General features: G+C 72.4%; 106 protein-coding genes and 1 pseudogene (2 of these 107 running past the window's edge). 71 read left to right on the forward strand and 36 right to left on the reverse strand.

What is annotated here, in order from left to right; all coding sequences use genetic code 11:
- The 3 genes from ACSMXO_RS08355 to cofC all read right to left on the reverse strand — a co-directional run.
- On the reverse strand, positions 1-661 hold the start of the coding sequence (locus tag ACSMXO_RS08355) for an RNA degradosome polyphosphate kinase (protein ID WP_455419196.1). The gene continues 1571 nt to the left of window position 1, outside the view; the window shows 661 of its 2232 coding nt (coding positions 1-661); it begins with the start codon at positions 659-661; its stop codon lies off the left edge, out of view.
- A 527-nt stretch (positions 662-1188) separates the two neighbouring features.
- On the reverse strand, positions 1189-1386 hold the full coding sequence (locus tag ACSMXO_RS08360; RefSeq protein ID WP_318395431.1) for a cold-shock protein: 198 nt from the start codon (positions 1384-1386) through the stop codon (positions 1189-1191).
- A gap of 90 nt (positions 1387-1476) precedes the next feature.
- Positions 1477-2121 (reverse strand): 2-phospho-L-lactate guanylyltransferase, encoded by a 645-nt coding sequence (gene cofC, locus ACSMXO_RS08365; protein WP_455417286.1) that lies wholly within the window; start codon positions 2119-2121, stop codon positions 1477-1479.
- A 245-nt stretch (positions 2122-2366) separates the two neighbouring features.
- Here cofC and ACSMXO_RS08370 point away from each other — a divergent pair, with 245 nt between their 5' ends.
- The 5 genes from ACSMXO_RS08370 to ACSMXO_RS08390 all read left to right on the forward strand — a co-directional run bounded on the left by ACSMXO_RS08370 (position 2367) and on the right by ACSMXO_RS08390 (position 8491).
- On the forward strand, positions 2367-3089 hold the full coding sequence (locus ACSMXO_RS08370) for a lysophospholipid acyltransferase family protein (RefSeq protein ID WP_455417287.1): 723 nt from the start codon (positions 2367-2369) through the stop codon (positions 3087-3089).
- Positions 3090-3200: 111 nt separating this feature from the next.
- The gene (locus ACSMXO_RS08375; protein ID WP_346256247.1) at positions 3201-4196 is read left to right on the forward strand and encodes an NAD(P)H-dependent glycerol-3-phosphate dehydrogenase; all 996 of its coding nucleotides are present in this window, start codon (positions 3201-3203) and stop codon (positions 4194-4196) included.
- 26 nt (positions 4197-4222) lie between these two features.
- Entirely contained in the window at positions 4223-5347 is a 1125-nt protein-coding gene (locus ACSMXO_RS08380) for a cystathionine gamma-lyase (RefSeq protein ID WP_455417288.1), read from the forward strand.
- A 636-nt stretch (positions 5348-5983) separates the two neighbouring features.
- Complete coding sequence (locus ACSMXO_RS08385; protein WP_455417289.1) at positions 5984-7048, forward strand: ROK family protein; 1065 nt, start codon at positions 5984-5986, stop codon at positions 7046-7048.
- A gap of 780 nt (positions 7049-7828) precedes the next feature.
- A complete protein-coding gene (locus tag ACSMXO_RS08390; RefSeq protein ID WP_455417290.1) occupies positions 7829-8491 on the forward strand; it encodes a DUF998 domain-containing protein in 663 nt (220 codons plus the stop codon).
- Positions 8492-8592: 101 nt separating this feature from the next.
- Here ACSMXO_RS08390 and ACSMXO_RS08395 read toward each other — a convergent pair whose 3' ends face one another.
- From ACSMXO_RS08395 to ACSMXO_RS08410, 4 genes are all read right to left on the reverse strand, one after another.
- Entirely contained in the window at positions 8593-10815 is a 2223-nt protein-coding gene (locus ACSMXO_RS08395) for an MMPL family transporter (protein ID WP_455417291.1), read from the reverse strand.
- Positions 10816-10981: 166 nt separating this feature from the next.
- Entirely contained in the window at positions 10982-11572 is a 591-nt protein-coding gene (locus tag ACSMXO_RS08400; protein ID WP_455417292.1) for an HD domain-containing protein, read from the reverse strand.
- Positions 11573-11711: 139 nt separating this feature from the next.
- Positions 11712-11936 (reverse strand): DUF397 domain-containing protein, encoded by a 225-nt coding sequence (locus tag ACSMXO_RS08405; RefSeq protein ID WP_346256254.1) that lies wholly within the window; start codon positions 11934-11936, stop codon positions 11712-11714.
- A 1-nt stretch (position 11937) separates the two neighbouring features.
- Positions 11938-12783 (reverse strand): helix-turn-helix domain-containing protein, encoded by an 846-nt coding sequence (locus ACSMXO_RS08410; protein ID WP_318395419.1) that lies wholly within the window; start codon positions 12781-12783, stop codon positions 11938-11940.
- Positions 12784-13252: 469 nt separating this feature from the next.
- On the opposite strand from ACSMXO_RS08410, the gene ACSMXO_RS08415 reads away from it, so the two are divergent.
- Positions 13253-13474, forward strand: a complete 222-nt coding sequence (locus ACSMXO_RS08415) for a hypothetical protein (RefSeq protein ID WP_346256255.1) — start codon at positions 13253-13255, stop codon at positions 13472-13474.
- A gap of 125 nt (positions 13475-13599) precedes the next feature.
- On the opposite strand, the gene ACSMXO_RS08420 is transcribed toward ACSMXO_RS08415, so the two are convergent.
- A complete protein-coding gene (locus ACSMXO_RS08420; RefSeq protein WP_455417293.1) occupies positions 13600-14775 on the reverse strand; it encodes a tetratricopeptide repeat protein in 1176 nt (391 codons plus the stop codon).
- Complete coding sequence (locus ACSMXO_RS08425) at positions 14775-16109, reverse strand: AAA family ATPase (protein WP_455417294.1); 1335 nt, start codon at positions 16107-16109, stop codon at positions 14775-14777. The genes ACSMXO_RS08420 and ACSMXO_RS08425 overlap by 1 nt, the downstream gene beginning before the upstream one ends.
- A 397-nt stretch (positions 16110-16506) precedes the next feature.
- Here ACSMXO_RS08425 and ACSMXO_RS08430 point away from each other — a divergent pair, with 397 nt between their 5' ends.
- Entirely contained in the window at positions 16507-17601 is a 1095-nt protein-coding gene (locus tag ACSMXO_RS08430) for a D-alanine--D-alanine ligase family protein (protein ID WP_346256258.1), read from the forward strand.
- Positions 17602-17677: 76 nt separating this feature from the next.
- On the opposite strand, the gene ACSMXO_RS08435 is transcribed toward ACSMXO_RS08430, so the two are convergent.
- Both ACSMXO_RS08435 and ACSMXO_RS08440 read right to left on the reverse strand, forming a co-directional pair.
- Positions 17678-18379: a DUF3515 family protein gene (locus ACSMXO_RS08435; protein ID WP_455417295.1), complete on the reverse strand. Its 702-nt coding sequence runs from the start codon at positions 18377-18379 to the stop codon at positions 17678-17680.
- A 3-nt stretch (positions 18380-18382) separates the two neighbouring features.
- Positions 18383-18616, reverse strand: a complete 234-nt coding sequence (locus ACSMXO_RS08440; RefSeq protein ID WP_101370271.1) for an Lrp/AsnC ligand binding domain-containing protein — start codon at positions 18614-18616, stop codon at positions 18383-18385.
- 215 nt (positions 18617-18831) lie between these two features.
- Between ACSMXO_RS08440 and ACSMXO_RS08445 the strand changes: the two genes are divergently transcribed.
- Both ACSMXO_RS08445 and ACSMXO_RS08450 read left to right on the forward strand, forming a co-directional pair.
- Positions 18832-19770, forward strand: coding sequence for a thiamine-phosphate kinase (locus ACSMXO_RS08445; RefSeq protein ID WP_455417296.1), 939 nt, complete (start codon positions 18832-18834; stop codon positions 19768-19770).
- A gap of 98 nt (positions 19771-19868) precedes the next feature.
- The gene (locus ACSMXO_RS08450; protein ID WP_455417297.1) at positions 19869-20336 is read left to right on the forward strand and encodes a GNAT family N-acetyltransferase; all 468 of its coding nucleotides are present in this window, start codon (positions 19869-19871) and stop codon (positions 20334-20336) included.
- Between the two features lie 174 nt (positions 20337-20510).
- Here ACSMXO_RS08450 and rpmB read toward each other — a convergent pair whose 3' ends face one another.
- Positions 20511-20702, reverse strand: a complete 192-nt coding sequence (rpmB, locus tag ACSMXO_RS08455; protein ID WP_101370273.1) for a 50S ribosomal protein L28 — start codon at positions 20700-20702, stop codon at positions 20511-20513.
- A gap of 221 nt (positions 20703-20923) precedes the next feature.
- On the opposite strand from rpmB, the gene ACSMXO_RS08460 reads away from it, so the two are divergent.
- Both ACSMXO_RS08460 and recG read left to right on the forward strand, forming a co-directional pair.
- Complete coding sequence (locus tag ACSMXO_RS08460; RefSeq protein WP_455417298.1) at positions 20924-22558, forward strand: DAK2 domain-containing protein; 1635 nt, start codon at positions 20924-20926, stop codon at positions 22556-22558.
- A 115-nt stretch (positions 22559-22673) separates the two neighbouring features.
- Positions 22674-24920: an ATP-dependent DNA helicase RecG gene (recG, locus tag ACSMXO_RS08465; protein ID WP_455417299.1), complete on the forward strand. Its 2247-nt coding sequence runs from the start codon at positions 22674-22676 to the stop codon at positions 24918-24920.
- A gap of 225 nt (positions 24921-25145) precedes the next feature.
- Here the strand turns inward: recG and ACSMXO_RS08470 are convergent, their stop codons facing one another.
- Positions 25146-26276 carry a cell wall anchor protein gene (locus ACSMXO_RS08470; RefSeq protein WP_346256264.1) on the reverse strand — a complete coding sequence of 377 codons (1131 nt, stop codon included), beginning with the start codon at positions 26274-26276 and terminating at the stop codon, positions 25146-25148.
- A 374-nt stretch (positions 26277-26650) separates the two neighbouring features.
- Here ACSMXO_RS08470 and rsmD point away from each other — a divergent pair, with 374 nt between their 5' ends.
- The 8 genes from rsmD (at position 26651) to mutM (ending at position 32391) form a co-directional block, all read left to right on the forward strand.
- Entirely contained in the window at positions 26651-27232 is a 582-nt protein-coding gene (gene rsmD / locus ACSMXO_RS08475; RefSeq protein ID WP_455417300.1) for a 16S rRNA (guanine(966)-N(2))-methyltransferase RsmD, read from the forward strand.
- Positions 27229-27714 (forward strand): pantetheine-phosphate adenylyltransferase, encoded by a 486-nt coding sequence (coaD, locus tag ACSMXO_RS08480; RefSeq protein ID WP_318395408.1) that lies wholly within the window; start codon positions 27229-27231, stop codon positions 27712-27714. The genes rsmD and coaD overlap by 4 nt, the downstream gene beginning before the upstream one ends.
- Before the next feature lie 229 nt (positions 27715-27943).
- Complete coding sequence (locus ACSMXO_RS08485) at positions 27944-28441, forward strand: ATP synthase subunit B family protein (RefSeq protein ID WP_107258419.1); 498 nt, start codon at positions 27944-27946, stop codon at positions 28439-28441.
- A gap of 180 nt (positions 28442-28621) precedes the next feature.
- On the forward strand, positions 28622-29185 hold the full coding sequence (locus ACSMXO_RS08490; protein WP_455417301.1) for a YceD family protein: 564 nt from the start codon (positions 28622-28624) through the stop codon (positions 29183-29185).
- Positions 29186-29193: 8 nt separating this feature from the next.
- Complete coding sequence (gene rpmF / locus ACSMXO_RS08495) at positions 29194-29367, forward strand: 50S ribosomal protein L32 (RefSeq protein WP_089254967.1); 174 nt, start codon at positions 29194-29196, stop codon at positions 29365-29367.
- 117 nt (positions 29368-29484) lie between these two features.
- Positions 29485-30462 carry a phosphate acyltransferase PlsX gene (locus ACSMXO_RS08500; RefSeq protein WP_455417302.1) on the forward strand — a complete coding sequence of 326 codons (978 nt, stop codon included), beginning with the start codon at positions 29485-29487 and terminating at the stop codon, positions 30460-30462.
- 224 nt (positions 30463-30686) lie between these two features.
- A complete protein-coding gene (gene rnc / locus ACSMXO_RS08505; protein ID WP_455417303.1) occupies positions 30687-31514 on the forward strand; it encodes a ribonuclease III in 828 nt (275 codons plus the stop codon).
- Positions 31515-31527: 13 nt separating this feature from the next.
- Positions 31528-32391, forward strand: a complete 864-nt coding sequence (gene mutM, locus ACSMXO_RS08510) for a bifunctional DNA-formamidopyrimidine glycosylase/DNA-(apurinic or apyrimidinic site) lyase (protein ID WP_455417304.1) — start codon at positions 31528-31530, stop codon at positions 32389-32391.
- A 5-nt stretch (positions 32392-32396) separates the two neighbouring features.
- Here mutM and ACSMXO_RS08515 read toward each other — a convergent pair whose 3' ends face one another.
- Together ACSMXO_RS08515 and ACSMXO_RS08520 are read right to left on the reverse strand one after the other, a co-directional pair.
- Positions 32397-33218, reverse strand: a complete 822-nt coding sequence (locus ACSMXO_RS08515) for an endo alpha-1,4 polygalactosaminidase (protein ID WP_455417305.1) — start codon at positions 33216-33218, stop codon at positions 32397-32399.
- Between the two features lie 126 nt (positions 33219-33344).
- Positions 33345-34769: a CAP domain-containing protein gene (locus ACSMXO_RS08520; RefSeq protein WP_455417306.1), complete on the reverse strand. Its 1425-nt coding sequence runs from the start codon at positions 34767-34769 to the stop codon at positions 33345-33347.
- A 416-nt stretch (positions 34770-35185) separates the two neighbouring features.
- On the opposite strand from ACSMXO_RS08520, the gene ACSMXO_RS08525 reads away from it, so the two are divergent.
- The 3 genes from ACSMXO_RS08525 to ACSMXO_RS08535 all read left to right on the forward strand — a co-directional run bounded on the left by ACSMXO_RS08525 (position 35186) and on the right by ACSMXO_RS08535 (position 40021).
- Complete coding sequence (locus ACSMXO_RS08525) at positions 35186-35380, forward strand: hypothetical protein (RefSeq protein WP_101370286.1); 195 nt, start codon at positions 35186-35188, stop codon at positions 35378-35380.
- A gap of 438 nt (positions 35381-35818) precedes the next feature.
- A complete protein-coding gene (smc, locus tag ACSMXO_RS08530) occupies positions 35819-39397 on the forward strand; it encodes a chromosome segregation protein SMC (protein ID WP_455417307.1) in 3579 nt (1192 codons plus the stop codon).
- The gene (locus ACSMXO_RS08535; protein ID WP_455417308.1) at positions 39398-40021 is read left to right on the forward strand and encodes an HAD family hydrolase; all 624 of its coding nucleotides are present in this window, start codon (positions 39398-39400) and stop codon (positions 40019-40021) included.
- A gap of 9 nt (positions 40022-40030) precedes the next feature.
- On the opposite strand, the gene ACSMXO_RS08540 is transcribed toward ACSMXO_RS08535, so the two are convergent.
- Positions 40031-40549 (reverse strand): DinB family protein, encoded by a 519-nt coding sequence (locus tag ACSMXO_RS08540; protein ID WP_346256274.1) that lies wholly within the window; start codon positions 40547-40549, stop codon positions 40031-40033.
- A 136-nt stretch (positions 40550-40685) separates the two neighbouring features.
- Here ACSMXO_RS08540 and ACSMXO_RS08545 point away from each other — a divergent pair, with 136 nt between their 5' ends.
- Positions 40686-41129, forward strand: a complete 444-nt coding sequence (locus tag ACSMXO_RS08545; RefSeq protein ID WP_455417309.1) for a DUF5753 domain-containing protein — start codon at positions 40686-40688, stop codon at positions 41127-41129.
- Here ACSMXO_RS08545 and ACSMXO_RS08550 read toward each other — a convergent pair.
- Positions 41094-42857: an alkaline phosphatase D family protein gene (locus tag ACSMXO_RS08550; protein WP_455417310.1), complete on the reverse strand. Its 1764-nt coding sequence runs from the start codon at positions 42855-42857 to the stop codon at positions 41094-41096. The genes ACSMXO_RS08545 and ACSMXO_RS08550 overlap by 36 nt on opposite strands.
- A 161-nt stretch (positions 42858-43018) precedes the next feature.
- Between ACSMXO_RS08550 and ftsY the strand changes: the two genes are divergently transcribed.
- The 14 genes from ftsY to ACSMXO_RS08620 all read left to right on the forward strand — a co-directional run bounded on the left by ftsY (position 43019) and on the right by ACSMXO_RS08620 (position 59475).
- Positions 43019-44218 (forward strand): signal recognition particle-docking protein FtsY, encoded by a 1200-nt coding sequence (ftsY, locus tag ACSMXO_RS08555; RefSeq protein ID WP_346256276.1) that lies wholly within the window; start codon positions 43019-43021, stop codon positions 44216-44218.
- 89 nt (positions 44219-44307) lie between these two features.
- Positions 44308-45096, forward strand: a complete 789-nt coding sequence (locus tag ACSMXO_RS08560) for a phosphotransferase (protein WP_203858403.1) — start codon at positions 44308-44310, stop codon at positions 45094-45096.
- 247 nt (positions 45097-45343) lie between these two features.
- Positions 45344-46726 carry an ammonium transporter gene (locus ACSMXO_RS08565; protein ID WP_346256277.1) on the forward strand — a complete coding sequence of 461 codons (1383 nt, stop codon included), beginning with the start codon at positions 45344-45346 and terminating at the stop codon, positions 46724-46726.
- A 24-nt stretch (positions 46727-46750) separates the two neighbouring features.
- Complete coding sequence (locus ACSMXO_RS08570; protein ID WP_196205300.1) at positions 46751-47089, forward strand: P-II family nitrogen regulator; 339 nt, start codon at positions 46751-46753, stop codon at positions 47087-47089.
- 36 nt (positions 47090-47125) lie between these two features.
- Positions 47126-49510: a [protein-PII] uridylyltransferase gene (locus tag ACSMXO_RS08575; RefSeq protein WP_455419197.1), complete on the forward strand. Its 2385-nt coding sequence runs from the start codon at positions 47126-47128 to the stop codon at positions 49508-49510.
- A 126-nt stretch (positions 49511-49636) separates the two neighbouring features.
- A complete protein-coding gene (locus tag ACSMXO_RS08580) occupies positions 49637-50569 on the forward strand; it encodes an ABC transporter ATP-binding protein (protein WP_455417311.1) in 933 nt (310 codons plus the stop codon).
- A complete protein-coding gene (locus ACSMXO_RS08585) occupies positions 50559-51380 on the forward strand; it encodes an ABC transporter permease (protein ID WP_455417312.1) in 822 nt (273 codons plus the stop codon). The genes ACSMXO_RS08580 and ACSMXO_RS08585 overlap by 11 nt, the downstream gene beginning before the upstream one ends.
- 37 nt (positions 51381-51417) lie before the next feature.
- A complete protein-coding gene (locus tag ACSMXO_RS08590) occupies positions 51418-52620 on the forward strand; it encodes a sensor histidine kinase (RefSeq protein WP_455417313.1) in 1203 nt (400 codons plus the stop codon).
- On the forward strand, positions 52617-53315 hold the full coding sequence (locus ACSMXO_RS08595) for a response regulator (RefSeq protein WP_455417314.1): 699 nt from the start codon (positions 52617-52619) through the stop codon (positions 53313-53315). Before ACSMXO_RS08590 ends, ACSMXO_RS08595 begins: the two co-directional genes overlap by 4 nt.
- Positions 53316-53617: 302 nt before the next feature.
- Complete coding sequence (gene ffh, locus ACSMXO_RS08600; RefSeq protein WP_455417315.1) at positions 53618-55159, forward strand: signal recognition particle protein; 1542 nt, start codon at positions 53618-53620, stop codon at positions 55157-55159.
- A gap of 85 nt (positions 55160-55244) precedes the next feature.
- Positions 55245-55823, forward strand: coding sequence for a Uma2 family endonuclease (locus ACSMXO_RS08605; RefSeq protein WP_455417316.1), 579 nt, complete (start codon positions 55245-55247; stop codon positions 55821-55823).
- Between the two features lie 368 nt (positions 55824-56191).
- Complete coding sequence (locus ACSMXO_RS08610; protein WP_455417317.1) at positions 56192-57271, forward strand: amidohydrolase family protein; 1080 nt, start codon at positions 56192-56194, stop codon at positions 57269-57271.
- A 133-nt stretch (positions 57272-57404) separates the two neighbouring features.
- Positions 57405-58811 carry a proline--tRNA ligase gene (gene proS / locus ACSMXO_RS08615; protein ID WP_346255887.1) on the forward strand — a complete coding sequence of 469 codons (1407 nt, stop codon included), beginning with the start codon at positions 57405-57407 and terminating at the stop codon, positions 58809-58811.
- 19 nt (positions 58812-58830) lie between these two features.
- Positions 58831-59475 carry a DUF402 domain-containing protein gene (locus ACSMXO_RS08620; RefSeq protein WP_346256290.1) on the forward strand — a complete coding sequence of 215 codons (645 nt, stop codon included), beginning with the start codon at positions 58831-58833 and terminating at the stop codon, positions 59473-59475.
- 73 nt (positions 59476-59548) lie between these two features.
- Here ACSMXO_RS08620 and ACSMXO_RS08625 read toward each other — a convergent pair whose 3' ends face one another.
- A complete protein-coding gene (locus ACSMXO_RS08625) occupies positions 59549-60607 on the reverse strand; it encodes a LacI family DNA-binding transcriptional regulator (RefSeq protein WP_346255888.1) in 1059 nt (352 codons plus the stop codon).
- A 139-nt stretch (positions 60608-60746) separates the two neighbouring features.
- Here ACSMXO_RS08625 and ACSMXO_RS08630 point away from each other — a divergent pair, with 139 nt between their 5' ends.
- From ACSMXO_RS08630 to ACSMXO_RS08690, 13 genes are all read left to right on the forward strand, one after another.
- A complete protein-coding gene (locus ACSMXO_RS08630; protein WP_455417318.1) occupies positions 60747-62054 on the forward strand; it encodes an extracellular solute-binding protein in 1308 nt (435 codons plus the stop codon).
- A gap of 89 nt (positions 62055-62143) precedes the next feature.
- Positions 62144-63052 carry a carbohydrate ABC transporter permease gene (locus ACSMXO_RS08635; protein ID WP_346255890.1) on the forward strand — a complete coding sequence of 303 codons (909 nt, stop codon included), beginning with the start codon at positions 62144-62146 and terminating at the stop codon, positions 63050-63052.
- The gene (locus ACSMXO_RS08640) at positions 63049-63915 is read left to right on the forward strand and encodes a carbohydrate ABC transporter permease (RefSeq protein ID WP_346256291.1); all 867 of its coding nucleotides are present in this window, start codon (positions 63049-63051) and stop codon (positions 63913-63915) included. The genes ACSMXO_RS08635 and ACSMXO_RS08640 overlap by 4 nt, the downstream gene beginning before the upstream one ends.
- 343 nt (positions 63916-64258) lie before the next feature.
- Positions 64259-64726: a 30S ribosomal protein S16 gene (rpsP, locus tag ACSMXO_RS08645; RefSeq protein ID WP_346255891.1), complete on the forward strand. Its 468-nt coding sequence runs from the start codon at positions 64259-64261 to the stop codon at positions 64724-64726.
- Positions 64701-64961, forward strand: coding sequence for an RNA-binding protein (locus ACSMXO_RS08650; protein ID WP_199853371.1), 261 nt, complete (start codon positions 64701-64703; stop codon positions 64959-64961). Before rpsP ends, ACSMXO_RS08650 begins: the two co-directional genes overlap by 26 nt.
- A gap of 13 nt (positions 64962-64974) precedes the next feature.
- Positions 64975-65547, forward strand: coding sequence for a ribosome maturation factor RimM (gene rimM, locus ACSMXO_RS08655; RefSeq protein ID WP_346255892.1), 573 nt, complete (start codon positions 64975-64977; stop codon positions 65545-65547).
- Positions 65548-65617: 70 nt separating this feature from the next.
- Entirely contained in the window at positions 65618-66394 is a 777-nt protein-coding gene (gene trmD / locus ACSMXO_RS08660) for a tRNA (guanosine(37)-N1)-methyltransferase TrmD (protein WP_346255893.1), read from the forward strand.
- 141 nt (positions 66395-66535) lie between these two features.
- Positions 66536-66892, forward strand: a complete 357-nt coding sequence (gene rplS, locus ACSMXO_RS08665) for a 50S ribosomal protein L19 (protein WP_203858388.1) — start codon at positions 66536-66538, stop codon at positions 66890-66892.
- A gap of 200 nt (positions 66893-67092) precedes the next feature.
- Complete coding sequence (gene lepB / locus ACSMXO_RS08670; protein ID WP_455417319.1) at positions 67093-67995, forward strand: signal peptidase I; 903 nt, start codon at positions 67093-67095, stop codon at positions 67993-67995.
- A complete protein-coding gene (gene lepB, locus ACSMXO_RS08675) occupies positions 67992-68639 on the forward strand; it encodes a signal peptidase I (RefSeq protein ID WP_346255894.1) in 648 nt (215 codons plus the stop codon). Before lepB (ACSMXO_RS08670) ends, lepB (ACSMXO_RS08675) begins: the two co-directional genes overlap by 4 nt.
- Positions 68640-68702: 63 nt before the next feature.
- Positions 68703-69161: an NUDIX hydrolase gene (locus tag ACSMXO_RS08680; protein WP_346255895.1), complete on the forward strand. Its 459-nt coding sequence runs from the start codon at positions 68703-68705 to the stop codon at positions 69159-69161.
- A gap of 2 nt (positions 69162-69163) precedes the next feature.
- Positions 69164-69976, forward strand: coding sequence for a ribonuclease HII (locus ACSMXO_RS08685; RefSeq protein ID WP_346255896.1), 813 nt, complete (start codon positions 69164-69166; stop codon positions 69974-69976).
- Positions 69973-70296, forward strand: coding sequence for a DUF2469 domain-containing protein (locus tag ACSMXO_RS08690; protein WP_007075222.1), 324 nt, complete (start codon positions 69973-69975; stop codon positions 70294-70296). Before ACSMXO_RS08685 ends, ACSMXO_RS08690 begins: the two co-directional genes overlap by 4 nt.
- 288 nt (positions 70297-70584) lie before the next feature.
- Here ACSMXO_RS08690 and ACSMXO_RS08695 read toward each other — a convergent pair whose 3' ends face one another.
- Positions 70585-71778: a sulfite oxidase gene (locus tag ACSMXO_RS08695; RefSeq protein WP_455417320.1), complete on the reverse strand. Its 1194-nt coding sequence runs from the start codon at positions 71776-71778 to the stop codon at positions 70585-70587.
- Positions 71779-72425: 647 nt separating this feature from the next.
- Between ACSMXO_RS08695 and ACSMXO_RS08700 the strand changes: the two genes are divergently transcribed.
- Positions 72426-72983 (forward strand): murein hydrolase activator EnvC family protein, encoded by a 558-nt coding sequence (locus ACSMXO_RS08700; RefSeq protein WP_455419198.1) that lies wholly within the window; start codon positions 72426-72428, stop codon positions 72981-72983.
- Positions 72984-73189: 206 nt separating this feature from the next.
- Here the strand turns inward: ACSMXO_RS08700 and ACSMXO_RS08705 are convergent, their stop codons facing one another.
- From ACSMXO_RS08705 to ACSMXO_RS08735, 7 genes are all read right to left on the reverse strand, one after another.
- Positions 73190-74380 carry an aminotransferase class V-fold PLP-dependent enzyme gene (locus tag ACSMXO_RS08705; protein ID WP_455417321.1) on the reverse strand — a complete coding sequence of 397 codons (1191 nt, stop codon included), beginning with the start codon at positions 74378-74380 and terminating at the stop codon, positions 73190-73192.
- A gap of 316 nt (positions 74381-74696) precedes the next feature.
- The gene (locus ACSMXO_RS08710) at positions 74697-75638 is read right to left on the reverse strand and encodes a tyrosine recombinase XerC (RefSeq protein ID WP_346255899.1); all 942 of its coding nucleotides are present in this window, start codon (positions 75636-75638) and stop codon (positions 74697-74699) included.
- Between the two features lie 34 nt (positions 75639-75672).
- A complete protein-coding gene (locus tag ACSMXO_RS08715) occupies positions 75673-76878 on the reverse strand; it encodes a DNA-processing protein DprA (RefSeq protein WP_455419199.1) in 1206 nt (401 codons plus the stop codon).
- A 161-nt stretch (positions 76879-77039) separates the two neighbouring features.
- Positions 77040-78560, reverse strand: coding sequence for a YifB family Mg chelatase-like AAA ATPase (locus ACSMXO_RS08720; RefSeq protein WP_346255900.1), 1521 nt, complete (start codon positions 78558-78560; stop codon positions 77040-77042).
- A gap of 182 nt (positions 78561-78742) precedes the next feature.
- Positions 78743-78874: a hypothetical protein gene (locus ACSMXO_RS08725; protein WP_455417322.1), complete on the reverse strand. Its 132-nt coding sequence runs from the start codon at positions 78872-78874 to the stop codon at positions 78743-78745.
- Positions 78875-78939: 65 nt separating this feature from the next.
- Positions 78940-80058, reverse strand: coding sequence for a threonine aldolase family protein (locus ACSMXO_RS08730; RefSeq protein ID WP_455417323.1), 1119 nt, complete (start codon positions 80056-80058; stop codon positions 78940-78942).
- Positions 80059-80109: 51 nt separating this feature from the next.
- The gene (locus ACSMXO_RS08735) at positions 80110-80469 is read right to left on the reverse strand and encodes a YraN family protein (RefSeq protein ID WP_346255903.1); all 360 of its coding nucleotides are present in this window, start codon (positions 80467-80469) and stop codon (positions 80110-80112) included.
- Between the two features lie 363 nt (positions 80470-80832).
- Between ACSMXO_RS08735 and ACSMXO_RS08740 the strand changes: the two genes are divergently transcribed.
- The 8 genes from ACSMXO_RS08740 to ACSMXO_RS08775 all read left to right on the forward strand — a co-directional run bounded on the left by ACSMXO_RS08740 (position 80833) and on the right by ACSMXO_RS08775 (position 90303).
- Entirely contained in the window at positions 80833-82206 is a 1374-nt protein-coding gene (locus tag ACSMXO_RS08740) for a hypothetical protein (protein WP_455417324.1), read from the forward strand.
- 512 nt (positions 82207-82718) lie between these two features.
- Positions 82719-83570 (forward strand): 30S ribosomal protein S2, encoded by an 852-nt coding sequence (rpsB, locus tag ACSMXO_RS08745; protein ID WP_107258473.1) that lies wholly within the window; start codon positions 82719-82721, stop codon positions 83568-83570.
- A 132-nt stretch (positions 83571-83702) separates the two neighbouring features.
- Positions 83703-84533, forward strand: a complete 831-nt coding sequence (gene tsf / locus ACSMXO_RS08750; RefSeq protein WP_346255905.1) for a translation elongation factor Ts — start codon at positions 83703-83705, stop codon at positions 84531-84533.
- Positions 84534-84702: 169 nt separating this feature from the next.
- Positions 84703-85470, forward strand: a complete 768-nt coding sequence (gene pyrH / locus ACSMXO_RS08755; RefSeq protein WP_318395367.1) for a UMP kinase — start codon at positions 84703-84705, stop codon at positions 85468-85470.
- A gap of 84 nt (positions 85471-85554) precedes the next feature.
- Positions 85555-86112 carry a ribosome recycling factor gene (gene frr, locus ACSMXO_RS08760; protein WP_318395474.1) on the forward strand — a complete coding sequence of 186 codons (558 nt, stop codon included), beginning with the start codon at positions 85555-85557 and terminating at the stop codon, positions 86110-86112.
- Positions 86112-87611, forward strand: a complete 1500-nt coding sequence (locus tag ACSMXO_RS08765; protein ID WP_455417325.1) for a phosphatidate cytidylyltransferase — start codon at positions 86112-86114, stop codon at positions 87609-87611. The genes frr and ACSMXO_RS08765 overlap by 1 nt, the downstream gene beginning before the upstream one ends.
- Before the next feature lie 103 nt (positions 87612-87714).
- Complete coding sequence (gene rlmN / locus ACSMXO_RS08770; protein ID WP_455417326.1) at positions 87715-88848, forward strand: 23S rRNA (adenine(2503)-C(2))-methyltransferase RlmN; 1134 nt, start codon at positions 87715-87717, stop codon at positions 88846-88848.
- Positions 88849-88950: 102 nt separating this feature from the next.
- Positions 88951-90303, forward strand: a complete 1353-nt coding sequence (locus ACSMXO_RS08775) for a DivIVA domain-containing protein (RefSeq protein WP_455417327.1) — start codon at positions 88951-88953, stop codon at positions 90301-90303.
- A 233-nt stretch (positions 90304-90536) separates the two neighbouring features.
- On the opposite strand, the gene ACSMXO_RS08780 is transcribed toward ACSMXO_RS08775, so the two are convergent.
- On the reverse strand, positions 90537-90761 hold the full coding sequence (locus ACSMXO_RS08780) for a hypothetical protein (protein WP_346255909.1): 225 nt from the start codon (positions 90759-90761) through the stop codon (positions 90537-90539).
- A gap of 277 nt (positions 90762-91038) precedes the next feature.
- On the opposite strand from ACSMXO_RS08780, the gene ACSMXO_RS08785 reads away from it, so the two are divergent.
- The gene (locus ACSMXO_RS08785; protein WP_455417328.1) at positions 91039-92631 is read left to right on the forward strand and encodes a Rieske 2Fe-2S domain-containing protein; all 1593 of its coding nucleotides are present in this window, start codon (positions 91039-91041) and stop codon (positions 92629-92631) included.
- Between the two features lie 126 nt (positions 92632-92757).
- Here ACSMXO_RS08785 and ACSMXO_RS08790 read toward each other — a convergent pair whose 3' ends face one another.
- On the reverse strand, positions 92758-94371 hold the full coding sequence (locus tag ACSMXO_RS08790) for a phytoene desaturase family protein (RefSeq protein WP_346255911.1): 1614 nt from the start codon (positions 94369-94371) through the stop codon (positions 92758-92760).
- 328 nt (positions 94372-94699) lie between these two features.
- On the opposite strand from ACSMXO_RS08790, the gene ACSMXO_RS08795 reads away from it, so the two are divergent.
- The 5 genes from ACSMXO_RS08795 to ACSMXO_RS08815 all read left to right on the forward strand — a co-directional run bounded on the left by ACSMXO_RS08795 (position 94700) and on the right by ACSMXO_RS08815 (position 100555).
- Positions 94700-95923, forward strand: a complete 1224-nt coding sequence (locus ACSMXO_RS08795) for a macrolide family glycosyltransferase (protein ID WP_455417329.1) — start codon at positions 94700-94702, stop codon at positions 95921-95923.
- Positions 95924-95926: 3 nt separating this feature from the next.
- Positions 95927-96418, forward strand: coding sequence for a hypothetical protein (locus ACSMXO_RS08800; RefSeq protein WP_455417330.1), 492 nt, complete (start codon positions 95927-95929; stop codon positions 96416-96418).
- Positions 96415-97359 carry a hypothetical protein gene (locus tag ACSMXO_RS08805; RefSeq protein WP_455417331.1) on the forward strand — a complete coding sequence of 315 codons (945 nt, stop codon included), beginning with the start codon at positions 96415-96417 and terminating at the stop codon, positions 97357-97359. Before ACSMXO_RS08800 ends, ACSMXO_RS08805 begins: the two co-directional genes overlap by 4 nt.
- Positions 97360-97703: 344 nt before the next feature.
- Positions 97704-99866 carry an MMPL family transporter gene (locus ACSMXO_RS08810; protein ID WP_455417332.1) on the forward strand — a complete coding sequence of 721 codons (2163 nt, stop codon included), beginning with the start codon at positions 97704-97706 and terminating at the stop codon, positions 99864-99866.
- A 146-nt stretch (positions 99867-100012) separates the two neighbouring features.
- Positions 100013-100555 carry a GNAT family N-acetyltransferase gene (locus tag ACSMXO_RS08815; RefSeq protein ID WP_346255916.1) on the forward strand — a complete coding sequence of 181 codons (543 nt, stop codon included), beginning with the start codon at positions 100013-100015 and terminating at the stop codon, positions 100553-100555.
- Positions 100556-100619: 64 nt separating this feature from the next.
- On the opposite strand, the gene ACSMXO_RS08820 is transcribed toward ACSMXO_RS08815, so the two are convergent.
- Positions 100620-100934 (reverse strand): hypothetical protein, encoded by a 315-nt coding sequence (locus ACSMXO_RS08820; protein WP_455417333.1) that lies wholly within the window; start codon positions 100932-100934, stop codon positions 100620-100622.
- On the opposite strand from ACSMXO_RS08820, the pseudogene ACSMXO_RS08825 reads away from it, so the two are divergent.
- Positions 100927-100983 (forward strand): annotated as a pseudogene (locus tag ACSMXO_RS08825) (hypothetical protein); the annotation flags it as partial. The gene ACSMXO_RS08820 and the pseudogene ACSMXO_RS08825 overlap by 8 nt on opposite strands.
- A 56-nt stretch (positions 100984-101039) precedes the next feature.
- Here ACSMXO_RS08825 and ACSMXO_RS08830 read toward each other — a convergent pair.
- A complete protein-coding gene (locus ACSMXO_RS08830) occupies positions 101040-101489 on the reverse strand; it encodes a hypothetical protein (RefSeq protein ID WP_346256310.1) in 450 nt (149 codons plus the stop codon).
- Between the two features lie 308 nt (positions 101490-101797).
- Entirely contained in the window at positions 101798-102649 is an 852-nt protein-coding gene (locus ACSMXO_RS08835; protein ID WP_455417334.1) for a S1C family serine protease, read from the reverse strand.
- Between the two features lie 140 nt (positions 102650-102789).
- On the opposite strand from ACSMXO_RS08835, the gene ACSMXO_RS08840 reads away from it, so the two are divergent.
- The 5 genes from ACSMXO_RS08840 to ispG all read left to right on the forward strand — a co-directional run bounded on the left by ACSMXO_RS08840 (position 102790) and on the right by ispG (position 109485).
- A complete protein-coding gene (locus ACSMXO_RS08840) occupies positions 102790-105015 on the forward strand; it encodes a sensor histidine kinase (RefSeq protein WP_346255918.1) in 2226 nt (741 codons plus the stop codon).
- Positions 105012-105653, forward strand: a complete 642-nt coding sequence (locus tag ACSMXO_RS08845; protein WP_346255919.1) for a DNA-binding response regulator — start codon at positions 105012-105014, stop codon at positions 105651-105653. Before ACSMXO_RS08840 ends, ACSMXO_RS08845 begins: the two co-directional genes overlap by 4 nt.
- Positions 105654-105852: 199 nt before the next feature.
- Positions 105853-107064 carry a 1-deoxy-D-xylulose-5-phosphate reductoisomerase gene (gene dxr / locus ACSMXO_RS08850; protein WP_346255920.1) on the forward strand — a complete coding sequence of 404 codons (1212 nt, stop codon included), beginning with the start codon at positions 105853-105855 and terminating at the stop codon, positions 107062-107064.
- Positions 107064-108305, forward strand: a complete 1242-nt coding sequence (locus tag ACSMXO_RS08855; RefSeq protein ID WP_455417335.1) for a M50 family metallopeptidase — start codon at positions 107064-107066, stop codon at positions 108303-108305. Before dxr ends, ACSMXO_RS08855 begins: the two co-directional genes overlap by 1 nt.
- Positions 108306-108312: 7 nt before the next feature.
- On the forward strand, positions 108313-109485 hold the full coding sequence (gene ispG, locus ACSMXO_RS08860; protein WP_318395350.1) for a flavodoxin-dependent (E)-4-hydroxy-3-methylbut-2-enyl-diphosphate synthase: 1173 nt from the start codon (positions 108313-108315) through the stop codon (positions 109483-109485).
- 332 nt (positions 109486-109817) lie between these two features.
- On the opposite strand, the gene ACSMXO_RS08865 is transcribed toward ispG, so the two are convergent.
- The 5 genes from ACSMXO_RS08865 to ACSMXO_RS08885 all read right to left on the reverse strand — a co-directional run.
- Positions 109818-110384: a PadR family transcriptional regulator gene (locus tag ACSMXO_RS08865; RefSeq protein WP_346255922.1), complete on the reverse strand. Its 567-nt coding sequence runs from the start codon at positions 110382-110384 to the stop codon at positions 109818-109820.
- A 107-nt stretch (positions 110385-110491) separates the two neighbouring features.
- The gene (locus ACSMXO_RS08870; RefSeq protein ID WP_455417336.1) at positions 110492-112531 is read right to left on the reverse strand and encodes a CotH kinase family protein; all 2040 of its coding nucleotides are present in this window, start codon (positions 112529-112531) and stop codon (positions 110492-110494) included.
- 2 nt (positions 112532-112533) lie between these two features.
- The gene (locus ACSMXO_RS08875; RefSeq protein WP_455417337.1) at positions 112534-113394 is read right to left on the reverse strand and encodes a polyphosphate polymerase domain-containing protein; all 861 of its coding nucleotides are present in this window, start codon (positions 113392-113394) and stop codon (positions 112534-112536) included.
- Entirely contained in the window at positions 113391-113993 is a 603-nt protein-coding gene (locus ACSMXO_RS08880) for a DUF4956 domain-containing protein (protein ID WP_346255925.1), read from the reverse strand. The genes ACSMXO_RS08875 and ACSMXO_RS08880 overlap by 4 nt, the downstream gene beginning before the upstream one ends.
- A 245-nt stretch (positions 113994-114238) precedes the next feature.
- Positions 114239-115343 carry the 3' portion of a glycoside hydrolase family 53 protein gene (locus tag ACSMXO_RS08885; RefSeq protein WP_455417338.1) on the reverse strand. 482 nt of this gene lie beyond the right edge of the window, so the window shows 1105 of its 1587 coding nt (coding positions 483-1587); its start codon lies off the right edge, out of view; its stop codon occupies positions 114239-114241.

The following is a 115343-nucleotide window of genomic DNA, read 5'->3' on the forward strand; positions in this document are numbered from 1 at the left end:
CCCGGGCGAAGAGTTCGGATCCGTGGTCGGAGTCGCGCACCACCACCGCCAGGTTGAGCGACCGGCTGGAGATGTACGGGAACGGGTGCGCCGGGTCGACGGCGAGCGGGGTGAGCACCGGGAAGATCTGCTCCCGGAAGTACGCCCGCAGCCGCTGCCGCTCCGGCACGGGCAACTCGTCCCAGTGCAGCAGCGCGATGTTCTCGGTGGCCAGCTTCGGCATCACCTCGTCGACGAAGCACGCCGCGTGCCGGGCGACCAGGTCGGCAGCGCGTTCGGAGACCAGTTCGAGCTGGGTGGTCAGCGGCATCTGGTCGCCGCCCCGGACCGGCAGCCCGGCCTGCAACCGCCGCTTCAGCCCGGCGACCCGGACCATGTAGAACTCGTCCAGGTTGTTGGCGAAGATGGCGAGGAACTTGGCCCGCTCCAGCAGCGGGGTGTCCGGGTCCTCGGCCAGGGTCAGCACCCGGGAGTTGAAATCCAGCCAGGACAGCTCCCGGTTGAGGAACCGGTCCGACGGCAGCGGCGCGGCCGGTTCCCCGACCGGCTCGGCGGACGGCTCGGTCGCCTCGGCCCGGGCGGCCAGGGCGCTCTCTGGGACGGCGCTGCCCGGGCCGGTCGCCGGTGCCCCGCGCCGGCCGTGCGCCGGGTTGTCGGCCAGGCCGGTCGCCGGGCTCCGGTCCGGCCCGCCGGCCGCGGCGCGCGCCGAGTCGGCCGCCTGGTCCAGCGCCGCCGACCGGTCCGGCTCGGCGACGGTGTCCGGCTCGACGGTGCCGTCCGGCTCGCCTGCCGGCTCCCGGTCGGTGTGCCCCTCCGGCCGGTCACCGGCACCGGCCGGCCGCTCACCACCGCCGGCCCGGCCGCCCCGTGGGGTACGGGTGGTGCCCGGCGGCTGGTCTCCGCCCGTCCGGCCACCCCGGGGAGTACGGGGTGTGCGGGTGGAACCGGCCCCGGGTAGGGGTGCCGGGGCGGGACGGGACGGGCTCGCCTGCCGGGATTCGTCCGTCCCGTCCGGTGCCGGCTCCGGCGTCGGCCGTTCGCTGGCGCCGGACCGCGACTGGCGCTGGGAGCGTTCGGTGGCGCCGGACCGCGACTGGCGCTGGGAGAGGGGGCGTCGGGACGGCGGGGTGCTCACCACCCCATCATTCCCCGGCGGCGGTTAACGGAAAATGAACTTGACCGAGCGGATCAGGGGAAGGTCGGCAGCGTGACCCGGACCAGCGTGCCGGCGTCGTCGTGCTCCAGCCGGACCCGCTGACCCAACCGGAGCAGGCGCAGGCCGGAGGCGTCGAACGCGGTCGCCGGGAAGGTGACCCGGGAGCCGTCGTCGAGCAGCAGCGTGCCGGTCCTGGTCTGCGGGTCGTAGTCGGCCACCGTGCCCTGCATGCACAGCACCGTACACCGGTCCGCCGGGCGGCGGGTCGGCCGGCTGCGGCGGCGGCACCGGCAGCGGTCTGCCGCCGGTCGGGTCGTGATTCAGCGCTCGGCGCCGGCCGGTGCCGCCCGCCGGGTCAGCGCGGCGGTGTGCCGGCCGAGCCCGAGCGCCGCCGCGGCCCGCAGGTCCGCCGGGGTGTCGACGTCGCGGCGCAGCGTCGGCCAGGCGCCGGTGAGTGGGCGGGCGCCGGAGGCCGCGTGCGCCGCCGCCGAGTGCGGGCCGAACCGGGGGGCCAGGGCCGCGCCGGGGGCGGCGGTGAGCAGTACGGTGCCGGTGCCGGGGGCGTCCGCGACGAACCGGCGTACCCCGGACGAACCACCGGCGGCCCGCAGCGCCTCGGCCAGCTCGGCCGGGCGCAGTGCCGGCAGGTCGGCGGTGAGTGCCGCCACCGGGCCGCCGGAGGCCGCCGCCGCGCCCCGGACGAACGCGGGATTCAGCCCGGCGGTCGGCGGCTCCGGCACGATCCGGGCGCCGAGCCGGCCCAGGGTCGCGGTGGCCGCCGGGTCGTCGGTCACCACCAGCAGTTCCCGGACGGCCGGACAGCCGAGTACGGCTTCGGCGGTGTCCTCGGCCAGGGCCAGGGCGAGCAGTTCGTGCGGTACGCCGTCGAGCGCGCCGCGCAGCCGGCTCTTCGCCGACCCGAGGCGCTTGACCGGCACCACCACGGTCCAGCTCCGCTCTGCCACGCGACAATCCTGCCAGCTCGCCGGCGGCCGCCCGGGTGTGGCGTACCCGGCTCCCGGGATACCCCTGGCTGGCCGTACCCGGGACGGGCAGGCATGATTTCGCTGCGGGCGGTGGCACCCCGGGCCCGGGTCGGTGGCAGGCCGGACGGGGTGGGCACAGGCGGTGTCACCTCGCCACCCGAGCCAGGACGCCCGGGTGGCGCCCCGGCCGGGCCGCGCCATAGTGGGGACGACGAGGAGGCACAGTGACACGGCGCAGGCTGGGATTCTGGCGACGGTTCGCCGTCTCGGTGGTCAAGCCGGTGCTGACCGTCTGGACGCGGCGTGACTGGCGCGGCATGGAGCATGTCCCGTCGTCCGGTGGCGTGATCATCGTGCCGAACCACCTCTCCCACTTCGACCCGCTGGTCTCGGCGCACTTCATCTACGACTCCGGCCGCTGGCCCAGCTATCTGGGCAAGGCGAGCATCTTCAAGGTGCCGGTGCTCGGCAAAATCCTGCTGAAGTGCCAGCAGATCCCGGTGGAGCGCGGCACCGTCGACGCGGCCAGGTCACTGGAGGCGCTGGACCGGGCGATCCGCTCCGGTGCCGCCGTCGTGATCTACCCGGAGGGCACCACCACCCGGGAGCCCGAGCTGTGGCCGATGCGCGGCAAGACCGGCGCCGCCCGGCTCGCCCTGGCCACCGGTGCCCCGGTGGTGCCGGTGGTGATGTGGGGACCACAGCGGATCTTCGACCCACGGACGAAGAAGGTCAGCCTCCGGCCGCGTACCCCGGTGACGGTGGTCGCCGGTCCGCCGGTGGACCTGAGCCGGTGGGCCGGTGCGGCACCGAGCAAGGCCGTACTGGACGAGATGACCGATGCCATCATGCTGCGGCTGCGCGACATGCTCGCCGAGATCCGGGGCGGGACGCCCCCGCCGCTCTGGTCGGCGCAGGCGAACCGCCGCACCGAGGATCGGGCATGAGCGAGCGTAGCGAGCGAATCAGTCAGCTCAGTGTGATTGAGCCTCATGACGGCACGGAGCGCAGCGGAGTGCCGGCATGAGCGAGCGTAGCGAGCGAAGCGGAGTGTCGGCATGAGCCACGTCGCCGTGCTCGGCGCCGGCTCCTGGGGTACGGCCTTCGCGAAGGTGCTCGCCGACGCCGGCCGGGACGTGCTGCTCTGGGCCCGCCGCCCGGCGGTGGCCGAGGCGATCCGCACCACCCGGACCAACCCCGACTACCTGCCCCGGCTGCGGCTGCCGGTGGCGGTACGCGGCACCGCCGAGGCCGCCGAGGCGATCACCGGCGCCGACCTGGTGGTGCTGGCGGTACCGGCGCAGACGCTGCGCGGCAACCTGGCCGAGTGGGCCCGGCACCTGGAACCCGACTCGACGCTGGTCTCCCTGATGAAGGGGATCGAACTGGGCACCACCAAGCGGATGAGCGAGGTGATCGTGGAGACCGCCGGGGTGGCCGCGGACCGGGTCGTCGTGGTCTCCGGCCCCAACCTGGCCGCCGAGATCGCCGCCGAGCAACCCGCCGCGACCGTGGTGGCCTGCACCGACACCGACCGGGCGAACCTGGTGCAGGCGTCGGTCAGCACGCCGTACCTCCGGCCGTACACCAACGACGACGTGATCGGCTGCGAGCTGGGCGGGGCGGTCAAGAACGTGATCGCGCTGGCGTACGGCATGATCGCCGCGATGGGGCTCGGCGACAACACCCGGGCGAGTCTGATCACCCGGGGGCTGGCCGAGACGGCCCGGCTCGGGGTGGCGCTCGGCGCCGACCCGCTCACCTTCGCCGGCCTGGCCGGCCTCGGTGACCTGGTCGCCACCTGTTCGTCGCCGCTGTCCCGGAACCGGACCTTCGGCGAGCACCTCGGCCGGGGCGAGACCCTGGAGCAGGCGCAGGCCGCGACCCGGCAGACCGCCGAAGGGGTGAAGAGCTGCCTGGCGATCCGGGACCTGTCCCGGGCGCACGGGGTGGAGATGCCGATCACCGAGCAGGTCGAGCGGGTCTGCCACGAGGGCGCCGACCCGCACACCGCGATGGCCGTGCTGATGAGCCGCAAGCCGAGGCCCGAGTGACCGGCGTCGATCCACGGAAGGACAGCATGCCCGACCAGTCGAACTACGGTGACGGCACCCGGAGCGTGCACGCCGGTCTGCCGGAGCCGGTGCCCGGGCAGCCGTTCCTGCCCGGGCCGGTCTTCGCCGCCCCCTACCACCTGGACCCGGCGATCGGCCCGGAGGCGACCCCGAACGGGTACGGCCGGCCGGACAACCCGACCCGGCGCGGACTGGAGGCGGCCATCGGTGAGCTGGAAGGTGGGGACTGCCTCGCCTTCGCCAGCGGACAGGCCGCGATCACGGCGGTGCTGCTCTCGGTGCTCCGGCCCGGTGACACCGTGCTGCTCCCCGCCGACGGGTACTTCCCGGTGCGGGCGTTCGCCGCCGAGACGCTGCGCGGGATCGGGGTACGGGTCGACTTCGTGCCGACCGCCGGCCCGTACCCGGCGTTCGACGGCGTACGGCTGGTGCTGGTCGAGACACCGGCCAACCCGGGCCTGGACGTCTGCGACATCGCCGAGCTGGCCGCCCGGGCGCACGCCGCCGGTGCGCTGCTCGCGGTCGACAACACCACCGCGACACCGCTCGGCCAGCGACCGCTGGACCTGGGTGCCGACCTGGTGGTCGCGTCCGGCACCAAGGCGTTGACCGGGCACTCGGACCTGCTGCTCGGTTACGTGGCCAGCCGGACCGCCGGGCTGCTGGAGACGATCCGGGGCTGGCGGGCCACCACCGGCTCGATCCCGGGCGCCTTCGACGCGTGGCTGGCGCACCGGTCACTGGCCACGCTGGACCTGCGGCTGGCCCGGCAGAGCGCCAACGCGGCGGCGGTGGCGGCGACGCTGCGGGCCCGCTCCGACGTCTCCGGCGTACGCTGGCCGGGGCTCGCCGACGACCCGGCGTACCCGATCGCCAGCCGGCAGCTCCGGCGGGTGCCCGGGATCGTCGCGTTCGACCTCGGCGACGCCGACCGGGTGACGCGGTTCCTGACCGCCAGCCGGCTGGTCTTCGCGGCGACCTCCTTCGGCGGGCTGCACACCAGCGCCGACCGGCGGGCCCAGTGGGGCGACGACGTCTCCGCCGGATTCGTGCGGCTCTCCTGCGGGGTCGAGGACGCCGCCGACCTGGTCGCCGACCTGACCACCGCGCTCGACGCGGCCGGCGGGTAGCACCTCGGCCTCCGAGGCGGGTAGCGGGCACGGCGCGGCCACTCCGACCCCGATCCCCGTCCCTGCACCCAGCCCAACCCCGACCCGTCCACCCGACGAGCAACCCCCACGCCCGCCAGACCAACTCCACCCGGCCGACTGTCGAGCTGCCCCGTCCCTGCACCCGACCCAACCCCGACCCGACCAGCAACCCCCACGCCCGCCGCCGGAGGGACCTCGCCCCACGGACTGTCAGGGCGCCCCGTCTGTGCACCCAGCTCGACAGTCTCCGCAGCAGGGTCATGTCCGGCGGCGAGGCATGGCGGCTCCGGGTGTTGAGCGCTGGACGGAGAGGCGGATCGGCGTCCGCGAATCCGACCGCCGGATCCCCGGGCGGTCCGGCGGCGCCTGGCCCGGTACCGGGCGGTGCCGGGACCGCGCTCTCCTGCGCGCATCTGGTGGACCGGATCGACGCGCCGTCGAGGGCTGGACGACGCCCCTTCCGGCGACCGGTGCTCCGGAATCCGGGGCCGGTCGCGACGTTTCGGTGGGCGGCAGGGGGTGCGGGAGTGGCCCGGGTACGGCAGGGTATGAACATCGGGCGGCTGCCGACGCCGGGATCGGGTCCGGGCCGGCCGGCGTACCGGGAGGCACACCATGACGAACTCGGAAATACCGGTCGTGGTCGGGCTCGACAACGGCGGTAACAGCAACAACGCCACCGTGCTGGACGCGACCGGCCGGTTCCTGGTCGACCAGTTGGTCGAGAGCCCGTGCCAGGTGCTGGAGGGTCCGGAGGCGGCGGTCGAGGCGCTGGCGGGGGCGATGGCACAGGTGCTGGCGCGTACCGGCACCCGGCCGGAGCAGGTCCGGGCCGTCGGGCTGGACACCCCGGGGCCGGCCAGCGCCACCGGGGTGATCTCGTCGAAGGGCTCGACGAACTTCTCCCAGCCGGCCTGGCGCGGCTACGACATCCGGGGCGCCCTCGAACGCCGGCTCGGCCTGCCGGTGGTCTACCACAACGACGGCAACGCGGCCGCGCTCTACGCCCACCACTCCTTCTTCGGCGCCGACGCGCCGCAGCGGTCGTCGGTCTCCGCCATCGTGGGCACCGGACTCGGCGGTGGCGTGGTGGTGTGCGGGCAGGTGGTGACCGGTACCGCCGGGATGGCCGGCGAGCTCGGGCACGTGCACATCCCGATGTTCGGCCTGCTCGCCGAGGGGCAGCCGGTGCCGGTCTGCAACTGCGGGTTCGTCGGGGACGTGGAGAGCGTCGCCTCGCTGACCGGCATCCGGCGCAACCTGCTGCCGTACTGGCTGGGCCGGTACGCCGGGCACCCGCTCGGCGATCTCGACCCGGTGAGTGCCGCCAAGCAGGTCCGGTCGTACGGGGTGGACGGCGACCCGATGGCGCTGCGGATCTTCGAGCAGCAGGCGATGGCCCTGGGCCGGCTCTTCACCATCGTCGCCAACTTCACCGACCCGGACGGGTACTTCGTCGGTGGTGGCGTGGTCGAGGCGGCGCCGGAGTTCCGGGACTGGTTCCTGGCCACCGTCCGGGAACACACCACGCTCCGGACCGAGCAGGCCGAGCGGGCCCGGTTCGCGCTGGTCCCGGATCTCGACATGGCCGGGGCCCGGGGCGCCGCCATCGCCGCGCTGAAGCTGCTGGACGGTGCGGCCAGCCCGGCCGTCCGAGGGCAGGATCAGCCGGCCAACTGAGACTTCGGCCGGGCGTCAGCCGTGCGACTTCGCCAGGTTGACGAACGCCCGCCACGCAGCCGGCGCCCCCGGAGGTGACGCGGAACGCCCCGCCTCCGTCGCCCCGGCCCAGGGCGACGAATCGCAGGGCAGACCCGGCATGGAACGGGAACACCGGCCACCACGTAGGCGGGTCCGGTCGGCTGTCGCGCCTACCGGGGCGCCCGGGCCGAAGCCGATCAGTGATGGGCGTCGTCGTGCTGCGGGACCTGACGAAGCTGACCGACCCGAACCGTCCGCACTCGCCCCGCCGCCCATTGTGGACGTGCCGCCAGTGCGGCTCCCCCTGGCCGTGCCTGTTGAGCAAATGGTCGCTGCTGGTGGAGTTCCGGCAGGAGCCGCTGTCGCTGTTCGGGTACCTCGGGGCGGCCCTGTTCGAGGCGGCCGGGGACCTGTTCCGACTGAGCCCGAACCCCGGGGCCGTACCCGGCCGAACTGCACCGCCGGTTTCTCGGCTGGGTGCCGACGGAAAGGATGATCAGGCGGGCGCTCGCGCAACGGGTGGCCGGTCTCCCGGCGCACCCGGCCGCCTCGTCCCCTCCGGCGGTCTCGGCGCAGCGACAGGCATACGGCGGCCCGGGGCGCGGCGGAAGCGGGCCGGGATGCCCGTGTCGATGGTGCTGGGGGGAGTGCCGGCGGTAGGGGAAACCCGACCCTGACCTGCTCAGGGTCGCGGAACCCGGGGATCGGTCCGGGATCACGCCGGATTCGCCGACGCGGCGGCGCGACGACGCTGGTCACATGATGTCCGGATCCCTACCGCAGCAGTGGACCGCTCGACCGCTGACCCTGGTCGCGGCGCTCGGCATGTGCCTGACGGCGACCCTGGGCGTCGCGGCGCACCTCGCCCCCGACCCCGGGATGAGCCCGCTGTCGCTCACCATCAGCGACTACGCGGTGTCGAACAACGGCTGGCCGATGAACGTCGCGATCCTGATCCTCGGGATCACCTCGCTGGCCGTGCCACTGGCGTTGCGGGCCGCCCGGGTCAGGGTGGGACGCCTCGCCGAGGCGCTGCTGCTGGTCTGGTGCCTGGGGCTGATCGCCTCGGCGCTGATCCCGACCGACCCGATCGGGGTGGTCGAACTGAGTACCCAGGGCTACGTGCACAGGTACGTCTCGGTCGCCGCCTTCGTCGCCCTGCCGGTCGCGACGCTGCTGGCCATCCGCCGGCTCGCCGCCGACGCCCGCTGGCGGGATGCCGTACGCCGGTTGCGGGCGCTGGCGGTGACCAGCGTGCTCGCGCTGCTCGCGCTCTACTACGTCGCGTTTCCCGGTGGTCGGGTGATGATGGGCCTGGTCGAACGGATCCTGGTGCTGGTCGAGTTGGCGCTGCTCGCGGTGTTGGTGGCCCGGCTACATCGGGTCGCCGGCAACCCGTCCCGGGCGGTCCCGGCCCGCTAGCAGCCCGCGTCGGAGTCCCGCAAGCATCGGTCCGAGCCGCTCGCGCCAGTCGTCGAGCTTCGCTTCGGTCACGTCCGGCATCCAGATCACCGTAGCCGGGATCAGCGTCGCGGTCCCAGCACCGTCAGCTCCATCGTCGGTGCCTCCGCCGGGTCGACCGGCGACCGCCGGTTCCCCCGCAGCCAGCGCGGCGCCCACCAGTTCACCTCGTCGAGCAGCCGCATCAGGGCGGGGAGCACGAGTCCGCGGATCACGGTGGCGTCGATCAGGATCGCGGCGGCGAGGCCGACCCCGAGCTGCTTGTACTCCAGGATCGACAGGGTCGCGAAGACCGCGAAGACCGCCACCATGATGATCGCGGCGCTGCTCACCACACCGGCGGACGAGACGATCCCGCGTTCGATCGCGACCCGGGTCGGCACGCCGTGCAGCACCGCCTCGCGGATCCGGCTGACCACGAAGACGTGGTAGTCCATGGAGAGCCCGAAGAGGATGACGAAGAGCATCAACGGCAGCCAGGAGACGACCGCGCCGTTGCTCTGGAAACCGAGCAGGTCCTCCGCCCAGGAGTGCTGGAACACCAGCACCAGCAGCCCGTACGAGGCGGCGACGGAGAGGGCGTTGAGCAGGATCGAGGTCAACGCCACGGGTACGGACCGGAAGCTGCCGAGCATGACCAGGAAGGTGACGGCGATGACGAAGCCGAGCACCGACGGCAGCGAGTCCGACATCTGGTCCAGGAAGTCCTGGCTGCTGGCGGTACGGCCGGCGACCGCGTAGTCGGTGGCCGGCACCCGGCCGACGGTGGCCGGCAACAGCTCGGCCCGGAGCCGGCGCAGCGTCTGGACCGCCTCGTCGCTGCCGGCCGGACCGGCGACGTACACCGAGACGAGCCGGACCAGGCCGTCGGCGGAGCGCCGTACCGTGGGCTCCCGGTCGTGGGCGAAGCCGGCCGCGTCGCGCAGCCGGATCCCGAGTTCGGTCAGCGCCCGGTCCAGCTCGGCGCCGTGCCCGGCCCCGGTGCGGATCGCGACGGTGTGGCTGGTGCCGAGATCGTTGCTGGGGAACGCCGCCGCCAGCCGGTCGTAACCGCGCAGGATCGGGATGGAGCGCGGCAGGTCCGCCGAGGTCGGCCGGGCGAGCCGCATGTCGAGGGCCGGGGCCGCGAGGGCGAGCAACGCGAGTACGGCGACCAGCAGCGTCGGCGCCGGCCAGCGCAGCGCCGGCCGGAGTACCACCGACCAGAACCGGTTCCGGCCGGCCCGCTCGATCCGGCGGCCGAGGAACGGCACCCGGGGCCGGTCCACCCACCGCCCCAGCGTGACGAGTACCGCCGGCAGCACGGTCAGCGAGCCGAGCATCGCGACCCCGACCACCAGGATCGAGCCGGTCGCCATCGAACTGAAGGTGTTCTCGCCGACCAGGTAGAGCCCGGCCATCGCCACCATCACCGCCAGCCCGGAGACGAGTACCGCGTGCCCGGAGGTGGCGGCGGCGATCTCGACCGCGCTGCGGTGGTCCCGGCCCCGGGACCGCTCCTCGCGCTCCCGCCGCAGGTAGAACAGGGAATAGTCGACCCCGACCGCCATCCCGATCAGCAGGATGACGCTGTTCACCAGTTCTCCGGCGGGGAAGACGTGCGACGCGAACGCGGCCAGCCCGAACGCGGCGGCCACCGCCGACAGCGCCAGCAGCACCGGTACGCCCGCCGCGATCAGCGCGCCGAAGCTGACCACCAGGATGCCCAGGGCCACCGGCACGCTGATCAGTTCGGCCCGCCGGAAGTCCGCGCCCAGCGTCTCGGTCAGGGCCTTGCCGAGCGAGGCGCTGCCGATCTGCTCGATCCGCAGGTCCGGAAATTCCCGCTGGACCTCGGCGGTACTGGCCAGCAGTGCCGGTACCTGCCGTTCGGCGGCGTCGGCCGTACCGTCCGGCGTGCCGGCGAGCACCACCTCGACCAGCAGCGCGGTGCCGTCCGGCGCGGGCAGCGGCGGCCGCACCTCCGCGACCTCCGGCAGGGTACGCATCCGGGTGCCGACCTCGGCCGCCGCCGCCTCGGCCCGGTCCCGGTCGAGCGCACCGGTCACGGGCGTGATCAGGACGTTCTCCGTCACCGGCGGCACGGCGAACCGGCCGGACCGCTCGATCCGGTCGGCCCGGGCCAGTTCGCCGTGCAGGCTGTTCGCCCCGGTCGCCGGCACGGTGCCGACGGCCGAGCCGCCGATGACACAGGCGGCGACGAAGAGCAGCCAGCCGAGGATGGCGAGTCGGGGGCGGGTGGCGCTCCACCGGCCGATCCGCACGGTCAGGGGAATACGTTTCACAGGTCGGAGTCCTCAACGCTGTCGGATGATCCAGGACCCGTCTCGGGTCCGTTCCGACGTTAGAAATCCGCCCGGACGTCCACCATGAGGTGCGGCATCCGTCCCGGGGCGTTCGGCCGCAATCGGCGTACTGCGGCAGACCACACCCCGCCGGCCGGTGCGCAGGTCAGTCGACGGGATAGCGGGACTGGAAGTCGAGACGCGCGTCGGCGTCCTCGGCGATCCCGGTCAGTACGTCGTCGAGGGCCAGGAACGCGGCCCAGCGCTGCTGCCCGCCGGCCGCCGCCAGCCGGTCCACGATCCGGGTTTCGAGGTCGGCTTCGCGTCGGCCCTTCCAGACCTTGTCGGCGAGGCTGACCAGCAACTCCTCGATCGTCGCCTCCGGGGAGTCCCAGCGGGCGTGGCTGGCGGCGAACCGGGCCAGGGCCGGCGGGACGCCGTACCCGATCAGGAGCTCGCGGCCGGCGGGCTCGTGCCGCGAGCCGGGCCCGGAGAGCTCCTCGGGATGGCGGGTCTTGCCGATGTCGTGGGTGGCCGCGCCGAAGAGCACCGCCCGGTGGTCGACGGTGAGTTCGGGACAGTGCTGGCCGAGCCAGTCGAGCAACTGGGCCGCGACGTCGTGCACCGCGCGCAGGTGTGCGGCCAGCCGGGCCGGGGCGTTCGACCTGAGCAGCAGCTCGGCGGCCTCCGGCGGGAGCGGTCGCAGCGGCGGCGTGCCGGGGTCGGTGAGGGCGCGGTGCAGCGCGGTGGCGGTCACGCCGATCAAGGGTAGCCACCGCCACGCCCCCTGACCGCCGACCCGGACCGGCGGAACAGGGGGCGTGGGGCACCGGAGCTGGGCGGGCCGAGCCTTGCCGGGGGGACGCAGCTCGGTGACCGCCGACCTCCCCCGGAGGTCAGGGGAGAACGGGGGAGGTGGGCAGCGCGGTGGTGAATGCGGTCCAGGCGGCCGGTGCGAAGACCAGCACCGGGCCGGTGGTGTCCTTGGAGTCGCGTACGGCCACGACGTCGTCGGCGGCCCCGGCGAGCAGGGCGAACTCGACGCAGGCGCCCTGGTCTCCGCTGTGGCTGCTCTTGCGCCAGGGTGCCCGGCCGAGCAGGTCGGTCGTCTCCGGTGACATGTCACAGTCCTTTCAGGAGGCGGTTGATGTTGTCGCGGCTTTCCGCGGGACTCAGCGCGACGGCCCGCAGGTGTTCCATGATCTTCGTGCAGGTGCGCAGCTCGTCCGGCCGGTCGAGGATCAGTTGTCCGGCGACGGTCTCCACCGAGGCGAGGATCGGATCCTCCGGGTCGGCGAACTCGAGGATGTGCAGCGAACCACGGGTACCGCGGTGGTAGCCCGCCTTGAGCGGGATGACCTGGACGGTCACGTTCGGCAGCTCGGACATCTTGAGCAGGCTCTTCAGCTGCGCCGCCATCACGGCCTCCCCGCCGACCGGCCGAAGCAGGGCGCCCTCGTCGACGATGGCGTCGTAGATCGGCGGGTCGGGCTCCTTCAGCCGCTCCTGGCGGCCGATCCGGATCTGCACCCGTTGCTCCACCTCCTCGTCGCCGAGGGTGTGCGGGCCGCCGCGCATGATCGCCCGGATGTACTCCGTGGTCTGGAGCAGGCCCGGCACGACCGAGGGCTCGAAGTTCGCGATCGCGGTGGCCTCGGCCTCGACCGCGATGAAGTCGATCGTGCGGCGGTCCAGGATGTACGAGTAGGGAACCCACCAACCCTGCTTCCGGGCCTCCTTGGCGAGCGCCACCATGTCCTCCAGTTCGCTCTCCGGCCGCTTGTAGAGGGTGAGCAGCGCGCGTACCGAGGCCGGGCTGACCATCGTCTGCGCGTTCTCGTACCGGGAGAGCGTGCTGCGAGTGCTGTTGATCTCGTCAGCGGCCTGTTCGAGGGTGAGCCCGGCCGCCTCGCGGGCATGGCGCAGCGCGATGCCGAGGCGGCGGGCACGGAACGACTTCGGAGCCATGCATCGATCCTGTCACATGGAACCGGGAATGCGTGCATGAGAGAAGCTACGTGAGAGTTGCATTCACGCGTTCACAACTGGCAATCTGTCATCACGTCCTCACCGCCGGTGGTCGTGTCGACGGTGGCTGTGGGTGACCGAAGGGGAATGAGGCGCACGGCGATCGGACCTTCCCGTACCCGATCGCCGTGTCCCTCCCGCCAGCAAGCGGACCTGGAGGTGACAGATGACCGCGACCCCGTGCTGGCCTCGGGTTTCCCGATGCCGCTGGTGCGCGCGACCCGTGTTGCGGGACAACGAGGGCGCGTGGATCCACGCCGACCTGGCCTACGTGTGCCGGGACCGGTGGGGTGGGCTGGCCGGCACGACGGCCGAGCCGGAGGCGGCTCGCCGTGGCCTCTGACCGGCACGGACTTCGGAGTGATCGCGGGCGGGGAAGCTACCCGCGGTGGTGGCCGGGGCGGTCACGGTGACCCGGTACCTCGTGGTGCTCACCGACGTGCGGCCGCTGACCAAGGAGGGCCGGGACGAGCGGATCGAGCCCGAGCGGCGCCGCCAGGTCGTCGGCGCCACCAGCCGGGAGGCCGCCGACCGGATCGCCACCGCCTTCGCGGCGCTCGGCATGGTGCGGGCGGGACGACAGCGGGTCAAGGTACTCGCGGTCGGCCGACGGCGATCCCTGGCCGGCTGAGCCGCCGACCGCCGGTCGGGTCGCCGGTTCGGTCGCCCGGGGTGAGCGGTCACCCGCCACAGGTGGTCAGCCGCCCGAGGTGAGCGGTCAGCCGCCATAGGTGGTCAGCCGCCACAGGTGAGCGGTCAGCCGCCCGAGAGGAGGCGGCGGAACCGGAACCAGCAGCGGCGGACCAGCAGACCCACCTCGACCGCGGCCCGGCTGCGCCACCGGATGATCAGCGTCAGCAGCGGCACGACCATCGCCGTCGTGCCGACGACGACGACCGCGACCGGCGGATGCGGGCCGAGCGTGAAGAGCAGCATGCCGAGCAGCAGCGCGGCGAGCCGCAGCGGCGCGGTGACGAAGGAGAACCGGTAGCGGTTGGCCAGCACCAGCGCGCGGATCGGCGCGGAGAGCCGGTTGAACCGCCAGCGCAGCAGCGCGAGAACGGCAGCCGCGCCGGCCAGCGCCACCAGCACCCCGCTGGCCGCCGCGAGCGGCCGGGACGCGATCGCCTCCTGCAACGTCCCCACCACGAAGGCGACGAACAGGAGTACGACGCAGCCGAGATCGGTCAGCAGCCAGAGCGCCCGGCGGGCATTGCGGGTGCCGGCCCGGATCGCGACCGGATCGGTGGGTACCGTCTGGAGCACCCCGGCCATGGCCGGCGAGGCGCGTACCGCCCGACCCCGGTCACTGTCCAGGGTGGCCAGCCCGTACAACGCCTGCGGGTCGTCGGGGGCGAGCCGCAGCGCCTCCAGGTACGCCGCCCGGGCCCGGCCGAACTCCGCCATCCGGCGCTGCACCTTGCCCTCGGTGATGTGCGCCCAGACACTCTCCGGGTCGAGTTCCCTGGCCCGCCGGGTCGCGGCCAGCGCGGCGAGCACGGTCCGGGTACCGCTGCCGCGCAGCAGCGCCTCGGCCCGGGCGAGTTCGTTGCGGGCGTCGTCCGGATCGAGGGAGCGGGCCAGCTCGGCGGCGGCGAGCGCCTCGGGGATCCGGCCGAGCTGACGGAGCGCCAGGGAGCGGTTGCGCTGCAACTGTGGGCTCTCCGGGGTACGCCGGGCCGCGCTGTCGAGCACGGTCAGCATGTCTCCCCAGCGGCCCTCCCGCTGGTAGCAGTAGCCGAGCACCTGTAGGGCGTGGCTGTCGCCCGGATCGCCCTGGAGCGCCTGGCTGATCAGCGGGTACGCCGCCTTGACCCGGCCGACCTGGGCGAGCTGCAACGCCCGTTCCAGGAGCGAGTTCTTGGCGTCTGCGCCCGTACCGGCCCCGGCGGCCCCGGCGGCCCCGGCGGCCCCGGTGGCATCGGCGGTCATCAGATCAGCTTCCGCCGCTTCAGATAGCCGACCAGGTCGTCGTACATGCCGCCCTCGTTGGCGAACATCGCCACGTTCCGGGCGGTGGCGAACCACGGCTTGGTGGACGGGCGGACGTCCTTCAGCGCCCGGTCGAAGTCGCGCTGCTCGATCATCCGTACCTCGCCGCGCCGGATCGAGTCGGCCATCGCGTACTCGGCGGCCGACTCGCACAGGTGTGCCAGGTCGGCGCCGGAGAAGTCCTCGGTGGCGGCGACGATCCGGCGTATGTCGATGTTGGCGATCGGCCGCTCCCGCAGGTGGTACTCCAGGATCGAGGTCCGGGCCGGAGCGTCCGGCGGGAGTACCAGGACCACCCGGTCGAGGCGGCCGGGCCGGCGCAGCGCGGGGTCCACGTCCCAGGGCGTGTTGGTGGCGGCCAGCACGAAGACGCCCTCGTTGTTGCCCTCCACGCCGTCGAGTTCGGCGAGCAGTTGGTTGCCGATCGTCCGCATCCCGCTAGAGGTGACCTTGGAGCGCTTGTGCCCGAGCGCGTCGACCTCGTCGAGGAAGAGTACGCACGGCGCGCTGCGCCGGGCCGTCTGGAACAGCTCGTGCAGGTTGCGCTCGGAGTTGCCGATCCACATGTCCAGCACGTCCACGATGGAGAGCGAGATGAACTTGGCGCCCATCTCGCCGGCGATCGCCTTGGCCAGGAACGTCTTGCCGCAGCCGGGCGGGCCGTACAGCATCAGGCCGCCGCGCAGGCTCTTGCCGTACAGCTTGCGCAGTTCCGGGTTGCGCAGCGGGCCGAGGAAGGCCAGTTCCAGCCGTTCCTTGACCTCGGTCATCCCGCCGACGTCGCCGAGCCGGACGGTGGAGACCTCGACGTCGAACATCCGGTCGCCGTCCCCGGTCACCGGCTCGGGCTGGTCTCCGGCCGGCGAGAAGCGCGGCGGCACCACGTCGGCGAGTTCCTGCTCGTAGGCGGCGAGCGAGTCGTCGCCCGGCTGGCCCGGTCGGGGTGGCCGGGCCGGTGGCGGTGGATCCGCTGCGGCTCTGGTGCCGGCCGCCGGTTCGGCGGCGGCGTCCGGGCCGGTCGCCGGGCCCGGCGCGGGCGTGCCGGAGGCCGGCGTACCGGGCGCGGGTGCACCGCCGCCCAGGGCCCGCTGCATCAGGGCCTGTGCCTGCGGGTCGGCCGGGTTGCTGGCGAGCGCCTGCCCGACGTGCGCGATCGCCTCGGCGGGGCGCCCGGCGTCGAGGAGCAGCCCGGCGAGGTGCAGCCGCAGCGGAACGTCCTGCGGGCTCGCGTTCACCGCCGAGGTCAGGCTGTCGATGACCGAATCGGAACTCACAAGACGAGCAGCCTAGACGGCAGCGGTCCCGGCGGCGACACACCCGCAACTCCGGTCGCCGCAGCCCCTCAAGCGCCGGTACGTCACCGGTTACCCGTTGTGCTCGGCTCGCTCACTCCGGTAGAGGTTTCCCGGCGCTGAAAAGGGGTGTAGACCCGGGAGTAGGCCACGCAGAGTAGGGTCACCCGGTGAGCGCACGAGGAGCGACGGCAGCACCGCTGGGTCTCCGGCCGGGCGGACCCCGTCGGGTGACGCGTTCGGCCAGCGACGACGCGGGCCAGCGGTGCCGCGCTCGGCCAGCGATGACGCCGGCCAGCGGTGCCGCGCTCGGCCAGCGACGACGCCGGCCAGCGGTGACGCGAGCGACCAGCGGTGACGCGAACGAAAGGTGACCGGAGTGACCACCCCAGGCAAGACCCGCGTGGCCGTCGTCTTCGGCGGCCGCAGTACGGAGCACGCGATCTCCTGCGTCAGCGCGGGCAGCATCCTCGGCGCCCTCGACCCCGACGAGTACGACGTGGTTCCGGTGGGCATCACCCGGGCCGGCCAGTGGGTACTGACCGACGGTGACCCTGCCCAGCTCGCGATCACCGAGCGGCGGCTGCCCGAGATCACCGCCGCCGCCGGATCCACCGTGGTGTTGCCGGCCGACCCGACCGGCGACGGTCTGATGGTGCTGGACCCGTCCCAGGGGCCCCAGGCACTCGCCGGAGTCGACGTGGTCTTTCCGGCGCTGCACGGCGCGTACGGCGAGGACGGCACCATCCAGGGGTTGCTGGAGATGGCCGGCATCCCGTACGTCGGTGCGAACGTCTTCGCCTCGGCGGCGGCGATGGACAAGGAGTTCACCAAGAAGCTGGCGGTCGCCGAGGGCATCCCGGTGGGGCCGTACGTGGTGCTGCGCAGCGGGGTTAGCCTGACCGAGGAGGACAAGGAGCGGCTCGGGCTGCCGGTCTTCGTCAAGCCGTCCCGGGCGGGTTCGTCGGTCGGGATCAGCAAGGTCTCCGACTGGGCCGATCTCGACGACGCCGTCGCGCTGGCCCGGCAGGTCGACCCGAAGGTGCTGGTCGAGGGCGCGATCGTCGGCCGGGAGATCGAGTGCGGGGTGCTGGAAGCCGAGGCCGGTGGCGGCCCGGAGGCGTCGCTGCTGGCCGAGATCCGGGTGGCCGAGCACGACTTCTACGACTTCGAGGCGAAATACCTCGACGCCAGCGACTACGACATCCCGGCCGAGCTGCCGGACCGGGTGACCCGGCAGGTCCAGGAGTACGCCTGCCGCACGTTCACCGCGCTGGACTGCGCCGGTCTGGCCCGGGTCGACTTCTTCGTCACGCCGGAACTGGACGTCTACCTCAACGAGATCAACACCATGCCGGGGTTCACCCCCACCTCGATGTTCCCGCAGATGTGGGCGGCGACCGGGCTGGAGTACCCCAAGCTGGTGAACCGGCTGATCCGGACCGCGCTGCGTCGAGGCACCGGTCTGCATTGACAAACGTCTGTTCGCTGCCGCCCGTCAGGGGTGGGTCGGCCGGACCGGAAACGGCGTGGCGTCGGTGGGATGGCGGTCAGCCCTCGGCGCAGCCGGTCGGCACGTCCGGCACCGACGGCACCGAGGCGACCAGGGACTCCGACACGGGTGCCGCCCACTGCACCGTCTGCTCCTGCCCGGCCGGCACGCTGAGCCGGACCGGCACCTCACGGTCCACAGTGGTCAGTACCAGGCCGCCGTCGCGGTGTTCGGTGAGCCAGCAGACCTTGTTGATCATCCAGAGGTCGGGGACGTCCGGAACGGCTGGCCGGGCCACGCCGCAGGCCACGGTGATGGCCGGGTCGCCGTACGCGGCGTTCTGCTCCGGGCCGGCGGTGACCGGGCGCTGGGCGAGGGCGCGGAGGGTGGCCGGCAACCGGGACAGCAGGGCCCGGCAGACCGTGGCCGGCCGTTCGGCCAGGGCCGGGGCGGCCATCTGCACCGGCGTGGTCGCCTGCGGTGCGGCCGAGGTCGGCGTCGCGGCGGGCTTCTCGACCGGATCCGGGCTGAGCTGGCCGAAGACCAGCACCGCGACGAGGACGGTCAGCGGTAGGGCGACCACCGTGGCCCAGAGCGCCGCCTGCCGGGTGGTCCGGTCCGGCCCGGCCCCGGTCGGCGAGCCCGCCGGACGACCGGTCGCCGCCGCCTCCGACCCTGACTCGACCGCTTCCGGCTGCGAGGCGGCTGCTTCCGGCTGGGTCTGGTGCCCGTCCGGCTGGCCGGACTTCGTGCTCCGCACCACTTACAACCGGACCACGGAGCAGGTCAGCGTGCGGGTGATGCCGGGCACCAACTGCACCTTGCTGACGATCATCTTGCCCAACTCGTCGACGGTGTGTGCCTCGGTGAGCACGACCACGTCGTACGGGCCGGTGACGGCGTCGACGCGGACGACTCCAGGAATATCCGAGATGTGCGCGGCCACGTCACGTGCCCTTCCGACCTCTGTCTGGATGAGGATGTACGCCTGGACCACGACCCGCCTCCCGTCCGCCGCCGAGCGGCTAGACCGTGAAAATACCGTACGGAGCAGGTCGGATCCCGATCGGTGGTCGGAGGAGACACGATGAGCGATCGAATCGGCCGGCCCGGTGCGGGTGCGGCACCGGATCCGGAGGTACCCGGAAACCGGTGGCCGCGACCAGCCACGGGCCCGGCCGGGACGGCTGCCGAGCGTGCCCGGAGGTCGGTGTGAGCGTCGCGAGGGCCGGCGAGTTCGGCCTGATCGCCCGGGTCACCGCCCGGCTGGGCGCCGGACACGCCACGCTGCTCGGGCCGGGCGACGACGCGGCGGTGGTGCACGCCCCCGACGGCCGGGTGGTCGCCTCGACGGACGTACTGGTCGAGGGGCGGCACTTCCGCCGGGACTGGGCGAGCGCGGTGGACATCGGGCACCGGGCCGCCGCGGCGAACCTGGCCGACGTGGCGGCGATGGGCGCGGTGCCGACCGCGCTGCTCGTCGCGCTCTGCATGCCGCCGGACCTGGAGGTGCAGTGGGCGGAGGAGTTGGCCGACGGCCTGGCGGCGGAGGCGGCCCGGGTCGGGGCGAGCGTGGTCGGCGGGGACATGTCGGCCAGCCCCACCCTGACCATCGCGGTGACCGCCCTCGGTGACCTCGGCGGGCTGCCCCCGGTGGTGCGCAGCGGCGCACGGGCCGGCGATGTCGTCGCGCTCGCCGGTCGGCTGGGCTACGCCGCTGCCGGCTACACCGTGCTGTCCCGCGGATTCCGTACCCCGAAGGTCCTGGTCGAGGCGTACCGGCGGCCCGAGGTGCCGTACGGGGCGGGGCCGTCGGCGGCCCGGTTCGGCGCCACCGCCATGATCGACGTCTCGGACGGGCTCCTCGCCGACCTCGGTCACGTGGCGACGGCCAGCCGGGTCGGCATCGACCTGCTCGGCAGCGCGTTCGAGGTGCCTGAGCAGATGCGGGACGCCGCACACGCGCTCGGGGTGGATCCGCTGGCCTGGGTCCTCGGCGGTGGCGACGACCATGCGCTGGTGGCGACGTTCCCGGAGGACCTGCCGCTGCCGGGCGGCTTCCGGCTGATCGGTCACGTGGTGCATGGTGCCGGGGTGACCGTGGACGGGCGGGCGTACAAGGGATCGGGTGGCTGGGACCACTTCCGCTGACCGGCGTCGATCGAGCCGTCCGGTGCGCCGGTTTCCGGATCGGCGAGTACCCCGGGCCCGATCGGTAAGGCGTGAGCGTGGGTCGTACCCTTCACCGGGTGAGTGAGCTGGACATCCGCGCCGTCCCCTACGACTCCCCGGTCGCACAGCAACTGGTCGTCTCCGCGCTGGCCGACCTGGCGCAGCGGTACGGCGGCGGGGGCGACGAGACCCCCGTGGCGGCGTGCGAGTTCTCCCCGCCCGCCGGGGCGTTCCTGGTGGCGTACCTGGACGAGGTGCCGGTCGGCTGCGCCGGGTGGCGTACCCACGGCGGCACCGGCGACGTCGCCGAACTCAAGCGGATGTACGTCTCCCCGGCGGCTCGCGGTCGCGGCGTCGCCCGGCGGATGCTGTCAGCGGTCGAGGACTCGGCCCGGGAACACGGACGCCGCCGGTTGATCCTGGAGTGCGGCGACCGGCAGCCCGAGGCGATCGCGCTCTACAAGGGCAGCGGCTACGAGCGGATTCCGGACTTCGGCTACTACCGGGACGAGCCGGGGGTGCTCTCGTTCGGCCGCTCGCTCTGATCCGCCGGCCGGTCGGCACCCCTCACCTCGCCCGGCACCCGTTACCGGTGGCCCGCCCGGGTGGCGGGGGCGCGCCTGGATGGCGGGGCGCGCCTGAATGGTGGGTCCGGGGCGCACGACGATAGCCGCCGGAACACTGCTCCGGCGGCTATCCGAGCTTACGGTTGCCCAGGCTCAGGCGCGGGCGACCTTGCCGGCCTTGATGCACGAGGTGCAGACCTTGAGCTTGCGGGTCGTGCCACCACCCGCCGGGGTACGCACCGACTGGATGTTCGGGTTCCAGCGACGGTTGGTCCGCCGGTGCGAGTGGGACACGTTGTGGCCGAAGCCAGGCCCCTTGCCACAGATGTCGCACACGCTAGCCACGGGATACTCCTGGGAATTGATCGTTGTAGGTCGCCGGCAGGGTGCTGGCCGGGCAACCTGGCCAGGGTACCCGATGGCCGGGTCGCCGGGCGAATCGGCTGCACCGGTCCCGGCCCGCCGGCCGCTACGTCGCTCGTCCGCCGGATTTCCGCCGGACGCGGTGGCCGGAGTCGCCCGGCAGTGCCAGCGGGGCGTCAGGGTACGCCAGTAGGCTTCTCGCCGTGCTGGAGACCCTCGATGCCGCGGCCCTGCACCGGTGGTGTGCCGGCGGGTTGGCCGCGCTCAAGCGGCACCAGGACGAGATCAACCAGCTCAACGTCTATCCGGTTCCGGATGGCGACACCGGCACCAACCTGGTGCTCACGATGACCTCCGCCGAGCAGGCACTCCGGCTCGAACGGGACGATCCGGGCGTCGATGGACAGCCGGCACCCGCCCGCGTGCTGCGGCTGCTGGCCCGGGGTGCGCTGCTGGGCGCCCGGGGCAACTCGGGAGTGATCGTCTCGCAGATCCTGCGCGGCCTGGCCGACGCGCTCGGCGACACCCCCGAGGTCCGGGGTCGGGCGCTCGCCAGGGCACTGCGGGCGGCCGGCGCGGCGGCGTATTCGGCGGTGGCCGAGCCGGTGGAGGGGACCGTGCTCAGCGTCGTCACCGCTGCGGCGGCCGCCGCCGAACGGGCCGACACCGACGATCTTCCGGCGGTGGTCCGGGCCGCCGCGACCGCCGCCGCCGAGGCGCTGGCGCGTACCCCGGAGCAGTTGCCGGCGCTGGCCCGGGCCGGTGTGGTGGACGCGGGCGGGCGCGGCCTCTGCGTCCTGCTGGACGCGCTGGTCGAGGTGGTCACCGGTGCCGCACCGGATCGGCCGGGGCCCGCCCCGGCACCGCCACGCCGGCCGCTGGCGGCTGCCCGGGAGACCGGCTCCATCGAGTACGCCTACGAGGTGCAGTTCCTGCTCGACGCCGACCTGGCGGCGGTACGCCGGCTCCGCGCCGAACTGGCCCGGCTGGGCGACTCGCTGGTGGTGGTCGGCGACGAGGCGGAGACCACCGGCACGTCGACCTGGAACGTGCACGTACACGTCAACGACGTCGGGGCGGCGATCGAGGCCGGCGTGGTGGCCGGGCGGCCGTACCAGATCTCGGTCACCCGCTTCGAGGACCAGCTCCCGGGGGCGGGCCCGCCAGAGCCGGCTCCGGCGGACGCGCCGGAGCGGGCGGCGGTGGTGGTCGCCTCCGGTCCCGGGCTGGCGGCGATCTTCGCGGCCGAGGGGGCGACCGTGGTGGACGGCAATCCGTCCGCCGGGGAGCTGCTCGGGGCGGTCCGGTCGACCGGCGCGTCCCGGGTGGTGGTGCTGCCGAACGACCCGAACACCCAGGCGGTGGCCCGGGTGGCGGCCGAGGAGGCGCAGCCGTTCGGGATATCGGTGAGCGTGGTGCCGACCCGCTCCCCGGTGCAGGCGCTGGCCGCGCTCGCGGTCCGCGATCCGGCCCGCCGGTTCGCCGACGACGTGATCGCGATGGCCGAGGCGGCCGGCGCCTGCCGGTACGCCGAGGTCTGCCACGCCTCCCGGGAGGCGCTGACGGTCGCCGGCCGCTGCCACCCGGGTGACGTGCTCGGGCTGGTCGACGGCGAGGTGCACCTGATCGGCGGCGACCTGGTGCAGACCTGCACGGCGCTGCTCGACCGGATGCTCGGCGGCGGCGGTGAGCTGGTCACCCTGCTGCTCGGCGCCGACGCCCGGGAGGACCTGGCCGAGGTCCTCCGGGCCCACCTGGCCCGGCGCTGGCCCTTCGTCGAGGTGCACCACTACTCCGGCGGTCAGCCGTTCTACCCCTTGCTGGTGGGAGTCGAGTGACGCCGCTGGGGAAAGCCCGGACGACGGTGCTGGTGGAGAGCCGGCTGACGGTGCCGGTGGAGAGCCGGACGACGCTGCTGGTGGAGGATCGGATGAGAACGCTCGTGGGGGGCCGATGACAGCGAAGGAACCGGCCCCGGCCGGAGCGGTAGCGACCTCGGCCGACCTGGAGACACCGCTGCGCAAGCTGGTCGGCGAGAAGACGGCGAAGGCGCTCGCCAGCCATCTCGACCTGCACACCGCCGGTGACCTGCTCTACCACTTCCCGCGCCGCTACGACGAGCGGGGCGAGCACACCGACATCCGCTCCCTGGAGGTGGGGGAGCAGGTCACCGTGCTCGGCCAGGTGCAGCGTACGGCGGTCCGGCCGATGCGGCAGCGCCGGGGAAACCTGCTGGAGGTGACCGTCGGGGACGGCTCCGGCGGCGTACTGACGCTCACCTTTTTCGGCAACCAGGCGTGGCGGGAGCGGGATCTCAAGCCTGGCCGGTGGGGGATGTTCGCCGGCAAGGTCACCGAGTTCCGGGGCAAGCGCCAGCTCAACGGCCCGGAGTACGTCCTGCTTGGCGACGGCAGCGGCGACGGCGAGTCCGGCACCGGCGGCGAGGCGAGTGGGGAGATCGAGGAGTTTGCCGGGGCGCTGATCCCGGTCTATCCGGCCGCGGCGGCGGTGCCGACCTGGGTGATCGCCCGGTGTGTCCGGGTGGTGCTGGACACCGTCACGCCGCCGGAGGACCCGCTGCCGGCGACGCTGCGGGCCACCCGCAACCTGGTCGGGCTGGCCACCGCGCTGCGCGAGATCCACCGGCCGGCGAGCAAGGAGGAGCTGTACCGGGCCCGGCACCGGTTGAAGTGGGACGAGGCGTTCGCCCTGCAACTGACCCTGGTCCAGCGCAAGCACCGGGCGGCGGCCTGGCCGGCCAAGCCCCGGCCGCGCCGCGAGGGCGGGCTGCTGACCGCCTTCGACGGCCGGCTGCCGTACGAGCTGACCGCCGGGCAGCGCGCGGTCGGCGAGGAGGTCGCGGCGGATCTGGGTACCGCGCATCCGATGCACCGGCTGCTCCAGGGCGAGGTCGGCTCCGGCAAGACGGTCTGCGCGCTGCGCGCGATGCTCCAGGTGGTCGACGCGGGCGGCCAGGCCGCGCTGCTGGCCCCGACCGAGGTACTCGCCGCACAGCACTACCGGGGCATGCTCGACCTGCTCGGCCCGCTCGGTCGGGCCGGCGAGCTGGACGGCGACCCGGACGGCACCCGGCTTGCCCTGGTCACCGGCTCGCTCGGCGCGGCGGCCCGGCGGCGCGCCCTGGAGACCGTCGCGGCCGGGGCGGCCGGCATCGTGGTCGGCACCCACGCGCTGCTCTACGAGGGCGTCGACTTCGCCGACCTCGGCCTGGTGGTGGTGGACGAGCAGCACCGGTTCGGGGTGGAGCAGCGGGACGCGCTGCGGGCCAAGGCCGAGCAGCCGCCGCACGTGCTGGTGATGACGGCGACGCCGATCCCGCGCACCGTGGCGATGACCGTCTACGGCGACCTGGAGATCTCCACCCTCTCCCAGTTGCCGCGCGGCCGGTCGCCGATCGCCTCGCACGTCGTACCGGCGGCGGAGAAGCCGGCGTACCTGGACCGGGCCTGGCGCCGGCTGCGCGAGGAGGTCGCCGCCGGCCACCAGGCGTACGTGGTCTGCCCGCGCATCGGCGACCAGGCGGCGACCGCCGAGGAGGTCGGCGCGGTCGGCGAGGACGGTCGGCGTCCGCCGCTGGCGGTGGCCGAGGTGGCGCCGCTGCTCGCCGAGGGCCCGCTGCACGGGCTGCGGATCGGCGTACTGCACGGCCGGCTGCCGGCCGACGAGAAGGACTCGGTGATGCGCACCTTCGCGGCCGGCGAGCTGGACGTGCTGGTGGCGACCACCGTAATCGAGGTCGGGGTCGACGTGCCGAACGCGACCGTGATGATCGTGCTCGACGCGGACCGATTCGGCGTCTCCCAACTGCACCAGTTGCGCGGCCGGGTCGGCCGGGGCTCGGCGGCTGGGCTCTGCCTGCTGGTCACCGAGGCCGTCGAGGGTACGCCGGCCCGGGAGCGGCTGGACGCGGTCGCCTCCACCACGGACGGGTTCCGGCTGGCCGAACTCGACCTGGAGCAGCGCCGGGAGGGGGACGTACTCGGGGCGACCCAGTCCGGGCGGCGTTCGCACCTGCGGCTGCTGTCCCTGCTCAAGGACGCCAAGCTGATCCGGGACGCCCGGGTCGAGGCGATCGCCCTGGTCGAGGAGGATCCGGAGCTGGACCGGCACCCGGCCCTGGCCGCCTCGGTGGCCGCACTCGTCGACGAGGAACGCGCCGAATACCTGGAAAAGGGCTGACCGTCAGCTACTCGTCACAAGGCAACACGTACGCGTTGACGAAGAAGTGTTCGACCCTGCCCCAATGCAGATGACCAGCCTTCGCCTCGTCGCCCTGCCGGCCCACCCATGTCGCACGCCCCGCGCCGCTGGTATCGAGTACCCGGAAAGACGCTGAGGGCGCGCCGACCGTTTCCGGTCGACGCGCCCTCAGGCGGTTGGTTCAGTGGGTGCGATTGCTACCGATCAGGCGGTGAAGGTCACCCGACGGCGGCGAGCCACGATGTAGAGCACCACACCGGCGGCGAGCAGCAGCACGGCGCCAGCCGCGATGCCACCGGCAGCGGCACCGGTCAGCGGCAGCTCACCCTCGCCACCGCCACCGCCGGACTCGCAGTCCTCCGGCTTCTCCCAGGCGAGCGACTTACCCTCTTGTCCTTCGACCTTAGGCGTGACGGTCAGCCCCTCCTCCGCCGTGAACGTGACGGTTTCGACCTTGCCCGGCTCCACAGTGACGGTCTTCGCCTCGCCCTTGTTCGGGGTCAAGGTCACGGTGAAGGTCTTGCCATCCTTCGGGTTGTCGATCTCGAAGATGAACTCGTCACAGGTCATGGCGTAGCTGAGGGCCGGCTCGCCGGGTTCGACGCAGTCCTCGGCTGCCGGCGGAGCGGCATCGTAGAGAGCCTCCTTCTGGCCCTCCTCGGTTACCGTGATCTTGCCCGCGTTAGCCGCCGGCACCGCGACGGCCTTCTCCTCGCCAGCGGCGACGGTGACCTTCTCCTCGAAGCCCTCGCTGCCCTTCACGGTGAACTTGGCAGGCGCGGTGGCGTTCTCGCCGTTCTGGAGCTTGACCACGACGCTGCCGTCGCAGTCGGAACCAACGGTGGCAGCCGGGTTCGCGGTGGCCGGAGGCTCTTCCTCTTCCTTCTCACAGGTGCCGGCGAACTTGACCTCCGCGCCGGCCCACTTGTTTTCCTCGAACTGGTTGTCCCAATTCGCCTTCATCCGCATGGCGACACCGGTCGTCTCGGCGGGAAGGCTCTGCTTGAACTCGAGGTTCTGGTTCACCGGGTGCGGGTAGTTCTTGCCCTCGGTGACCTCGATGCCCGGGATCGTGAGCTCGGAGGCCGTGTCACCGACGAACTTCTGGGCCTCGACCTCGGCGAACTTGAACTTCTGCACATCGCGCGGGGCAACGCTGCGGACGGTCCAGGTAACGTCCCATTCGCCGGTGGTGGTGTTGCACTCACCCTCGACCTTGACCTCGCTGTGATGGGCGCTCGCGGGGGCGGCAACAGCTAGCGCCGCAGTCATGCCGAGGAAGGCAGCCCCGAGGATGGCGAGCGGCCGCCGGAGCGGCAGCTTAGGACGGATCACGCGTACTCCTGAGAGATGAGGGCGTCATGGTACGACGCGGGTGGGAGGCGAGCGGGGGCGCCATGGGGTGGCGCTCGACCTGCGAGAACCGCCTCCCCGACGTCGTAGGCCGGCGAGACGCAGCCGGCACAGCGCACGACCTTAGCGATTGGCGTGGTACAGAAACACCCTTCAGGGTCTTCTAACGATGATGTTGTAAATTCGAGACCATTGATATACGGGTGGTAGTGAACGTATTTCCCTCGGTGTACTCGGCGTACCCGTTTGTCCGGTTGGCGTTCATCGGAGGTGTGTTGCCACCCGTGCCGAACCGGCACCACCTGCGGGTCGCGTAGCGTCGCTGTCATGCAGGAGGCGTCCACCCAGGAGGCGGGATGACCCGGATCGTGGCGGGCGTACTCGGCGGGCGGCGGATCTCCGCGCCGCCCGGCGGGAGTACCCGGCCGACCAGCGACCGGGTCCGGGAGGCGTTGTTCAGCGCCATCGAGGCGACCACGGAACTGGAGGGCGCCCGCTTCGCCGACCTCTACGCCGGCTCCGGCGCGGTGGGCCTGGAGGCGCTGTCCCGGGGCGCCGAGCACGTGCTGCTGGTCGAGTCCGATCCCCGGGCCGCCCGGACCATCCGGGAGAACCTGGCGGCGCTGCGCTCGACCCCGGCCAGCCCGGTGGCCGGGACCGCCCGGCTGGTCACCGGCAAGGTCGGCCAGGTACTCGGCACCCCGCCCGAGGGTGGCCCGTACGACGTCGTCTTCGCCGACCCGCCGTACGCGGTACCGGATTCGGAGCTGACGGCGGTGCAGGCCGCACTGCGCGACCAGGGCTGGCTGGCCCCGGACGCCCTGTTGGTGATCGAGCGGTCCAGCCGGACCGGGCCGGTCGACTGGGTGCAGGGGATCACCGCGCAGCGCAGTCGCCGTTACGGCGAGACCACTCTTTGGTACGGTCGCCGATCGTGAGACGTGCGGTCTGTCCCGGCTCCTTCGATCCGGTCACCAACGGTCACCTCGACATCATCGGCCGGGCGAGCCGGCTCTTCGACGAGGTGATCGTCGGCGTGCTGATCAACGAGTCCAAGCGCGGGCTGTTCACCGTCGACGAGCGGATCGAGATGCTCCGCGAGGTGACCGGCTCCTACGGCAACGTCCGGGTGGAGTCGTTCCAGGGCCTGCTGGTCGACTTCTGCCGGACCCAGCAGGCCGGTGTCGTGGTACGCGGGCTGCGCGCCGTCAGCGACTTCGACTACGAGTTGCAGATGGCCCAGATGAACATCGGGCTGGCCGGGGTCGAGACCCTCTTCATGCCCACCAGCCCACTGCACTCCTTCCTGTCGTCGAGCCTGGTCAAGGACGTGGCGAAGTGGGGCGGGGACGTCTCGCCGCACGTACCGGACGTGGTCCGCGAGCGGCTGCGGGAGCGGCTGGTCCGCCCCGGCTCCTGATCGGCCGGTGTCTTCCGGTCGCGCCCGTCCCGGGCACCGGCCGGCACCAACCGGACCCCGAGATCGGTGACGGCCGCCGCTCCGGCCCAGGTCCGGGCCCCTGCGACGCGCCGGTTCCGGGTCGATCGCCGGTCGGGTACGGATCGCACCGCATCATTGGTTGAGCAGTAATCCGGTCCGACACCCCATCATGTATGTCGACCGAAGCAACGACGGGAGTGAGGTACCGGTGGACCCGCTCGATCGCATAGACGAGATCATCGGCATGGTGGAGACGGCGCGATCCGTCCCGATGTCCCGCAACAACGCCATGGTCGACCGCGCCGAGATGATCGGTGCCCTTGAGGAACTGCGCGTCGAGCTGCCTGTCGAACTGCGCCGGGCGGCGGCGCTGCTGGAAGAGCGCGACAAGATCATGGATGCCGGCAAGCGGGAGGCGGACCGGATCATCAGCGAGGGCGAGGCGGAGCACGCCCGGCTGGTCTCGGTCAACGAGATCACCGTCTCCGCCGAGCACGAGGGCGCCCGGATCATCGCGGAGGCCCGGGCCGAGGCCCAGCGGCTCCGGGAGGAGGTCGACGACTACGTCGACACCGCGCTGGCCAACTTCGAGCAGTTCCTGACCCGGGCGCTCGCCTCCATCGAGCGCGGGCGGGACAAGATGCACGCGCTGCGCGAGATCGGCACGTTCGTGGGGGAGGAGAACGAGCGCCCGCTGCCGTTCTGAGCGTACTGTCCGGTCTGGGCGCGCTGTCCGGACCGCTCACCGTCCCGACGGGCGGCGATCCGGATCGCCGCCCGGGGCGACCGGTGTCCGTCGAGGCCCGGCCGGCTCGCCCCGGTTCGACGCTAAGCCCCCTGCTCAGGTAACCTGTTTCGTCGGCCTCACACAGGCCGGAGTCTGACTATGCCCAAACATCTGCCGACCCATCTCAACCCCAGGTCGCCGCTGGTCCTCGACACGAGGGAGCTGCCGCGCCGACCTGGAGTGTTGCGTGCGGTCAATCGGACGGTGGCGGCACCGGCGGACCTCGGCGTGGAGCTGATCGGCGTGCCGGAGGGCGCGGACCTGAACCTCGACCTGAGGCTCGAGTCGGTGTCCGAGGGCGTACTCGTCTCGGGGACCGTCACCGGTCCGATCGAGGGCGAGTGCGGCCGCTGCCTGCGCCCGATCACGGACTCGCTGGTCGTCCAGATCCAGGAGCTGTACGCCTACGAGCACAGCACCACGGACGAGACGACCGACGAGGACGAGGTGGGCCGGATGCAGGGCGACCTGATCGACCTGGAACCGGCACTGCGGGACGCGGTGGTGCTCGCACTGCCGACCAACCCGGTGTGCCGGGAGGACTGCCCAGGACTGTGCCCCGAGTGCGGGGTGCATTGGGACGAACTGCCGGCTGAACACAGCCACCAGCAGGTCGACCCGCGCTGGGCGGGCCTGTCGCAACTGACCCGTCAAGAGGAGTAGGAAGAACCGTGGCCGTCCCCAAGCGCAAGATGTCGCGCAGCAACACCCGGTCCCGCCGGGCGCAGTGGAAGACCACGGCGGTCGCGACCGTGGCCTGCCCGCAGTGCAAGTCGCCGAAGCTGCCGCACGCGGCCTGCAGCGTCTGTGGCACCTACAACGGCCGCCAGGTCATCGAGGTCTGACCTCCTGGACACCGAGTGACGCCACCGACCTCCGGTCGGACGGCGCATTCGCCCTGGCGACTGCCCGGTGCACCGGCTCCCGCCGACGCCGACCGACCTTGGAGGGTCGGCGTACCCGTGGAGCCGGGCACCGTGCGGATCGCCGTCGACCTCCTCGGCGGGGACGAAGCTCCCGCCGTCGTGGTTGACGGCGCTCTGCGGGCGCTCCGCGCTGATCCCGACCTGCGTCTTCTGCTCGTCGGCCCCGTCGAGGTGGCCGACGGGCTGATCGCCGTACTTCGCCCGGCCGAGCGGGACCGGGTCGCCGTGCGGCCAGCCCGCGACGTGGTCGCGATGAACGGGGATCCGGCCGCGATCGTCCGCTCCGACAACACCATCCAGGCCGCGGTGGCGGCCGTGGTCGAGGGTGCGGCGGACGCGGTGGTCTCGGCGGGCGCGACCGGCGCGACCGTCACCGCCGCCGTGCTCGGCTTCGGCCGCTGGCCCGGCGTACGCCGACCGGCGCTGGTCGCCACCCTGCCGGCCCTGGAGGGCCCGGTGGTACTGCTCGACGTCGGCGGCTCCCTGGAGGCCCGACCGGGCACCCTGGCCCGGCACGCCGTACTCGGTGCGGCCTACGCGGCGGTCACCCACGGGGTGCCACAGCCCCGGGTCGGGCTGCTCTCGATCGGTACCGAGCCGGGCAAGGGCGACCGGATTCGTCGGGCCGCCGACCCGGCGTTGGCCGAGCAGGGTCTGCCGGCCGGCGCCCGCTACGTGGGCCTGGTCGAGGGGTACGACGTGGCGCTCGGCAACCGGGCGGACGTCGTCGTCACCGACGGTTTCACCGGAAACGTCCTGCTCAAGGGGATCGAGGGCGCGTACGCGATGGCCGGCGGCCCGCCTGCCAGCGGCGGCCCGCCACGCGCCGCCACCCTGCTCGGGGTGGCTGGTGCCGTGGTGGTCTGCCACGGTGCGGCCCGGGACGACGACGTCGCGTCGGGCATCGCGCTCGCCGCCCACCTGCACCGCCGCCGGACCATCCCGGCGGTGTCCGCGCTGCTCGCCGAGTCCACCGAGACCGGTCGGGCCACCGGCACCGGGGTGTCGGCGTGAGTGGGCGTAGCGAGCGAATCAGCCAGTTCGGTGCGGATGAGCCTCATGACGGCACGCAGCGAAGCGGGGTGCCGGCGTGAGTGGGCGTAGCGAGCGAATCAGCCAGTTCGGTGCGGATGAGCCTCATGACGGCACGCAGCGAAGCGGAGTGCCGGCATGAGCGAACACACCAGCCAGCCCAGCCGTCCGGGTCGGGGCGGCGGCAGGCGAAGCGAGGAGACGGCATGACCAAGGACAAGCGGCGGCGACCGCCGACCACGCACCTGGAGGCGGCGTTCGGGGTCGCCCTGGACCCGGACCTGCTGGAGCGGGCCCTCACGCACCGGTCGTTCGCGTACGAGAACGGTGGCTTGCCGACCAACGAGCGGCTGGAGTTCCTCGGCGACTCGGTGCTGGGCGTGGTGATCACCACCGCGTTGTTCCACAACCATCCGGACCTGCCCGAGGGACAGTTGGCGAAGCTGCGGGCCAGCGTGGTCAACATGCGGGCGCTGGCCGACGTCGCCCGGCGGCTCGGCCCGGCCGGACTCGGGCCGTACCTGCTGCTGGGCAAGGGCGAGGAGAGCACCGGCGGGCGGGACAAGGCGAGCATCCTCGCCGACACCCTGGAGGCGCTGCTCGGCGCGATCTACCTCCAGTACGGACTGGACACCGTCGCCATCGTGATCCACCGGCTCTTCGACCCGCTGATGGCGGAGTCGGCCGGCCGGGGGGCCGCGCTGGACTGGAAGACCAGCCTCCAGGAGCTGACCGCCGCGCTCGGGCTGGGCGTCCCGGAGTACCGGATCGACGAGGCCGGGCCCGACCACGCCAAGACCTTCACCGCCTGGGTGGTGGTGGCCGGCCGGAAGTACGGCGGTGCCGACGGCCGCAGCAAGAAGGAGGCCGAGCAGCGGGCCGCCGAGGCCGCCTGGCGGACCCTCTCCGAACAGCAGAACGAGCCGGCCACCGCCGACCCGGCCGCCGGACGGCCGGTCGTCGCGACCTCCGGCGGGCCGGTCGACGCCGACCGCGGCAACCCGGGTACGGTCGGCGACGCCGTCCCGAACTGAACGAAGGTGGTACATGCCTGAGCTGCCCGAGGTGGAGACGGTCCGGGAAGGGCTGTCCCGCTGGGTGACGAGTCGGCGGATCGCGGCCGTCGAGGTACGCCATCCGCGCGCCGTACGCCGGCACCTGCCCGGCGCCGAGCACTTCGCCGCGGTACTCGCCGGACGGACGATCCTGGACGCCCGGCGGCGTGGCAAATATCTGTGGCTGCCGCTGGACAGCGGTGACGCGATCGTCGGACACCTCGGGATGTCCGGGCAACTGCTGGTCCGGCCGACCGAGGCGGCCGACGAGACCCATCTGCGGATCCGGTTCACCTTCGACGACGGCGGCACCGACCTGCGCTTCGTCGACCAGCGCACCTTCGGCGGCCTGGCGGTCTCGGAGGGTGGCGCGACCCTGCCGGCCGAGATCGCGCACATCGCCCGGGACCCGATGGATCCGGAGTTCTCCGACACCGACTTCGTGGCCGCGACCCGGCGGCGGCGTACCGAGATCAAGCGGGCGCTGCTCGACCAGACCCTGATCTCCGGGGTCGGCAACATCTACGCCGACGAGGCGCTGTGGCGGGCCCGGCTGCACGGTGCCCGGCCGACGGAAACGCTCACCGGGCCGGCGGTCACCCGACTGCTCGGCCACGTCCGGGACGTGCTCGGCGAGGCGATCAAAGAGGGCGGCACCAGCTTCGACGCGCTCTACGTCAACGTCAACGGCGAGAGCGGCTACTTCGACCGCGAACTGAACGTGTACGGCCGGGAGGGCCTGCCCTGCCGGCGCTGCGGCACGCCGATCCGTCGCGAGGCGTTCATGAACCGGTCGTCGTTCAGTTGTCCCCGCTGCCAGCCCCGCCCCCGCACGGCGGCACGGCCGACCCGCTGAGGCGGTCAGGGCGGGCAGACGTCCCGGCGTACCCCGAGGTCCCGGTCCTTGCGGATCGAGGTGAGGCCGTAGCCGACCGAGGTGGTGCAGAAGTCCGCCGTCGAGCCCTGGTACTCGACGTGGAACACCGGCTTCCCGGCCTGGGTGAACGGCACCAGCCGGGCACACTCGGTACGCCGGACGCACTCCTCGTTGACCGCGAAGTCGAAGTACGGCTCCAGCGCCAGCACCTGGTCGATGTCGCCCGCGAGCCCCGGTGCGAGGTGCGCCTGCCGGGCCAGCTCGGCGACGCGCCGGTTGAAGGCGAGCTGGTCGTCGAAGGTCAGCGGAAAGCCTGACCGGTGCGAGTAGCCGTCCATCCCGACCGGCAGTACCGCGACGAACCTCTTGCCCCGGCAGAGCCGGAACCGGTCGGCGAGTACCGGTTCGAGTACCGACCACTGCCGGATGTCCAGCCACCGGCCGCGCGGCGTACCCGACGGCTGGCCGGGTACCCGGGCCGGCGCACCGAGTACGCCGGCCGGAAACCGTGCCGCGTCGGGACGGGCCGCCTGGTAGATCCCGGCCTCGACGTGGCAGACCAGACGCCGCCCGTGCGCCCGTAGCCGTCGGGCGGTCTCCAGCGATATCAGGAAGCCGTCGAGCACGTACACCTCGGCGTCGACGGTCGGATCGAGTTGACCGCTGACCTGCCACTGCCAGCTCGGCGTCGGGCCGCCCGGCCACGGTGGCACCTCGGACCGGTCCGGCAGGAGGCGACACCCCTGGGTCGGCAGCAGCAGCGCGACCGCGAGGACCAGCCCGGCCGCCCGGCGTATCCCGGACACTCATCCAGCAGCGCTGAGCACGGCTGCGCACCCCCTCGTACCGGCCAACGAGTCAGCCCGTACCTCGGGCACGGCGGCCGGGGAGGTGCCGCCGGAGCCGCAGCTCACGCGGCCGGGCTGAGCAGGTCAGGCCACCGCGCCGAACATCTGGGTCCAGTAGAGCCGGCCGTCGGCACCGGTGGCCACCCCGACCCCCATCGCCCTGGCGTCGCAGTTGAGGATGTTGGCCCGGTGCCCGGAGCTGTTCATCCAGCCGTCCATCACGGCCGCGGCGTTTTCGTAACCCATGGCGACGTTCTCGCCGATCGGCCGGTCGTAGCCGGCCCGGCGGGCCCGTTCCACGAAGTCGCTGCCGTCGCTGCCGGTGTGCGACATGTTGGTGTGCTCGCCCTGGTCCTGGCTGTGCAGTCGGGCCGCCTCGGCCAGGTCGCTGTTCATCACCACTGCGGCGCATCCGTTGGCGGCGCGCTCCCGGTTGACGATCGCGAGTACCTGCGCCTCCTGGCTGCTCCCCGCCGCGCTGGCCCCGGACCCCGATCGGGCCGGCGTACGCCGCGCGGCCGGGCTGCTCGTCCGGGGCGGCTTCGGCGCGGTGGTGGTGGTCTTGGGCTTCGGGGCCGGCCGGGTGGCGGTCGGGGTCGGCGTCGGGGTGGCGGTCCCGCTCGGCTCCGGCGTCGCCGGGGCCGTGGCCTGCTCGGGACCGGCCGCCTCGACGGCCGGCTGGCCCTCACGGTTGCCGGCCGGCGCGTCGGCGAGGCTCGGTGGCAGCAGGGCCGCACCGACGCCGAAGAGGCCGAGCAGCGCGGTCACCGCGATACCCAGGCCGACCGGGCCACGCAGCGGGGTGGGCCGGCGGTGCCGGCCGGATCCGCTCCGGTCGGCAGGGCCGCCGTCCGTCCGGCGGTCGCCGGACGGTACCCGGCGGCCCGGGATGCCGTCAGGGTCCCGGCCCAGCGCGAACGCGCCGAGGTCGGCCGGCTCGTCCGCCCAGCGTGCTGCGGCGTGCTGCCGCCGCTCGGTCGGCTCGTCCACCCGGTCGAGTCCGGCCCGTCGCCAGCGCTCGGTGACCTCGTCCGTCCAGCCCGCCTCGCCGGGATGCGGGACCCGGGTCGGCTCGCCGTCCAGACCGGCTGCGGCGGACCGCGCGACGTCGGCCGGCTCGTCGGCCCGGCGGGCGTCACCGTGCTGGCGGTCCGGCTCGTCGGCCCAGCGGGCGTCACCGTGCTGGCGGTCCGGCTCGTCGGTCCAGCCCGTCTCGATGGGCTGCCGGAACTCGGTCGGTTCGTCCGACCAGCCTGCTCCGGTCCGCCGTCCGGCCCCGGCCGGTTCGTCCTGCCAGCCGCCGTCGGGGTACTGCCGGTGGTGGTCCGGCTGGTCCGACCAGTCCGGATCGGGACGGTGGTGCGGGTCCGCCGTGCCGGGGTGCCGGGACGAGCGGGACAGATCATCCGGACGACCGGCGCGGACGGCCGGGTAGGCAGCACCGTTGTCGGGTCGGCCGGGCCAGTCCCTGCCGTCCTCCCAGTCGGTCTGCTCGTTCCACCCCTGCACGCCGTGCCTCCATTGCTTCCGGATCCCGGTTATTGCCTGGTCGCTGACCGTGCGGACGCTACGCGGGCCCGCCAGAGCGGGGCAACGTGGCTAAGGAAGATATAAGGGGGGACCCGCCGGCGGGATTGTGCGGCTGGCCAGGGGCGACGCCGATCCGGACATCGACGGCGGATAGACTCCGGTGGTCCGGACAGCGACCTGGTTCGTGCCTGCGCGGCAAGCCCTCGGCGATCGAGTGGTTGATGGCACAGGTGGCCCGTGTCCCGGTGAACTTGACTCAGCCGGGACATCGGCACACTATGTAAGTGTCGCCAGTCGCGCCCGACCATGCCCGCGTATGCCTGCGGGCGGGTAGTCGCGTACGAGTTGGGCGCGCGTTGGCCGGCCTTTCCGGCAGCGCATTACAAGGAGACGATATGGCGAAGGCCCTCTACGGCCACGTTGGTGCGGCGCCCGACCGGCGCCTCCTCGACGAGGTCACCCGACTGCGTGCCAGGGTTCAGGCACTGGAGTTCGAGACGACGCGGTTGCGTGCCGAGAATGATCGGCTCGCGGCAGCGGTCGCCGAGGCAGACGACCTGCTGCGGCTGGCCGAGCCCGCACTGACCTGAGCTCCGGGCGTCGGGCAACCGGCGCCCCGCCTGACAACTGAATCGCACCAGAAAAAGCGCGCCGACACACCTGTGGCGGCGCGCAGTTCTGTTTCCCGGGTACGCCTGCTCCCCGCTACGCCTGTCGCCGGTCCCGTCTCCGTCCGGTGGCAGTACGGCGGTTCCCGGTCGGATCCGGCCCAGAGCGGTGCGTGTGCGGGCCGGAGGGTCTCTGGCGATCCGATACGCTGGTCGGTGCGTGCCGCGTCGAGCAGGACGACCGCCACCGGGTTACCCTGCGGGTTGACCAGGCTCCCACCGCCGGGGGCAGAATCTCCGCCGAGTTCGGGCGCGGCCGAGCGGCTGACGACCCGGTCGTCGGCGGCGCCGGACCGGGAGTGGGACGGACCGGGAAGCGCTGAGTCTGCCCGGCGGTCGCGCCGGACGAGGATCGGGAACGTGTATCTCAAGAGCCTGACGGTGAAGGGCTTCAAGTCCTTCGCCTCCAGCACGACCTTCAAGCTGGAGCCGGGGATCACCTGCGTGGTGGGTCCGAACGGCTCGGGCAAGTCGAACGTCGTCGACGCGATTGCCTGGGTGCTCGGTGAGCACAGCGCGAAGGCGCTGCGTGGCGGCAAGATGGAGGATGTGATCTTCGCCGGCACCGCCGGCCGGGCGCCGCTGGGTCGGGCCGAGGTCACCCTGACGATCGACAACACCGACGGCGCGCTGCCGATCGACTACACCGAGGTGTCGATCACCCGCCGGATGTTCCGGTCCGGCGAGAGCGAATACGAGATCAACGGCGACTCCTGCCGGCTCCTCGACATCCAGGAGCTCCTCTCCGACTCTGGCATCGGCCGGGAGATGCACGTGATCGTCGGGCAGGGCCAGCTCGACGCCGTACTGCACGCGAAGCCGGAGGACCGGCGTGCCTTCATCGAGGAGGCGGCGGGCGTACTCAAGCATCGCAAGCGCAAGGAGAAGGCCCTGCGCAAGCTCGACGCGATGCAGGTCAACCTGAACCGGCTGACCGACCTCACCGCCGAGCTGCGCCGCCAGCTCAAGCCGCTGGGCCGGCAGGCCGAGGTGGCCCGGCGGGCGCAGGGGATCCAGGCCGACCTGCGGGACGCCCGGCTGCGGCTGCTCGCCGACGACCTGGCCACGCTCCGCTCGACGCTGGACAAGGAGATCGCCGACGAGGCCGCCCTACGGCAGCGGCGCGAGCAGGTCGAACGCGAACACGCCGAGGTGCAGTCCCGGCTCGCCGAGCTGGAAGAGGCACTGGCGTCCGACGCCCCGCTGCTCGCCCGGGCCCAGGACACCTGGTACCGGCTCTCCGCGCTCACCGAGCGGTTCCGCTCCACCGAGCAGCTGGCCCGGGAGCGGCTGCGGCACCTGAGCACCACCCCGGACGACGAGCGCCCCGGCCGGGACCCGGACCGGCTGGAAGCCGAGGCCGAGGAGGTCCGCGCGCACGAGGAGGAGCTGCGTGCCGCGCTGACCGAGGACCAGATCCGGCTGGCCGAGGCGGTGGAGAATCGCCAGCAGCTCGAACGCCAGCTCGCCGAGGCGGAACGCGCGCTGGTGGCGGCCGCGAAGGCGATCGCCGACCGGCGTGAGGGGCTGGCCAAGCTGACCGGGCAGGTCAACTCGGCGCGGGCGCGTACCGGGTCGGCGGCCGAGGAGATCGAACGGCTCGCCGCCGCGCACGCCGACGCGCAACTGCGGGCGGAGCAGACCCAGAACGAGCTGGACGCCGTTGCCGAGCAGTCCTCGGAGGCGGACCGGGACAACGCCGAGCTGGACGCCCGGCACGCCGAGGCGGTCGCCGCGCAGGAGGAGGCGGCGGCCCGGGTGCGTACCCTCTCCGACGCCGAACGGGCGGCGGAGAAGGACGCGGCGACCTGGAAGGCCCGGGAAGAGGCGCTGGCGATGGGGCTGCGCCGCAAGGACGGCGCCGGGGCGCTGCTGGCCCGGGGCGACCAGGTGCCGGGGCTGCTCGGCAGCCTGGCCGGGCTGCTGACCGTCGCGCCCGGGCACGAGGCGGCGCTGGCCGCCGCGCTCGGCTCGCTGGCCGACGCGGTCGCGGTGGCCGGGGTGGACGAGGCCGCCGAGGCGATGCGGTGGCTGAAGATCCAGGACGCCGGCCGGGCCGAGCTGCTGGTCGGCGGCCAGGCCGGGCCGGGCATGATCGGCTCACCGGACGCGCTCCGCCCCGCCCTGCCGGCCGGTGCGCACTGGGCGCCGGACCTGGTCGGCTGCCCCGACGACGTACGCCCGGCGGTGCACCGGGCACTGCGTGACGTCGTACTGGTCGACACGCTTGAGGCCGCGACCAAGCTGGTGGCCGGCAGTCCCGAGCTGCGGGCGGTGACCGCCGACGGTGACGTGATCGGCGGCTACGCGGCGGCCGGCGGCTCGGCCAAGGCGCCGAGCTTCCTGGAGGTGCAGGCCGCGGTCGAGGAGGCCCGGGCCAACCGGCTCACCGCCGAGCAGACCATCGCCGAGCTGCGCGAACAGCTCGGCGAGGCCCGCGAGGAGGTGGCCGAGCGCAAGCAGGAGGTGGCCGCCGCCGCGGCGGTGAAGCGGGACGCGGAGGGGCAGCGCAACGCCGCCGCCCGTCGGCTGGCCGAGCTGGGCGCCGCGGCCCGGTCCGCCAAGGCCGAGATGGACCGGCTGGCCGAGTCGCGGGGCCGCGCCGAGCAGGCCCGGGAGCGGGACCTCGCCGGCCTGGCCGAGCTGGAGGAGCGGCTCCGGCTCGCCGAGGCCACCCCGATCGACGCCGACCCGTCCACCGAGGAGCGGGACGAGCTGGCGGCGTACCTGCCGCAGGCCCGGCAGAACGAGATGGAGGTCCGGCTGGCGGTGCGTACCGCCGAGGAGCGGGTCGCCTCGATCGCCGGCCGCGCAGACTCGCTGGCCCGGCAGGCAGCCGCCGAGCGGGCCGCCCGGGAGCGGGCCGCCGCCCGGCGGGCCGCCCGGGCCCGGGGTGCCGGCATCGCCCGGGCCGTCGAGTTCGGTGCCCGGGAGGCGCTGACCCGGCTCGCGGTGTCGCTGGCCGCGGCCGAGCAGACCCGGGACGAGGTCGCGGCGGCCCGGTCCGCCCGGGAGGCCGAACTCCAGGAGGTACGCGGCGCGGCCAAGCGGCTCGGCGCCGACCTGGAGCGGCTGACCAGCGCGGTGCACCGGGACGAGGTGGCCCGGGCCGAGCAGCGGCTGCGGATCGAGCAGTTGGAGGCGAAGGCGGCCGAGGACTTCGGGCTGGACGTGGAGACGCTGGTCGCCGAGTACGGCCCGCAGCAGCCGGTCCCGCCCAGCCAGGCGGAGATCACCGCCGCCGAGCGGGACGACCGGCCGGCGCCGGAACCGGTGCCGTTCGAGCGGCCGGTACAGGAGAAGCGTGCCGCGAAGGCGGAACGCGAGCTGGCCCTGCTCGGCAAGGTCAACCCGCTGGCCCTGGAGGAGTTCGCCGCCCTGGAGGAGCGCTACAAGTTCCTCTCCGAGCAGCTCGAAGATCTGAAGGCGACCCGCAAGGACCTGCTCACCGTGGTCAAGGACGTGGACGACCGGATCCTGGAGGTCTTCGCCAGCGCCTACCACGACACCGCCCGGGAGTTCGAGCAGGTCTTCACGGTGCTCTTCCCCGGCGGCGAGGGGCGGTTGGTGCTCACCGACCCGGAGGACCTGCTCACCACCGGCGTCGAGGTCGAGGCCCGCCCGCCCGGCAAGAAGATCAAGCGGTTGTCGCTGCTCTCCGGCGGCGAGCGGTCGCTGACCGCCGTTGCCATGCTGGTGGCGATCTTCCGGGCCCGGCCCAGCCCGTTCTACATCATGGACGAGGTCGAGGCGGCGCTGGACGACGTCAACCTGGGCCGGCTGATCACCCTGATGGCCCAGTTGCGGGAGAAGAGCCAACTCATCGTCGTCACCCACCAGAAGCGGACGATGGAAGTCGCCGACGCCCTGTACGGCGTGACCATGCGCAACGGCGTGACCCAGGTGATCAGCCAGCGGCTCAGCAACGAGGAGGACTGAATGGCCCGGCGGGAACGCCCGACCGCCCTGCTGGTGGACCTGGACGGGGTGTTGCGCCGGTGGGACCCGGAGAGCACCGCTGCCGTCGAGCGCCGGTACGGGCTGCCGGCCGGCGCGCTCTACGACACCGCGATGCGGTGGTCGCTGCTGCAACCGGCGGTCACCGGGCAGCTCAGTCATGCCGACTGGCTGGCCGGGATCGCCGACGCGCTCGCCGAGCCGGCCGGTGGGCCGGACCGGGCGCGGGCGGCGGTGCAGGAGTGGCAGGCCGACCGGGGCACGGTGGACCCGGAGGTGCTCGGCTTCGTCCGGGAGGTGCGGGCGGCCGGGATCCGGGTCGGGCTGGCCAGCAACGCCACCGACCTGCTCGACTCCGACCTGGCGCTGCTCGGCCTGACCGACGAGGTGGATGTGGTGGTCAACTCCTCGAAGCTGGGCGTACCGAAGCCGTCGAAGGAGTACTTCCAGCAGGCATGCCTGGCCGTCGGAGCCCCGCCGGCCCGGGTGCTCTTCGTCGACGACTCCGACCGGTCGGTCCGGGGGGCCCGGGTGGCCGGGCTGTCGGCGTACCGGTGGAACGGGCCGGCGGACCTGCCCTACCTGCGCGCCGCGCTGGCGTACTGAGCCGGGCTGCTACTCGCCGGTGGTGCCGTCGAGGCGTTCCCGGATCAGGTCGGCGTGGCCGTTGTGCCGGGCGTACTCCTCGATCATGTGCAGGTAGACCCAGCGCAGGCTGATGTCCCTGCCGCGGTTGCCGGGGAAGGTGTCGTCCAGGTCACGACCGGCGACGGCCTGGCGGGCAAGTTCGATCTCGTCTCGCAGGGTGGCGAGGTCGCTCGCCGGGTCCGCGTCGGCGATGCCTTCGAGGTCGCGGTCGGGCTGTTCCGGGGTGTAGTACAGCCACGGTATGTCGAGCCGGGCGAACTGCTGGCGGAACCAGTACCGCTCGTTGTCGGCACAGTGCCGGACCAGGCCGAGCAGGGTCAGCCCGGAGGGTTCGACGCTGGCGGTGCGGAGCTGGTCGGCGGTCAGCCCGGCGCACTTGGTCAGCAGGGTCTGCCGGTGGAAGTCGAGCCAGCCGTCGAGCATGGTGCGCTCGTCCGCGACCACTGGTGCGCGGTGCCGGTCGATGTCGGGAGCGGTCCAGGTCATCGGGACATGATTGCATGATCACTCGCCCGCCCACCGCCGCCACCGGCCCCGCGCTGCGCCCCCGCCCCGCCACCGCCGCAAGGGCGTCAAAATTCTTGGCGAATTCTGGCTCGCCGCTAACCACAATTCGCCGAGAATGGAGCGGGCCGTGCAGATCTGCGTCTTCGAACTCGGGCGGGTGCCCGGGTTGTTGCAGGCGCCGGCATACCCGAGCGCGATCCTGCGAGAGGCAGAGGGAGACCAGCCTTCTGACGAGCGGATCGACCGCTGGGTAGCGCTGCGGCTGGCCCGGCAGCGGGTGCTCAGCGGGCCTAAGCCGACCCGGTTGACCTGCGTCATTGCCGAGGCGGTGCTGCGGGCCAGGATCGGCGGAGACCGGGTAATGCGTGGTCAACTCGACCACGTGGTGCAGTTAGCCCGGCAACGGAACATCGAGATCCGCGTGTTACCGCTCGCCGCTGGCGCGAGCGTCGGCACAGATGGTCCGTTCCAGCTCTTCGAACTGCCCAAGCCGTTTCCGCCGGTGGCCTATCGGTTACGGCGGTCAGCGGGTGAGGGTACGCCGGGCGACGGTGTGTAGGGTGCCGTCGGGCGCGGTGCCTTCGATGGTCACCTCGGCGGAGCGGCCCTCGTGCCGGAGTGTGCTGACCGCGTTGCCGAAGTAGGGCCCGTCCAGCTTGCGCCAGCGCACCGGGGGTCGGCGGACCCCCGCCGCTCGGGCCAGCGCCCGGGCCACCACCGACGGGCCGCGCCACCAGCCGAGCCGGAGCATCGGTCGCATCGGCACCGGGATCTGGTTGTGGATCGGCGAGCAGGTCAACTGGTGCACCGGAGTGGCGGTCGGCCCGCCGGGGAACCGGGCCCGGGCCACGTACGAGTGGTGCACGTCGCCGGAGAGCACGCTGATCGACGCCGGTGGCGGGTACGCCGGCCCGGCACCCACCCGGTCGCCCGGCTGCCCGGCAGGCCCGCTGCCGAGCCGGACGAAGACCTGGGCGAGCGCGTCGAACGACCGGCGGAACGCCGCCCAGTGCTCCAGGTCGAACGCCCGGCGCAACCGTTCGGCGAACGCCGCCACCCGGGGCCGGTCCGAGTCGGCCAGCCGCTCGTTCCAGGATTCGAGGTGGTGGATACCGGGTGGCAGCAGCCAGGGCAGCGACGACCCGACCACCAGGTGGTCGTACTCGCCGTGCACCTGGTCGGTGAACCAGGACCACTCGGCCGGCGGCAGCATCGCCCGGTGTGTCCGGTCGAGTACCCGGCTGCACCGGTTGTCCAGCACCACCAGCCGGGTACGGCCGACGTCGAGCGAGTAGCTCCACTGGTAGCGGCCGGGCGGGGCGGCCTCGGCCGGTGACTCGCCCCGGCTCAGCGCGGCGTCGTAGCCGGTCGCCTCGGCGTCGACCCGCTCGCCGAACTCGCGCAGCACCGAGGTCGCGTCCTCGGCGGCGACGACCTTGGCATAGACCGGGTCGGCGGCGATCTCGTCCGGTTCGAGGTTGCCCAGGTGCTGGTAGACCCAGTACGACGCGAGCCCGCTGGAGATCCGTTCCGGCCACCAGGGCTGGCGGTGCGTCTCGGTCCGCCACGGCGCCGAGGTGTTCCAGTCGTCGATGATCTCGTGGTCGTCGAAGATCATCACGCTCGGCACGGTGGAGAGCAACCAGCGGATCTCCGGATCCCGCCACGACTCCAGATAGAGCTTGGTGTACTCGTCGAAGCTCACCACCTGGTCGGCCGGGGCACCGGCACTCCGGTCACGCCGGCGGCGCAGCAGCTTGCGTACCGTCGGAGAGGTCTGGTCGGCGTAGACCTGGTCGCCGAGCAGCACCAGCAGGTCCGGCCAGCCGTCGGCGGCGTCCGCGGGCCCGCCGCGCTCGCCCGGCCGCCCGGCGCCGACCGACGCCATCAACCGCCGGGAGTACGCGTCGAGCGCGTCCGGCGGCAGTTTCCGGGCGGTGGCGTGCTGGGTGGTCTCCCGGCAGGAGCCGAAGACCAGCCGCGCCCCGAGGTCGCCGGCCGGGCGGGTCCGGATCACGCTCGGCGGGAACTTCCCCCCGGGCTCCGGCCAGACCTGCTCGCCGTCCAGGAAGACGTGGTAGGGCGCGGCCGTACCCGGGGTCAGCCCGGTCACCACGACCAGCGCGTAGTGGTGGTCGAAGGCGGTGAAGGTGGGCGCCTCGCCACTCGCGCCGTCCGGCGTCTCGACCCGGACCAGGGCCGGCCCGCTGGTCTCCACCCAGACGGTCGCGCTGGAGCCGACCACCCGGCGCAGGACCGGGCCGATCAGGAGCCGGGCGGTGGGCATGGGACGACCTCCGAGCGCGGTGAGGGGGTGCTGGACGCATTTTCCTACCCGGTTGCCCGCAGTGCTTACCGGAGCTTCGCGGCGAGCCTACTCGGCTGTAACACCCCGGCACAGGTGCGGCGGCTGCGCCAAGCCGTCCGGCGTCTGACAGGATCGCCCGTATGGACAACCTCCTCGTCATGGTGGTCGTGGCCGCCGTGCTGGTGCTCCTGCTGGTGGGCCTGGCGGTCGGTCTGGTGGTGACCCGCCGGGGCGGCCGGGCCGCCCCGCCACTGCCGCCGATCCCGCCAGCCCCACCGGTGCCACCGGTGCCGCCCAGCCCCACGGCGGCACCGCCGACGGACGTGCTGACCCCGCCCGTCGAGGCGCCGCCGGCACCGACCGAGGTCGAGGCGCCGGTGGTGGTGGAGCGGCCGGAGCCGACCGCCGGCCGGATGGTCCGGCTGCGGGCCCGGCTCTCCCGGTCACAGAACGTCTTCGGCAAGGGCCTGCTCAGCCTGCTCGCCCGGGACCATCTCGACGAGGAGGTCTGGGAGGAGATCGAGGACAGCCTGATCGGCGCCGACGTCGGGGTCGAGGCGACCCGGGAGATCGTGGACCGGCTGCGGGAGCGGACCGCCGTGCTCGGCACCCGTACCGCGACCGAGCTGCGGGCGCTGCTCGCCGCCGAGCTGGTGGGCGTACTGGACCCGACGCTGGACCGGTCGCTGCGGGCGACCCGGGACGGCGGCACCCCAGCGGTGCTGCTGGTGGTCGGGGTGAACGGCGCGGGCAAGACCACCACCTGCGGCAAGGTGGCCCGGGTGCTGATCGCGGACGGCCGTACCGTGCTGCTCGGCGCCGCCGACACGTTCCGGGCCGCCGCCGCCGAGCAGCTCACCACCTGGGCCGGCCGGGTCGGCGCCGAGGTGGTCCGGGGCCCGGAGGGGGCCGACCCGGCCAGCGTCGCCTTCGACGCGGTGCAGCGCGGCATCGAGGCGTCCGTCGACACCGTGCTGATCGACACCGCCGGCCGGTTGCAGAACAAGGTCGGCCTGATGGACGAGCTGGGCAAGATCAAGCGGGTGGTCTCCCGGCACGGTCCGGTGGACGAGACCCTGCTGGTGCTGGACGCCACCACCGGGCAGAACGGCCTGGAGCAGGCCCGGGTCTTCACCGAGGTGGTGGACGTGACCGGCGTGGTGCTGACCAAGCTCGACGGCACCGCCAAGGGCGGCATCGTGATCGCGGTGCAGCGCAAGCTCGGCATCCCGGTGAAGCTGGTGGGGCTGGGCGAGGGGCCGGACGATCTGGCGCCCTTCGATCCGGCGCAGTTCGTCGATGCGCTCCTCGGCACCGAGCCGCTTGGCGTGGACGCGTAATCTCGGGGGACTGTTCGCAAACCCCGCCCCGTCCCCGGGCGCGGGCCTGGTGACGCTGTTCCAGCGCCGCTCCTTCAGGAGAGACGTACGTGACTTCGCAGGAGATCCCGCTGCACGGCGGGAACGTCAGCACCGTCGTGCGGGTGGGCGACACGGTCCGGCGCAACGCCGGCCCGTGGACCCCTTCGGTGCACGCCCTGCTCCGGCACCTGGAATACGTCGGCTTCACCGGCTCGCCCCGGGCCCTCGGGATGGACTCGCGCAACCGCGAGGTGCTGTCGTACCTGGAGGGGGAGTGCGGGGAGTACCCGCTCGCCCCGCACTGGGTCACCGACGAGGCGCTGGCCACCGTCGCCACCATGCTGCGGATGTTCCACGACGCGCAGTACGGCTTCCAGCCGCCGCCGAACGCGGTCTGGCGGTCGTTCGGCCCGCCGCCGCCGGACACCGAGGTGATCTGCCACCACGACGCCGCCCCGCACAACGTGATCTGGCGGCCGGACGGCACACTCGCCCTGATCGACTTCGACCTCGCCTCGCCGGGCGCCCGGATCTACGACGTGGCGTACGCGGCCTGGACCTGGGTGCCGCTCTTCTCCGACCGGGACTCCTACACCCTCGGCTGGCAGCGGCCCAACCGGCCGCGCCGGCTGCGGCTCTTCGCCGACGCGTACGGGCTGATCCCCCGGGACCGGCACCGGCTGGTCCGGACCATCCGGAAGCGGATCGTGGACCACGTCGAGGGGATCCGCCGGATGGCTGCGGCCGGTGACCCGGCGTTCGTCCGGATCGTGCACAAGGGTCACCTCCGGCGCCCGATGCGCGATCTGCGGCTGCTCGACTACGAACGGCACACCCTGGAGTACGCGCTCCGGTAGTCCGGTTACGCGCTCCGGCGGCCGGGTGTCGCTGTCCGTACATCCATGACGGGCTATTCGGCTGGTATGCCCCCGTCCGTTCCATCGATAGTGCGGGCTTCTTCACATGTTGGAAACAACCCGTGACGCCGTGGAAACCAAGTGGGCACCACGCGTGAAACCTCCAGCCAGGAAGCTTCCGCGCAACCGGCGTACGGGCGATGCTGCCCTTCCTGCCGGAAGGAGGAATCTACCGAGAGGAGGCAGCGTGGAGATCAACACTGGCAACACCGCCTGGTTGCTCGTGTCGTCTGCGCTGGTGCTGCTCATGACGCCGGGTCTGGCCCTGTTCTACGGCGGCCTGAACCGGTCCAAGGGCGTGCTCAACATGATGATGATGAGCTTCGTGTCCATCGGGCTCGTCTCTGTTTTGTGGGTCATCTACGGCTTCACCCTGGCGTTCGGCACCAACGACAACGCCGGCCTGAACAACGTGATCGGTAGCTTCACCCAGTACCTGGGCACCGAGACCAGCTTCACCGGCGAGGAGTGGCTCTTCCTCGGCGCCGGGACCGGCATCCCGACGTACGTCTTCATGGTGTTCCAGATGATGTTCGCGATCATCACGGTCGCGCTGATCAGCGGTGCGGTCTCCGACCGGCTCAAGTTCGCCGGCTGGGTGGTCTTCGCGTTCGCCTGGTTCACTCTGGTCTACATCCCGGTCGCGCACTGGGTCTGGGGCGGCGGATTCATCGGCGCCAAGATCAAGGCTCTCGACTTCGCCGGTGGTACGGCGGTGCACATCAACGCCGGTGCCGCCGCGCTCGGTCTGGTGCTGGTCCTCGGCAAGCGGATCGGCTGGCCCAAGGAGAGCTTCAAGCCGCACAATGTGCCGTTCGTGGCGCTCGGTGCCGGCCTGCTCTGGTTCGGCTGGTTCGGCTTCAACGCCGGTTCCGAGCTGACCGTGGACAGCACCACCGCGGTGGCCTTCGTCAACACCCAGGTGGCGACCGCCGCCGGCCTGCTCGGCTGGATCATCGTGGAGTGGCTGCGGGACGGCAAGCCGACCCTGGTCGGCGCCTCGTCCGGCGCGGTCGCCGGCCTGGTCGCGATCACCCCGGCGTGTGGTTTCATCGCCCCGCTCCCGGCCGTCGTCCTCGGCATCGTCGCCGGTGCGGTCTGCGCGCTGGCGGTCGGCCTCAAGTACCGGCTGGGCTACGACGACGCGCTCGACGTCGTCGGCGTGCACTTCGTCGCCGGCTGGATCGGCTCGCTCTCCATCGGCTTCTTCGCCACCCTCCAGGTGAACTCCGCGATCGAGGGGCTCGGCGGCAGCGAGGGCCTCTTCTACGGCGGCGGCCTGACCCAACTCGGCCGGCAGGCGCTGGGCAGCGGCATTGTCTCGATCTACTCGTTCGCGGTCGCGGCGCTGATCGCGCTGGCCATCAAGCACACCATCGGCCTGCGGGCGAGCAGCGAGTCCGAGGTCGATGGCATCGACCTCGCCGAGCACGCGGAGAGCGGGTACGACCTCTCCACCGCTTCCGGCAGCGGCGGCGGCGCGTTCGCCATGGCCGGAATCGGCACCCCGAACAGCAGCACGGCGGCGGGGGAGCCCGCCGCTCCGGTCAGCGAAAAGGTCGCCGGTTAAGTTTCTCCGATGGAGGGGTTGGACATGAAGCTGGTGACTGCGGTCATCAAGCCGTACCAACTGGACGCGGTCAAGGAGGCGCTGCACGCCCTGGGCGTGGCCGGCCTGACCGTCAGCGAGGTCCAGGGGTACGGACGGCAGAAGGGCCACACCGAGGTGTACCGGGGTGCCGAGTACACCGTCGAGTTCCTGCCGAAGATCAGGGTCGAGGTACTGACCGACGAGATCGACGTCGACAAGGTGGTCGACGCGGTGGTCACCGCCGCCCGTACCGGCAAGATCGGTGACGGAAAGGTCTGGGTGACCGGCGTCGAGGACGTCATCCGGGTCCGTACCGGCGAGCGCGGCCTCGACGCGCTCTAGGAGGAGATCGCCACGATGACCACGGGACCCGCGCCGCTGACCGCTGGTCAGGTCGACCCGAGGCCCCTGGTCATCCCCGGCATCGGCGCCGCCGCACGCGAGCAGCGTGCGGCGGCGCTCGACGCCTGGCTCGCCGGGCTGCTCGCGGCGGGGCTGCGGGAGACCGCCGGCAGACGGAGCGGCCCGGAACCGGCCTCGGCTACCGGCGTAGCCCTGGTCGCGGTCGGCGGGCTCGGCCGCCGGCAGTGCGCGCCCTGCGGCGACCTGGACCTGGTGCTGCTGCACTCCGGGATGCCCGGCATGGACGAGCTGGCCGCCGCGCTCTGGTATCCGATCTGGGACGCCCGGCTCGGCCTGGACCACTCGGTGCGGACCATCCCCGAGGCACTCTCCGTCGCACACGACGACGTCAAGGTCGCGCTCGGCCTGCTGGACGCCCGGCACGTCGCCGGAGACCGGGAACTCTCCGCCCGGCTGGTCGGCGCTGCCGCCGACCAGTGGCGGCGGACCGCCGTACGCGCGCTGCCGGCGCTGCGCGAGGTCACCGCGACCCGCTGGCAGGCCCACGGCGAGCTGGCCTTCCTGCTGGAAGGCGACCTGAAGGAGGCGGCCGGCGGCCTGCGGGACGTCGCGCTGCTCCGGGCCATCGCCTTCGCCGGGATCAGCGACACGCTCCGCCCGGCGGTCCGGGCCGCGCACCTGCGGATGCTGGACACCCGGGACGCCCTGCACACCTCGGTCGGCCGCCGCGTCGACCGGCTACTCGCCCAGGAGCGGGCCGCCGTTGCCGGCCTGCTCGGGCTGCGTCAGCTCCGGCGCGGCACCCTCGACCCCGCCCCCCGACAGCTTCCACCCGACGGCGACGGGCCGGTTCCGCCCGACGGCGCGGGGTCGGCCGACGGCGTCGCCGAGCCGGGCGACGCGCTGCTGCGCCAGGTCGCCGGGGACGCCCGGACCATCAGCCACGCCCTGGACGACGCCTGGCGGGCCGCCGACCGGCTCCGCTCCGGGCGGCGCCGGGGCGCCGACGGCCGGCCGCTGCGCCGCCCGGTCGCCCGGGACGTGGTGGAGCAGGACGGCGAGCTGGTACTCGCCCGGACGGCCATCGGGGCCCGCCCCGATCCGAGCCTGTCGCTGCGGGTCGCCGCCGCCGCGGCCAGCGCCCGGCTGCCGATCGCCCGGGCCACCTGCGAGTGGCTGGCCGCGTACTGCCCGCCGTTGCCGACGCCCTGGCCGCCGGCCGCCCGGGCCGCGCTGATCACCCTGCTCGGCGCCGGTCCCGGGCTGGTCGCCACCTGGGAGACCTGTGACCGGTACGGCCTGGTCGACGGCTGGCTGCCGGAGTGGCCCCGGATGCGCAGCCTGCCGCAGCACAACCCGGTGCACCGCTACACGCTCGACCGGCACCTGGTGCAGGCCGCCGCCGAGGCGACCGGGTACGCCCGCGAGGTGGACCGGCCCGACCTGCTGCTGCTCGCCGCCTTCCTGCACGACGTCGGGAAGGGGTTGGGTGGGGATCACAGCCTGGTCGGGGCGCCGATCGCGGCCCGGATCGCCGCCCGGATCGGGCTGCCGCCGGCCGAGGTCGACCTGATCGAGAAGCTGGTCCGGCTGCACCTGCTGCTGCCCGAGGTGGCGACCCGGCGGGACCTCGCCGACCCGGTCACCATCGCGCGGGTGGCCGAGGCGGTCCAGGACACCAGCACGCTGAGCCTGCTGCACGCGCTGGCCCGGGCCGACGCGTTGGCGACCGGACCGGCCGCCTGGTCGGACTGGAAGGCCCGGCTGATCGCCGAACTGGTCCGCCGGGTGCACACCCGGCTCGACACCGGCCGGCTCCCCGAGCCACCGACCCCGGACCCGGCGCTGGTGGCGGGGCCGCTGCCGGCCGTACACCTGGAAGGGGACCGGGTGGCGGTGGCCGCGGCGGACCGGCGGGGCCTGCTCGCCGCGGTCGCCGGATGTCTGGCCCTGCACCGGCTGGAGGTGCTGGCCGCCGACGCCAGCATGGTCGAGGAGACCGCCCTGGTCGAGTTCCTGGTGCAGCCCCGCTACGGCACCCCGCCGGACCCGGTCGCGCTCGCCGCCGACCTGCGCCGGGCGGTCACCGGCGACGTTTCGGTGACCCAGCGGCTGCGCGGTCGTGCGCTGGCCGCCCGGGGCGGCGGCTCGCCACCCCGGGTGGTCTGGCACCGGGCCGCCGCGACCGACGCCGTGGTGCTGGAGTTGCGGGCCGCCGACGCGGGTGGGCTGCTCTACCGGGTCACCAGCGCACTGGACGAGGCCGGCGCCCAGGTGCGGGCGGCCCGGATCTCCACCCTCGGCGGCGACGTGGTCGACGCCTTCTACCTGGTCGGAAACTGGCCCGACGCGGCCGAGCGGGACCGGGTCGAGGCCGCCGTGCTGGCCGTCGCCGGCTGAACCGTCGCGCTGCTGTCCGGGGCGGCGGTCGCGTCGGCCGGCAGCCCCGACTACGTCAGCGGACGTAGCCCGGAGGTCGCTCACCGGGCGACGCCGCCGGGCCCGCCGGGCGGGATCGTCGAGGGCATGACGGACATGCCAGCCAGCCCGGCCGGGCCGCCGCACCCGGTGCAGACCTGCGCCCTGACCAAGCGGTACGGCGACCTCGTCGCCGTCGACTCGCTCGACCTCACCGTACGCAGCGGCGAGGTGTACGGGTTCCTCGGCCCGAACGGCGCCGGCAAGACCAGTACCCTGCGGATGCTGCTCGGCCTCGTCCGGCCTACCGCCGGGACTGTCCGGCTCTTCGGCCGGCCGCCCGGCGCTCCCGGCCAACTGGACCGGGTCGGCGCGCTGATCGAGGGCCCGGCGTGCTACCCCTACCTCTCCGGCTGGGACAACCTGCGGGTGCTGGCCCGGCTCACCGGCACCCCGCCGATCCGGATCCGGACCGTGCTGGAACTGGTCGACCTCGCCGACCGGGCCGGCGACCGGTACGCCGGCTACTCGCTCGGGATGAAGCAGCGGCTCGGCGTCGCCGCCGCCCTGCTGAAGGATCCCCGGCTGCTGATCCTGGACGAACCGACCAACGGGCTCGACCCGGCCGGGATGGCCGACATGCGGGCCCTGATCCGCCGGCTGGCGGCGGCCGGCTGCACCGTACTGCTCTCCAGCCACCTGCTCGGCGAGGTGCAGCAGGTCTGCGACCGGGTCGGGGTGGTCTCCCGGGGCCGGCTGGTCGCCGAGAGCACCGTCGCGGAGCTGCGCGGCGCCGCCGGGCTGCGGGTACTGGCCGAGCCGCTGGGCGGCGCCGAGGAGCGGGTACGGGCACTGCTCGGCCCCGACCGGGTGCGGGTGGTCGACGGCGGGCTGGACCTGTCCGTCGATCCGGACCGGGCCGCCTGGCTCAACACCGAGCTGGTCGGCGCCGGAGTGGCGGTACGCGAGCTGCGGCCGCTGGAACGGGACCTGGAGCAGGTGTTCTTCGAACTGACCGGAGGGGCCGACCATGTGGGCTAGCTGCCGAGCGGAAGCGATCAAGATGGTCCGTCGACCGGGTACCTGGCTGCTGCTCGCCGTCGCGGTCGTACTCAGCCTTGTCTTCACCTATTTCGTCCCGTACGCCGCCTACGCCGACGGTTCCGCCGGGGTGCTCAGCGACCGGGCGCTCGACGCGCTGCTGCCGGCGCGACTGGTCGGCAACTCGATCGGCGGACTACCGGTCTTCGTCGGCGCGATCTGCCTGATCCTGGCGGTACTCACCGTCGGCGCCGAGTACGCCTGGGGCACCTGGAAGACCCTGCTCACCCAGGGGCCGTCCCGGCTGTCGGTCTACCTGGGCAAGCTGCTGGTGCTGGCCGCCGCCACCCTGGCGCTGGTGCTGACCCTCTTCGGGGTCGGCGCGCTGACCAGCCTGCTGATCGCGGTGTCGGAGTCGCAGCCGGTGCACTGGCCGGCGCCCGGCGACCTCGCGGTCGGGATCGGCGGCGGCTGGCTGATCAGCATGGTCTGGGCCGGCTTCGGCGTACTGCTGGCGGTGCTGCTGCGCGGGGTGGCGTTGCCGATCGGGCTCGGCCTGGTCTGGCTGCTCGCCGTGCAGAACCTGCTGGCCGCCGTCGCCGCGCCGATCCTGGACTGGGTGGCGGAACTCCAGAAGGGGCTGCCCGGCCCGAACGCCGGGGCGTTGGCGGCGGCGCTCGGCGCCTCGGCCGACACCCCGGGGGTCGGTGCGCTCGTCGGCGGTGGCCAGGCGGCGGCGATCCTCGCCGGGTACCTGCTCGGTTTCGTCCTGCTGGCCGGGGCGTACCTGCACCGCCGGGACATCCTCTGAAGCCGTACCGGCGCGGCCTGCTGGGAGGGGAGCCGGCATGACATCCTCGGCACAGATGGCGATGCAGGGGCGGGAGGCGGACGGCGGGGTGCGACCGGCCGACAGGCGGTGGAGCAGCCTGCTGGCCGACGCCGTGCTCGCGCTCGTGCTGCTGGTCTTCGGCTACTTCGGCACGACCGGCGCGGCGCAGAACTTCCCGGACGCCGCGCCGGTCGACGGTGCGGCGTACGCGCTGGTCGTGACGGCGGCGCTGGCGCTGGTCGTACGCCGGCGCTGGCCGCTGGTCACCTTGGCGCTCTGCACCGTGGCCACCGCGGCGTACCTGGTGGTCGGGTATCCCCCCGGGCCGATCCTGATCTCGTTCTTCATCGCGGTCTACACGGTCGCCCGGCACCTGCCGATCCGGCGGGCCGTGCTCAGTTGCGCCCCCGCCCTGGTGGTGCTGCTGGTGCACGTCTTCGTCTCCCTGCGCGAACCGATGGGACTGCCCGGCCTGCTGCCCGGTTCGGCGTGGATCGTCGTACCGTTCGCGGTCGGGGTCACGGTGCGGAACAACCGGGAGGCTGCCGCCCGGGACCGGATCGCGCAGGCCCGCCGGCTGGCCGACGACGAGCGGCTGCGGATCGCCCAGGAGGTGCACGACGTGGTCGGGCACGGGCTCGCCGCGATCAACATGCAGGCCGAGATCGCCCTGCACCTGCTGGCGAAGCGCCCGGAGCAGGCGGAGACGGCGCTGACCGCGATCAGCCGGACCAGCCGGGAGGCGCTGGACGAGTTGCGGGTCACCCTCTCGGTCGTGCGCCGGGACGCCGCCGTCGACCGCGCTCCGGTGCCCGGGCTGGACCAGGTGGCGGCGCTGACCGCCCGGCTGCGCCAGACCGGGCTGACGGTCGCCCTGGAGGTCGCCGGGGAGCGCCGGCCGTTGCCGGTGGCGGTCGATCTGGCCGCGTACCGGGTGGTGCAGGAGTCGTTGACCAACGTGCTGCGACACGCCGGCACTGCCGCCGCGACCGTCCGGATCGGGTACCTACCGGCGGAGGTGACGGTCGAGGTGGTCGACACCGGACACGGCGGTGCGGGGGCGGCCGGTCCGGGGGACGGCCACGGGCTGACCGGGATGCGGGAGCGGATCGACGCGCTCGGCGGCGCCCTGGAGGCCGGGCCGCGCCCCGGGGGCGGGTTCCGGGTCTTCGCCCGGCTGCCCGCGCCGGCATGCCAGATCACGGGGGAGGGAAGATGACGGGGGAGGAGAGCGGGATGACGACCGGGCGGAGCACGCCGATCGGGGTACTGATCGCGGACGACCAGGACCTGGTCCGGCTGGGGCTGCGTGCCCTGGTGGAGAGCGAGGCCGACCTGCGGGTGGCCGGGGAGGCGGCCGACGGGCTGGGCGCGCTGGCGGTGGCCCGGCGGGAGCGCCCCGACGTGGTGCTGATGGACGTCCGGATGCCCGGGATCGACGGGATCGAGGCGACCCGGCGGATCGTCGCCGACCCGGAGCTGGCCGGTACCCGGGTGGTGGTGCTGACCACCTTCGAGCTCGACGCGTACGTCTTCGAGGCGCTCCGGCACGGTGCCAGCGGCTTCCTGACCAAGGACACCAAGCCGGTCGAGCTGCTTCGGGCGATCCGGCTGGTCGCCAGCGGCGAGGCGCTGCTCTCCCCGTCGGTGACCCGGCGGGTGGTGCGGGAGTTCGCCACTCGGCCGTCCCGGGTGCTCCGGCCGCATCCCCGGCTGGACACCCTGACCGAGCGGGAGCGGCAGGTGGTCGGGCTGGTCGGCGAGGGGCTGAGTAACGACGAGATCGGCAGCCGGCTGCTGGTCAGCCCGGCGACGGCGCGTACCCACGTCAGCCGGGCCATGGTCAAGCTGGGCGCCCGGGACCGGGCCCAGTTGGTGGTGTACGCCTACCAGTCCGGCCTGGTCGAGCCCTGACGCCGAGACCCCGGTGGCCCGGCCGGCCGGGGATAGGTTAGCCGCGATCGAGCTGCCCCGCCTGTGCACCCGCCACCGGCCGCGACCGCCGCCACCGGCCATCACCGGCCGCCACCGCCACCGGCCATCACCGGCCGCCACCGCCACCGCCACCACCGGCCACCACCGCCACCACCCGGCCTAGCCCGGCTGGGGCGGGGCGGAGGCGGCGGGGGAGGTGGGCGGCTACCCTTGCGGTGGCCGGGCACCCGTGTCTCGGCCATGCCATGCTCGGGTAAATACGACAAACGGGATGCTGCGCCGTGTTTGACACTTTGAGTGACCGCCTGTCCGGGATCTTCACCAAGCTGCGTGGCAAGGGTCGCCTCACCGACGCCGACATCGACGCCACCGCCCGGGAGATCCGGCTGGCGCTGCTGGAGGCGGACGTCGCCCTGCCCGTGGTCAAGTCCTTCATCAACAGCGTGAAGGAGCGGGCCCGGGGCGCGGAGGTGTCCCAGGCGCTCAACCCGGCCCAGCAGGTAATCAAGATCGTCCACGAGGAACTCGTCGCCGTGCTCGGCGGCGAGGGTCGCCGGTTGCAGTTCGCCAAGCAGCCCCCGACTGTGATCATGCTTGCCGGCCTCCAGGGCTCGGGTAAGACGACCCTGGCCGGCAAGCTGGCCGGCTGGCTGAAGGGGCAGGGGCACCAGCCGCTGCTGGTCGCCGCCGACCTCCAGCGACCCAACGCGGTCAACCAGTTGCAGGTGCTCGGCGGCAGGGCCGGGGTCGAGGTCTTCGCGCCGGAGCCGGGCAACGGGGTCGGCGACCCGGTACAGGTCGCCAAGGCGTCGATCGAGCACGCCCGGCGGGCCGCCCGGGACATCGTCATCGTCGACACCGCCGGCCGGCTCGGTATCGACGCCGAGATGATGGCGCAGGCCGCCGCGATCCGGGACGCGGTCGACCCGGACGAGGTCATCTTCGTGATCGACGCGATGGTCGGTCAGGACGCGGTACGCACCGCCGAGGCGTTCCGGGACGGCGTCGGGATCACCGGCGTGGTGCTCTCGAAGCTCGACGGCGACGCGCGCGGTGGTGCCGCGCTCTCCGTACGGCAGGTCACCGGCCAGCCGATCCTCTTCGCCTCCACCGGCGAGAAGCTGACCGACTTCGACGTCTTCCACCCGGACCGGATGGCCAGCCGGATCCTCGGCATGGGTGACGTGCTCACGCTGATCGAGCAGGCCGAGCAGGCCTTCGACGCCGATCAGAAAGAGAAGATGACCGCCAAGCTGATGGGCGGCGAGCAGTTCACCCTGGAGGACTTCCTCGACCAGCTCATCGCGGTACGCCGGATGGGTCCGATCGCCAACGTCCTGGCCATGATGCCCGGGATGGGGCAGATGAAGGACCAGTTGGCCGAGGTGGACGACAAGCACTTCGACAAGGTCACCGCGATCATCCGGTCCATGACCCCCGGCGAGCGAACCAACCCGAAGATCATCAACGGCTCGCGGCGGGCCCGGATCGCGAACGGCTCCGGTGTCACCGTGATGGACGTCAACCAGCTGCTCAACCGCTTCGCCGAGGCGCAGAAGATGATGAAGCAGATGGGCGGCATGATGGGCCTGCCCGGCGGCCGGCGCAAGGCGACCAAGTCGCCGAAGAACAAGCGCAAGGGCACCAAGGGCGGCGGCCGCCCCCGGGTCGGCGGTCCGGCTGGCGGCTTCCCGGCCGGCATGCCGCAGTTGCCGCCGGGGCTGGACCCGAACGCGCTGCAGGGCGGCCAGGGCCTGCCGCCCGGTTTCAAGCTGCCGAAGCTCGACTTCAACAAGCTCGGCAAGCGCCCGAACGAGAAGTGACCCGGGACGGACAGGGTGTCCGTCGTCGGGACAGCGGGCTATAGCCTGACCGCGTAGGGTGACGGCGACACGGGAAGGAGTGGTCATGACCGCGGCGCCGATGCTGCCGGAGCGGCAGGAGTGGACGGTTGACGACCTCGGTGAGCTGCCGAAGGACCTTCCGTACGAACTGATCAACGGAAGGTTGATCGTGCCGTCCCCCACCCACCTGCACCAGGACCTCTGTGTCGAAATCCTGCTCGCACTGCGGGCGAACTGCCCGCCGGAGTACGTGGTCAGCATCGACCTGTCGATGCGGGTCGACCGGCGCAACGAGCCCCGGCCCGACGTGGTGGCGCTGCGACCCGAGCACGTCACCCGCAGCCCGGTGCCGGTGCAGGACGCCATCCTCGCGGCCGAGGTGATCTCCCCCGACTCCACCTTCCGGGACATGTACGACAAGGCGCGGGTGTACGCCCACGCCGGGGTGCCGACCTACTGGGTGGTCGACCCACTGCACGAGCGGATGACGCTCACCGAGTTCGTGCTCGGGTCGACGGGTGAATACGAGCCGGCCGCGCACACCGACGACGTCTTCAGCACCGAGCGCCCCTGGAAGGTGACCGTCGACCTGCCGGCCCTGACCACCCGCTGGGCTGGCCTGCGCGACCGCGCCGAGCCGTGACGTCGAGCCGCGTCGAGGTGTGACGTCGGGTCGCGTCGGGGTGTGACGTCGGGTCGCGTCGGGGTGTGACGTCGGGTCGCGTCGGGGTGTGACGTCGGGTCGCGTCGAGGTGTGACGTCGGGTCGCGTCGGGGTGTGACGTCGGGTCGCGTCGGGGTGTGACGTCGGGTCGCGTCGGGGTGTGACGTCGGGTCGCGTCGGGGTGTGACGTCGGGTCGCGTCGGGGTGTGACGTCGGGTCGCGTCGAGGTGTGACGTCGGGTCGCGTCGCGCGGCGAGGGCGGTGCCACGGGTGGCCGGGGCGTGATCCTCGGCGGGGCGGGCCGGGGTGCGGCGGGTCGCCCGGGCCCGATCGGGTAGGAATGTGCGCATGGCGCTGCACGTACGAGGGGTCGTGCTTCCGGACGACGAGGTCCGCGACCTGTGGCTGGTCGGCGACCGGGTCACCTTCACCCCGGTCCCCGGAGCGGTGACGGTGGCCGATCGCGGCTTCGTGCTGCCCGGTCTGGTCGACGCGCACTGCCACCCCGGCATCGCTCCCGGTTCGGTGCCGATCACCTCGCTCGACCAGGCCCGCGAGCTGGCCCGGATCGACCGGGACGCCGGGGTGCTGGCGATCCGGGACGCGGGCTCGCCGTTCCCGTACCCGGAGTTGGAGGACGAGCCGGACCTGCCGCGACTGGCCCGCGCCGGGCGGCACATCGCGCCGCCGAAGCGGTATCTGCGGGACATCGCGGTGGAGGTCGAGCCCGCCGACGTGCCGGCGGCGGTGACCGAGCAGGCCCGGGCCGGCAACGGCTGGGTCAAGCTGGTCGGCGACTGGATCGACCGGAACGTCGGTGACCTGGCGCCGTCCTGGGAGCCGGAGACCGTGGCCGCGGCGGTGGCCGCCGCGCACGCGGCCGGCGCCCGGGCCGCGGTGCACACCTTCTCCGAGGCGGCGGTCGAGGTGATGGTCCGGGCCGGGGTCGACTCGGTCGAGCACGGCACCGGGGTCAGCCTCGACCTCGTCGACGAGATGGCCCGGCTCGGTACCGCGCTGGTGCCGACGATGATCAACATCGCCACCTTCGGCGAGATCGCCGAGCGGGCCGCCGCGAAGTTCCCCGGGTACGCCACACACATGCTCGCGCTCCGGGACAACTTCCCGGCGGTGGTCGGCGCGGCGTACGAGGCCGGGGTGCCGATCTACGTCGGCACCGACGCGGGCGGCGGGATCGACCACGGGCTGGCCGCCGAGGAGATGCTGCTGCTGCACGAGCAGGCCGGGATGTCCACCGTCGACGTGCTGGCCGCCGCCTCCTGGCGGGCCCGGGACTGGCTCGGCTTCCCCGGCCTGGTCGAGGGTGGTCTCGCCGACCTGGTGGTCTACCCCACCGACCCCCGGACCGACCTGCGGGTGGTACGCGCACCCGAGCGCATCGTGCTGCGCGGCCGGGTGCTGCGCTGACTCTGCGGCTGGCCGGGCCGGTCCGCCGGCACCGTGCGCCGGCTCACGGCGACCGGCGCAGGTGACGGGCTGACGGTCGGCGGCAGCGGGCCGGGCGCGTCGGCTCCGGGGTCGGCGCCTAAGATGTGCCCTCATGGCACGCGTGCTCACTCCCCGTGCGGAGGACTTTCCCCGCTGGTACCAGGACCTGATCGCCAAGGCGCAGCTCGCCGACAACGGCCCGGTGCGGGGGACCATGGTCATCCGACCGGCCGGTTACGCCATCTGGGAGCGCATGCAGGCCGAGATGGACGCTCGGATCAAGCTCGCCGGCGCGGAGAACGCGTACTTCCCGCTCTTCATCCCGGAGAGCTACCTGCGCCGGGAGGCGCAGCACGTCGAGGGTTTCTCGCCCGAGCTGGCGGTGGTCACCCACGGTGGCGGCAAGCAGCTCGCCGAGCCGGTCGTGGTCCGGCCGACCAGCGAGACGGTGATCGGCGAGTTCATGGCGAAGTGGGTCGACTCCTACCGCGACCTGCCGCTGCTGCTCAACCAGTGGGCCAACGTGGTGCGCTGGGAACTGCGGCCCCGGGTCTTCCTGCGGACCACCGAGTTCCTCTGGCAGGAGGGGCACACCGCGCACGCCGACGAAGCCGACGCCCGGGCGTACGCCCGGAAGATCCTGCACGAGGTCTACGAGGATTTCATGGTCGGGGTGCTCGGCATCCCGGTGCTGACCGGGCTGAAGACCGCCCGGGAGCGGTTCGCCGGTGCCACCCGCACCTACACCCTGGAAGGCATGATGGGTGACGGCAAGGCGCTCCAGATGGGCACCTCGCACGAGCTGGGGCAGAATTTCGCCCGCGCCTTCGACATCACCTACACCTCTGCCGAGCGCAGCGTCGAGCACGCCTGGACCACCTCCTGGGGCAGTTCGACCCGGATGCTCGGCGGGCTGATCATGTGCCACGGCGACGACAACGGGCTGCGGGTGCCGCCGAGGCTGGCGCCGGTGCAGGCGTACGTGATGGTGGTGAAGGCTGGCGACGGGGTCGCCGAGGCCGCCGCCAAGCTCTGCGACGCGCTGCGCGACGCCGGGGTGCGGGTCGCCCTCGACGACCGGGTCGACACCCCGTTCGGCCGCCGGGCCGTCGACGCCGAGCTCAAGGGCTATCCGGTACGCATCGAGCTCGGTCCCCGCGACCTGGCCGCCGGCAACGCGGTGCTGGTCCGCCGGACCACCGGCGCCAAGACCCCGGTCCCGGTGCCGGACGTGGTCGCCGGGGTGCTCGCCGCGCTCGACGCCGACCAGAAGGCGCTCTACGACGAGGCGCTGGCCCGGCGCGAGTCGCACACCGTCGCGGTGGACTCGCTGGCCGAGGCGATCGAGGCGGCCGGCACCGGCTGGGCTCGGGTGCCGTGGTCCGCCGTCGGGGCCGAGGGGGAGGCGGAGGCGAACGCCCAGGGCGTGACCGTCCGCTGCCTGCGCCGGGCCGACGGCTCGGTGCCGGACTCGGAGGACGAGCCGGAGCTGACCGCCATCCTCGCCCGCTCCTACTGAGCGGCCGGACGTGACCGGGTTGCGCTTCTCACCGGGCCGCGTCGTCGTGCACCGCAACGTGCGGCGGGGCCGGATCGGCTGGGTCCGCCCGGCCCGGGTGGTCAGCGACGACGACCGTGGCCTGCTGCTCTGGGTCGCCCGGGGCACCCAGGTGGCCAGCGAGGTCACCGCGGACGGCCGAGGGATGCGGACGATGCCGTTCACCGAGTGGGTGGCCTCGACCTACCGGTTGCGGGTCGCTCCCTGGGCCGGACCGCCGGTGTTGAAGTTCCTGCCGGCCGGGGCGGACCACTCGGTCTGGTTCTTCCGGGACGCGGCGGACCGGTTCGCCAACTGGTACGTCAACCTGGAGGAGCACGGCGTCCGCTGGGACGACGGCGAGCTGGCCGGCGTGGACGTGGTGGACCAGGATCTCGACGTGGTGGTCTGGCCGGACCACACCTGGGAGTGGAAGGACGAGGGGGAGTTCGCCGAGCGGCTCGCCGTCCCGGAGCACTACTGGGTGCCGGACCCGGCGGCGGTACGCGCCGAGGGGGAGCGGGTGATCAAGATTGCCGAGGCGGCGCAGTTCCCGTTCGACGGCACCTGGTGCGACTTCGTCCCCGATCCGGCCTGGACCGCGCCGGACCTGCCGCCCGGCTGGGACCGTCCACCCGTGCGCTGAACCGTCCACCCGTGCGCAGGTGACCGGACGTCCGTGCGCTGGAGACCGGACGTCCGCGACCGGCGCGGCGCGTTCAGCCGGGCGCCGGCGTGGCGCGGGCGGAGAGCGGCGGACTCGGCTCGCGGGCGGGGGCGTAGGGGCGACAGGACGCCCGGATGACCAGCTCGGTGGGGAGCCGGATGTGCGTGTCCCGTTCGACGCCGCCGATCAGGTCGATGAGCAGGCGCAACGCCTCGGCGCCCATCCGTTGCAGTGGTTGCATGATCGTCGTCAGCGGCGGATTGACCAGCGCCGACTCCGGGACGTTGTCGAAGCCGATCACGGAGAGGTCGTCGGGTACCCGTAGACCCATGCTCCGGGCGACGTCGAGGGTGGAGATCGCGGAGAGGTCGTTTCCGGCGAAGACCGCGGTCGGCCGGTCGGGGAGGGCGAGCAGCTCCGCGGCCGTACCGGCGGCGCTCTCGGTCCGGAACCCGCCGACCCGGACCAGCCGCTCGTCCACCGGGACGGCGGCGTCGGCCATCGCCTTGCGGAACCCGGCCTCGCGCAGGCGTGCCGACTCGAGGTCGGAGCGTCCGCTGATGTGCCCGATGCGGCGGTGACCGAGTGACAGCAGGTAGTTGGTCGCGAGTACGGCGCCGGCGAAGTTGTCGGAGTCGACGGTGGGCAGGCCGGACGGGCCGGTGTGCGGGTCGACGGCGACGACGTGGAAGCCCTGGTTGGTCTCGACCACGGTCGGCGTGACGATCACGGCCCCGTCGATGAGCGTTCCGGACAGCCGGGCCAGCGACCGCCGCTCCCAGCCGATGGCCGCGCTGGCACCGTCGCCGCCGGAGTAGGCCAGTAGCTGGTAGCCGGTGCCGACGACCTCCCTGGACGCCCCCTTGAGCAGCTCGGTCGAGAACGGCTCGAACTCCGCGACCAGGATTCCCAGCACGTTCGTGCGGTGACTGCGCAGGCTCTGTGCCCCTAGGCTGGCCTCGTACCCGAGTTGGTGGATGACCTGCTGGACGCGTTCCACCGTCGCCTGCGCCACGCCATACCTGCCATTGACCACCTTGGATACAGTCGCGACGGAGACGCCGGCCGTACGGGCCACGTCCGACATCTTGACACGCTGCGGAAACGCCACGACGACGATGATAGAGGGCTGCCGGCGGCCCACGGCAGGGGAGTCGAAACCGTTATCGACAACGGTTGACACCACGTAACGCGGCTGTAAAACTCCCCGTTCAGGTGATTACCGCGACTGATAGTCGAGGAGACATTCGATGGCGATGAAAGGCCGCGCGGGCACCGTCCTGGCGCTGCTTACGACCAGCGCACTCCTTGCTGCCGGATGTAGCGGCGGCGGCGACGAAGCGCCCGCTGAGGAAGAGCTCTACAAGAACCCGGTGACCCTGACCTGGTGGCACAACGCCTCGCAGGACGGGCCCGGCAAGACTTACTGGGAGAAGGTCGCCAAGGACTTCTCCGCGCTCCACCCGACCGTCACGATCCAGATCGAGGCGATCGAGACCAACCAGCTCCAGCGCACCCGGCTCCCTGCCGCGCTCCTGACCACCGACCCGCCGGACATCTTCCAGGCGTGGGGCGGCGGCGAGATGCGCGAGCAGGTGGAGGCCGACTACCTCAAGGACATCACCGACCAGGTGAAGACGGAGGTGGCCAACATCGGCAGCGCCGCCGGGATCTGGGCGGTGGAAGGCAAGCAGTACGGTCTGCCGTACCGGATGGGCATCGAGGGCATCTGGTACAACAAGGACATGTTCGCGCGGGCGGGCATCACCGCCCCGCCGACCACGTTCGACGAGCTCAACGAGGCGGTCACCAAGCTCAAGGCGATCAACGTCGTCCCGATCGCCCTCGGCGCCGGTGACAAGTGGCCCGCCGCGCACTGGTGGTACAACTTCGCGCTGCGTGCCTGCTCGGTCGACACCCTGAAGAAGGCCTCCACCGAGGCGGTCTTCGACGACCCGTGCTTCGTGAAGGCCGGCGAGGACCTGAAGACCTTCATCGGCACCAACCCGTTCCAGCCCAACTTCATCGCCACCCCGGGCCAGAACGACCCGACCAGCGCGAACGGGATGCTCGCCAACGGCAAGGCCGCGATGGAGCTGATGGGTGACTGGAACAAGGGCACCCTGGAGACCGTCGCGGAGGACAAGGCGGCGCTGGCCAAGTTCCTCGGCTGGTTCCCCGTGCCGGCGATCTCCGGTTCGGCGGGTGACCCGAAGGCGGCTCTCGGCGGTGGTGACGGGTTCGCCTGCGCCAAGAACGCCCCGGCGGAGTGCGTCGAGTTCCTCAAGTACATCGTGAGCCCCGAGGTGCAGAAGGGCTACGCCGAGACCGGCACCGGCCTGCCCGTCGCCAAGGGTGCGGAGAGCGGTGTCGCGGACCCCGCCCTGAAGTCCATCCTGGAGGCCACGTCCGGAGCGACCTACGTGCAGCTCTGGTTGGACACGGCCTTCGGCAGCACCGTCGGCAACGCGATGAACGACGCGATCGTCGCCATCTTTGCCGGCAGCGGCAGCCCGCAGCAGGTCGTCGACGCCATGAAGGCGGCCGCACGCAAGTGACCGCCACCAACCCAACCCTGAACCCCGCCGGCGGCGCGTCCGCGCCGCCGGCGGGCGTCCGGCCCGCCCGGAGGCGGTCGTCCTCCCGCGTGGCCGAAAAACGCCGTAAGTGGTACGAGATCATCGGGCTGACGACGCCGGCGGTCGTCGTCTACGTGATGTTCGTGCTGGTGCCGATGGGCTTCGCGGTCTACTACAGCCTCTTCCGCTGGCGCGGGGTCGGGCCGCCCACCGAGTTCGTCGGCTTCGACAACTACGTCCTCGCCTTCCAGGACCCGATCTTCCTCGACGCGCTGCGCAACAACGCCATCATCGTGGTCGGGTCGCTGGTGATCCAGGGCCCCATCGCGCTGGCCGTGGCGCTGTTGCTCAACCGCCGCTTCCGTGGGCGCACCGTGTTCCGCCTGCTGGCGTTCGTGCCCTACGTGCTCGCCGAGGTCACCGTCGGCATCATGTGGAAGCTGATCCTGACCGACGGCGGGACGGCCGACGCGCTGCTGCGGTCGCTGGGACTGGGCAGTCTGGTCCAGGCGTGGCTCGCCGACCTCGACGTCGTCATCTGGACGCTGCTTGCCGTCCTCACCTGGAAGTACGTCGGTTTCGCCATCATCCTCCTGCTCGCCGGCCTGTCGAACGTGCCGCACGAGCTGACCGAGGCGGCCTCGATCGACGGCGCGAGCTGGTGGCAGATCCAGCGCCACATCACGCTTCCGCTGCTCGGCCCGACGATCCGGATCTGGATGTTCCTGTCGATGATCGGTTCGTTGCAGGTCTTCGACGTGATCTGGGTGACCTCGGTGCCCTCGGTGCGGTCGCTCGGCGCGTCGGCCACCATGGCGACGTACATGGTGGACAACGGCTTCTTCGCCCGGCTGTGGGGCTACGGCAACGCGGTGGCCGTGATCCTCTTCGTCATCTCCTTCGTCGCGGCGCTGCTGTTCCAGCGCTTCCTGCTCCGCCGCGACATCCAGGGTGCCATCACCAGAAGGGCAAACTGACCGTGGCCGCGAACGCTGTCCTGCCCCCACCGCCCAAGCGCCGCCCGGTGTCCTGGGGTAACCCGCTCACCTACGGGCTGGCGCTCGCGGTCGCGGCCGTGTCGATCGCCCCGGTCGTCTACGTGATCGTCGGCGGCTTCCGTACCACCCCGCAGATCGTGGCGGACCCGGCCGGGCTGCCCGACCCGTGGGTCTTCGACAACTACGCCCGGGTACTGACCCAGAGTGACTTCTGGGGTCAGGCGTTCAACAGCGCGGTGATCGCCCTGGGTACGACGCTCGGTGTCGTGGTGCTCGGTGTCTGCGCCGCGTACGTGCTCGCCCGGTACACCTTCCGGGGCCGCGAGGCGCTCTACACCTTCTTCACGCTCGGCCTGCTCTTCCCGGCCGGGGCGGCTATCCTGCCGCTCTACCTCATGCTGCGCGACCTCAACCTGATCAACTCGTACTACGCGGTGATCCTCCCGCAGGTCGCCTTCGCGTTGCCGCTGACGATCGTGATCTTGCGTCCCTTCCTCGCCGCGATCCCGCGCGAGCTGGAGGACGCCGCCGCGATCGACGGCACGGGCCGGCTCGGTTTCCTCTGGCTGATCGTGCTGCCGCTGTCCCGGCCCGCGCTCGTCACGGTCGGGATTCTCGCGTTCGTGGCGAGCTGGAACGCGTTCCTCCTGCCGCTGCTCGTCCTCGGCGACGTCAATCTGCACACCCTGCCACTGGGCGTGCAGAACTTCTCGAGCCAGTACACCTCCGACACGGCGGGAATTCTCGCCTTCACCTCGCTGGCGATGCTGCCGGCACTGCTTTTCTTCACATTCGCCGAAAAGCAGATCGTCGGTGGCCTACAGGGCGCGGTCAAGGGTTGAGCGGCAGCGGGTACGGGCGCGGGAAGGGGGAGACGCGGCCTGATCGAGGTCCGGACGGGGGCGGTCGGGACGGCGGGGCACGCCCCGGGCGAGCGAGGCGGTCACCAGCCATGATCGCCCGGAGCGGGCCCGGCCGGCGAGTTCGCCGGCCGGTGTGAGGTTCCCGGGCCGGGTCTGGCACAATGGGTCGCTGGTATCCGGCACGCGTCCGGCGCCCTCTAACCCGGGCGTGTCGCCAGTCCATCGAGCAGTCCCCGGCTCAAACCCCACTGTGCCGGTCGGCTCTCACCCGCGCACCGCCCGTGTCCGGGACGGTGAGAATCGCAACAGGAGCGAACACACTGTGGCCGTAAAGATCCGGCTCCTGCGGATGGGTAAGATCCGCAACCCGCAGTACCGCATTGTCGTCGCCGACTCGCGCACCAAGCGCGACGGTCGGGCGATCGAGTTCGTCGGGATCTACCAGCCGAAGGAGCACCCTTCGGTGATCGAGGTCAAGTCGGAGCGGGTGCAGTACTGGCTCTCTGTCGGCGCCCAGCCGAGCGAGGCCGTCCAGCGCCTGCTGGAGAAGACCGGCGACTGGCAGAAGTTCAAGGGCCTGCCGGCCCCGCCGCCGCTGCTGGTGGCGCCGGAGCGGGCCGACCGCACGGCCGCCTACGAGGCCGAGGCGAAGGCCGCAGCCGGGCTGACCGAGTCGGCCAAGCCGGCGAAGAAGGCGGCCAAGGCGGCACCTGCCGAGGCCAAGGCGGCACCTGCCGAGGCCCCCAAGACCGAGGAGCAGGCCGGTGCGGACTCCGGCGAGCAGGCCTGACGTGGCGCTCCGGCCGGCGCTCGAACACCTGGTCAAGGGCATCGTCGACCACCCGGACGACGTACGGGTCCGGATGGTCGACTCCCGGCGCGGCAAGCGCCTGGAGGTGCGGGTGCACCCCGAGGACCTGGGTACGGTGATCGGTCGCTCCGGCCGTACCGCGAAGGCGCTGCGCCAGGTGATCGGGTCGATCGGCGGCCGTGGAGTACGCGTCGACATCGTCGACTCGTACTGATCCGCGGATCCCGATGCTCCTGATCGTCGGCCGGATCGGCCGTCCGCACGGCATCCGCGGTGAGGTGACCGTGGAGGTGCGGACCGACGATCCCGAGGCACGATTCGCCGTCGGGGCGGTGTTGCGCACCGACCCGGCGGCGGCATCCGGCACCGGCCCGGGGGCGCCGCCCCCGGTCACCGGGCACGGCGAGCTGGTCCGGGTGCCCGAACGGCTCACCATCGAGGCCACCCGGTGGCACCAGGGCAAGCTGTTGGTCACCTTCGACGGCGTCTACGACCGCGACGTCGCTGAGGCGCTCCGTGGCACCCTGCTCTGGGTGGACAGCGCGGAGCTGCCGCCGCCGGATGACCCCGACGAGTTCAACGACCACCAGTTGGTCGGTCTCGCCGTGGTCACCCCGGCGGGTGAGGCGCTCGGCGAGGTAGCCCGGATCGACCACGCCCCCGCCTCCGACCTGCTGGTGCTGCGCCGCCCCGAGGGGCGTACCACGCTGATCCCGTTCGTCAAGGCGATCGTGCCGGAGGTGGACCTGGCCGCCGGCCGGGTGGTGGTGGACCCTCCGCCCGGCCTGCTGGACCTGTGAGTCAGGTTCGCGTCTGTCGTCGTCTGACCAGGCCCCGCTGACCGGGAGCCGTCGAGGGGGCCCTCCACACATGCGCGTCGACGTGGTGTCGATCTTTCCCGAGTACCTCACCCCGCTGGGGCTCTCGCTGATCGGGCGGGCCCGGGCGGCCGGCGTACTCGACGTCGCCGTGCACGACCTGCGGACCTGGACGTACGACGTGCACCGTACGGTCGACGACACCCCGTACGGCGGCGGTCCCGGCATGGTGATGCGGCCCGAGCCCTGGGGGGAGGCGCTGGACGCCCTGGTGCCGCCCGGCCGGGAGTCCGGCACGCGCCTGGTGGTGCCCACCCCGGCGGGGGTGCGGTTCAGCCAGACCATGGCGCACGAGCTGGCTGCCGAGTCCCACCTCGTCTTTGCCTGCGGCCGGTACGAGGGGATCGACCAGCGGGTCCTCGACCACGCCGCCACCCGGATGCCGGTGACCGAGGTCTCGCTCGGCGACTACGTGCTCTTCGGCGGCGAGGTCGCGGTTCTGGTGGTCATGGAGGCGGTGACCCGCCTGCTGCCCGGGGTACTCGGCAACGCCGACTCGCTCGCCGAGGAGTCGCACGCGCACGGGCTGCTGGAGGCGCCGGTCTACACCAAGCCGCCGAGCTGGCGGGGGCAGGACGTACCGGAGATCCTGCGCTCGGGTGACCACGGCCGGATCGCCCGGTGGCGGCGCGACCAGGCACTGGTCCGGACGGCCCGGCGCCGGCCCGACATGCTCGCCGCGCTGCCGGCGGAGCAGTTGGACAAACGGGACGTCGCCGCCCTGGCCGGGGCCGGATTTCAGCCTCCGGCCGACGATATGGCAAAGTAGGGGGGTTGCCGCAGCCGTCCGTGCCACGGACGGCTGCGAGGATCTCCGCCGAGGTTGCCCTGCCGGACCCCGTCGCGGAGATCAGAATCACCCATCCGCGTGCCGACGCCCGGTGCGCCGCGAGTCTTCAAGGATGCAGCGATGAACACCCTGGACGCCCTCGACGCCCAGTCGCAGCGGACCGACGTGCCCGACTTCCGGGCCGGTGACACGGTCAAGGTGCACGCCCGAGTCATCGAGGGCAGCCGCTCCCGGGTCCAGGTCTTCGAGGGTGTCGTCATCCGGCGCCATGGAGCGGGCCTGCGGGAGACCTTCACCGTACGGAAGATCAGCTTCGGGGTCGGGGTGGAGCGGACGTACCCGATCAACAGCCCGGGTATCGACCGGATCGAGGTGGTCGTCCGTGGTGACGTACGCCGGGCCAAGCTCTACTACCTCCGTGAGCTGCGCGGCAAGAAGGCCAAGATCAAGGAGAAGCGCGAGAAGCGGGTCGGCTGACCTCCCGGCTTCCCGCACCGATGCCGATCGCGGGGTGCCGACCCGGCCAACGCCGACTACGCTGGCCGCACGGGCAGACGCGAGACACGGCGACCCCGGCGACTGCCGGGGTCGCCCGTCACCCCCGCGCTTCCGCTCGCGGTGCCCGTCGCCCAGCCAGTGGGTGATGGCGCGGTATCTCGGGACCGGGGAGTTGCGTGGTGCGTAGGGTGGACGACGAGGACGATGTCGAACCGTGGCGTCGTCGGCCCCGACGGTCCCGCCGTACCCGTAAGCAGATGCCACTGTGGCAGGAGCTTCCGCTCCTGCTGATCGTGGCGTTCTGCCTCGCGGTCCTGATCCGGACCTTCCTGCTCCAGGCGTTCTTCATCCCCTCGGGGTCCATGGAGGACACTCTGCTGATCGGCGACCGGGTCCTGGTCAACAAGATCGTCTACGACGTGCGCGACCCGGCCCGCGGCGAGATCGTGGTGTTCCGGGGTACGGCCGCCTGGGCACCAGAGGTGCGCGAGGAGGCCGATCCGGGGTTCGTGGCCAAGCTGGGCCGCACCATCGGGGACCTGGTCGGGGTGAGCCGACCCGGCGAGAAGGACTTCATCAAGCGGGTGGTGGGGCTGCCCGGCGACAAGGTGAAGTGCTGTGACGACCAGGGCCGGGTCACCGTCAACAACGTCCCGATCGACGAGCCGTACGTGCTGGAGAACTCCCCACTGGACGTCCCGCCCAACCGCCAGGAATGCCGGTCGCGGCGGTTCGACGAGGTGGTGGTCCCGGCGGGGCAGATCTTCGTGATGGGCGACCACCGGCTGGTGTCGCAGGACGCGCGCTGCCAGGGGCCGGTGCCGATCGAGAACGTCATCGGCCGGGCCTTCGTGGTCGTCTGGCCGTTCGGCCACTGGAGTTCGCTGTCGGTGCCGGACACCTTTGACAAACTGCCGAGGCCGGCCGCGGCGCCCGCCCCCGGGGAACCGCCCGCCGACAGTCCGCAAAACAGCGCGAACACGGGAGAAATAGCAATTGCGATGCCAATCTTGGGCTCTCTGCTCGTTACCGCGCGTTCCCGGCGCTCTCGTGGGACTCGGCATCGTAGGCTCCACCCGTGATTGACGAGCAGACCGACAAGTCCAAGCCCCGCAGTTCGTTCTGGCGGGAACTGCCCATCCTGGTGGGCGTGGCCATCCTGGTCGCGGTACTGGTCCGGGCGTTCGTCCTGCAGACCTTCTACATCCCGTCGCCGTCGATGGAGCACACCCTCGACATCTACGACCGGGTGCTCGTCAACAAGCTGGTCTACGACTTCCGGTCGCCGCACCGGGGCGAGATCATCGTCTTCAAGGCACCCACCCAGTGGACCGGCAACCCGAAGGGTGAGGACTTCATCAAGCGGGTGATCGGAGTCGGCGGGGACCGGGTGGTCTGCTGCGACCCGCAGGACCGCCTGGTGATCAACGGGCAGTCGCTGGACGAGCCGTACATCTTCACCGAGAACGGGGTGCGGGATCCGGCGGCCGACGAGGAGTTCGACATCACCGTGCCGCCCGGACGACTCTGGGTGATGGGTGACCACCGCTCCGCCTCCGGCGACTCCCTGGAACACTGGCAGCAGAGCCGCAAGGACATCCAGTTGGCGACGATTCCGGAGGAGTCGGTGGTGGGGCGGGCCTTCACCGTCTTCTGGCCGGTCGGCCGGGCAACCTGGCTCTCCGTACCCGATTCCTACGGCGCGATCCCCGATCCGCAGGGCTGATCGCCGACCGTGCCGGCCCGCGGCCGGCGGCGGGTCCGGTGCCGGCGCGGCTAGGCTGACCCGGTGACCGTGTTCACCCCCCGCCAGGCCGCCCGGGTGCTCCTGGTCGACGCCGACGGCCGGGTGCTGCTGTTCCACGGCTGGGATCCGGCCCGACCCGTTCACCGCTACTGGTTCACCCCGGGCGGCGGCCTGGACCCGGACGAGACGCCGGCGGCCGGCGCCGCCCGCGAGCTGGCCGAGGAGACCGGGCTGCGGCTGCGCCCGGCCGAGTTCGGCGAACCGATCCGGCGGGAGACCACCGAGTTCAGTTTCGGCGGCCAGTGGTACCGGCAGGAACAGCACTTCTTCCTCGTCCGGGTCGCCGCCTGGGCGGTGGACACGGCTGGGTTCGACGCGGTCGAGCAGGACTCGATCGACACCCACCGCTGGTGGTCGATCGACGAGCTGGACCGGACGACGGAACGGTTCTATCCGACCGACCTGCCCGAGCTGCTACGCCGGGCGCTGGAGAGCGAGTAGCGGTGCTGACCCCACCCCGCACGGTGATCCGCCGCGAGGGCGGCATCTACGCCATGGAACGGGCACTGCGGCGACGCGGCTTCCCGCACGTCGCCGGGGCCGACGAGGCCGGTCGGGGCGCCTGCGCCGGCCCGCTGGTGGCCGCCGCGGCAGTGCTGCCCGACGGCCGGCGCGGCGAGATCGAGGGGCTGGCCGACTCGAAGCTGCTCACCCCGGCCACCCGGGAGCGGATCTACGCCGAGGTGGTGGAGCGGGCCCTGGCGTACGCCGTGGTGGTCATCCCGGCCGTCGAGGTGGATGCCCGGGGGCTGCACGTCTGCAACCTGGCGGCGATGCGCCGGGCGCTGGCCTCCCTCGCCCTGGTCCCGGACTACGTGCTCACCGACGGCTTCGGGGTGGACGGGCTGGGCGTGCCGGGGCTGGCCGTCTGGAAGGGCGACCAGGTCGCCGCCTGCGTGGCGGCGGCGAGCGTGCTGGCCAAGGTCACCCGGGACCGGATCATGGTGGAGCTGGACGACCGGCACCCCGGGTACGGTTTCGCCGAGCACAAGGGATACATCACCGCCGAGCACAGCGCCGCGCTCGAGCGTCACGGCCCGTGCCCGGAACATCGCTTCTCGTACGTCAATGTCGCGACCGTCTCCGGCCGGGTCGGCTGGCCGCCTCGCTCCCGGCGTCCGGCGCACCTCGCTGGGATCGAGTCGATGGCGCACGGGGGCCGGGCAGGGAGTACCGTCGGCGTGGCGTTGGGCGAGCGGCTTCGGCCGTCAACGTTCGTGGGGGAAGATGTGGCCATGGAAGGCGGAGTGGGATGAGCGCGGAAGATCTCGAGAAGTACGAGACCGAGATGGAGCTGCAGCTCTATCGGGAGTACCGCGACATCGTTCGCCAGTTCTCCTACGTCGTGGAGACGGAGCGGCGGTTCTACCTGGCGAACCAGGTTGACCTGCACGTCCGCAACTCCGACGGTGAGGTCTACTTCGAGGTGGAAATGCACGACGCCTGGGTCTGGGATATGTACAGGCCGGCGCGTTTCGTGAAAAATGTCCGAGTAATGACCTTCAAGGACGTCAACGTCGAAGAACTCGAAAAGCCGGACATCTCCCTTCCTGCTGATTCTGGATTCGGCGGTTGATCATCGGCATTCCGGCCGCCCCGGGATCCGCCGGCTGACCGTCCGCGTCCGCCGACCGAGCAAGATCAACTGCTGCCCCGGCATCGGTCGCGCCGCTCTGCCCGAGCCCGGAGTCGTCGTCGGGCTTCTGCCCGAGCCGGAGACGCCGGTGGACGGCGGCCGCCAGTTGCCGGTCGGTCCGGCGGCGGATGATCCGGTCTCCAGCTCTTCAGCTTCAGCTTCAGCTTCAGCTTCAGAAGGGATTACCGGCGACGCCGGACCAGGGCTCCGCTGCCTGGCGAACCTGGCCTAGTGCTCCTCGGTGACCACGACCTCCACCCGCTGGACCAGATTGTTCGCGAACCCACCCCGGTTCCACGGCTGCTCGATCGGCTGGGTACGCCCGGACGCGTCGGTGGCCCGCGCACCGAGGGTGTACCGGCCGGGGGTCGCCGGCCACTCGTACCGCCAGCGGCGCCACGCCCAGCGCTCGTCGACGACTGGTCCGTGCGGAGCGGACTCCGGTGACCGTTGCCCTGCCGAGGCCGGATCCGAGCCGTTGCCCAGGTGTTCCACCGCGCCGGTCGGATCGAGGGTGGCGGGAACCCAGGTGAGACCCCCGTCCGTGGTCACCTCGACGGCGGTCACCGGCGCGTACCCGGACCAGGCCCGACCCTCCACTGTGCACGATCCGGGACGTACCACCCGGGTCCGGGACATGAAATCCGGAAAGCCGGGCGGCTGGACCAGTGCCCGGGGTTCGATCCGGGTGACCGGAATCCCGGGATCGTCGGCGGAGGTGCGGAGCCGGTAGGCCACCGCGTTCTGGTAGCCGTCGAACTCCCGATCCAGCACCGTGATCCGGGTGAGCCACTTGACGTGTGCCATGCCGTACCAGCCGGGCACCACCAGGCGCAGCGGCGCGCCGTGCTGTGGGAGCAGCGGGGCGCCGTTCATCTCGTACGCCAGCAGCACCTCCTCGCGCAGCGCCTCGGAGACCGGCAGCCCGCGCTGGTAGTCCTGCTCGACGCCGCGCTCCACGCCATGGTCGGCGCCGGTGAACACGACGTCGACCGCGTCCGCCGCGAGCCCCGCCTCCCGCAGCAGCGGAGCCAGCGGCGTACCGGTCCATTCGGCGGTGCCGACCGCCTCGGAGAGCCACGGCTGGCTGACCGGACGGGGCGTCAACAGGGCCCGGCCGTTGCCGGCGCACTCCAGGGTGACCCGCCGGGTGACCCTGGGCCGCTGCCGGAGGGCGGCGAGATCGAGGGTCAGCGGGTGGTCGACCCGGCCGTCGACGGTCAGCAGGTGCCGGCCCGCGTCCAGGTCCGGGATGTCGTAGTGGATGAGCAGATAGTGCAGGCCCACCGGGGTGACGTCGTAGCGGAGCGCCTCCAGCGGCAGCGCGTGGTTACGCGCGGCGAGGCCCAGTTCCTCGATGCTGATGCCCTCGTCGGGATCGGCCACCCGGGAAGGCCGGCTCACGTCGTCCACTGTGGTCATCGCCGCTCCTGAGGTCGATCCGGTGACGGACGGGAACCCGCCTCCGGCCGTCCAGCCTAGGCGAGCCGCCTGACCGGACATGGAGCCGGCCCAGGTCACGGCCGGGCGGGCAAGCCTCGACCGGGCCCGGGCACGCCTCGACCGCTGCCCGGTTCGTGCCCTCGATGGGGTAGCCGCGCCATCCGTCCCGTCGTCCCCGGTCGCCATGCGTCCGTCGCCTGCATCGCGCCGACCCGTCCGCCGTCGCCAACGAGCAGCGCTGGAAGGCGACGGTGAGCCGGCCGCGCTGCGGTGATCGGGCGGTCTCCCAGCCCTGCTGGGACCGTCGCCGGCGCCGGGCGTAGCAGATCATCGGGCTTTGCGGGGGTTTTCCACAGCCGGGGCAGTTGTGCACAGGACGCGGTCCGGAGCGTTGCTGGAACCACGCGGTGCCACGAGGCTGCACGACCATGACGAGGAGATGGCACGGCGGGGGACCGATGATCCTGCTACCGGTGTTGCTGCTGGCCCTGACACCTTCACCGGGGCGGTCCGACGCCACCTCGACCGGCAGGTCGGTCGGGAGTGCCACCGCGCCGACCGCCAGGCCGGGCCGGGACGGCGCCGCTCCGGTCTCGATCGCCGGCTCGGCCTGGGACCGGGTGGCCATGGTCTCGATCGCCGGCCCGGCCTCGGCCACGGTGACCACGGTCTCGACGCCGAGCCCGGCATGGGCGAGGTCGCGAATACCCACCTCCAGCGTGCCCCGATGGTCAGCGCCGGTGCCCGGACGATTCCGGTGGCCGCTCGACGGGGTGCCCCGGGTCGTCCGCCGGTTCGACCCGCCGCCGCAGCCGTGGGCGGCCGGGCACCGGGGCGTCGACCTGGCGGCCCCACCCGGTGCCACGGTGCGGGCGGCCGGGTCCGGAGTGGTGTTCTTCGCCGGGATGGTCGCCGGCCGTCCGCTGGTCAGCGTCGCCCATCCCAACGGACTGCGCACCACCTACGAGCCGGTGCGGTCCGGTCTGGCGGCCGGGGACGCGGTTCGGGCGGGAGATCCGCTCGGCGTGCTCCTGCCGGGCCACCCGGGCTGCGCGGCCGCCGGATCAGCCTGCCTGCACTGGGGTCTGCGCCGGGGCGACGACTACCTCGATCCGCTGCTGCTGCTGGGCCTCGGCCGGGTCCGTCTGCTACCGGTCCCGGTCCATCGCCACCGGCCTGGGTGAAGGTGCCGCTGCCCGCCGCTTGCGGGCGCGGTTGAGCCGTCGTGATCGCAGGGTGCCGCTGGACGCCTCCAGGGTGACGCGGACGCCGGCCGCGACCCTCGGCCGCGACCCTCCGGCCGGGGCCACCGGTCGGGCATCGTTCCCAGAAGCAGCGATGGCGCGGGTGCCGCCGAGCCGCTATCCGGTGACGCCATCCGGGCCGTCGGTCAGGAGAGCGAGGCGAGCAGCGCGGGTAGGCGCTCGGCGAGGCGGTCGTACTCGTCCGCCCGGTTGTAGATCTGGCCGGACAGTCGCAGCCAGCCTCGGTCGTGCCAGGGGTTGACGTTGACCTCCGTGCCGAGCTCGTCTCCGATCCGTTGCCGAAGCGCTATCGCGTCCGGAAAGGTGGTCGCGACGCCGGCCGGCAGGGGAAGGATCCGCATCGACACCGTCGGCCCGCCAGGGCCGATCAGGTCGGCCGGCGCGATCCCGAGAGCCGCGCCGACCACCCGCTGCCCGTACGCGGCCAGGTCCGCGTTGTGCGCCCGGACCCGGTCCAGGCCGAGCGTACGAAGGGTGAACACGCCCACCGGCGCGGCGAGCCAGGCGGTGTAGTCGAGTGTCCCCTGCCATTCGACCCGGTCGGGAAAGCCGGCCTCCTCCTGCCAAGAGACGGCCAACGGCTCGATCCGTGGCCGCCAGCGGGGCGCCACCACCAGCACGGCGCTGCCCCGCGGGGCGTACCCCCACTTGTGCAGGTTGCCGACCCAGAAATCGGCGCCGATGCTCTCCACCGGAGTCGGCAGCATCCCGGGGGCGTGCGCACCGTCGACCAGTACCGGAACGTTGCGCTCCCGGGCCACCGCGGCGATAGCCGCCGCCGGAAAGAGCCGGGCGGTGGCGGAGGTGAGCTGGTCGATGATGAGTAGCTTGGTACGGCCGGGCCGGATCTCGGCCCGGACGATCTCGACGACCTCCTCGTCGGTGGCGGTCAGTGGCACCGTCAGGGTGCGCCGGACGGCCCCGGTCCGGCGCGCCTCCCGATCGACGGCGAGGGCGACCGAGCCGTACCCGTGGTCGGTGTCGACCACCTCGTCGCCGGGCTCCAGCCCGAGCGACTGGAGCACGATGGCGGCCCCGATGGTGACGTTGCCGACCAGGGCCGTCCCGTCCGGATCGGCGCCGAGGAAGCCGGCCAGGTGTCGACGGGCGTGCGTGATCCGGTCGACGAGTCCGCGGTTGAAGAAGCGCATCGGGTTGGCCTCGGTCTCGTCGCGCAGCCGCTGCTGGGCGCGCTGCACGCCGATCGGTACCGCCCCGTACGAGCCGTGGTTGAGGTGGGCGACGCTGGGATCCAGCGAGAACAGCAGTCGGGCGCCGGGGATCGGCACGGGCGGCGGCGGCCCGGCGGTGCTCATTCGGTGATCGTAGCCCGGCGTCGATCGGGTACCGGTCGGGAACGTGTCATCGGGCGGCGGCCACTCGCCGACGGGCGGGAGGGCCGAGCTGGCGGATCCGGCCTCCCGGTTTGGGTCGTCGGCATCGGTCGCCATCGTCGTGACCCACTCCGGCGTCTCGGACCCCTGGCCGAGCGGCCGGACAGTCGGCACGGGCCGTCGGGCTCGGATGGTTGCGCCCTGGCTGGCGGGCCGGACAGGTCGGACCGGGTGCTTGGGCCCGGGTCGTCGGGCTGGGTTCGTCGGGCCCGGGTGGTCGCCCCGTCGCGCCGGGGAGTCAGGCCCGCGGATGTGCCTGGCGGTACGCCGCCCGCAGCCGTTCCACCGAAACGTGGGTGTAGATCTGTGTGCTCGACAGCGTGGCGTGCCCCAGAATCTCCTGCACCGTACGCAGGTCTGCGCCGCCCTCCAGCAGGTGGGTGGCGGCCGAGTGCCGCAGCCCGTGCGGGCTGATCCGGGGCAGCCCGGTCGCACGTGCGTAGGCGGCGACGATCCGGCGTACCACGGTGGGCTGGAGCCGCCCGCCGCGTACTCCGAGCAGCAGTGCGGCACCGCTGTCCGGCCCGGCCAGGCGGGGGCGGCCGGCCCGGAGCCAGTCGTCGATTGCCCGCTGCGCCGGCAGCCCGTAGGGCACCGTGCGTTCCTTGGCACCCTTGCCCAGAACCCGGACCACCCGACGGGCCGGGTCGACATCGCCGAGATCCAGACCGCACAGCTCGCTCACCCGGATGCCGGTGGCGTAGAGGAGTTCGAGCACCACCCGATCCCGCGACGCTTCCGGGGACGCGGCTTCGCCGGGCGCGTCCACCAGTTCGCTCGCCTGGTCGGCCCGGAGCACGGTCGGCAGTTCCCGGTGCGTTCGAGGACTGGCCAACTGGGCACCGACGTCGGCGTCCAGCAGTCCGGCCCGGTGCGCCCAGGCGGTGAAGGTACGGGCGGACGCGGCGCGGCGGGCCAGCGAGGCGCGGGCGGCCCCAAGGGTACGCAGCTTCGCCAGCCAACTCCGCAGCACGGTGATGTCCAGATCTCGGGGCCGGGCGCAGCCCATCCGGCCAGCATGGTCGAGCAGCGCGACCACATCCGCGACGTAGGCCCGGACGGTGTGCGTCGAGCGGTTCTCGACCGAGGCGAGATGCTGGGCGAAGTCGTCGACGCTCTCCCGGAGCGGCGGTGTCAGGGCCTCGTGCCGGGCGCGGGTACTGCGACGGGGCTGGCTCATCACCCGCGACGGTGGACCTCGGGCGTCGGCCACGTCAAGTCGGCTCGCCGCGAGGGCCCGCCGGAGCGCGGCTGGGCCGGGTCGCCGCCGGAGCGAGCACGTACCCCTCGTCGCGGCGGACCACCAGAGCCAGCTGTTCCAGCAGGGAGAGCTTGCGCAGGGCGGTACGCAGGTCGAGGCCGGTGCGCGCGGCGAGGACGTCCGGACCGAGCGGGCCCCGTCGGGGAACCGACTCCAGGATCAGCGCGGACTCGTCGTCGAGCGCATCCTGTGGCCGGTCGGGACCACGAACCGGCGGGGCGAGGTCGGCACCGATCCGTCCCACCTCCTCCAGTACGTGTGGCACGCCGGTGACCAGTCGCGCCTCGGGATATTCGCGGAGCAGTTCGTGCGCCCCGACCGACATGGCGGAGGTGACCGGCCCGGGCACCACCATCGACGGTCGCTTCATCGCGATGGCCCGGCGCAGCGTCTGGGTGGCACCGCTGCGGGCCGCCGCCTCGACCACCAGGGTGCCGGCGGTCGCGGCGGCGATCACCCGGTTGCGGATCAGGAACCGGGGCCGCAGCGGCTCCGCCCCGGGAGGCCATTCGCTGATCAGCAGACCGGCGTCGGAGATCCGGTCGAAGAGGGCCGTGTTGCCCATCGGATAGGGCCGGTCGACGCCGCAGGCGAGGATCGCGATGGTCAGGCCACCGGCGTTCAGGGCGCCCCGGTGCGCCGCCGCGTCGATGCCGAACGCGCCACCGGAGACGACGGTCCAGCCCCGCTCGGCCAGCCCGAAGGCGATCTCGGTGGCGACGTGCAGCCCGTACGGGGTGGCGGCCCGGGACCCGACCATCGCCACCGATCGTTGCAACGCCTCCCCGAGCGACCAGGCACCGCGTACCCAGAAGCAGAGCGGCGGTGCGGTCTCCTGGTCGACCCTGCGACCGGCACTCGGCAGGGTCAGCCGGTCGAGGCTGCGCAGCCGGGTCGGCCACTCCGGGTCGGTGGGAGTCACCACTCGCGCGCCGAGCCGCTCGGTCTGCTCGGCGGCGGCGAGCGCGACCTGCCAGGGGTCTCCAGCGGCCAGCCGGGACTCCACCGTTGCCCGCAGCCGGTGGTCCGGGACCTTTCCGGTGAGCAGCCGACGCAACGCACCGACCGCTCCGAACTGCCGCACCAGGCGGAACACCGCCCGGGTACCGGGCTCGAAGAGCCAGGTCAGAGCGATCCGTGCCAGTCGATCCTCGTCCATCGCCACCGGCTCGTCCAGGTCCGGAATCAGGTCCTCCGGAGTCGGATCGGTCGAGGGCTCGGTCTCCGGTCCGGGGGCGGGGTGTGGTGGTCGCCGCCCCGGATCGACCGGTAGTGCGGGATCGCGGCTCGGGGCGGCCGGATCGGGGCGTGCTGGTCTGGTCATGCGATGCTCCCGGTGCGAAGTTGGGTCGCTTCGTCCACGTCAGCGGCGTCGGGCCGCTGCCGACCGTCGAGGTCGGCGATGCTCCAGGCCACTCGGATCACCCGGTCGAAGCCACGGGCGGAAAGCGCGCCGCTGTCCAGCAGCCGGCGCAGCGCGTACGTGTCGCGAGCCGGCAAGCGCCACCGGGGATGGCGCAGTTGCGGCCCCGGCACCTCGGCGTTGACCCGCCAACCGCCGGCGGCCCATCGGGCAGCGGCGGCGGCGCGGGCCTTGCCGACCCGTTCGGCGACCACGGCGGACGGCTCGACGGTCTGCTCGGCGGCCATCAGTTCCGCCGCACGCAGCGGAGTCACCGTGACCTGTACGTCCAGCCGGTCCAGCAGCGGACCGGAGAGCCGGCCGAGGTAGCGGCGGCGGGCCAGCGGTGGGCATTCACACGAGATGTCGCCGGATGGCTTCGCACACGGGCACGGGTTCGCCGCCACCACCAGTTGCACCCGGGCGGGATATTCCGTGCCGCCCCGGGCTCGGGTCAGCACGATCCGGCCGCTCTCCAGGGGTTGGCGCAGCGCCTCCAGCGCGCCCCGGGCATATTCGGGGGCCTCGTCGAGAAAGAGCACCCCGCGATGGGCCAACGACACGGCGCCGGGCCGGGCCAGCCCGGATCCGCCGCCCACCAGCGAGGCGATCGTCGCCGTGTGGTGTGGGGCCTGGAACGGGGGTCGGCGCAGCAGTCGCCCGTCCGGCGGCAGCAGACCGGCGATCGAGTGCAACGCGGTCACTTCCAGGGCGGCCTCGTCGTCCAGCTCGGGCAGGATCGAGGGCAGGCGCTCGGCCAGCATGGTCTTGCCGGCCCCGGGTGGGCCGAACAGGGCCAGGTGGTGACCGCCGGCCGCCGCAACCTCCAGGGCACGTCGCCCGAGCCCCTGCCCGGCGACGTCGGCGAGATCCGGCCCGGGACGGAGTGGCACCGCCGGCGGGGGCGGCGGATCGAGCAGCGGCGCACCGTCCCGGATGAAGGCCACCAGCCGGTGCAGGGTGTCGACCGCCCGGACCCGTACCCCTGGTACGACCGACGCCTCGGCGGCGTTGTCCAGTGGTACGACCACCCGGGTGATGCCGGCCCGGGCCGCCGCCGCGACCATCGGCAGTACGCCCCGGACCGGTCGGACCGTCCCGTCGAGCCCCAGCTCGCCGAGGACGGCGACCCGGTCCAGCGGGGCGAGTGGCATCTCGCCCGAACCGCCGAGCAGCGCCGCCGCGATGGCGAGGTCGAACGCCGAGCCGTGCTTCGGCAGCGTCGCCGGCAGCAGGTTGACGGTGATCCGGCGGTTCGGCCAGCGCTGACCGGAGTTGACGATCGCGGCGCGTACCCGATCTCGGGCCTCGTTGAGCGCGGTGTCGGGCAGTCCGGACAGCACGACGGTCGGCAGGCCGGTGGCCAGGTCGGCCTCGACCTCGACGACGTGCCCGGTCACCCCGACCAGTCCGACGCAGAGCACCTTGGCGTAACTCATCGGTGGGGCCCGGGAAAGCTGTCTCGTGGCATCGGCATGCTCCCGACCGTGCCCGGAGCGGCGTCGGTGAGAGGGCCGGGCGCAGTGGCCTGTGGACAACCGAGGGCCCTGTGGATGCCCGGACGATCAAGCCGTGACTGTGCTATGTGCCCCGCCGGTGCCCCACCGACCTGCGCGCACGGTCACTCCGGCGCGGCCGGCCCGGCTCCTGTGCCGAGCGGACGCGCGAAGGCGGTCTCCCGTACGGCGGGGATGTGGGTGCGGCGGACCCGGTCGATCCGGAAGACCCGCCGGAGGACGCGCTGGAGTTGCACTTCGTCGTCCGCCGTCCGCGCCATCCTCAACGGAGCCCGCCGTCCCGACCGACCGGTCGACCGGCTCAGCTCCGGTCTTGTCCGGGCGTGGCCGCCCGGTCGAGGAGTTCGTGTAAGAGCGCGACCACCTCTTCCGGGGAGAACGCCATGGCCTGCTCGCCGACCGTGACCTCGAAGCCGCACCTCCTCGGGTCCGGCGCGGAGAGCAGCCACGGGAAGAGTTGGACGCCGTGCTCGGCGATCATCTCCGCACCGGCCCGATCGACGTCCTGTACCGACGCGGGGAGGTGGACGTGGAAGATCGGCGTCTGGGGCGGATCGGGCCAGGCCAGCGCCACACCGTCGGCGTTGATCGCGGCGGCGATCGCGATCGCGTGCTGCCGGAACGCCGGCATCCGGGGCAGCAGGTTGTCCAGGCCGGCGAGCCCGGTCAGCGCCAGCGGCCAGGCATCGTGGATGGCTCCGCCCAGCCGGCTCCGCCACACCGTCGCCTCGGCGATGGTCGTGGCGTCGGCGGCGAGGACGGCACCCCGGATGCCGAGCAGGGCCTTGTAGAGCGAGGTGTAGACGGTGTCGAACAGGCCGGCGATCTCCGCGAACGGCCGGCGGTAGTAGGTCTGCGCCTCCCAGATCCGGGCGCCGTCCAGATGGGCCGCGGCGCCGCGGGCCCGGACGGCCGCGACCTGCTCGCGCAGTTCGTCCCACTCGGGCAGTTGCCCACCGATGTCCCGTTGCGGCAGTTCCCAGACCACCGCGGCCAGCGGCTCCCCGATCGCCGCCAGGGCGGCGCCGGTCATCAGCCGGTGACGGTCCCCGACCGGGTGGAACCGCAGTCCGTGCACCACGTGGTAGCCCCGCTGCTCCCAGACGTCCAGGTGGCTCTGTGGATGTGCGGCGAACGCGCGCCGGCCGCGACGTTCGGCATGGATCCGCAGTGCCACCTGCTGCGCCATCGTGCCGGTCGGAAAGAAGAGCGCCGACTCCGTGCCGAACAGGTCGGCGATCCGCCGCTCCAGCCGAGCGACCGGGGCATCGGGCCCGGCCGGCGGGGTGTCGTCGTCGACCTGGTCGAGCAGCTGCCGCAGCACCGTTCGGGGCATCCGGTGGATCGGTGAGTGCAGGAACAGGGACCGACGGATCGACGGGGCGGGACCGGCGGACGGGTGGGGCTCGGGCGAGGGCATGGAACGAGTCTGATCTTGTTGCCAATCTCTTGCAACAAGAGTTGGTCGTACTCAGAACGCCGCACGCAGATGCTCGACACGGGCGGGGCCGCGGCGCGCCGGGTACACCTCGACGACGTCGAACCGGATCTCCTCCGGATGCGCCCCGCTGGTCCGCAACCACTCGGCGGCCAACTGGCGCAGCCGGCGCGACTTGCTGCCCACCACCGCCTGGGCCGGTGTGCCGAACGCGTCACCCCGACGGGTCTTGACCTCGCAGAACGCGAGGACGTCGCCTTCCCAGGCGATGATGTCGATCTCGCCGTGGGCACACCGCCAGTTACGGGCCACCACCCGCAGCCCCGCCTCGACCAGGTGCCGTACGGCACACCGTTCCCCGTACGCGCCGATCGCCTGTCTCGCCGCTGTCATGGCTGGACCCTGGCCCCGGCTGCCGACCGGGACAACCCTCGAAGCGTCCGGCTGTGGATATCGGGAGGTGCTGTGGACGGTCGGACGATCAAGCCCTTCGGCTGCTATGCGAGCCACTGCTGCTATCCGCGCCACTGCGGCCAAGGGCAGCCGCGAGGCCGGGTTCCTGGAGCGGGGCGAGATCCTCGGCGGGTCACCCGCACCTGCGGCGTGCCGCCGGCCGTCCGGCCGGGACGGCGACGGTGGGCCCGCCGACGCATCGGCCGAGGTCAGCAGCGAGCCAGTGGCGGGCACCCCGTCGACGAGCGACGGCGGTACGGCCGACTGGCGGGTACCCGGGCAGGTCACATACGGTGCGTGGCCGTGGAGCAGCAACGCGACTTCCCGGAAGAGCAGGCGTCCGGCTGGCGGGCCGACGACCGTGGCTACCCCGACCAGCGCTGGCACGGTGTCGGCGAGGACCGTTACCCCGGTACGGAGCAGCCGGCAGCGCCGACCCAGCGCGGTGATCCGGCACCGGACGGCCGGTACGGTCAGCCGTTCGACACCGGCACCGAGCGGTACGCCGATCCGACCCGGTACGGCGCACCGGAGCGTTCCGCCGGACCGGACCAGTACGCCACGCCGGATCCGCGCGGCGGGAACCCGCTCGACGGCGGCGGATTCCCCGGCTTCGGGCCGGCGGGCGCCCCCGATCCGGACCGGCCCTCGCTGGAGGTGCCGTTGCCGAGCTTCGGCGCCGCCCCAACCGGCACCGGGTCCGGGTATCCGCCCAGCCCGTGGGCGGCGGACCCGACCGGGCCGGCCGGCGCCGTCGACCTCACTGGTCGCCTTCAGTCACCGGACAGCACGAGCCGCCTCCCCGTCGGGACGGGGCAGGAAACCGTTGCCGGCCCCCACGACGAGGCCCGGGTCGCCGGACGGCACGATGTCGGCCCGCTCGCGCCGGACCAGGGCTGGGACGCAGGGCGGCACGGCGCCTCGCCGGCCGATCCGGGGCAGCCGCCCGCTGCGGCGACCGATCCGGGACGCCCGCCCATCACCACCGACCAGGGCCGGTCGCCGCTGACCGGGTACCCGATCGTCCAGCCCGGCCGTGGCGGCGACCCCGTCCCGGCGGGCGGTGGTGGTGCGGCCGTCCCGCCGGGCCGTGGCGGCGATCCCGTCTCGACGGGCGGTGGTGGTGAGGCAACCTCTCCGGGCCGGGACGGCGAGACCGGGCAGCCGGCGCGCGGCCCAGACCAGGGCGGCGTGCTGGACCAGCCGACCAACCTGGTGCCGCAGGTCGGTTCGCGGGCCGGTGCGGGTGGCGTACCGGTCGGTGCCGGCCCGTCGAGCCCGCACACCGAGGCGACCGACCGACCCGCGCAATACCGGCCGACCGCCCCGGGGGCGCCGGGACTGCCCGGTGGACTCGGCCAGCCGGCAGGCGACGGCGTGTACCGGACCCGCCGACCCGCTCTGGCCGTGGTCCTGGCACTGCTTGCGGTGATCTTCGAGGTGCCGGCGGTACGCCTGCTCCTCGACGGGGCGTTCGGCGGTCCGGTCCTGCCGTCGGCGGTGCTCGCCGGGACCTTCCTGGTGCTGGGATTGCCGATCTTCGCCGCCGGGCTGTACGGCCTCGTCACCAGCGCCGCCGCGCTGGCCGACCCGGCTCGGGCGTGGCTTCGCCCACCGACCGGCTATCTCAGCATCGGCCTCGTGCTCTTCGTCGCGGCGGCACTCGCCGCCGGCTGACCGGCCCATCCGCCGGACAGGGCCGCGGCCACGGCTGCCCGCCGGCCACGGCCGTGGCTGCCCGCCGGCCGCGGCTGCCCGGCGGCTCGGCGGCCTGGCTGACCGGCGGCCGGCTGACCGGCGGCCCGGGTGAGTGGACCAGGAAGCACCCCGAACCGGGCAGGGCCGGCGGGACGACCGGTCCGGAAGGTGACGTCCGGGCCGGCGGGAGCCCGAACGTCGCGAAACCGGGGCAACCGCCCGGGGTACCGGCGGGTCGGGTTGGCCGGATCTGCCGGTGAGCGGTGGTGGGTGGGGGTTTGTGTGCTTGGTGGGTGCGGCGGGGCGTACACTTGGCGATTGGCGACCGCCCCGTGCGGTCGACCTCGCGTGCCCTCTCCACGGTCCGTCCGTGGAGCGACGGCCCCCTGGTCCCGATTTCGATCGGGTCCGCCATGGCCGGCGATCAGGCGCCAGGACGCCAGGCCGCCGGCCCGGCGTGACAACCAGGGACAACTAAGGAGCACCCCACCATGGCCGTAGTGACCATGCGCCAGCTGTTGGAGAGCGGTGTCCACTTCGGGCACCAGACCCGGCGCTGGAACCCGAAGATGAAGCGCTTCATCTTCACCGAGCGTAACGGCATCTACATCATCGACCTGCGGCAGACCCTCGACTACATCGAGAAGGCGTACGAGTTCGTCCGCGGGACCGTCGCCGAGGGTGGCAGCATCCTCTTCGTGGGTACCAAGAAGCAGGCCCAGGAGGCGATTGCCGAGCAGGCGACCCGGGTCGGCCAGCCGTTCGTCAACCACCGCTGGCTGGGTGGCATGCTGACCAACTTCCAGACGGTCTACAAGCGGCTGCAGCGGATGAAGGAGCTGGAGGCGCTCGGCGACCTGTCGGGCACCGCGCAGGGCTACACCAAGAAGGAGACCCTGCAGCTCTCCCGCGAGAAGGACAAGCTGACCCGCACCCTCGGTGGCCTGCGGGACATGCAGAAGGTCCCGGCCGCGATCTGGGTGGTCGACACCAAGAAGGAGCACATCGCCGTCGATGAGGCCCGCAAGCTGGGCATCCCGGTGATCGCCGTGCTCGACACCAACTGCGACCCGGACGAGGTCGACTTCCCGATCCCGGGTAACGACGACGCGATCCGCTCCGCCGAGCTGCTGACCAAGGTCATCGCGGCGGCCGTCGGTGACGGTCTGATCGCCCGCTCGGGCAAGCGCCGGGGCACCGACGAGAAGCCCGAGCCGGGTGTGGTCGGCGCCGACGAGCCGCTCGCCGAGTGGGAGCGCGAGCTGATCGAGGACACCGAGAAGAAGGCGGCCGGCGAGGCGGAGCAGAAGGCCGGCGAGCCGGCGGGCGTCGCCGCCGAGTGACCCCTCCGTCGGGTTCCGCCGGCTGATCGTCGCAGCCGGCGGGCCCGACCCGGTACGAGGCACGGCGGATCCCGATCGGGGTAATCCGCAGAAGACCACGAATCAGCCGCGTTACACACCGAAGAGAGAGTCATGTCCAACTTCACCGCCGCGGACGTCAAGAAGCTCCGGGACCTCACCGGCGCCGGCATGATGGACTGCAAGAAGGCCCTCACCGAGGCCGAGGGCGACTTCGACAAGGCTGTCGAGGTCCTGCGCGTCAAGGGCGTCAAGGACGTCGGCAAGCGGGCCGGCCGGACGGCCGCCAACGGCCTGGTGGCGCACTCCGGCAAGGCGCTGCTCGAGCTCAACTGCGAAACGGACTTCGTCGCCAAGAACGCCGATTTCATCGCCTTCGCCCAGCTCCTGGTGGAGCACGGCGCGCAGGCCGGTGTCGCCGACGCGGAGGCGCTGCTCGGCAGCACGCTGCCGGACGGCCGGACCGTCGCAGACGCCGTACAGGAGCAGTCCGCCAAGATCGGCGAGAAGCTGGTGCTCAACCGCTTCGCCGCGGTGGACGGGACCGTCGCGGTCTACCTGCACCGCAAGGCGCAGGACCTGCCCCCGCAGGTCGGCGTGCTGGTGGAGTACGCCGGCAAGACCGACGAGGCGGGCGACGCCGACGCGCGCGGTGTCGCCATGCAGATCGCCGCGATGCGCCCGAAGTACCTGACCCGGGACGAGGTGCCGGCCGAAACCGTCGCCTCCGAGCGGCGCATCGCCGAGCAGACCGCCCGCGAGGAGGGCAAGCCCGAGGCCGCCCTGCCGAAGATCATCGAGGGTCGGGTCAACGCGTTCTTCAAGGACTACGTCCTGATCGAGCAGGCCTCGGTCGCCGACAACAAGAAGTCGGTCAAGCAGGTGCTGGCCGAGGCCGGTATCGAGGTGACCCGGTTCGTCCGGTTCGAGGTCGGCCAGGCCTGAGTCGTTACCGCAGGCCCGGATCGCCGTGACCGGGCCTGTGGCGGAGTCGGACGGACGGGAGGCCGCAGGTGTACGTGACGGACACCGCGGCCTCCTCGTCACGTAGGGTCAGCAGCGGCAGGTTGGCTGAACTGGGCGCCGGCGTACCGGCGTGGGAAAGGCGGGTCGGATGACGCAGGTTGTGAGTGACCGGACCCTGGCGGCGGACGATCCGACGGCACCGCCGCCCGGGCGGGCCCGCCGGGTGGTACTCAAGCTCTCCGGCGAGGTCTTCGGCGGTGGGGCGATCGGCGTCGACCCGGACGTCGTCCAGGCCATCGCCCGGCAGATCGCAACCGTGGTACGCCGGGGCGTGCAGGTCTCGGTGGTGGTCGGCGGCGGCAACTTCTTCCGTGGCGCGGAGCTGCAGAAGCGCGGCATGGACCGGGCCCGGGCCGACTACATGGGCATGCTCGGCACCGTGATGAACTGCCTCGCGCTCCAGGACTTCCTGGAGAAGGAGGAGATCGAGACCCGGGTGCAGAGCGCGATCACGATGGCCCAGGTGGCCGAGCCGTACATCCCGCTGCGGGCCATCCGGCACCTGGAGAAGGGCCGGGTGGTGATCTTCGGCGCGGGGGCCGGCATGCCGTACTTCTCCACCGACACCGTCGCCGCGCAGCGGGCCCTGGAGATCCGCGCCGACGTGGTGCTGATGAGCAAGAACGGGGTGGACGGCGTCTACACCGCCGATCCGCGTACCGACCCCGACGCCAGCAAGCTCGACAAGATCACCTTCTCCGAGGTGCTGCGTCGGGGTCTCCGGGTCGCCGACGCCGCCGCGTTCAGCCTCTGCGAGGAGAATGGCCTGCCGATGCTGGTGTTCGGCGCCGAGGGTGACGACACCATCATCCGGGCGGTCGCCGGCGAGCCGATCGGCACGTTGATCACGACGTGAGTCGGGCAGGAGCCCGGGCCGACGGGTGGGGGTCCGGGTGGAGTTTTCGGGAGCAGTAGCCAGCAGAGGGAGGCGAAGGAGCAGGTGATCGACGACACCCTCCTCGAGGCCGAGGAGAAGATGGAACGCGCGGTCGAGCACGCCAAGGAGGAGTTTGGCGCCATCCGCACCGGGCGGGCCACTCCGGCGATGTTCTCCAAGATCATTATTGACTACTACGGCAGTCCCACCCCGCTGACCCAGATGGCCTCCGTCGGGGTGCCCGAGCCGCGGATGGCGATTATCAAGCCGTACGACGCGTCGCAGTTGCAGGCCATGGAGAAGGCGATCCGCGACTCCGATCTCGGCGTCAACCCCAACAACGAGGGCAACCAGCTGCGTATCCTGCTGCCACAGATGACCGAGGAGCGGCGCCGGGACATGATCAAGGTGGCCCGGCACAAGGGCGAGGAAGCCAAGGTGGCGATCCGGAACATCCGCCGGCGTGGCAAGGAGGAACTCGACCGCATCGTCAAGGACGGCGAGGCGGGCGAGGACGAGGGCCGGCGTGCCGAGAAGGAACTGGACGACCTCACCCACAAGTACGTCTCCCACGTCGACGAGTTGGTGAAACACAAGGAAACCGAGTTGCTCGAGGTCTGATGTCCCACGTCGACCCCTACGGCGGTACCACGGAGCCGCGTGGCTGGCAGCGGCCGGAGCAACCACGCGGCCGGGAGTGGTCCCGTGGCCCGGGGCACCAGGACGGGCCGGCGGGCCGACAGTGGCCGGCCGGCGACGACGACGCGTGGGCTCGGGCGCGGCACGGCGTCGCCGCGCCCGACGCCTATTCGGCCCCGACGGACGCGTATCCGGTCAGCTCGGAGTCCCGTCCGGCGGCTCCGGAGGCGTATCCGAGCCCGCCGGACGGCTACCCGGCCGCGCCGGACGGCTACCCGAGCGCGGCGGAGAGGTATCCCGCCGTACCGCAGGGCTATCCGGGTGCGGCCGGCGGCTCGGACGCCGGCCGGTGGCCGGGTGGGGCGACCGGGCACCGCAACGGTCAGCTCGCCGAGGGCGTACCGGATCCGACGGCGGATTGGCGTTCTCCCGAGCCGGCCGGTGGGCCGACACGTCCCGAGGGCGGCGTGGCGGGGTACCGCGATCGGACCGACCACCTCGGCGGTGGCGCCCTGGCCGGCGCCGAGCCGGCGGTGGACGCTCCGACCAACCCGGTCGGCTGGCCACTGGTCGACCCGGACCCGCAACCGGACCCCGATCCGGCGCCGGCGACCCGGCCCGGCCGCGGCCGGCGTCGGGCGACCCGGTCGGGCAAGCCCGCCGGACAGTCCCGGGCCGGCCGGAACCTGCCGGCCGCGATCGGCGTCGGACTCGTGCTCGGCGCGGCGATCGTCGTGCCGCTCTTTCTGTTCCGCCCGGCGTTCCTGGTCGTGGTGGCGCTCGCGGTCAGCGTCGGCATCTGGGAGATGACCCGGGCGGTACGCCCCGCCGGGATGCGACCGCCGCTCGTGCCGCTGGTCGCCGGCGGGCTGCTGATGGTCGGGCTGGCCTGGTGGGCCGGTCCGGACGCGCTCAGCCTGGGGCTGCTGGTGACCGTGCTGGCCACCATGGTCTGGCGGCTCGGGGACGGGCCGGCGGGCTACCAACGGGACATGACCGCGGCCACCCTGATCGCGGTCTACGTGCCGTTCCTCGGCGGGTTCGCGGCGCTGCTCGCCGCCGAGCCGGCCGACGGCGACCTGCGGGTACTGGTCACCCTGGTCGCGGTGGTCCTCTCCGACACCGGCGGGTACGCGGCCGGAGTGGCCTTCGGCAAGCACCCGATGGCCCCCTCGGTGAGCCCGAAGAAGTCCTGGGAGGGCTTTGCCGGGTCGGTGCTGGCGGCTGCCGTGGGCAGCTCCCTGCTGCTGGCGTACCTGCTCGACGTGGAGTTCTGGTGGGGTGCCCTCTTCGGGGTCGCGGTCTCGGTCGCGGCCGTCCTCGGCGACCTCGCCGAATCCATGATCAAGAGGGACCTCAAGGTCAAGGACATGAGCAACCTGTTGCCGGGGCACGGTGGGCTGATGGACCGGCTGGACTCGATCCTCTTCGCGGTGCCCACCGCCTACCTGCTGCTGGCGATCTTCGTCCCGGCCGGCTGAGAGGTGAGATGAGCCTGCACATCCGCGAGCTGCGGGCCTGGTCACGGGTTCGGCACCGCCGGCCAGGTGCGTTGTCGCGCCGACGTGGGAGACTGGACGGGCCATGACGAGCCTGCCCTTGATCCAGATCGCGCCGGACGACCCGACCGGGTCTACGTCGCGTCGCGCGGCGATGCCGCCCCGACACCTCGCCGACCTCGACCTTCCCGGACGGAAGGCGGCCGTCACCGAGCTGGGGGAGCCCGCGTTCCGGGCCCGGCAGATCTCCACCCACTACTTCGGCCGGCTGGTCCGTGACCCGGCGCGGATGACCGACCTGCCCGCCGGCGCCCGGGACCGGATCGCGGCCGAGTTGCTGCCGAACCTGCTCACCCCGGTACGCGAGGTCGCCACCGACGACGGCGCGACCCGCAAGGCGTTGTGGCGACTACACGACGGATCTCTGGTGGAGAGCGTGCTGATGGGTTACCCGGACCGGGTCACCGTCTGCATCTCCAGCCAGGCCGGCTGCGGCATGGCCTGCCCGTTCTGCGCCACCGGTCAGGCCGGGCTGACCCGGAACCTCTCCACCGCCGAGATCGTGGACCAGGCCGTGTACCTCGCCGGGGTGGCCGCGTCCGGCGCGATCGCCGGTTCCCCGTCCCGGCTGTCCCACGTGGTCTTCATGGGCATGGGCGAGCCGCTGGCCAACTACGCCCGGGTGGTGGCCGCCGTCCGGCGGTTGACCGCGCCCGCCCCGGAGGGGCTCGGTCTCTCGCAGCGGCACATCACCGTCTCCACCGTCGGTCTGGTCCCCGCGATGCGCCGGCTGGCCGACGAGGGACTGTCGGTGACTCTTGCGTTGTCGCTGCATGCGCCCGATGATGAGCTGCGCGACGAACTGGTTCCGGTCAACCAGCGGTGGAAGGTTGCCGAGGTGCTGGACGCCGCATGGCACTACGCGGAGCGTACGGGGCGTCGCGTGTCCATTGAATACGCGATGATCAGGGATGTGAACGACCAGCCGTGGCGTGCCGACCTCCTCGGTCGGCTGCTGGCCGGTCGACTGACCCACGTGAACCTGATCCCGCTCAACCCGACTCCGGGGAGCCGCTGGGACGCGAGCCCGAAGCCGGTAGAGCGGGAGTTCGTCCGGCGGCTCCGCGCGGCCGGTGTCTCGACGACCGTTCGGGACACCCGGGGGCGCGAGATCGACGGGGCGTGCGGCCAGCTGGCCGCCGCGGCGGTGACGCAGTGAGCGACCGGGTCAACAGGCTTAGTAGTGCCGCTTGCGGCGCCGACGCGCGTGGCGGGGCGGCGGCGTGAGCGAGCGAAGCGAGCGAGCGAACCAGGAGACATAGTGGCGAGTCAGGGTCAGCGTTTCCGGCGCAAGGCGCTCCGGCGGGGCTACAAGGTCGATGAGGTCGACACGTTCCTGGATCGTGTCGAGGCCACGCTCGCCGGTGAGCCGCTGGGCGCGCCCGTCGCCTCCCAGGAGGTGCACGACGTCGTCTTCCGGGTGCGCTTCGGCGGGTACGACGAGTGGCAGGTGGACCTGCACCTCGACCGGGTGGAGCGGCAGATCGCCGAGCTGGAGGAGCGCGGCGGCGGTCGGGGCGGGGACCCGCGGCTCGCCGACCGGGGGATACCGGAGCGGATGGGTCCGCCGGACCGGATGGGTCCCCCCGACCGGATGGGTCCGCCGGACCGGATGGGCCCCCCCGACCGCATGGGTCCGCCGGACCGCATGGGTCCTCCCGACCGGATGGGGCCGCCGGACCGGATGGGGCCACCGATGCGCGACGACCGGGGTCTTCCGCCCGGCCAGCTTCCGCCTCGGCCGATGCCGGCCCAGGCCGGTCCGCCCAACGACCCCTACGGCCAGTACGACGAGCCGACCGGCACCTTCGGCGGCTTCGGCGGCCAGCGGGGCGGCTTCGAGCCGCAGCGCGAAGGGCGGGAGCCGCAGCGAAGTGGTTTCGATCCGCAGCAGCGCGGCGGTTTCGAGCCCCAGCGTGGCGGTTTCGAGCCCCAGCGCGGTGGTTTCGATCCGCAGCGGGGCGGGATGGAGCCACCGCAACGCGGGATGGAGCCACCGCAACGCGGCGGGTTCGAGCCGCAGCGGGGTGGTCCGCCCGAGCCGCAGCGGGGTGGCTTCGATCCGCAGCGGGGCGGGTTCGATCCGCAGCGCGGCCCGGGGGCACCACTTCCGCCGCGTACGCCGGGCGGCCCGGGCGCTCCGGGGGCGCCGCCCGGCGGGTTCGGGGCGAACGAGCGCTTCGACGGTTTCGACGCGGGGCGGCCGAGCCGGGCGGACATGACGGCCGAGATACGGATGCCGGAGCGGGACCTTCGTGGCTCGGGGCGTGGCATGGGCGACGCCCTGCCGCCGATGCCCGGGCCGGCCGGGCCGCCGATGGGGGGCCCGCCGGCGGGCGGTCCGCCGCTGATGGGCCCACCCGGTAGCGAGATGGCCCGGATCGACCACATCCGGCGCTCCTTCCAGGTACGCCGGTTCGGCAGCGGCTACGACCCGGACCAGGTCGACCGGTTGTTCGAGGGGATCCTCGGCAGCATGGCGGGGCGGGGTCCGATGCCGGTCAACCCTGCCGACCTCGACACCACCCGGTTCGGACTGGTCCCTGGCGGCTACTTCGAGGCCGAGGTCGACGCCGCGCTCAAGGAGGTCAAGGACCTGCTGCTCGGCCAGTGACACGAATCCGGCCGCTGTCACACACCCGGCCCGGTCGCGCATCCGGCCCCGCCCCGGGGCCGGATGAACCGCAGCCGGCGCCGATCAGCGCCGGCCGCCACCCCGCCCAGGTCGAGGACGGGTCTGTCGAGCCTGCTGGGCAGGTCTCCCCGGCGTCGCCGTCGAGGGACAGGAACGCCGGCGGTGCTGAGGACCGCCGACGGTCGAGGGTCGGGAACGCCGAGGGTCGAGGGTCAGGAACGCAGGCCGTTGCGGCGCAGGATCGCGTCGCCGACGACGGCGAGGACCAGGGCGGCGGCGATCGAACCGAGCCAGATCTTCGCGATGCCGCTGACCTCGTTGTTGTTGAACATCATCAACACCAGCGCCGCCGCAGAGAGGATCGCGCCGATCTGGCCCGCCTTGCGGTGCCCCGGCTTGCGTTGGTCGGGTGACGTCACCGGCTCGCTTCCAGCCACTTTCCGGTCCTTTCCTCACGATCGGATGCTGGTAAGTCTGGCATGTGCCGCCCGGCGTACGGCGCACGGGCCGGACCTTCCGCCGCAGCCGGCTCTGCCCGGTACAGCGCCTCGGCACGGCCCGGCGCCGCGCTCAACGCTCCGTCCTCGGCAGGGCTCCGGCGCGATCGGGTGGCGCAACCGGCCGTCCCGGGTCGGCCGGTACGGGGCCTCCGGTAGCGTTTGGGCGTACACCTGTGATCGCCTGTGGCGAGGGACGAGATAGGGGGACCGTGCGGTGCGGTTGACCGGTACGGGACACGCGAGCATGCGGATCGACACCGGTGCGGGCAGCATTCTGTGCGACCCGTGGGTCAACCCGGCCTACTTCGCCTCATGGTTCCCTTTCCCGGACAATTCACAGCTCGACTGGGAGAGCCTCGGCGACGTCGACTACCTCTACGTCTCGCACCTGCACCGGGACCACTTCGACGCGGCGCACCTCACGCGCTTCGTCTCCAAGAAGGCGACCGTCCTGCTGCCCGAGTACCCCACCTCTGAGCTGGAGGACGAGCTGCGGGAACTCGGCTTCACCAGCTTCCTGAAGACGAAGAGCGAGGAGGTCGTCGAGCTGGACGGCGGCCTCAAGGTGATGATCCAGGCGCTGACCAGCCCCACCGACGGCCCGATCGGCGACTCCTCGCTCTGGGTGGAGTACGACGGGGTGCGGCTGCTGAACCAGAACGACGCCCGCCCGACCGACCTCGGCGTCTTCGCCGAGTTGGGGCACGTGCACGCGCACCTGCTCCAGTTCTCCGGCGCGATCTGGTATCCGATGGTCTACGAGCTGCCCAGCGCGGCGAAGACCGCGTTCGGCAAGCAGAAGCGGGACCGGCAGATGGACCGGACCATCCGCTACATCGACGACCTCAAGGCGTCCTGGGTGTTCCCGATCGCCGGCCCGCCGTGCTTCCTCGACGACGAGCTGTGGCAGTTCAACGACATCCACGGCGACGAGGGAAACATCTTCCCCGACCAGCAGGTCTTCCTCGACCACTACACCGGGCTCGGCTACGACAACGGGGTGATCCTGCTCCCCGGCAGCGTCTCCGAGATCGGCACGGACACCGTGCACACCACCCACCCGGTGCCGGACGTGCGGGAGTTCTTCGCGCGCAAGGAGGAGCACCTGCGGGAGTACCAGGAGCGCTCCCGGCCGGTGATCGAGGCGGCGAAGGCGTCCTGGCGGCACCCGGAGATCGACGTACTGGCCGAGATGAAGCGCCGGATCGAGCCGCTGCTGGACGAGTCGATCTATCTCGCCAAGGGGGTCGGCGGGCCGGTCCGGTTCGACCTGGTCGGCTACGACGGCGAGTCGGTCGAATCCATCCTGGTGGACTTCCCGGGCAAGGAGGTCCGGCCGTACGCGGACGAGAAGGTCCGCTACCGGTTCCGTACCGAGCGGGCGCTGGTCGAGCACCTGCTGCACATCGAAGAGGTGGACTGGGTCAACTCGCTCTTCCTCTCCTGCCGGTTCTCGGCGGCGCGGATCGGCCAGTACAACGAGTTCGTCTACGCCTTCTTCAAGTGCCTCTCCGAGGAGCGCCTCCAGTACGCCGAGGGCTGGTACGACGAGCACGAGCGGGCCACCGACGCCGAGGACATCACCCTCGGCGACTGGGTGGTGCAGCGGCGCTGCCCGCACCTGAAGGCGGACCTGACCCGGTTCGGCATCGTCGAGGACAACCAGCTCACCTGCCAGTTGCACGGCTGGCGGTTCGACCTGGCCAGCGGGCGCTGCCTGACCAGCGTCGGGCACTCGATCCGGGCGCACCGGGTCGACGAGACCCCGGCGACCGCGACCGCCGCCGAGTCCGAGAGCGCGGGCTGAGCCCCACCGCCACCCTGGGACGGCGGAGCCCGCCGGCCCGAGGCGGGACCGGAGCCGGCGGAGCTGCCGGCCCGAGGTGGAGCCGGGACGGTGGCCGAGCCGGAACTCAGGCGGCCGAGCCGGAACTCAGGCGGCCGGGCCGAACCGACCGAGGTCGGTGAGGATGCGGCGAGCCGCGTTGTGCCCGGCCGCGCCGATCACACTGCCGGCGGGGTGGCACCCGGCACCGCCGGCGTAGAGTCCGTCGATCCCGGTGGCGTACGGCATCCGGTCGGTGAACGAGACGGTGTTGTCGACGTGGTGGATGTGCCCGCCGGTGATGCCGAAGTGCGCCTCGATGCCGGGTGGGGTCAGCGGCACGGCGTCGGCGACCAGCCCGGTGGTGCCGGGGGCGTACCGGTCGCAGATCTCCAGCAGCCGGGCCACGTATCCGGGCAGCAGCTCGTCCCAGGAGCCGCCGGTCGGGGCGTACGGGACGGACTGCACGAAGAGCGCCGACGAGTGGTGCCCGGCCGGGTCTTTCAGCGACGGGTCGACGGTGGTGTGCAGGTACCACTCGATGGTCGGCTCGTCCGGCAGCCGCCCGGCCCGCACGTCCGCCCACATGCCGCGCAGCGCCGCCATCGGCGAGTCGCCGGCCGAGCCGGGCAGTAGCGCCGCGGAGCCGGGCAGCAGGTGGATGGTGGCGCCGAACGGGCTCGGCGCCCCCTCGGGCAGGCAGGAGAAGTCCGGCAGCCCGGCGAGCGCCAGGTTGACCTTGAGGGTGGTGCCGGTGCGCCGGACCGCCGCCATCCGTTCGGTGAGCGCGGCCGGCAGCGCGCCGTCGGGCACCAGCTCCATCAGCCGGTACGGGTCACCGGCGCCGAGCACCACCCCGGCGCTGACGCTCCGCCCGTCGTCGAGTACGACTCCGCTGGCCGCGCCGCCGTCCATGGTGATCGCGGCGACCGGGGTACCGCTGAAGAGCCTCGCCCCGGCGGCCCGGGCGGCGTCGGCGAAGGTGCGGCTGACCGTACCCATCCCACCGGCCACGATCATCCAGGTGCCGCCCGCCCCGGGCAGCCGGCACATGTTGTGGGCCAGGAAGTTGTAGCCGGTACCCGGGTCGTCCGGCCCGGCGTTCAGCCCGGAGACGCCGTCGGTGACCGCGTACATCGAGACCAGCAGCTCGGAGCGGAAGTCGAACCGGGCGAGGTAGTCGGCAACCGAGCCGCGTACCAGGTCGACGAAGACCTGGCGCAGCGCGGGCCGGATGTAGCGGTCGGCGGTCTCCGGCACGGGCAGCGGCTCGGCCAGCCAGGCCGGCGCCAGGTCGTCGCGGAGCGCGGCGAGTTCGGCCTGCATCGCGTCGTCGGCCGCCACGTCGGCCCGGGAGAAGAACCGTTCCATCTGCTGCCGGGTCGTCTCCCGGTCGGCCCCGAAGAGCAGGTACGGCGAGCCGGGCCCGCCCGGGGTGGGCAGGAAGTAGTGCGGGTCCCGGCGCAGCACCGGCAGCTTCACGTCGAGCAGCCGGATCAGCTCCGGCGGCATCAGGCCGAGCAGGTACGAGCCGGTGGAGTGCCGTAGCTGCGGCACCTTGGGGAACGGGTTCTCGGTGCGGGCGGCCCCGCCGAGCGTGTCGGCGGCCTCCAGCACCACCACGTCGAGGCCGGCCCGGGCCAGCAGGATCGCGGAAACCAGGCCGTTGTGGCCGGCGCCGACGATCACGACGTCGGCGCGGGAGGGTAGCTCGGCGGTCATGCTCGGGAAGCCTAGTTCGGTTGGGCCGCCCCGGTGCGAGCTTGGCCGTTGCCGGTGCGCGGCTACCGGCGTCGTGTCGGATGGGCATGTCCGGCCTGTTCAGCGAGCTGGCACAACGTCTTGACCTCGCGATCGGCGAGCAGGCCGGACACGAACCCGGTCGCGGTGCGGTGCGGCTCGACCCGCTCGAACCTGCATGCGGAACGTGGCGAGTACCTTGTCCACGGCACTATGCCATCCGGCAGCGTCTACGCTGTGATCGAGAAAGGCGGATCGTGATCGTTACATGTTGCCGGGCGCTGACCCCATTCCTGTCCGGGGTCGGCCGATGAGCACAGTCGCGTTCCTCAACATCGCCATGCATGGGCACATCAACCCGACGCTGCCGGTCGTGGCCGAGCTTGTTCGTCGGGGCCACTCCGTCACCTACCACACGACGCCTGCCTACGCCGAGGAGATCGCGGCTACCGGCGCCCGAGTGCTCCTCTACTCCGGGGATGACCAGCCGCTCTCCGGCCCGCCGACGCCGGTCACGGTGATGGAGCAGCTTGCCCGCACCGCCGTACGCGTGCTACCCGCCGTACTCACCGATCTGCGCGGCGCCCGGCCCGACCTGATCGTGCACGACTCCCTCTGCCTGTGGGGGCCGGTGGCAGCCCGGGAACTCGGCGTGCCGGCAGCGTCGTCGTTCACCACGTTCGCGTTCAATCGGCACGTGCCCAGCCCCACCCACGGCTCCTGGGAGCTGCTCGCCGCGGCGGCGGCCCTGCCCCGGCACGCCGGGGGGTACCTGAAGTCGCGCTGGGAGCTGCGCCGCCGGTACGACACGCGCGAGGTGCCCCTGGTCGACCTGGCGAACATCCGTCAGCCGCTCAACCTGGTCTACACCTCGCGAGCGTTCCACCCCGAGGTCGACAGTTTCGACTACTCCTACCGGTTCGTCGGACCGAGCATCGGTGCCCGCCCAGTTGACTCGTCGTTTCCGGTCGAGCGGCTGCCGGACCCGGTGCTCTACGCCTCGCTCGGCACGGTGTTCGGTGCCGACCGGCGGCTGCTGCGCAGCTTTGCCGACGCGCTCGCCCCGCTGGGTGGCACCGTGATCGTCTCCACCGGACCCACCGATCCCGCCGCGCTCGGCCCGCTGCCGGCCAACGTGATCGCCCACCGCTCCGTACCGCAGCCGGAGGTGCTGTCCCGCGCAGCGCTGTTCATCACCCACGGCGGGGTGAACAGCGTCAACGAGGCCCTGTACGCGGGCGTCCCGATGCTGGTGGTCCCGCAGGGCGCTGACCAGTCGTTGGTGGCCTCCCGCATCGTCGAACTCGGTGCCGGCCTCGCGATCCGCACCGAGGACGTCAACGTGGAGGTCGTGCGCGCCCTCGCCCAACGTGTGCTCGGCGAGCCCCGATTCCGGGCCGCCGCGAGCACCCTGCAGGTCGCCCAGCGTCAGGCAGGCGGCTATTCGCGCGCCGCCGACGAACTCGAGCGCTATCTGCGGCAGACCGGCCCGTTGACCGAGCCGGACTCTGCCGATCTGCCACCGCGGGGCTGACCGATGTCCACTGTCGTTATCATCCTGCTGCTGTTCGCCGGGCTGTCCGAGGCCGTCGGGCGTCTCCTGCCCGTGGTGGCACGCCTGTCTGGTGTGTCGCACACCAGGGTGGTGGGGATGGTGCTGGGCGGCGCCGTGGTCGACGGCGCGGTATTCGCGCTCTGGCCACTGTCCGCCTGGACCCTCGCCGAACTGGTGCTGCCCACCTCACCGGGCGACGAGGCTGCGCTGGTCTGGACACCAGGCCTGGCCGCCCCGCTGTTGCTTGCCGCAATCCTCGCGTTCCCGCTGCTCGGGCCGCTACTGCACCTGCTCCTCATGGTGGGAGTGGGGGCCGGCCTCGCCACCGAGCTCGCCTCGGTGACCGGGATCGGCTGGTGGGATGCCGCCGGCTGCGTAGCCGTCGCGGGAATCGCGCTCGGCGTCGCCGTCGAGGGTATTCGCCGCCTGGTCGTGAGGCTCAACACGCCAAGAACACCGGAGCCGCTCGCATGATGGAGTTTGCGCTTCTGCTGCTGCTCGGTGGGGTCGGACCGGTCCTGATCGCCGAAGCTCTGCTCGCCCGCTACGAGGTGCTGGTCTATGCAGCAGGCTGGCGGACCCCCACGATCGTACGCCCCAAGGGCTTGCCCCCGGCCCGAGGCGCGGACGCGGACCGCCCCCCGGACGCCTACCTGGTCTATCTGGACGGTATCGGGAAACGCCGCTTCCACGACACCCGCGACGGCGGCCGACTGGTCAAGTCCCTGATCGCCGGAGCGCCGGAGCTCAGGGTGCTGGGCCAGGTGCAGCCGTACTCCCCGCTGGCCCTTCCGCTCGCCGACCGGCCGGTGTGGAAATGGCTGCGCCGCCACATCGGTCTGGTGCTGTTCCTGCACAACGTGATGCAGACCTTCGTCGCCGCCGACCGCCGGTACCGACCCCTGTACAACCGCGCCGTCGGCTCGCAGATCGCCACTCAGCTCCGGTACGCCGGTTACCAGCCTGACAGTGGTATCCCGGTGGTTATGCTCAGTTACAGCGGCGGCGCCCAGGTCGCCACCGGCGCGGTGGAGGAACTGTGGTCCCAACTGCGCTCCCCGCTCTGGCTGATCACTCTCGGCGGGTTCCACAACGGCGCCAACGACATCAGCCACGCCCAGCACCTCGACCGGCTCACGAGTACCGGCGACCGGATTGAGCGAGTCGGCACCTGGATGTTCCCGCAGCGGTGGCGACTGTTCCGCTGGAGCGGATGGAACCGGGCTCACCGGGATGGCAAGATCACGGTGCACCGGCTCGACCCGGCCACCCACGTCGGTCCGCGCAGCTACATCAGCCCGAAGGCCCGGCTACCCGATGGTCGCAGTCACCTCGACCGGACCGCCGACACCGTGATCGCGCTGATCCGGGACCGCCTCAGCGCGACCGCGGAATCCGACGGTCCAGTGCCTTGAACGACTTGACCAGTGCACCTCAGGTACGGCAGTCGGTCATGCCGTTGGCTCGCGGGTGGGCGCGCCAACCCGATTGAGGTGCTCGTGGCGCGGGATCAGGGCGCGATGCCGCGCGGCCGGATGCGCCGTCTGGATCTGGAACCAGTCGACCGGCGGTGCTTGCCGGGCTGTCGAAGCACATAATCGTTTGCGGGCCCGGCACGAGCCTGTTGCCTAATTTCGGGGCGTGCGGGCGTCTTGGCGTGCGTCCTGGGTGTTCCGCGCCCGGTGCGCGCGGTCGGGGCAGCTGCGGTTTGGTTGCTGTGCGGCCTTTTCTGGTAGCGGCCGACGGGGGAGGCGAGACGATGTTCGCGTGGTGGGGTAGGGCGGTGGTCCGACTCCGCTGGGCGGTGCTCGCCGCCGGACTGGTGTTGGTCGCGGTCGGCGCCACCTGGGGGACCGGGGTGTTCGGCTCGCTGACCGGCGGGGGTTTCGAGGATCCGGGCAGCGAGTCGGTCCGCACCCACGAGCGGATCACCGCCGAACTCGGCAACCAGAGCGTGGACCTGCTCGTCCTCTATTCCAGCCCGGACAGCACCGTCGAGCAGCCCGCCTTCCGCGACCCGGTCACCGCCACCCTGGACCGGCTCCGCCAGCACCCCGAGGTGGCCAGCGTGACGAGCTGGTACGAGACACAGGCTCCGGCCCTGCTCTCGACCGACCGGCACGCCACATACGCGGCGGTGCGGCTGCGGGCGACCGACCCCGACGAGCAGGCCGAGGCGTACCGGGAACTGCGGCCGGCCCTGGACACGCCCGGGGTCCGCACCGAGGCCGGCGGCACGGTGGCCTTCCTCGACGAGGCGAACGAGCAGAGCAAGGAGGACATCACCCGGGCCGAGATGCTCTCAGCGCCGGTCCTGCTGGTGCTGCTCATCCTGATCTTCCGTGGACTGATCGCCGCCGCGACGCCACTGCTGGTCGGCGGGCTGGCTATCCTCGGCGGCTTCGTCGCGGTACGCCTGATCGGCACGGTCACCGAGGTCTCCGTCTTCGCCATCAACATCATCACGCTGATCGGCCTCGGCATGGCCGTCGACTACGCCCTCTTCGTCGTCAGCCGGTTCCGCGAGGAACTTGCCGCCGGCCGGTCCAGTACCGAGGCCATCCGGCGCACCATGAGCACCGCCGGCCGGACCGTACTGGTCTCCGGGCTCACCATCGCGACCGCGCTGGCCAGTCTGCTGATCTTCCCGCAGTCGTTCCTGCGCTCGATGGGACTGGGCGGGATCGCCGCCGTCCTGGTCGCCATGCTTGCCGCGCTGACCGTACTGCCGGCCCTGCTGGCGGTGCTCGGGACCCGGATCAACGCCCTGGCCGTACGCCTGCCGTGGCAGCGCCGGCTGGACAGTGCCGCAACGGCGGGGATCGGCGGCTCCGGTGCCTGGGCCTGGCTGGCCCACAGCGTGATGCGGCGACCGGTGCTCTACCTGCTGGGCGTGCTCGCGGTGCTGGCCGTGCTGGCCGCCCCCTCGCTGCGGATGGAGGCCGGCGGCTTCGACGAGCGGGTACTCCCGGCCGACGCGGTGCCCCGGATGGTGGCCGAGCGGATCGAGTCGGACTTCCCCGGCGGCAGCGTCGGCCCGGTCGAGGTACTCCTCTCCGGCGCTCCCGCCGCCGACGCACAGCGGTTCGCCGACACGCTCCGACAACTTCCCGGAGTGACCGGTGTGCAGCCGACCGCGAACCGGGGCGACTCCACGCTCTTCTCGGTGACCTATCCGGGCGAGCCGACCGGCCCGGTGGCCGAGCGGGTGGTCCGGCTGATCCGGGACCTGCCGGCACCGGCCGGCGCGGAGGTGCTCGTCGGCGGGCGGCCCGCCTTCGACGTGGACCTGCTGGACAGCCTCACGGCGCGACTGCCGTTGATGGCCCTGATCATGGCGTCGGCAACGCTGGTGCTGCTCTTCCTCGCCTTCGGGTCGGTGCTGCTGCCGATCAAGGCGGTGCTGATGAACCTGGTCTCGATCGGCGCGTCGTTCGGCGTGGTGGTCTGGATCTTCCAGGATGGACACCTCGCGGACTGGCTCGACTTCACCCCGACCGGCTTCATCGAACCGAGCAATCCGATCCTGATGCTGGCGGTCCTCTTCGGACTCGCCACCGACTACGAGATCTTCCTGCTCTCCCGGGTACGCGAGGAGTGGGACGCCACCGGCGACAACACCGCCTCGGTGACCGCCGGCCTCCAGCACACCGGGCGGATCATCACCGCCGCCGCACTGCTGCTGATCGTGGTGGTCGCCGGGTTCGCCACCGGCGGCGTGGTCTTCGTCAAGCTGATCGGGATCGGGATGATCGTGGCGATCGTCGTCGACGCCACGCTGGTGCGGGCGCTGCTGGTGCCGGCCACGATGCGGCTGCTCGGCCGGTGGAACTGGTGGGCGCCGGGCCCGCTGGCCAAGGTCTACCGCCGGTACGGCGTCCGCGAGTCGGCGGCCGACCTCGCCGGTCGCTACGACGGTTGAACTGGGCTCCACCGAGACGGCCTTAACCCGTCCCCTAAAGTCTGACTTGTCGGGCGCCTCGACCGAAGCCTGACCGGGCCACGCCGCGCCACGCCGCGCCGTAAATGGCTGTTCAACTGGGTGCCGGTTGACTAGCATCCGGCCGCGTGACGATCTACGAGACCGAGCGGCTGGTGGTCCGCGATTGGACGCTGGAGCCCGACGACCTGGCCCGGGTCTACGACACGTACTCCCGGCCCGAGGTGGTCCGGTTCCTCAACGCGCCCACGCTGCCGCTCCGCGAGCCGGCCGGGGCCGCCGAGACGGTACGCCGCTGGCATGCCCGCAACGCCGGGTTCGGCGCCGGGTACGGCATCTGGGCGATGCAGCGCCGGGATGACGGCCGGGTGGTCGGCACGATACTGCTGAAGCCGATGCCCGGACGCGACGAGGGAAAGCTGACCGACGATATCGAGGTCGGCTGGCACCTGCACCCCGACTCCTGGGGGCACGGCTACGCCACCGAGGCGGCCCGGGGCGCGGTCGAGCGTGCCTTCGCCGCCGGGGTGCCGGAGATCTACGCCGTGGTGGCGCCTGGCAACGAGGCGTCGATGGCGGTCGCCCGTCGGCTCGGTATGGCCCCGATCGGCCGGCGTACCGACTGGTATGGCGGCGAGGAACTGGAGACCTTCCGACTCAGCCGCCCGTGAGCGGTCCCGGGCAGGCCCTGATCAGCGCGAGAGGCAACCGAGGTCAGCTTCGGCGCGGCCGGACCTAGCCGAGGAACCGGGCGAACAGGGCCGCCGGGTCGGGGCCGGGGGGTGGGTTGAGCCGGTACAGGTCGGCGGTGGCGGCGAAGAACGCCGCACCCAGGTACACGTGCAGCCCGACCCGGTCCTCGCGGTAGTCCGTCGAAACGCGTGGGCGGCAGGTTCGCGCCGATCCGAGGCCCCGCCGGGTACGTCCGCAGCCCCGCCGGGTGCGGCGGAACCGGCGGGTACGGCGGAACCGGCGGTGCTGGGTTGAACCCGGACTGTTGCAGACCGAGGCGTACGCGCGGGCGCTGCTGGCCAGCGGCGGGCTGCTCACCGCCGAGCAGGTGGAGGAGCAGGTGGCGACGCTGCTGGCCCGGCAGGAGATCCTGACCCGACCCGATCCGCCGATGTTCACCGCCGTGATGGACGAACGGGCAGCTCAGTCGATGCCGGCCTGGGCCTTGCTGCACGCGGTGTCGGCCTGGCGCAGTGCCGTGCTCAGCCTGCTCTCGTTCCGGTCGCGGGCAGCGTCGAACATGTCCTGCGCCCGCCGCATGCACGGCAGCAGGACGTCGCGTTCCTTGGTGACGTCGGACAGGTTGTCCTTCGTGGTGGTCAGTTCGGTGGTGAGGTCGCTGACCTTCTTCTCGGTCTCGGCGATCTTCGCGTCCCGCTGCGTTACGGTGTCGCGCTGCTCCTGAAGTTGGGTGTTGAGGTCGGATCTGGTCTCGCGTAGCTCACCGCGCTCGTTGAAGTACAGGCCGAAACCGACACCGCCGAGGACGAGGAGCGCGACCGACAGGATCGCGAGGAGCAGCGTGGCACGCCCCCTGAACACGGGCGGCGGCCCCGACGCGTACGACGGCGCCTGGGCCTCGGCGGCTGCCACACCCGGCGCATACGGCATACCCGGGGTATGCGGCGTGCCGGGCGCATACGGCGTGCCCGGGGCATACGCCTGCTGCGCGGGGAAGGCCTGCGTCGCCGGTTCGGAGGTGGGTGGTGCGGAGGTCGGCGGGGCCGCCGCAGGCGACACCGACGGCGCCGGAGGGACCGGCTGCGTGGGCGCCTGAGGGTAGCCGCCGGCCGGGTAGGGCTGGTGGGGCTGGTGCGGCTGGTGGGGTGCGGCTGGCGGACGGTACTGGGTGTCCTCCGGCCCGTACGACGGGTACGACATGGGTTCCTCCGCGGTGTTGATCAGCAGACGTGAAAGGTCGCGCAGGCGGTCTGGATCGGCACGGCGAGCCCGATGCCCTCCGCGTCACGGGCCTTCGCGTCGGCGATCCCGACGACCTCCCTGTGCGTGTTGACGACCGGCCCGCCGGAGCTGCCGGGATTGACCGGCGCATCGAACTGGATCATCGACCCGGGTCCGTCGGTACGCTCACGCACCGCGCTGACCACGCCGGTCGTGACGGTCTGGGAAAGGCCGAGCGGCGTGCCGACGACCAGGACGTTCTCGCCGGGATCGGGGTCCTCGGCGGCAGGCGGCAGTCCGGTGAACACGGCGTCGACCCTCAACAGGGCGATGTCCTGCGACTGGTCCACGTCCGCGATCTGGGCGGTGTACCGCTTGCCGTCACGCTCGAGCTTCACCGACCTGCCGTTGCGCGACCAGACCGGCTCGATCACGTGAAAGGCGGTCAACACGTTGGTGCGCCCGGTCGTAGTGGCCTTTCCGACGGCGAACGCACTGCCGGTGAAGTCGTCCGCGATCACCTGGAAGACGCTGGGCAGCACGGCGGCTGCGACCCGCTGCGGATCGAAGGCCTGCTCGTTCTGCTTCTCGACCGAGGAGAGCCGGCCGTCCAGACTGTCCAGTCGCTGGTCGGTCCCGTCCGCGGCGGCCTCCGCGTCACGTTGTGCCCGGGTCACGTCGCCGCGCAACTGATCGATCTGTACCGCCTGCACGACGACGATCACCGCGAGCCCGATCAGGACGGCTGTGGCTGCCAGCGCGGCGGCCCAGCGCAGCCCGGTCGCCCAACGCAACGGCTTCGACGGCCGGGGCGAAGCCGGAGTGGCCGGGTACGGCACCCCTCCCGTCATGGCACCCCCCAACTACACGCTGTCCTACCTGCGTCATTGAGCGTATCGATCGTGTGGGGTGGGTAGTGGTGGTCGTTCGACCACCAGCGGCACCCGGAATGTGACAGCGCGGCGATACCATGAGCGTCGTGCCGGGCCCGGTGGAACAGAGGCTCCTCCGTCAGGGACTGATCTACGCACTCGGGCTCCGCGTCGTCGTGATCGGTCTGTCCAGTTCGGCCTACCTCGCGCTCGCTCCGGTGCCCGACCGGGCGGTGGCCGTGACCGTGGTGGCCGCCTTCAACGGCTGGAGCCTCTGCTACGCCGCCGCCCTGGTGCGGGGCTCCCGGTCGGTCCGCCGCTGGCTGCCGCTCGCCGACGTCGCGGCGGTCTGCGCCGCCTGCCTGACGCAGCCCTGGACCGTCACCTCGGACCCGCGCGGGGGCGGAACGTGGATCTTCGTCGCCCTGAACCTGGTGGTCGTCACCTACCCCTGGCAGCTCGACTGGCGGCTGCTCGCCGGGGCCACGCTCACCATCGTGACCGCCTACTACGTTGGCGCGACGCTGGCCGATCCGGGCGGCTGGCTCGTCGACCCGTCGATCGGGCCCTGGACGGCCGCCGAGGCAGCCCTCTCGTGGGGGCTCTACCGGTTCGTCCGGCGTGGTGCCCGCGCCGCGGACCGGACCATCGAACGCACTGCGGAACTGCGGCACGCCGCGACGGTCGCGGCGGCCCGGCGACGCGACGAACGGGAGTACCTCGCGGCACTGCACGACACCGCAGCCGCGACGCTGCTGATGGTGGGCGGCGGCGTGGTTGCCCGGACCGAGCCGTGGCTCGCCGAGCAGGCCCGCCGCGACCTGCGGGAGCTGGGGCGCTCCGAGGAGGTGCTGCACGGCGAGGCAGACCTGGTCCCGTTGCTGCACGAGGTCGCCGACAACGCTCTCCCGCACATCGCCTGGCAGACTCCCGACTCCCTGCCGTTGCCGGCCGCGGACGCGGTGTCGCTCAGTCGCGGCGTGCGCGAGGCGTTGACAAACGTCGTCCGGCACGCGGGGACCGACCGGGCCGAGATCCGGGTGGAACACGACGCCGATCGGGTCACCGTGCAGATCGCTGACCAGGGCCGAGGTTTCGACCTCGCCCGCGTCGGCAGCCACCGGTACGGGGTGACCCGATCACTTGTTGAGCGGATGATCCGGATCGGCGGTGAGGCGCGGATCCAGAGCCGTCCCGGCCATGGTACGACGGTCACCCTCAGCTGTCCCCGGACCGTCCCCGACCTCGGCGGCAACGACCAGGAGATCATCGCCGGCTCGTTCCAGCGCGGCCTGCGCTGGGCCGTCGTCGTCATGTCCCTGGCGATCCTCCTGTTTCTCGATCTGCCGCGCCTGCTGTCCAGCCGCGAGGCGTACGCCGCGTTCTGGCCCCAGGTCGTCACCTGGGCCGGCCTGGTCGCGGTGACCCTGGCCGTGGCCCTCGCCACCTGGCGCGACCGCCCGCTCGGCCGGTGGCGTCCGGCACTGCTCGTGCTGGTCTTCGCGCTTTCCGCCCTGGCGACCGCGTCGGTGCGACCGGAGTACCTGCTCGGCGCCGCGCACTGGTCGGAGGGGGACGCGGGCTGGCAGGTCGTGCTGCTCATGATGGACGGTCGGATCCCCGCTTTCGTCGCCGTCCTCGCCGCCCACTACCTCATGACGTTCGGGCAGGCCGCCGGAGCCGGCCAGGCCGCCCTGAGTGTCGCCGGTGCGGTGAGCGCCACCTGGGCCGTGCTCGCCTACCAGCTCGCGATCGCGATGATCGCCGCCGTCCTGCGGGGCATGGCGACCTCGTCCGCCCAGGCGCTGCGCGCCGCCGAACGGGTGCGCACCTCCGACGCGGTCGCCCGGCACCTGCACGCGGACCGGACCAGCAGGCTTTCCGGGTTGTCGGCCACCGCCGTACCACTGCTGGCGGGCCTGGCCTCCGGGGAACTGGACCCGGGCGACGAGTCCGTGCGCCGGATGTGCGCGGCCGAAGCCGCCCGGATGCGCCGGCTCATCGCCACCGACGGCGCCGCCGACTCGCTGTCGCACGAGTTACGGGCCTGCATCGAGCAGGCCGAGCGCAACGGCGTCTCGGTCTCCTTCGCGGAGTGCGGCACCCGCCCCGAGTTGCCACCACTGGTCTGCCAGCGGCTCGTCGAGCCGGCCATCGCCGCCCTCGCCACCGCTCGTGGCAAGGCCCGGCTCACGGTCGCCAGCACCCGCGAGACGGTGACCGTCAGCGTCGTCGCCGCGTGTTCGGCCCCACCACCGATGCCTGACGGCGACGGGGTCCGGCAGTCCACGACGGTCGTCGGAGATCGCCTGTGGATCCAGGCCGCCTGGCAGGGAGAACGATGATCACTGCGGTAGTCGTGGACGACCATCCCGTCGTCATCGCCGGGGTGCGTGCCTGGTGTGCCCTGGCCGATCCGCCGATCAGCGTCGTCGCCGCCGGCCCGACCGTCTCCGTCGCCTGGCTCGACCCGGGCGACCGGGCCGACGTCGTCGTCCTCGACCTCCAGCTCGACGTCACCGGTCCCGCGTACGGCGACCTGAAGCGACTCGTCGACGCGGGCCGCCAGGTCGTCGTCTACAGCATGCGGAGCGACCGGGACAGCGTCCTCACCGCCCTCGACATCGGCGCCTTCACCTATCTCACCAAGGCCGAGGGGGAGGAGCACCTGGTGGCCGCCATCACGGCCGCCGCGGCCGGGACGCCGTACACCCCACCTGCCCTCGCCGGTGCCTTCGGCACCGACGAGCGCCCGCAGCGGCCCCGGCTCTCCCCCCGCGAGCACCAGGTGCTGATCGAATGGTTCCACTCCGAATCGAAGGAGATGGTCGCCCGCCGCCTTCGGCTCACCGTCCATCGGGTCAACTCCTGCCTCGAACGGGTACGCATCAAGTACGCCAACGTCGGCCGCGAGGCACCCACCAAAGCCGCCCTCGTCGCCCGGGCACTGCAGGACGGCCTGATCACCACCGACGAACTCTGACCGCGACAGGGCGAACTCTGACCGCGACAGGGCGAACACTGGCAGCGCCCAGGTGGTGCGCCGGCCCGGCCGGGAGGTGACCGCCTTCCGGCCGGGAGGTGACCGCCTTCCGGCCGCCCGACGAGGCCGGGAGAGGCACCTCGGGGTGCGGGACCGAGGCTGCGGCGGACGTCCGGCGACGGTCAGGGAGAATAGCCGGGTGAGTTCTCCGCGCGAGGTCGTCCTGCTCGGCTCGACCGGCTCGATCGGTACCCAGGCGATCGACATAGTCCGGCGCAACCCGGACCGGTTCCGGGTGGTCGCGCTCGGTGCCGGCGGCGGCAACGTGGCCCAGCTCGCCGCCCAGGCCCTCGAACTCCGGGTCGAGGCGGTCGGGGTCGCCAAGGCATCCGCCGCGCAGGACCTGCAACTCGCCTTCTACGCCGAGGCCGCCAAGCGGGGATGGGCCAGCGGCGACTTCAAGCTTCCCAAGATCGTCGCCGGGCCGGCCGCAATGGCCGAGCTGGCCGAGTGGCCCTGCGACATCGTGCTCAACGGGGTCGTCGGTTCGCTGGGGCTGGCGCCCACCCTGGCAGCGCTGCGCGCCGGGCGTACCCTCGCGCTGGCCAACAAGGAGTCGCTGGTGGCCGGGGGGCCGGTGGTCCGCGCCGCCGTCGCGCGACCGGACCAGATCGTGCCGGTCGACTCCGAGCACTCGGCGCTGGCCCAGTGCCTGCGCGGCGGCAGCCGCGCCGAGGTACGCCGGCTGATCCTCACCGCCAGCGGCGGACCGTTCCGGGGCCGGCGGCGGGACGAGCTGACCCGGGTCACGCCGGAGCAGGCGCTGGCCCATCCCACCTGGAACATGGGGCCGGTGGTCACGATCAACTCCGCCAACCTGGTGAACAAGGCGCTGGAGGTGATCGAGACCCACGAGCTGTTCGGCGTGCCGTACGACCAGATCGACGTGGTGGTGCACCCGCAGTCGATGATCCACTCGATGGTCGAGTTCGTCGACGGCTCGACGCTGGCCCAGGCCAGCCCGCCGGACATGCGGCTGCCGATCGCGCTCGCCCTCGGCTGGCCGGACCGGGTCGCCGGGGCCACGCCCGCGGTCGACTGGACGGCGGCCCAGAGCTGGCGCTTCGAACCGCTGGACGAGGCGGCGTTCCCGGCCGTACGCCTGGCCAAGCAGGCCGGTGCGGTCGGCCGCTGCCGCCCGGCGATCTACAACGCGGCCAACGAGGAGTGCGTCGCCGCCTTCCTGGCCGGCCGGCTGCCGTTCCTCGGCATCGTCGACACGTTGGAACGGGTGTTGGAGGCGGCCCCGGATTTTGCCGAACCGGGTAACGTCGAGGAGGTGCTCGCCGCCGAATCCTGGGCGCGGGCGCACGCCCAGGAGATCATCGCGGAAGCGGTGGAAGGAGCCTGATGCTGTATCTGCTCGGGGTGGTGGCGTTCGCCCTGGGGATCCTGATCTCGGTGAGCCTGCACGAGGCCGGGCACATGCTCGTGGCCAAGCGGTTCGGGATGAAGGTCACCCGTTACTTCGTCGGCTTCGGCCCCACCATCTGGTCGTTCCGGCGGGGTGAGACCGAATACGGCCTCAAGGCGATCCCGCTGGGCGGCTTCTGCAAGATCGTCGGCATGACGCCGCAGGACGACGACGTCGACCCGGCGGACGAGCCCCGGGCGATGTGGCGGTACCCGCTCTGGAAGCGGACCGCGGTGATGGCCGCCGGCTCGGTGGCGCACTTCACCCTCGCCATCGTGACCCTCTGGTTCGCCGCGATCTTCATGGGGCTGCCCAACCCCGACTACCCGACCAACACCGCGGAGATCCGCAACGAGCCGGCCCGGATCGAGCTGGCGCCCTGCGTGGTCCGGGAGAACGCGGCCCGGGCCTGCCAGCCCGGCGATCCGGCGAGCCCGGCGGCCCAGGCCAACCTGCGCAGCGGCGACGTGATCACCGCGATCGGCAGCACCCCGGTGGCCAACTGGGGCCAGATGCTGGACGCCGTGCGGGCGACCAAGCCGGGACCGGTGCAGGTGACGTACCTGCGGGACGGCACGACCCAGACCGCCCAGGTCAACCTGGCCGAGGCGCAGCGCCCGCCACAGGACCAGGCGGACGGCCCGGTCGGCCCGGTCTCGGCCATGGGCGTCGGGCTCGGCACTCCGCCGACCGTCACCTACAGCCCGATCGGTGCCTTCGGCGCCACCGCCGACTTCACCGGCGAGATGGCGGTCAACACCGCCAAGGCGATCCAGCGGATCCCGCAGAAGATCCCGGCCCTCTGGGCGGCGATCACCGGTGAGGAGCGCGACGTCGACACCCCGATCAGCGTGGTCGGGGCGAGCCGGCTCGGTGGCGAGGCCGTCCAGCACGGCCTCTGGGAGGTCTTCGTCCTCCTCTTCATCTCGCTGAACTTCTTCATCGGCGTCTTCAACCTGCTTCCGCTGCTGCCGATGGACGGCGGGCACATCGCCATCGCCTGGTTCGAACGGGTCCGCTCCTGGCTCTTCGCCCGGCTCGGCAAGCCCGACCCCGGGCGGGTCGACTACTTCAAGCTGATGCCCGTAACGTACGCTTTGATCCTGATCGGCGGCGCGTTCACGCTGCTCACCATCACCGCCGACGTGGTCAATCCGATAACCCTGATCCAGAGGTGAAGAAAGAGTGACCGCCGTCAGCCTCGGCATGCCCGCCGTACCGCCGCCACCGCTGGCGACCCGGCGGGTCAGCCGACAGATCAAGGTCGGTTCGGTACTGGTCGGGGGCGGCGCGCCGGTGTCGGTGCAGTCGATGACCACCACGTTGACCGCCGACGTCAACTCGACGCTCCAGCAGATCGCCGAGCTGACCGCCTCCGGCTGCCAGATCGTCCGGGTGGCGGTGCCGTCCCAGGACGACGTGGAGGCGCTGCCGGCGATCGCCAAGAAGTCGCAGATCCCGGTGATCGCCGACATCCACTTCCAGCCGAAGTACGTCTTCGCGGCGATCGACGCCGGCTGCGCGGCGGTACGGGTGAACCCGGGCAACATCCGGCAGTTCGACGACAAGGTCAAGGAGATCGCGGCGGCGGCCTCGGCGGCCGGGGTACCGATCCGGATCGGGGTCAACGCGGGCTCACTGGACAAGCGCCTGCTGGCGAAGTACGGCAAGGCCACCGCCGAGGCGCTGGTCGAGTCGGCGCTCTGGGAGTGCTCGCTCTTCGAGGAGCACGGCTTCCGGGACATCAAGATCTCGGTCAAGCACAACGACCCGGTGGTCATGATCCGGGCATACCGGCAGCTCGCCGAGCAGTGCGACTATCCGTTGCACCTCGGGGTGACCGAGGCGGGGCCGGCGTTCCAGGGCACGGTCAAGTCGGCGGTGGCCTTCGGCGCGCTGCTCGCGGAGGGGATCGGCGACACCATCCGGGTCTCGCTCTCCGCGCCCCCGGTCGAGGAGATCAAGGTGGGCGCCGCCATCCTGGAGTCGCTGGGGCTGCGCGAGCGCGGCCTGGAGATCGTCTCCTGCCCGTCCTGCGGCCGGGCCCAGGTCGACGTCTACAAGCTGGCCGAGGAGGTCACCGCCGGCCTGGAGGGGCTGCCGGTGCCGCTGCGGGTGGCGGTGATGGGCTGCGTGGTCAACGGTCCCGGTGAGGCGCGGGAGGCGGATCTCGGGGTGGCCTCCGGCAACGGCAAGGGGCAGATCTTCGTCAAGGGCCAGGTGATCAAGACTGTGCCCGAGGGGCAGATCGTGGAGACCCTGATCGAGGAGGCAGTCCGGCTCGCCGACGAAATGGGTGCCGAGCTGCCCGAGGAGCTGCGCGACCTGGTCGTCAAGCCCACCGTGACGGTGCACTGACCGCCGCCCCGGGCACCGGCGGCGGTGGTCGGGGTTGGCTGCGGCCGGGGATGAGACGCCGGAGTCGGCCCGCCGTGGGCAAGTCTTCCCGGAGGCTGTCGAGCTGGGTGCACAGCCGGGGCACCCACAGCCCTCCCCGCTGCGATCGCCCGAGTCAGTGATCGCCCGAGTGCAGTGATCGCCCGAGCGCCGTGTCGGCCTGATGCCGACCGCGGCGCCCGGGCGCACAGGCGGGGCAGCTCTACAGTGCCCCGATCGACTGGTCTCCGCCGGGCGCGGCGGCACTACCGACCGGCCCGGTCCGGTCGCCGGCACGAGCCGGCGTACTCCGGCTACTCCGATTCGGCGAGGATGGCGTACAGCTTGCGCCGGGTCTCGTCGAGCACCTGGGCGGCCCGCTCACGCTGATCGTCCGTACCGGTCGCCATGACCTGGCGCAGTGCGTTCATCGCCTGGAAGCCGGCCTCCCGGATGTCGTGCCAACTGTTGATGGTGTCCTGGGCGAACTCGGCCCACGGCGGCTGTGCGGCCGCTTGGGCGGCCTCCTCCTGCCCGGCCTCGGTGAGCCCGAAGCGGCGCCGTCCACCGCCCGACTCGGTGCTGCCGGCGATCAGGCCCTCGTCCTCCAGGAGTTGCAGGGTCGGGTAGATCGACCCCGGGCTCGGTCGCCAGGCGCCGCCGGTGCGCGAGTCCAGCTCCTGGATCATCTCGTAGCCGTGCATCGGCCGCTCGGTCAGCAGCGCCAACACCGCGGCGCGGACGTTCGGCCGGCGTCCGCGGCCACCGCCGCGTCCCCGGCCGCCACCCCGGCCGTGGCCGTGTCCGTGACCGGGCGGCGGGAAGCCGAAGCCCCGCATCCGAGCTTCCTGCATCGCGTGGAACCCTCGGTGAAAACCCATCTGGGCCTCCTTCTGACTGTCGCTGATAGCTCAACGATATATCGGGAAACTATCGGCGACAACACGCCGACGGCGCCGACCCGAGGGCCGGCGCCGTCAGCGGGCGGTCAGGACGCCGTACAGGTGGGGGTGGGCAGGCTGTTGGTGCCGTTCCAGGTACCGAGGAACCCGAAGGTGGTAGTGGCCCCCGCGCCGAGCGTCCCGTTGTGCGGGGCGTTGGTCGCCGTCACCGCCGTACCGCTGCTGGTGACGGTCGCCTCCCAGGACTGGTTGACCGTCTGGCCGTTGGCGTACGTCCAGTCGACCCGCCAGCCGGTGATCGGCGCCGAGCCGGCGGTGACCCGTACGCTGGCCTGGAATCCGCCGGTCCACTGGCCGACGACGCTGTAGGCAGCCGTACACGTCCGGCCCGAGGCCGGTGGGGTGGTGGCCGGCGGGGTCGGTGGCCTGGTGGTGGCCGGCGGAGTCGTCGGCGGGTTGGTCGGCCCGCCGGAGCCCCAGCCGCCGGTGGTGTCCAGCCACGCCGCCCGCTGGAACATCCAGTCCCGCATGAACTGCACCTGTCCCTGCCAGGTCGGCGAGGTCGGGGTGACGAACGGGCCGAGCATCCGGGTGCTGAGGTTCGGCCAGCGCTGGAAGTTGCGTTGGGCCGCGGCGGTCAGCGGGGCGGTCAGCCGGTCGATCCGGGCCTGGAGCTGGGCGTTGGAGAGCACCCCCTGGCGGAGCTGCTGCCAGCGGGCCTTGACCCGGTTAACGAAGGCCGGGTCCTGGAGCAGCCGCTGGAACCAGTCGTTCGCGCTCGGGCTGCGGGTCTGCTGGTGCTGCCAGCCGGCGATCTGGTCGTTCTGGAAGAAGCCGCCCACCCCGAAGGTCAGGTCGAAGTCCCAGAGCGGGCCCGCGACGATCTTGCCATCCCGGTCCTTGTGGAAGTACGCGCTGCGCAGGTACGCGTCCATGCCCCGGCCCAGCTCGTTGATGATGAGCTGGTCGACGAAGGAGTCGACGTCGATGAAGGACGAATAGCCGGTCACCGGATCGGCGAACCCGGGACTGCGCAACAGGTCGTGGAACTGCTGGATGTGCTGGCGCAGCCAGTCGGCCTGCGCCGGTTGCAGCGGATCGGGGTCGACCACCTCCAGGTAGTGCCAGCAGGTCGCGTCGGCGCCCTGGCAGGGCAGGGTCGGCTCCTCGGCCGCCATCCACTCGAACTTGAAGATGTATCCGCCGGTCAGCTTGGGCAGCGTGACGTCCTCCTCGTCGAGCTGCTTCAGGTCGAGCCGGTTCTTCGAGTTCTTGATGGTCTCCATGATCAGGTAGACCCCGAGGTAGTCGGTCGCCGCCACCGGCTGCGCGTCGGTGTTCACGTACACCTCGGCGAAGGCGAAGCGTGGGGCGTGCAGGCCCATGTCCTGGCCGAGGCCGTGCATGAAGGCGTCCCGGATCAGCGCCTTGTCGGAGTACGGCCCCCGCAGCACCCAGTCGGAGTCGGCCGGCATGCCCAGCAGCGGCAGGTCGGCGTCGTCGTCGGCGTTGTCCCGCAACTCCAGCCGGTACGGCGTCTTCGGGAACATCGCACTGGAGTTCCCGCGCAGGTGGAAGCCGCCCCGGGTGACCAGGCTGGGTGCGGCGGAGAGCGAGGTCGCCCCGTTCACCGGCGAGAACTGCATGACGGCGGTGTCGACGTACTCCCGCCCCGGAGCGCCGGCCCCGTATGCGTCCAGCAGCAGGACCGGCAGGTCGTGGCTGGTGTTCACCGCCCGGGCGACGTACATGGCGGTGCCGGGTGCACCGGTGGGAGCGCCGTTCAGGTACGCCTGGGCCCGGAGCTGCGTGGTGCGGGTGAACCTCAACGGCGTGCCGGAGTACACCGGCGAGCTGGCGCCGGGCGGTTGGCCGTCGGTGGAGTACCGGACCTCCGCCCCGCTCACCGTGCTGCCCAGCGCGACCGAGACCTCGCCCTGGAAGGTGCCGCTCGGCACCGAGAAGGTGATGTCACCGGTCGGATCCGCCTGGGCCTCCGCCGCCGTGTCCTGGGCGACCGACACCGGACGGTCGGACCCGTCGCCCCGCCCCGGGGCGGGGCCGGCCGCCGGACCCATCGCCGCGGCGACCAGGACGCCCGCCAGGTAGTAGCCGAGTGTGCGCATTCCTACTCCGTTCCAGAACTGTTCGGGGGGACCACGCTCGCCACGAGGCTGAGACCGGACCGGTCGACGTCGAAATGGGACCGGTGGCCGTCGGTGGCCCCGGTGAAGGCGAAGTGCCGGCGCAGGGTGCGGCGCCAGGGTGCCGACGGCAGGTCCGGCCGGAGCGCGGCCAGCCCGGTGGCGTACTTGGAGATCCGGACCGGCCGGTGGCCCCGCGCCCAGAGCAGGCGGTCCACGCAGGACGCGGTCGAACCGGTCTTGGTCTCGACCACCGCCAGCCCCGGCAGCCGGAGCGGGCCGGTGTCGCCCTCCCAGGTCAACTCGGTGTCGATGGTCACCCGGCTGACCGTGGCGGCGAGGAAGAGCGTGCTGCGCCGGTATCGCGTGACGAGGACCGGGGCGAAGAGCCGGCCGCCGACCTCGATCGACTCCCTCGCGAGTACGTCGTCGACGAACTGCCGCCCGAGGGAGAGGCTCCGCTCGTGGTCCGGCCGGTACGGCAGCCGGTCCTTCACGGTGTTGCCCCTGGGGCCACGCGTCTTGACCTCGAGCCAGCACTCCGCCGAGTCGAGATAGGTCCGGGTGCGTATCTTGAACCGGCGGCGCCGGCGCTGGGCGGTGAGCAGATAGCTGGTCAGTTCCGGGGTGTCGAAGTAGATCGAGCGGTAGTTGAAGCAGCGGCGTCCGTCGATCTCCAAGGCCAGGGTGTCCAGGTCGAGCTGGGCGACGACGGCCCGCGCCTCGCTGACCGGCAGCACGTACTTGCGGTCCACCCGGGTCTGCAACGCGGCGCGTTCGGTGAGTTCGTCCAGTCCGATCGGTTTCAGGTGTGCGGGCGGGGCACAGTCGACGGCGACGGTCATCGCGGCACCCCACCGGTGGTCACCGGGACGTTCCGGACCGCTTGCCGCACCGAGGGGTGCGAGTACCGTACGTCCACCAGGGTGGTGTCGTTGACCAGGTCGAGGCGCTGGACGCTGGCCGAGTGCACCCGGGCGCCGAGCTTCTGTTCGAGATAGGCGACCAGCGTGACGTGGTCGGTGATGGCCGAGTCGAGGAAGATGCTCTGCCGCCGGTAGCTGCGGAACAGCCGGGGGTGGTCGCCGACGAACATCACCACGAGGATCAGGGCCATCATGGTCGGGACCTGCCACGCCGGACCGCCGCCGAGGGCGGAGAGGATACCGAGCGCCAGCGCCGAGAAGTAGTACGCCACCTCGTGCTGGTCGAGTTCGGTGGAGCGGAGCCGGATGATGGAGAGCACCCCGAAGAGCGCCAGACCGAGACCCAGACCGGTACCGGCGCTGCTGGTGCTGAGCGAACTCGCCACCGCCATCACCCCGATGTTGACGCCGAGGTACGCGGCGACCAGGTCTCGGCGCCGGTGGCGTGGGAAGTAGAGCCCGAACACGAGCAGGATCACTGCGACGATGTCCGCCGCAAAGAGGGCGAGCTGGGGCATGGGTCCTGTCCTCCTGGATATCATCCGGTGGCCGGTGGGTAAACGGACGCCGACTACCAGGTTACATTGAAGGACATCGATCCCTAGCGCTCGCCATCGCTAACAGCTTGTAACAGGTTTTATTTACGATCGTCTATCTTACGTGACCGGTGCGGTCCGCCGGCGACGGCGGCTCCCGCCCGGTGGTCCGGGCGGGAGCCGCCACAGGTGTGCACACCGCGCCGGCCGGGCCGGTGTGCCTCGCGTCACACCGAGCCGAAGACCGCCAGCCCCGGCAGCGCGCGGTCGCCGTAGTCGAAGAGCGCCTGGTTCTCCCAGCCGTTGCCCGAGGACGGGTTGGTCGGGTCCCAGCCGTTGCCGGGCACCGCCGTCCAGGTGGGCTCCCAGTAGAAGACGCCGAGGCCCCGGCCGTTCGGCACCGAGCGAACCACGTCGAAGACCGCCCGCAGCGCGTCGGCCTGGCCCTGCGGAGTGGCCGGATAGCCGCCGGCGGACTGCAACGAGGAGTTGAAGATGTTCGGCTCGCTGTCGTCGGCGTTCAGCGTGAAGCCGTACGCGGTCTCGGCGACCACCACCGGCCGGCCGTACCGGGAGGCCAGGTCGTTGAGGTTGGCCTGGAGACTGGCCAGCGAGCCGTGCCAGTAGAGGTAGTGCGACACCCCGATCACGTCGAACGGCACTCCCCGGGAGGTGGCCTGGTCGAACCACCACCGGTGCTGCGAGTTGTTGCCGCCCTCGGCCAGGTGCAGCATCACCTGGGTCGAGCTGTTCACCGCCTTCACCGCGTTGCTGCCGGCGGTGAGCAGGGCGGCCAGGTTGGCCCAGTTGTCACTGCGCCCGTCCGGCCAGAGCATGCCGTCGTTGATCTCGTTGCCGACCTGCACCATGTCGGCCGTCGTACCCTGCGCCTTCAGTGCGTTCAGCACGTCGTACGTGTGGTTGTAGACCGCGTCCCGGAGCTGGCTGAAGCTGTAGCCGCTCCAGGCGGCGGGCTTGTTCTGCTTGCCTGGGTCGGCCCAGCTGTCCGAGTAGTGGAAGTCGACCAGCAGCCGCATCCCCTGCGCCTTGATCCGGCTGGCCATGGTCAGCACCCGGGCCCGGTTGTTGTAGCCGTCGGCCGGGTTGACCCAGACCTTCAGCCGGGCGTAGTTGACCCCGTTGCTGGTGAGCAGTTGCAGCGGGTCCCGCTGGGTGCCGGAGGCGTCCCGGTAGACGCCGCCCCGGTCCTGGCTCTTGAGCAGGGTGGAGATGTCGGCACCACGGATCGAGATGCTGCCACCCGGATTGGTGCCACCGCCGGTGAACTCGACGTCGTCCACGTTTATCCAGTTTCCGGCCCGGGCGTCGGAG

This window comes from Plantactinospora sp. DSM 117369, assembly GCF_053764795.1.

What these genes read in the sequence shown, in the direction of transcription:
- ACSMXO_RS08695 (WP_455417320.1), bottom strand. Translation starts at nt 71,778, where the DNA reads ATGACCACAGTGGACGACGTGAGCCGGCCTTCCCGGGTGGCCGATCCC.
- ACSMXO_RS08870 (WP_455417336.1), bottom strand. Translation starts at nt 112,531, where the DNA reads ATGCGCACACTCGGCTACTACCTGGCGGGCGTCCTGGTCGCCGCGGCG.
- ACSMXO_RS08765 (WP_455417325.1), top strand. Translation starts at nt 86,112, where the DNA reads ATGTCCCACGTCGACCCCTACGGCGGTACCACGGAGCCGCGTGGCTGG.
- rpsB (WP_107258473.1), top strand. Translation starts at nt 82,719, where the DNA reads ATGGCCGTAGTGACCATGCGCCAGCTGTTGGAGAGCGGTGTCCACTTC.
- rlmN (WP_455417326.1), top strand. Translation starts at nt 87,715, where the DNA reads ATGACGAGCCTGCCCTTGATCCAGATCGCGCCGGACGACCCGACCGGG.
- trmD (WP_346255893.1), top strand. Translation starts at nt 65,618, where the DNA reads ATGCGCGTCGACGTGGTGTCGATCTTTCCCGAGTACCTCACCCCGCTG.
- ACSMXO_RS08715 (WP_455419199.1), bottom strand. Translation starts at nt 76,878, where the DNA reads ATGGACGAGGATCGACTGGCACGGATCGCTCTGACCTGGCTCTTCGAG.
- ACSMXO_RS08580 (WP_455417311.1), top strand. Translation starts at nt 49,637, where the DNA reads ATGACGGACATGCCAGCCAGCCCGGCCGGGCCGCCGCACCCGGTGCAG.
- ACSMXO_RS08360 (WP_318395431.1), bottom strand. Translation starts at nt 1,386, where the DNA reads ATGCAGGGCACGGTGGCCGACTACGACCCGCAGACCAGGACCGGCACG.
- ACSMXO_RS08420 (WP_455417293.1), bottom strand. Translation starts at nt 14,775, where the DNA reads ATGACCGCCGATGCCACCGGGGCCGCCGGGGCCGCCGGGGCCGCCGGG.
- ACSMXO_RS08855 (WP_455417335.1), top strand. Translation starts at nt 107,064, where the DNA reads ATGCTGTATCTGCTCGGGGTGGTGGCGTTCGCCCTGGGGATCCTGATC.
- ftsY (WP_346256276.1), top strand. Translation starts at nt 43,019, where the DNA reads ATGGACAACCTCCTCGTCATGGTGGTCGTGGCCGCCGTGCTGGTGCTC.
- rsmD (WP_455417300.1), top strand. Translation starts at nt 26,651, where the DNA reads ATGACCCGGATCGTGGCGGGCGTACTCGGCGGGCGGCGGATCTCCGCG.
- ACSMXO_RS08405 (WP_346256254.1), bottom strand. Translation starts at nt 11,936, where the DNA reads ATGTCACCGGAGACGACCGACCTGCTCGGCCGGGCACCCTGGCGCAAG.
- ACSMXO_RS08385 (WP_455417289.1), top strand. Translation starts at nt 5,984, where the DNA reads ATGACGAACTCGGAAATACCGGTCGTGGTCGGGCTCGACAACGGCGGT.
- ACSMXO_RS08805 (WP_455417331.1), top strand. Translation starts at nt 96,415, where the DNA reads ATGATGGAGTTTGCGCTTCTGCTGCTGCTCGGTGGGGTCGGACCGGTC.
- ACSMXO_RS08535 (WP_455417308.1), top strand. Translation starts at nt 39,398, where the DNA reads ATGGCCCGGCGGGAACGCCCGACCGCCCTGCTGGTGGACCTGGACGGG.
- ACSMXO_RS08705 (WP_455417321.1), bottom strand. Translation starts at nt 74,380, where the DNA reads ATGAGCACCGCCGGGCCGCCGCCGCCCGTGCCGATCCCCGGCGCCCGA.
- ACSMXO_RS08490 (WP_455417301.1), top strand. Translation starts at nt 28,622, where the DNA reads ATGCCCAAACATCTGCCGACCCATCTCAACCCCAGGTCGCCGCTGGTC.
- ACSMXO_RS08810 (WP_455417332.1), top strand. Translation starts at nt 97,704, where the DNA reads ATGTTCGCGTGGTGGGGTAGGGCGGTGGTCCGACTCCGCTGGGCGGTG.
- ACSMXO_RS08710 (WP_346255899.1), bottom strand. Translation starts at nt 75,638, where the DNA reads ATGAGCCAGCCCCGTCGCAGTACCCGCGCCCGGCACGAGGCCCTGACA.
- ACSMXO_RS08865 (WP_346255922.1), bottom strand. Translation starts at nt 110,384, where the DNA reads ATGGGTTTTCACCGAGGGTTCCACGCGATGCAGGAAGCTCGGATGCGG.
- ACSMXO_RS08570 (WP_196205300.1), top strand. Translation starts at nt 46,751, where the DNA reads ATGAAGCTGGTGACTGCGGTCATCAAGCCGTACCAACTGGACGCGGTC.
- ACSMXO_RS08610 (WP_455417317.1), top strand. Translation starts at nt 56,192, where the DNA reads ATGGCGCTGCACGTACGAGGGGTCGTGCTTCCGGACGACGAGGTCCGC.
- ACSMXO_RS08800 (WP_455417330.1), top strand. Translation starts at nt 95,927, where the DNA reads ATGTCCACTGTCGTTATCATCCTGCTGCTGTTCGCCGGGCTGTCCGAG.
- rnc (WP_455417303.1), top strand. Translation starts at nt 30,687, where the DNA reads ATGACCAAGGACAAGCGGCGGCGACCGCCGACCACGCACCTGGAGGCG.
- ACSMXO_RS08380 (WP_455417288.1), top strand. Translation starts at nt 4,223, where the DNA reads ATGCCCGACCAGTCGAACTACGGTGACGGCACCCGGAGCGTGCACGCC.
- proS (WP_346255887.1), top strand. Translation starts at nt 57,405, where the DNA reads ATGGCACGCGTGCTCACTCCCCGTGCGGAGGACTTTCCCCGCTGGTAC.
- ACSMXO_RS08590 (WP_455417313.1), top strand. Translation starts at nt 51,418, where the DNA reads ATGACATCCTCGGCACAGATGGCGATGCAGGGGCGGGAGGCGGACGGC.
- rimM (WP_346255892.1), top strand. Translation starts at nt 64,975, where the DNA reads ATGCTCCTGATCGTCGGCCGGATCGGCCGTCCGCACGGCATCCGCGGT.
- ACSMXO_RS08540 (WP_346256274.1), bottom strand. Translation starts at nt 40,549, where the DNA reads ATGACCTGGACCGCTCCCGACATCGACCGGCACCGCGCACCAGTGGTC.
- ACSMXO_RS08605 (WP_455417316.1), top strand. Translation starts at nt 55,245, where the DNA reads ATGACCGCGGCGCCGATGCTGCCGGAGCGGCAGGAGTGGACGGTTGAC.
- ACSMXO_RS08545 (WP_455417309.1), top strand. Translation starts at nt 40,686, where the DNA reads ATGGAGCGGGCCGTGCAGATCTGCGTCTTCGAACTCGGGCGGGTGCCC.
- ACSMXO_RS08835 (WP_455417334.1), bottom strand. Translation starts at nt 102,649, where the DNA reads ATGACGGGAGGGGTGCCGTACCCGGCCACTCCGGCTTCGCCCCGGCCG.
- ACSMXO_RS08880 (WP_346255925.1), bottom strand. Translation starts at nt 113,993, where the DNA reads ATGCCCCAGCTCGCCCTCTTTGCGGCGGACATCGTCGCAGTGATCCTG.
- ACSMXO_RS08550 (WP_455417310.1), bottom strand. Translation starts at nt 42,857, where the DNA reads ATGCCCACCGCCCGGCTCCTGATCGGCCCGGTCCTGCGCCGGGTGGTC.
- ACSMXO_RS08410 (WP_318395419.1), bottom strand. Translation starts at nt 12,783, where the DNA reads ATGGCTCCGAAGTCGTTCCGTGCCCGCCGCCTCGGCATCGCGCTGCGC.
- ACSMXO_RS08390 (WP_455417290.1), top strand. Translation starts at nt 7,829, where the DNA reads ATGATGTCCGGATCCCTACCGCAGCAGTGGACCGCTCGACCGCTGACC.
- ACSMXO_RS08375 (WP_346256247.1), top strand. Translation starts at nt 3,201, where the DNA reads ATGAGCCACGTCGCCGTGCTCGGCGCCGGCTCCTGGGGTACGGCCTTC.
- recG (WP_455417299.1), top strand. Translation starts at nt 22,674, where the DNA reads ATGACAGCGAAGGAACCGGCCCCGGCCGGAGCGGTAGCGACCTCGGCC.
- ACSMXO_RS08730 (WP_455417323.1), bottom strand. Translation starts at nt 80,058, where the DNA reads ATGCCCTCGCCCGAGCCCCACCCGTCCGCCGGTCCCGCCCCGTCGATC.
- ACSMXO_RS08720 (WP_346255900.1), bottom strand. Translation starts at nt 78,560, where the DNA reads ATGAGTTACGCCAAGGTGCTCTGCGTCGGACTGGTCGGGGTGACCGGG.
- mutM (WP_455417304.1), top strand. Translation starts at nt 31,528, where the DNA reads ATGCCTGAGCTGCCCGAGGTGGAGACGGTCCGGGAAGGGCTGTCCCGC.
- ACSMXO_RS08875 (WP_455417337.1), bottom strand. Translation starts at nt 113,394, where the DNA reads ATGACCGTCGCCGTCGACTGTGCCCCGCCCGCACACCTGAAACCGATC.
- ACSMXO_RS08795 (WP_455417329.1), top strand. Translation starts at nt 94,700, where the DNA reads ATGAGCACAGTCGCGTTCCTCAACATCGCCATGCATGGGCACATCAAC.
- pyrH (WP_318395367.1), top strand. Translation starts at nt 84,703, where the DNA reads ATGACGCAGGTTGTGAGTGACCGGACCCTGGCGGCGGACGATCCGACG.
- ACSMXO_RS08690 (WP_007075222.1), top strand. Translation starts at nt 69,973, where the DNA reads ATGAGCGCGGAAGATCTCGAGAAGTACGAGACCGAGATGGAGCTGCAG.
- ACSMXO_RS08845 (WP_346255919.1), top strand. Translation starts at nt 105,012, where the DNA reads ATGATCACTGCGGTAGTCGTGGACGACCATCCCGTCGTCATCGCCGGG.
- ACSMXO_RS08790 (WP_346255911.1), bottom strand. Translation starts at nt 94,371, where the DNA reads ATGACCGCCGAGCTACCCTCCCGCGCCGACGTCGTGATCGTCGGCGCC.
- ACSMXO_RS08525 (WP_101370286.1), top strand. Translation starts at nt 35,186, where the DNA reads ATGGCGAAGGCCCTCTACGGCCACGTTGGTGCGGCGCCCGACCGGCGC.
- tsf (WP_346255905.1), top strand. Translation starts at nt 83,703, where the DNA reads ATGTCCAACTTCACCGCCGCGGACGTCAAGAAGCTCCGGGACCTCACC.
- ACSMXO_RS08735 (WP_346255903.1), bottom strand. Translation starts at nt 80,469, where the DNA reads ATGACAGCGGCGAGACAGGCGATCGGCGCGTACGGGGAACGGTGTGCC.
- ACSMXO_RS08585 (WP_455417312.1), top strand. Translation starts at nt 50,559, where the DNA reads ATGTGGGCTAGCTGCCGAGCGGAAGCGATCAAGATGGTCCGTCGACCG.
- rplS (WP_203858388.1), top strand. Translation starts at nt 66,536, where the DNA reads ATGAACACCCTGGACGCCCTCGACGCCCAGTCGCAGCGGACCGACGTG.
- ACSMXO_RS08595 (WP_455417314.1), top strand. Translation starts at nt 52,617, where the DNA reads ATGACGGGGGAGGAGAGCGGGATGACGACCGGGCGGAGCACGCCGATC.
- ACSMXO_RS08700 (WP_455419198.1), top strand. Translation starts at nt 72,426, where the DNA reads ATGGTCTCGATCGCCGGCCCGGCCTCGGCCACGGTGACCACGGTCTCG.
- ACSMXO_RS08630 (WP_455417318.1), top strand. Translation starts at nt 60,747, where the DNA reads ATGGCGATGAAAGGCCGCGCGGGCACCGTCCTGGCGCTGCTTACGACC.